General features: G+C 43.6%; 93 protein-coding genes, 1 other RNA gene and 1 pseudogene (1 of these 95 cut by a window edge). 43 read left to right on the top strand and 52 right to left on the bottom strand.

Annotated features, from left to right (window positions below):
* The 8 genes from JRG66_RS02250 to JRG66_RS02215 form a co-directional block, all read right to left on the bottom strand.
* Positions 1 to 37, bottom strand: the start of a protein-coding gene (locus JRG66_RS02250) for a rhodanese-like domain-containing protein (RefSeq protein WP_265164124.1). 248 nt of this gene lie to the left of the window's left edge; the window shows 37 of its 285 coding nt (coding positions 1-37); it begins with the start codon at positions 35 to 37; the stop codon falls past the left edge of the window.
* A gap of 139 nt (positions 38 to 176) precedes the next feature.
* Entirely contained in the window at positions 177 to 566 is a 390-nt protein-coding gene (locus JRG66_RS02245; protein WP_265164123.1) for a DUF302 domain-containing protein, read from the bottom strand.
* Between the two features lie 226 nt (positions 567 to 792).
* A complete protein-coding gene (locus JRG66_RS02240; protein WP_265164122.1) occupies positions 793 to 2,385 on the bottom strand; it encodes an FAD-dependent oxidoreductase in 1,593 nt (530 codons plus the stop codon).
* A gap of 25 nt (positions 2,386 to 2,410) precedes the next feature.
* Complete coding sequence (locus tag JRG66_RS02235) at positions 2,411 to 3,616, bottom strand: MFS transporter (RefSeq protein ID WP_265164121.1); 1,206 nt, start codon at positions 3,614 to 3,616, stop codon at positions 2,411 to 2,413.
* Positions 3,617 to 3,659: 43 nt separating this feature from the next.
* On the bottom strand, positions 3,660 to 3,908 hold the full coding sequence (locus JRG66_RS02230; RefSeq protein ID WP_265164120.1) for a YgaP family membrane protein: 249 nt from the start codon (positions 3,906 to 3,908) through the stop codon (positions 3,660 to 3,662).
* Between the two features lie 224 nt (positions 3,909 to 4,132).
* Positions 4,133 to 5,602 (bottom strand): SDR family oxidoreductase, encoded by a 1,470-nt coding sequence (locus JRG66_RS02225; protein ID WP_265164119.1) that lies wholly within the window; start codon positions 5,600 to 5,602, stop codon positions 4,133 to 4,135.
* 395 nt (positions 5,603 to 5,997) lie between these two features.
* On the bottom strand, positions 5,998 to 6,375 hold the full coding sequence (locus tag JRG66_RS02220) for a methylglyoxal synthase (protein ID WP_265164118.1): 378 nt from the start codon (positions 6,373 to 6,375) through the stop codon (positions 5,998 to 6,000).
* Between the two features lie 8 nt (positions 6,376 to 6,383).
* Complete coding sequence (locus JRG66_RS02215) at positions 6,384 to 6,773, bottom strand: DUF2255 family protein (protein WP_265164117.1); 390 nt, start codon at positions 6,771 to 6,773, stop codon at positions 6,384 to 6,386.
* Positions 6,774 to 6,914: 141 nt separating this feature from the next.
* On the opposite strand from JRG66_RS02215, the gene JRG66_RS02210 reads away from it, so the two are divergent.
* Positions 6,915 to 7,679, top strand: coding sequence for a sterol desaturase family protein (locus tag JRG66_RS02210; protein WP_265164116.1), 765 nt, complete (start codon positions 6,915 to 6,917; stop codon positions 7,677 to 7,679).
* Here the strand turns inward: JRG66_RS02210 and JRG66_RS02205 are convergent, their stop codons facing one another.
* Positions 7,680 to 8,204, bottom strand: coding sequence for a hypothetical protein (locus JRG66_RS02205; protein WP_265164114.1), 525 nt, complete (start codon positions 8,202 to 8,204; stop codon positions 7,680 to 7,682). It abuts the gene before it with no gap.
* Positions 8,205 to 8,420: 216 nt separating this feature from the next.
* The gene (locus JRG66_RS02200) at positions 8,421 to 10,289 is read right to left on the bottom strand and encodes a DUF389 domain-containing protein (protein WP_265164113.1); all 1,869 of its coding nucleotides are present in this window, start codon (positions 10,287 to 10,289) and stop codon (positions 8,421 to 8,423) included.
* A 159-nt stretch (positions 10,290 to 10,448) separates the two neighbouring features.
* On the opposite strand from JRG66_RS02200, the gene pyrR reads away from it, so the two are divergent.
* From pyrR to JRG66_RS02175, 5 genes are all read left to right on the top strand, one after another.
* Positions 10,449 to 10,991: a bifunctional pyr operon transcriptional regulator/uracil phosphoribosyltransferase PyrR gene (pyrR, locus tag JRG66_RS02195; protein ID WP_265164112.1), complete on the top strand. Its 543-nt coding sequence runs from the start codon at positions 10,449 to 10,451 to the stop codon at positions 10,989 to 10,991.
* A 2-nt stretch (positions 10,992 to 10,993) separates the two neighbouring features.
* Entirely contained in the window at positions 10,994 to 11,926 is a 933-nt protein-coding gene (locus JRG66_RS02190; RefSeq protein ID WP_265164111.1) for an aspartate carbamoyltransferase catalytic subunit, read from the top strand.
* Positions 11,923 to 12,255, top strand: coding sequence for a ribonuclease Z (locus JRG66_RS02185; protein ID WP_265164110.1), 333 nt, complete (start codon positions 11,923 to 11,925; stop codon positions 12,253 to 12,255). The genes JRG66_RS02190 and JRG66_RS02185 overlap by 4 nt, the downstream gene beginning before the upstream one ends.
* A 27-nt stretch (positions 12,256 to 12,282) precedes the next feature.
* A complete protein-coding gene (locus JRG66_RS02180) occupies positions 12,283 to 13,191 on the top strand; it encodes a ribonuclease Z (RefSeq protein WP_265164109.1) in 909 nt (302 codons plus the stop codon).
* Positions 13,192 to 13,364: 173 nt separating this feature from the next.
* Positions 13,365 to 13,865, top strand: coding sequence for a CAP domain-containing protein (locus JRG66_RS02175; protein ID WP_265164108.1), 501 nt, complete (start codon positions 13,365 to 13,367; stop codon positions 13,863 to 13,865).
* A 412-nt stretch (positions 13,866 to 14,277) separates the two neighbouring features.
* Here JRG66_RS02175 and JRG66_RS02170 read toward each other — a convergent pair whose 3' ends face one another.
* From JRG66_RS02170 to JRG66_RS02155, 4 genes are all read right to left on the bottom strand, one after another.
* The gene (locus JRG66_RS02170) at positions 14,278 to 16,086 is read right to left on the bottom strand and encodes an OmpA family protein (protein ID WP_265164107.1); all 1,809 of its coding nucleotides are present in this window, start codon (positions 16,084 to 16,086) and stop codon (positions 14,278 to 14,280) included.
* 85 nt (positions 16,087 to 16,171) lie between these two features.
* Entirely contained in the window at positions 16,172 to 17,077 is a 906-nt protein-coding gene (locus tag JRG66_RS02165) for a PorP/SprF family type IX secretion system membrane protein (protein ID WP_265164106.1), read from the bottom strand.
* A 9-nt stretch (positions 17,078 to 17,086) separates the two neighbouring features.
* Positions 17,087 to 27,088, bottom strand: coding sequence for an HYR domain-containing protein (locus tag JRG66_RS02160; RefSeq protein WP_265164105.1), 10,002 nt, complete (start codon positions 27,086 to 27,088; stop codon positions 17,087 to 17,089).
* A gap of 28 nt (positions 27,089 to 27,116) precedes the next feature.
* Positions 27,117 to 27,623 carry a hypothetical protein gene (locus JRG66_RS02155; RefSeq protein ID WP_265164104.1) on the bottom strand — a complete coding sequence of 169 codons (507 nt, stop codon included), beginning with the start codon at positions 27,621 to 27,623 and terminating at the stop codon, positions 27,117 to 27,119.
* Between the two features lie 501 nt (positions 27,624 to 28,124).
* Between JRG66_RS02155 and pdxH the strand changes: the two genes are divergently transcribed.
* From pdxH to JRG66_RS02135, 4 genes are read left to right on the top strand one after another with little or no spacing between them, the layout of a single operon-like run.
* A complete protein-coding gene (pdxH, locus tag JRG66_RS02150; protein WP_265164103.1) occupies positions 28,125 to 28,769 on the top strand; it encodes a pyridoxamine 5'-phosphate oxidase in 645 nt (214 codons plus the stop codon).
* Positions 28,770 to 28,771: 2 nt separating this feature from the next.
* Positions 28,772 to 29,257 (top strand): SixA phosphatase family protein, encoded by a 486-nt coding sequence (locus JRG66_RS02145; RefSeq protein ID WP_265164102.1) that lies wholly within the window; start codon positions 28,772 to 28,774, stop codon positions 29,255 to 29,257.
* Positions 29,258 to 31,366, top strand: coding sequence for a polyphosphate kinase 1 (gene ppk1 / locus JRG66_RS02140; protein ID WP_265164101.1), 2,109 nt, complete (start codon positions 29,258 to 29,260; stop codon positions 31,364 to 31,366).
* On the top strand, positions 31,363 to 32,271 hold the full coding sequence (locus JRG66_RS02135; RefSeq protein ID WP_265164100.1) for a Ppx/GppA phosphatase family protein: 909 nt from the start codon (positions 31,363 to 31,365) through the stop codon (positions 32,269 to 32,271). The genes ppk1 and JRG66_RS02135 overlap by 4 nt, the downstream gene beginning before the upstream one ends.
* Here the strand turns inward: JRG66_RS02135 and JRG66_RS02130 are convergent.
* Positions 32,258 to 32,839 (bottom strand): MiaE family protein, encoded by a 582-nt coding sequence (locus JRG66_RS02130; RefSeq protein WP_265164099.1) that lies wholly within the window; start codon positions 32,837 to 32,839, stop codon positions 32,258 to 32,260. The genes JRG66_RS02135 and JRG66_RS02130 overlap by 14 nt on opposite strands.
* The gene (locus JRG66_RS02125; protein WP_265164098.1) at positions 32,839 to 34,779 is read right to left on the bottom strand and encodes a DNA polymerase III subunit gamma/tau; all 1,941 of its coding nucleotides are present in this window, start codon (positions 34,777 to 34,779) and stop codon (positions 32,839 to 32,841) included. Before JRG66_RS02125 ends, JRG66_RS02130 begins: the two co-directional genes overlap by 1 nt.
* A gap of 150 nt (positions 34,780 to 34,929) precedes the next feature.
* Between JRG66_RS02125 and rnpB the strand changes: the two genes are divergently transcribed.
* Positions 34,930 to 35,289: RNase P RNA component class A (gene rnpB / locus JRG66_RS02120), an RNA gene on the top strand.
* 385 nt (positions 35,290 to 35,674) lie between these two features.
* On the opposite strand, the gene JRG66_RS02115 is transcribed toward rnpB, so the two are convergent.
* The 3 genes from JRG66_RS02115 to JRG66_RS02105 are packed head-to-tail and all read right to left on the bottom strand — an operon-like array spanning position 35,675 to position 37,669.
* Entirely contained in the window at positions 35,675 to 36,208 is a 534-nt protein-coding gene (locus JRG66_RS02115; protein WP_265164097.1) for an RsmD family RNA methyltransferase, read from the bottom strand.
* On the bottom strand, positions 36,205 to 37,035 hold the full coding sequence (locus tag JRG66_RS02110; protein ID WP_265164096.1) for a DUF3822 family protein: 831 nt from the start codon (positions 37,033 to 37,035) through the stop codon (positions 36,205 to 36,207). The genes JRG66_RS02115 and JRG66_RS02110 overlap by 4 nt, the downstream gene beginning before the upstream one ends.
* Positions 37,019 to 37,669: a hypothetical protein gene (locus tag JRG66_RS02105; RefSeq protein WP_265164095.1), complete on the bottom strand. Its 651-nt coding sequence runs from the start codon at positions 37,667 to 37,669 to the stop codon at positions 37,019 to 37,021. Before JRG66_RS02105 ends, JRG66_RS02110 begins: the two co-directional genes overlap by 17 nt.
* 116 nt (positions 37,670 to 37,785) lie before the next feature.
* Between JRG66_RS02105 and JRG66_RS02100 the strand changes: the two genes are divergently transcribed.
* The 5 genes from JRG66_RS02100 (at position 37,786) to JRG66_RS02080 (ending at position 42,293) form a co-directional block, all read left to right on the top strand.
* Complete coding sequence (locus tag JRG66_RS02100; RefSeq protein ID WP_265164094.1) at positions 37,786 to 39,225, top strand: ATP-dependent DNA helicase; 1,440 nt, start codon at positions 37,786 to 37,788, stop codon at positions 39,223 to 39,225.
* 46 nt (positions 39,226 to 39,271) lie between these two features.
* Entirely contained in the window at positions 39,272 to 40,033 is a 762-nt protein-coding gene (kdsB, locus tag JRG66_RS02095; protein WP_265164093.1) for a 3-deoxy-manno-octulosonate cytidylyltransferase, read from the top strand.
* Positions 40,034 to 40,134: 101 nt separating this feature from the next.
* Complete coding sequence (locus JRG66_RS02090; RefSeq protein ID WP_265164092.1) at positions 40,135 to 40,632, top strand: hypothetical protein; 498 nt, start codon at positions 40,135 to 40,137, stop codon at positions 40,630 to 40,632.
* Positions 40,632 to 41,387, top strand: a complete 756-nt coding sequence (locus tag JRG66_RS02085; RefSeq protein ID WP_265164091.1) for a DUF1828 domain-containing protein — start codon at positions 40,632 to 40,634, stop codon at positions 41,385 to 41,387. The genes JRG66_RS02090 and JRG66_RS02085 overlap by 1 nt, the downstream gene beginning before the upstream one ends.
* Before the next feature lie 60 nt (positions 41,388 to 41,447).
* Positions 41,448 to 42,293 (top strand): DUF2911 domain-containing protein, encoded by an 846-nt coding sequence (locus JRG66_RS02080; protein WP_265164090.1) that lies wholly within the window; start codon positions 41,448 to 41,450, stop codon positions 42,291 to 42,293.
* Positions 42,294 to 42,393: 100 nt separating this feature from the next.
* Here the strand turns inward: JRG66_RS02080 and JRG66_RS02075 are convergent, their stop codons facing one another.
* From JRG66_RS02075 to JRG66_RS02035, 9 genes are all read right to left on the bottom strand, one after another.
* Positions 42,394 to 43,365 carry a Gfo/Idh/MocA family protein gene (locus tag JRG66_RS02075; protein WP_265164089.1) on the bottom strand — a complete coding sequence of 324 codons (972 nt, stop codon included), beginning with the start codon at positions 43,363 to 43,365 and terminating at the stop codon, positions 42,394 to 42,396.
* Positions 43,362 to 45,062, bottom strand: a complete 1,701-nt coding sequence (locus JRG66_RS02070) for a sodium:solute symporter family protein (protein ID WP_265164088.1) — start codon at positions 45,060 to 45,062, stop codon at positions 43,362 to 43,364. The genes JRG66_RS02075 and JRG66_RS02070 overlap by 4 nt, the downstream gene beginning before the upstream one ends.
* A 108-nt stretch (positions 45,063 to 45,170) precedes the next feature.
* Positions 45,171 to 47,702 (bottom strand): PIG-L family deacetylase, encoded by a 2,532-nt coding sequence (locus JRG66_RS02065; protein WP_265164087.1) that lies wholly within the window; start codon positions 47,700 to 47,702, stop codon positions 45,171 to 45,173.
* A 55-nt stretch (positions 47,703 to 47,757) separates the two neighbouring features.
* The gene (locus JRG66_RS02060; protein ID WP_265164086.1) at positions 47,758 to 48,297 is read right to left on the bottom strand and encodes a mechanosensitive ion channel domain-containing protein; all 540 of its coding nucleotides are present in this window, start codon (positions 48,295 to 48,297) and stop codon (positions 47,758 to 47,760) included.
* Positions 48,298 to 48,361: 64 nt separating this feature from the next.
* Positions 48,362 to 48,949 carry a Maf-like protein gene (locus JRG66_RS02055; RefSeq protein ID WP_265164085.1) on the bottom strand — a complete coding sequence of 196 codons (588 nt, stop codon included), beginning with the start codon at positions 48,947 to 48,949 and terminating at the stop codon, positions 48,362 to 48,364.
* A 2-nt stretch (positions 48,950 to 48,951) separates the two neighbouring features.
* Complete coding sequence (locus JRG66_RS02050) at positions 48,952 to 49,872, bottom strand: geranylgeranylglycerol-phosphate geranylgeranyltransferase (RefSeq protein WP_371875340.1); 921 nt, start codon at positions 49,870 to 49,872, stop codon at positions 48,952 to 48,954.
* Between the two features lie 4 nt (positions 49,873 to 49,876).
* Entirely contained in the window at positions 49,877 to 50,203 is a 327-nt protein-coding gene (locus tag JRG66_RS02045) for a DMT family transporter (RefSeq protein WP_265165391.1), read from the bottom strand.
* Positions 50,200 to 50,712 carry a KdsC family phosphatase gene (locus tag JRG66_RS02040; RefSeq protein WP_265164083.1) on the bottom strand — a complete coding sequence of 171 codons (513 nt, stop codon included), beginning with the start codon at positions 50,710 to 50,712 and terminating at the stop codon, positions 50,200 to 50,202. Before JRG66_RS02040 ends, JRG66_RS02045 begins: the two co-directional genes overlap by 4 nt.
* Positions 50,696 to 51,532, bottom strand: coding sequence for a Rossmann-like and DUF2520 domain-containing protein (locus JRG66_RS02035; RefSeq protein ID WP_307726302.1), 837 nt, complete (start codon positions 51,530 to 51,532; stop codon positions 50,696 to 50,698). Before JRG66_RS02035 ends, JRG66_RS02040 begins: the two co-directional genes overlap by 17 nt.
* A 55-nt stretch (positions 51,533 to 51,587) precedes the next feature.
* On the opposite strand from JRG66_RS02035, the gene JRG66_RS02030 reads away from it, so the two are divergent.
* Positions 51,588 to 54,788, top strand: a complete 3,201-nt coding sequence (locus JRG66_RS02030) for a cytochrome c biogenesis protein (protein WP_265164082.1) — start codon at positions 51,588 to 51,590, stop codon at positions 54,786 to 54,788.
* 145 nt (positions 54,789 to 54,933) lie between these two features.
* Here JRG66_RS02030 and JRG66_RS02025 read toward each other — a convergent pair whose 3' ends face one another.
* The 10 genes from JRG66_RS02025 to JRG66_RS01980 all read right to left on the bottom strand — a co-directional run bounded on the left by JRG66_RS02025 (position 54,934) and on the right by JRG66_RS01980 (position 67,451).
* Positions 54,934 to 55,764 carry an IS3 family transposase gene (locus JRG66_RS02025; protein WP_265165389.1) on the bottom strand — a complete coding sequence of 277 codons (831 nt, stop codon included), beginning with the start codon at positions 55,762 to 55,764 and terminating at the stop codon, positions 54,934 to 54,936.
* Positions 55,752 to 56,324 (bottom strand): helix-turn-helix domain-containing protein, encoded by a 573-nt coding sequence (locus JRG66_RS02020; protein WP_265164081.1) that lies wholly within the window; start codon positions 56,322 to 56,324, stop codon positions 55,752 to 55,754. The genes JRG66_RS02025 and JRG66_RS02020 overlap by 13 nt, the downstream gene beginning before the upstream one ends.
* Positions 56,325 to 56,355: 31 nt before the next feature.
* Positions 56,356 to 58,761: a DUF349 domain-containing protein gene (locus JRG66_RS02015; RefSeq protein ID WP_265164079.1), complete on the bottom strand. Its 2,406-nt coding sequence runs from the start codon at positions 58,759 to 58,761 to the stop codon at positions 56,356 to 56,358.
* Between the two features lie 112 nt (positions 58,762 to 58,873).
* Positions 58,874 to 59,608 carry a shikimate dehydrogenase family protein gene (locus tag JRG66_RS02010; protein ID WP_265164078.1) on the bottom strand — a complete coding sequence of 245 codons (735 nt, stop codon included), beginning with the start codon at positions 59,606 to 59,608 and terminating at the stop codon, positions 58,874 to 58,876.
* On the bottom strand, positions 59,601 to 60,623 hold the full coding sequence (locus JRG66_RS02005; protein ID WP_265164077.1) for a DUF368 domain-containing protein: 1,023 nt from the start codon (positions 60,621 to 60,623) through the stop codon (positions 59,601 to 59,603). The genes JRG66_RS02010 and JRG66_RS02005 overlap by 8 nt, the downstream gene beginning before the upstream one ends.
* A complete protein-coding gene (locus JRG66_RS02000) occupies positions 60,601 to 61,548 on the bottom strand; it encodes a DUF368 domain-containing protein (protein ID WP_265164076.1) in 948 nt (315 codons plus the stop codon). The genes JRG66_RS02005 and JRG66_RS02000 overlap by 23 nt, the downstream gene beginning before the upstream one ends.
* 33 nt (positions 61,549 to 61,581) lie before the next feature.
* Positions 61,582 to 62,982 (bottom strand): tetratricopeptide repeat protein, encoded by a 1,401-nt coding sequence (locus JRG66_RS01995; RefSeq protein ID WP_265164075.1) that lies wholly within the window; start codon positions 62,980 to 62,982, stop codon positions 61,582 to 61,584.
* 97 nt (positions 62,983 to 63,079) lie between these two features.
* A complete protein-coding gene (locus tag JRG66_RS01990; protein WP_265164074.1) occupies positions 63,080 to 64,267 on the bottom strand; it encodes an aspartate aminotransferase family protein in 1,188 nt (395 codons plus the stop codon).
* Between the two features lie 4 nt (positions 64,268 to 64,271).
* Positions 64,272 to 66,104, bottom strand: coding sequence for an OstA-like protein (locus JRG66_RS01985; RefSeq protein ID WP_265164073.1), 1,833 nt, complete (start codon positions 66,102 to 66,104; stop codon positions 64,272 to 64,274).
* 105 nt (positions 66,105 to 66,209) lie between these two features.
* Positions 66,210 to 67,451, bottom strand: coding sequence for a cytochrome P450 (locus JRG66_RS01980; protein WP_265164072.1), 1,242 nt, complete (start codon positions 67,449 to 67,451; stop codon positions 66,210 to 66,212).
* Positions 67,452 to 67,849: 398 nt separating this feature from the next.
* On the opposite strand from JRG66_RS01980, the gene JRG66_RS01975 reads away from it, so the two are divergent.
* The 3 genes from JRG66_RS01975 (at position 67,850) to JRG66_RS01965 (ending at position 70,313) form a co-directional block, all read left to right on the top strand.
* A complete protein-coding gene (locus JRG66_RS01975) occupies positions 67,850 to 68,428 on the top strand; it encodes a TetR/AcrR family transcriptional regulator (protein WP_265164071.1) in 579 nt (192 codons plus the stop codon).
* Between the two features lie 75 nt (positions 68,429 to 68,503).
* On the top strand, positions 68,504 to 69,136 hold the full coding sequence (locus JRG66_RS01970) for a nitroreductase family protein (RefSeq protein WP_265164070.1): 633 nt from the start codon (positions 68,504 to 68,506) through the stop codon (positions 69,134 to 69,136).
* Between the two features lie 16 nt (positions 69,137 to 69,152).
* Positions 69,153 to 70,313 carry an iron-containing alcohol dehydrogenase gene (locus JRG66_RS01965; protein WP_265164069.1) on the top strand — a complete coding sequence of 387 codons (1,161 nt, stop codon included), beginning with the start codon at positions 69,153 to 69,155 and terminating at the stop codon, positions 70,311 to 70,313.
* Between the two features lie 350 nt (positions 70,314 to 70,663).
* Here the strand turns inward: JRG66_RS01965 and JRG66_RS01960 are convergent, their stop codons facing one another.
* Positions 70,664 to 72,142: a helix-turn-helix domain-containing protein gene (locus tag JRG66_RS01960; protein WP_265164068.1), complete on the bottom strand. Its 1,479-nt coding sequence runs from the start codon at positions 72,140 to 72,142 to the stop codon at positions 70,664 to 70,666.
* Positions 72,143 to 72,260: 118 nt separating this feature from the next.
* Between JRG66_RS01960 and aceB the strand changes: the two genes are divergently transcribed.
* The 5 genes from aceB (at position 72,261) to JRG66_RS01935 (ending at position 79,117) form a co-directional block, all read left to right on the top strand.
* The gene (gene aceB / locus JRG66_RS01955; protein WP_265164067.1) at positions 72,261 to 73,859 is read left to right on the top strand and encodes a malate synthase A; all 1,599 of its coding nucleotides are present in this window, start codon (positions 72,261 to 72,263) and stop codon (positions 73,857 to 73,859) included.
* 78 nt (positions 73,860 to 73,937) lie between these two features.
* Positions 73,938 to 75,563, top strand: a complete 1,626-nt coding sequence (locus JRG66_RS01950; RefSeq protein ID WP_265164066.1) for an isocitrate lyase — start codon at positions 73,938 to 73,940, stop codon at positions 75,561 to 75,563.
* Between the two features lie 83 nt (positions 75,564 to 75,646).
* Entirely contained in the window at positions 75,647 to 76,819 is a 1,173-nt protein-coding gene (locus tag JRG66_RS01945) for a pyridoxal-phosphate-dependent aminotransferase family protein (protein WP_265164065.1), read from the top strand.
* Positions 76,820 to 77,182: 363 nt separating this feature from the next.
* Positions 77,183 to 78,529, top strand: coding sequence for a 30S ribosomal protein S12 methylthiotransferase RimO (gene rimO / locus JRG66_RS01940; RefSeq protein ID WP_265164064.1), 1,347 nt, complete (start codon positions 77,183 to 77,185; stop codon positions 78,527 to 78,529).
* Positions 78,530 to 78,694: 165 nt separating this feature from the next.
* Positions 78,695 to 79,117 (top strand): hypothetical protein, encoded by a 423-nt coding sequence (locus JRG66_RS01935; protein WP_265164063.1) that lies wholly within the window; start codon positions 78,695 to 78,697, stop codon positions 79,115 to 79,117.
* Positions 79,118 to 79,185: 68 nt separating this feature from the next.
* Here JRG66_RS01935 and JRG66_RS01930 read toward each other — a convergent pair whose 3' ends face one another.
* The 4 genes from JRG66_RS01930 to JRG66_RS01915 form a co-directional block, all read right to left on the bottom strand.
* Complete coding sequence (locus JRG66_RS01930) at positions 79,186 to 80,244, bottom strand: class I fructose-bisphosphate aldolase (RefSeq protein WP_265164062.1); 1,059 nt, start codon at positions 80,242 to 80,244, stop codon at positions 79,186 to 79,188.
* A gap of 89 nt (positions 80,245 to 80,333) precedes the next feature.
* Positions 80,334 to 81,014: a TIGR02117 family protein gene (locus JRG66_RS01925; protein ID WP_265164061.1), complete on the bottom strand. Its 681-nt coding sequence runs from the start codon at positions 81,012 to 81,014 to the stop codon at positions 80,334 to 80,336.
* Entirely contained in the window at positions 81,011 to 82,255 is a 1,245-nt protein-coding gene (locus JRG66_RS01920) for a cysteine desulfurase-like protein (RefSeq protein ID WP_265164060.1), read from the bottom strand. The genes JRG66_RS01925 and JRG66_RS01920 overlap by 4 nt, the downstream gene beginning before the upstream one ends.
* The gene (locus JRG66_RS01915) at positions 82,242 to 82,934 is read right to left on the bottom strand and encodes a TVP38/TMEM64 family protein (protein ID WP_265164059.1); all 693 of its coding nucleotides are present in this window, start codon (positions 82,932 to 82,934) and stop codon (positions 82,242 to 82,244) included. Before JRG66_RS01915 ends, JRG66_RS01920 begins: the two co-directional genes overlap by 14 nt.
* Positions 82,935 to 83,231: 297 nt before the next feature.
* On the opposite strand from JRG66_RS01915, the gene JRG66_RS01910 reads away from it, so the two are divergent.
* The 6 genes from JRG66_RS01910 to phoU are packed head-to-tail and all read left to right on the top strand — an operon-like array spanning position 83,232 to position 88,640.
* Positions 83,232 to 84,431, top strand: a complete 1,200-nt coding sequence (locus JRG66_RS01910; protein ID WP_265164058.1) for a porin — start codon at positions 83,232 to 83,234, stop codon at positions 84,429 to 84,431.
* Positions 84,432 to 84,440: 9 nt separating this feature from the next.
* Positions 84,441 to 85,376 carry a PstS family phosphate ABC transporter substrate-binding protein gene (locus JRG66_RS01905; RefSeq protein ID WP_265164057.1) on the top strand — a complete coding sequence of 312 codons (936 nt, stop codon included), beginning with the start codon at positions 84,441 to 84,443 and terminating at the stop codon, positions 85,374 to 85,376.
* A 47-nt stretch (positions 85,377 to 85,423) separates the two neighbouring features.
* Positions 85,424 to 86,302 (top strand): phosphate ABC transporter permease subunit PstC, encoded by an 879-nt coding sequence (gene pstC, locus JRG66_RS01900; RefSeq protein ID WP_265164056.1) that lies wholly within the window; start codon positions 85,424 to 85,426, stop codon positions 86,300 to 86,302.
* On the top strand, positions 86,295 to 87,149 hold the full coding sequence (pstA, locus tag JRG66_RS01895; protein ID WP_265164055.1) for a phosphate ABC transporter permease PstA: 855 nt from the start codon (positions 86,295 to 86,297) through the stop codon (positions 87,147 to 87,149). The genes pstC and pstA overlap by 8 nt, the downstream gene beginning before the upstream one ends.
* A gap of 1 nt (position 87,150) precedes the next feature.
* Positions 87,151 to 87,945 carry a phosphate ABC transporter ATP-binding protein PstB gene (gene pstB, locus JRG66_RS01890; RefSeq protein ID WP_265164054.1) on the top strand — a complete coding sequence of 265 codons (795 nt, stop codon included), beginning with the start codon at positions 87,151 to 87,153 and terminating at the stop codon, positions 87,943 to 87,945.
* An 11-nt stretch (positions 87,946 to 87,956) separates the two neighbouring features.
* On the top strand, positions 87,957 to 88,640 hold the full coding sequence (gene phoU, locus JRG66_RS01885; protein WP_265164053.1) for a phosphate signaling complex protein PhoU: 684 nt from the start codon (positions 87,957 to 87,959) through the stop codon (positions 88,638 to 88,640).
* A 491-nt stretch (positions 88,641 to 89,131) separates the two neighbouring features.
* On the opposite strand, the gene JRG66_RS01880 is transcribed toward phoU, so the two are convergent.
* From JRG66_RS01880 to JRG66_RS01870, 3 genes are read right to left on the bottom strand one after another with little or no spacing between them, the layout of a single operon-like run.
* A complete protein-coding gene (locus JRG66_RS01880) occupies positions 89,132 to 91,966 on the bottom strand; it encodes a M16 family metallopeptidase (RefSeq protein ID WP_265164052.1) in 2,835 nt (944 codons plus the stop codon).
* Positions 91,967 to 91,982: 16 nt separating this feature from the next.
* Entirely contained in the window at positions 91,983 to 92,936 is a 954-nt protein-coding gene (locus tag JRG66_RS01875) for a calcium/sodium antiporter (protein ID WP_265164051.1), read from the bottom strand.
* 8 nt (positions 92,937 to 92,944) lie between these two features.
* Positions 92,945 to 95,431: a M14 family metallopeptidase gene (locus JRG66_RS01870; protein WP_265164050.1), complete on the bottom strand. Its 2,487-nt coding sequence runs from the start codon at positions 95,429 to 95,431 to the stop codon at positions 92,945 to 92,947.
* Positions 95,432 to 95,548: 117 nt separating this feature from the next.
* Between JRG66_RS01870 and bshC the strand changes: the two genes are divergently transcribed.
* From bshC to JRG66_RS15695, 6 genes and pseudogenes are all read left to right on the top strand, one after another.
* The gene (gene bshC / locus JRG66_RS01865; protein WP_265164049.1) at positions 95,549 to 97,168 is read left to right on the top strand and encodes a bacillithiol biosynthesis cysteine-adding enzyme BshC; all 1,620 of its coding nucleotides are present in this window, start codon (positions 95,549 to 95,551) and stop codon (positions 97,166 to 97,168) included.
* A 5-nt stretch (positions 97,169 to 97,173) separates the two neighbouring features.
* Positions 97,174 to 98,538 carry a pyridoxal phosphate-dependent decarboxylase family protein gene (locus JRG66_RS01860; protein ID WP_265165387.1) on the top strand — a complete coding sequence of 455 codons (1,365 nt, stop codon included), beginning with the start codon at positions 97,174 to 97,176 and terminating at the stop codon, positions 98,536 to 98,538.
* A 686-nt stretch (positions 98,539 to 99,224) separates the two neighbouring features.
* A complete protein-coding gene (locus tag JRG66_RS01855; RefSeq protein WP_265165385.1) occupies positions 99,225 to 99,542 on the top strand; it encodes a tyrosine-type recombinase/integrase in 318 nt (105 codons plus the stop codon).
* Positions 99,536 to 99,805: a transposase zinc-binding domain-containing protein gene (locus tag JRG66_RS15705; protein WP_307726301.1), complete on the top strand. Its 270-nt coding sequence runs from the start codon at positions 99,536 to 99,538 to the stop codon at positions 99,803 to 99,805. The genes JRG66_RS01855 and JRG66_RS15705 overlap by 7 nt, the downstream gene beginning before the upstream one ends.
* Before the next feature lies 1 nt (position 99,806).
* Positions 99,807 to 100,208: an IS91 family transposase gene (locus tag JRG66_RS15700; protein ID WP_443096478.1), complete on the top strand. Its 402-nt coding sequence runs from the start codon at positions 99,807 to 99,809 to the stop codon at positions 100,206 to 100,208.
* A 20-nt stretch (positions 100,209 to 100,228) separates the two neighbouring features.
* Positions 100,229 to 100,743 (top strand): annotated as a pseudogene (locus JRG66_RS15695) (transposase).
* A 794-nt stretch (positions 100,744 to 101,537) separates the two neighbouring features.
* On the opposite strand, the gene JRG66_RS01830 reads toward JRG66_RS15695, so the two are convergent.
* The gene (locus JRG66_RS01830) at positions 101,538 to 102,533 is read right to left on the bottom strand and encodes an N-acetylneuraminate synthase family protein (protein ID WP_265164046.1); all 996 of its coding nucleotides are present in this window, start codon (positions 102,531 to 102,533) and stop codon (positions 101,538 to 101,540) included.
* A 502-nt stretch (positions 102,534 to 103,035) separates the two neighbouring features.
* Here JRG66_RS01830 and JRG66_RS01825 point away from each other — a divergent pair.
* The 3 genes from JRG66_RS01825 (at position 103,036) to JRG66_RS01815 (ending at position 106,149) form a co-directional block, all read left to right on the top strand.
* A complete protein-coding gene (locus JRG66_RS01825) occupies positions 103,036 to 103,869 on the top strand; it encodes a polysaccharide pyruvyl transferase family protein (RefSeq protein ID WP_265164045.1) in 834 nt (277 codons plus the stop codon).
* On the top strand, positions 103,869 to 104,711 hold the full coding sequence (locus tag JRG66_RS01820) for a class I SAM-dependent methyltransferase (RefSeq protein ID WP_265164044.1): 843 nt from the start codon (positions 103,869 to 103,871) through the stop codon (positions 104,709 to 104,711). Before JRG66_RS01825 ends, JRG66_RS01820 begins: the two co-directional genes overlap by 1 nt.
* A 172-nt stretch (positions 104,712 to 104,883) precedes the next feature.
* Positions 104,884 to 106,149: an IS256 family transposase gene (locus JRG66_RS01815; protein ID WP_265164043.1), complete on the top strand. Its 1,266-nt coding sequence runs from the start codon at positions 104,884 to 104,886 to the stop codon at positions 106,147 to 106,149.
* 57 nt (positions 106,150 to 106,206) lie between these two features.
* Here the strand turns inward: JRG66_RS01815 and JRG66_RS01810 are convergent, their stop codons facing one another.
* From JRG66_RS01810 to JRG66_RS01795, 4 genes are all read right to left on the bottom strand, one after another.
* Positions 106,207 to 107,349 carry a glycosyltransferase family 4 protein gene (locus JRG66_RS01810; RefSeq protein ID WP_265164042.1) on the bottom strand — a complete coding sequence of 381 codons (1,143 nt, stop codon included), beginning with the start codon at positions 107,347 to 107,349 and terminating at the stop codon, positions 106,207 to 106,209.
* A gap of 190 nt (positions 107,350 to 107,539) precedes the next feature.
* Positions 107,540 to 108,466: a hypothetical protein gene (locus JRG66_RS01805; protein ID WP_265164041.1), complete on the bottom strand. Its 927-nt coding sequence runs from the start codon at positions 108,464 to 108,466 to the stop codon at positions 107,540 to 107,542.
* Positions 108,466 to 109,896 (bottom strand): MBOAT family O-acyltransferase, encoded by a 1,431-nt coding sequence (locus tag JRG66_RS01800; protein WP_265164040.1) that lies wholly within the window; start codon positions 109,894 to 109,896, stop codon positions 108,466 to 108,468. Before JRG66_RS01800 ends, JRG66_RS01805 begins: the two co-directional genes overlap by 1 nt.
* Positions 109,897 to 109,914: 18 nt before the next feature.
* Positions 109,915 to 111,309 carry a glycosyltransferase family protein gene (locus JRG66_RS01795; RefSeq protein ID WP_265164039.1) on the bottom strand — a complete coding sequence of 465 codons (1,395 nt, stop codon included), beginning with the start codon at positions 111,307 to 111,309 and terminating at the stop codon, positions 109,915 to 109,917.
* 134 nt (positions 111,310 to 111,443) lie between these two features.
* Between JRG66_RS01795 and JRG66_RS01790 the strand changes: the two genes are divergently transcribed.
* From JRG66_RS01790 to JRG66_RS01780, 3 genes are all read left to right on the top strand, one after another.
* The gene (locus JRG66_RS01790; RefSeq protein WP_265164038.1) at positions 111,444 to 112,229 is read left to right on the top strand and encodes an FkbM family methyltransferase; all 786 of its coding nucleotides are present in this window, start codon (positions 111,444 to 111,446) and stop codon (positions 112,227 to 112,229) included.
* Positions 112,230 to 112,316: 87 nt separating this feature from the next.
* Complete coding sequence (locus JRG66_RS01785; RefSeq protein ID WP_265164037.1) at positions 112,317 to 113,189, top strand: polysaccharide pyruvyl transferase family protein; 873 nt, start codon at positions 112,317 to 112,319, stop codon at positions 113,187 to 113,189.
* A 27-nt stretch (positions 113,190 to 113,216) separates the two neighbouring features.
* Complete coding sequence (locus JRG66_RS01780; protein ID WP_265164036.1) at positions 113,217 to 114,083, top strand: class I SAM-dependent methyltransferase; 867 nt, start codon at positions 113,217 to 113,219, stop codon at positions 114,081 to 114,083.
* Here the strand turns inward: JRG66_RS01780 and JRG66_RS01775 are convergent.
* Positions 114,078 to 115,160, bottom strand: a complete 1,083-nt coding sequence (locus tag JRG66_RS01775) for a hypothetical protein (RefSeq protein ID WP_265164035.1) — start codon at positions 115,158 to 115,160, stop codon at positions 114,078 to 114,080. The genes JRG66_RS01780 and JRG66_RS01775 overlap by 6 nt on opposite strands.
* Between the last annotated feature and the right edge of the window lie 183 nt (positions 115,161 to 115,343).

The raw sequence follows: 115,343 nt of genomic DNA, 5'->3' as shown, positions 1-115,343 counted from the left end.
TTCCTTTCCCGGCTTGTATGATCTTTTCCGTTTTCATAAGTGTAATTATTTAAAAACAGGACAAAAGTAATTTCTAAGGTTTGCCGGCACAGTTACTTTTGTTACACAAGGCTGGAGCAAAAAAAATCCGGAGAATTTAGAAGCCCCCCGGATCTTTTTAAATAACTAATTTCAATTTAACTGATGCTGTCAATTACCTTTTTCAGCTTTTCCCGTACCTGCGTGGCAACATCTCCCAAAGTGTCATTTTTAACGGCCTGCATGGAAGCCACAGGATCAACGGCTGAAATTTCAATCGTACCGTCGCCGGTTTCCTGCACTATCACATTGCAGGGTAACATGGTTCCAATCCTGCTTTCGGCTGAAATAGCCTGGTGTGCCATTTGCGGGTTGCAGGCACCAAGTATCCTGTACTTTCTGAAATCTACATCCAGTTTCTTTTTGAAGGTTTCCTTCACATCGATCTCTGTTAAAATACCAAAGCCTTCTTTTTTGAGTTCTTCTGTAACTTTTTGAATGGCTGTGTCAAAATCCTGTTTTAAAGTAGTGGTAAAATAGTAGCTCATGACTGTAGTTTTATCTGATTATCAAGATACTACTAAAAAAGCTTTTTTGGAAGGAATAAACAGTGACATTTGTTACACAAAAAATGAAAAACCTGAAGGGAAAGGCGTGTAGGGGACATCCTAACCCTAAAGGTTTTCGATGTAAAAGTACTGCGGGCTATTCTATTGAAGATGAAACTGCTATAAATTTGTCTTATTTAACAAACGGACAAATTCTAACCTGAACTTATTCCGAAAGAGGTTCCGAAAATGCCATTTTTGACACCTCTTTTTTCTGCGGAATAAAAGTCATGGCCCTTTCGGCTATTGCAGTGATGGAAAGACTGGGGTTCACCCCCGGGTTTGCCGAAATCATAGACCCGTCAATTACGTAGAGGTTTTTGTACCCAAACACTTCATTCCTGGAATTAATTACTCCTTCTGAAGCATTTTTGCCCATCACGGCCCCGCCTAAAATGTGGGCTGTAGTGGGAATTCCGGCAAGGCTTTCCAGCACAAAAGAAGTGGCTTTCCCATTGATGGCCCTGCTGTACCTTTTGGTGAGTTCTTTTGAGGCCGGGATATCTGAAGTAGGTTTTTCTCCCGAACTTATGCCGCTGGACATGCTTCCGAAGAAATTTCTCTTCAGTTTTATCGTGCTGTCAATACTTTGCATAAAAAGCAGTACCGCCGTACTTTTTGACCAGCCATTGATAAAATATGTTTTGAACCAGGCCACGGGGGAACTTATTAGCTGAGACAGGACATTCCACACGCGCTGCGGTGGCGTCTTTCCATGCGCCATGGGCAGGTGCAGCAGCTTCCAGAACCCCGAGCCACGGGAGTAGCGTACCACTTCAAGATGGCTGTTTTCATCGGTGTGCAGCAGGCTCCCTATGGCCACCCCTCTTGAAAGGTCTTTCTTCCTGTCGGCCGTTGAAACGCTGATTAGGGTTTCATTGTTGGTACGAACCTGGTCTCCAATTTTTTCTGATAACTTCGGAAGGCTTTTCTGCTTCAGCTTTAGCAACAGTTTAACCGTACCCAAAACTCCTCCGGAAAAAATCACTCCTTTGCTTCGCAGTTTTCTGGTCTTCCCAAAGTAGGAGGTACTCGATTTGAGTGTCACCTCATAAGCTTCCGAAGAAAGCTTTTTTACATCAGTGACTTCATTTTCCGCCAGGATTTCTGCTCCCAGTTGCTGAGCCAGCCAGAGGTAATTTTTGTCGAGCGTATTTTTCGCATTGTACCTGCAACCGGTCATACAGCCGCCGCAAAAATTACAACCTGTCCTGTCCGGGCCTTTGCCGCCAAAGTAGGGATCCTCTATGGTTTTTCCCTCTTTTCCGAAGAAAACGGCCACGTGAGGGGCTTCAAAATGGCTTTTTCGGCCCATGTCTTCAGCCACTTTTTCGAGGGCTTTGTCGGCATCAAACAACCGCGGATTGGGCACTGCGCCCAGCATTTTTAGCGCAGTCTGGTAATGTGGTTTGAGCTCCTCTTCCCAGTCTTCCAGCTGCCCCCAGGAACCAGAGGTGTAAAATGCCTTTTTTGGCACCGGGAGGGTGTTGGCGTAAACCAGCGAACCGCCACCCACGCCTGTGCCCGAAATTACCGCCACATGCCTGAAAATGCTGAGCTTCATGATACCGAAAAACCTGAGCGCGGGCATCCACAGCCATTTTTTAAGGTTCCAGTTGGTCTTTGGGAAATCTTTGGCCTTGAACCATTTTCCTTTTTCGACTACCAGTACGCGGTATCCTTTTTCAGATAAGCGCAGGGCACTAACAGATCCGCCGAAACCACTGCCAATAATGATATAGTCGTAATCGAATTCCATATTTTAGGAAAGCTCCTCTTTAAATTTAAACTTTTTCAGTTGAAAAACGGGAGACCAGTCTGCTTTTTCTGAAAAGGGCCAGCATACCTAAGACAGGCCCGGCAACCAGGAACAACAGCGGATATGCCGGTGGCAGTACCTCAAACAGGAAGCTGGTCAATTGAATGCTCAAAATACTAAGGGCGAAACCTATGCAATTAACCTGCGTTAATGCGGTACCACGTGCTTCGGAAGGTGCATTTTCTGCGATTAGCGTTGAAAAAAGAGGAGAATCGGCAACCACCAGCATTCCCCAAAACAGCAGGAAGAGCACGAGAATTGTGCTCGAGGGCTGAAGAAATACAAAGGGTGAAAGGAGACAGCAGGTCCCAGAAAGAAACAAGGCAGCTGTGGCAGTGAATTTTGTGCCACGGCTTTGGGAAATGAACCCGCCCGCCACACAAGCCAGTCCGCCCGAGCCAATGATGAGAAAAGAAAGCAACGGAATATTGAAACCTACCGGCGGCTGAAGTATTTCGTAGGCCCCAAGTACCACCGGAACAAAAGCCCAAAACGCATAGAGTTCCCACATGTGCCCGAAATAGCCAAAAGCTGCTGCCCTGAATTTCTGGATTTTAAAAACCTGGAAAATGACCGAAAAGTTCCTGTTTAGCATAGGCTTGCGGTACGGCCCGTCTTTTACGAGCAGTAAAATGAGGAAGCCTCCCAAAACCGCCAGGATTGACGTGGTAAATATTACATTTTTCCAATGTAGGTTTTGTGCGCCGCCCGTTGCATTCAGCAAATGTGGAAATGCCGTTCCCAGAACCAAAGCTCCCACCAGGAAGCCCAGTGACCTGCCCAGCCCATCCTTAAAATAATCGGAAGCGAGCTTCATTCCCACGGGATAAATCCCGGCGAGGGAAAAGCCCGTGAGAAACCTGAATAGCATCAAGCTCGCGCTGCTGTTGTTGTCCCAAAGTATTCCGAGGTTGATGAAAGCGCCAAAAATGGCAGAATAGAAGAACACTTTTGAGGGAGAAAACCTGTCGGCAATTCCCATAAATGCAAAGCCAAGGCAGCCTGTTATAAAACCGAATTGTACTGCCGAGGTGAGGTGACCCAGTGCGGCGGGCTGTAGCTCAAAGCTAAACATAAGCTCATTCATCACCCCGTTGCCTGCAAACCAGAGGGAGGTGCAGCAAAATTGCGCAAATACAACAACGGGTAAAATGAGCCGCGTCTTAGCCATTCAGAAATTAACAGCTAAGAAACAAAAAGTCCGGGAAATGTGTTTAAACCAGAGCTTCTTTGATCTTTTTGATCGGACTTTTTTTCTTTTCCCGGGTATCAACCCCTAAGAATTCATTTACGGGGCAAACCCTGGTGATAGCACTTTCGGCAATCAAAGTTCCGGTAACTATGGCTGCGAGGCCGGCTAGTTTTCCTTTGTTCCCGCCAAGTGCAAAGTACCCTATCCCCATTAGGGCAGGGCCGGCAATACTGCGAATAAGCTGATCTTTTTTACCTACATTTTCTTTCATAGTGCTTTTGTTCTGATTTTTCATTAAGGTACCGCAAAACAGCTGGTTTTCCAATTTTTAAAACCGGAAAATTCAGGAGGAACCAGGGTTGTAAAAACTTTGGAAGAAATCTAAAACTGGATAAAAAAGAAAATACTTAACTGAAAATGGCATTTTCCGAAGTAAATTTTCCAAAAATGCCATTTCGGGAAAAGATTTTAGTTCTCAATGTTGATTTGTTCAGGTTAACCTGATTTTTGTTGTAGCCCCGGTTCTTTAAATTTTACGAGATTTTTGGCCATGCCTTCAAACACAAAGAAGTGGAAAGGCATAACGCTGTACCAGTAGAGCCTGCCTGCGAGTCCGTTAGGCCTGAAGGTGGCGGTTTGATGTAGAAAATGTTCGCCGTTTCTCTCTATGATCTTAAACTCGAGCCAGGCTTCACCGGGAAGTTTCATTTCGGCATAAAGCAGTAAACGCCGGTTCTTTTCATCGGCTGCCAAAACCCTCCAGAAGTCGAGCGTATCACCGGTATTAATGTGATGTTGATCTGTGCGCCCGCGCCTAAGGCCCACGCCGCCCACCATTTTATCCATAAAACCTCTTATTTTCCACAGCCTGCTGCCGTAATACCAGCCCCTCTTGCCGCCAATAGCCCAGATGTTGTTCAAAACACGCTCGTGGCTGCCAGAGATTTTCTTCTCGCGATGATCTACAAAACAGCCATCGGTGGGCACATTGATGTGTTCGAGTAAAGAATTATCGGCATAACTGGAGGCCAGGGAATCTTTCCAGCTTGAGATCACGCTGCTTTGTTCAATTTTTTGAAAAGCCAGGGAAACAGCCTCTTTATAGGGAATGGGGTGTATTCCCAGCATGTTTTCGAGTTCATTGTTCCTGGCAATGACCTCAACTTTCATACTGTCTACAAGGTTCACCGCAAGCTTGTAAGAAGTGGAGGTCACAAAATACAGCCAGTAGGAAGAAAGCCGCGGCGTCATTACGGGCACGGTAATGATCTTGCGCGTAAAACCCCGCACTGCCGCAAACTGCAACAGCATTTCTTTATAAGTGAGTACATCGGGCCCGCCAATATCAAAGGCTTTATTAAAAGTATCTTCCCGCAAAAGTACGCCCTCCAGGTACTCCAGTACGTTTCTGATGGCTATGGGCTGACTTTTAGTAGTGACCCATTTTGGCGTGATCATTACCGGAAGTTTTTCAACCAGATCGCGCATGATCTCGAATGATGCGCTGCCCGAGCCCACAATGATCCCGGCTTTTATCGCCGTGAGCGGAACGCTGCTGTTCGCCAGGATCTCTTCTACATTTTGCCGCGATGAGAGGTGTTTTGAAAGTTCCTTTTCATTGGTGATCCCGGTGAGGTAAATGAGCTGCCTGGCCGAAGTAGGCTCTATAAGCTTCAAGAAATTGCGGGCAGAAGCAGCTTCCATTTCGGCAAAATCCCCAGTGCCCGCACTCATGGAATGAATGAGGTAGTAAGCGGCATCAATATCTTTGACCCCTTCAGAAGGAGGCAGTTCTTTCAGGAAGTCTACCTCCAGTAAAGAAATATTGGGGTGAGTGAATTTTCCGTAGGCAGGAAACCGCTCCCTGTTCCTAACGCAGCAAACAACTTCATGGCCGCGGTCGAGCAGTATGGGGAGGAGGCGCTTGCCAATGTACCCTGTGGCACCGGTAAGGAGGATCTTCATAACTTCAGCTAATTTTCCTGAAGATATGAAAAGAAAAGCAAAGCAATAGAACCCTAGAAGAGCCACAGTTCTTTGAACCAGTTGCTTTCAGAAATAAAAAGCGCAGCCGGTAACCTGCCAAAAATGACATTTTTAGCATTGTTCTACGGGGAAAGAATCAGGGTAGCTTCGCCTGTCTGACAGCAGGCAGGCTGCAAGAACAAAGCGTCAAGGCTTTGTATGGCAAACCCGTTAACAGCGATCTTAAAATCTACTTTATAAATTGAGCTATTCAGAAACTGAAAACTAAGCCGCCACAGCTTTAAATGGGCTGTGTTATTTGTTTGTGGCTTTAGCTCCTGTTTAATTTATTTAATCGGACAACACTGATTTTTAATGCGGAATTTCTTACAGGTTTATTTTTCCTGATCTCTTTCATCCAGGATCAAAAGATCGGCCGATGCGCGGTTGAGGGCGATGGGGATGTTGTTGATCACCGCAGTTCTAATGAGCGTTTGGATGTCGTGCTCGTGGCCGTGAGGCGTTTCGGCATCAATAAAAAAGATGATCATTTGCACCTCCCCCTGCAGGATCTTTGCTGCCAAAAGTATATCGCCGCCGCTGGGGCCGTGGCCAAAACCTGACACCTTGATATCGAGCATTTCGCTCAGTAATTTTGAGGTGTTGGTGGTGCCTATGAGGTTGTACTTTAAAAGCGCGTCGCGATGTATTTTAGCCCAGTTAAGCAGGTCGGTCTTTCGGCTGTTGTGGGCAATGAGTGCAATGGTTTTCATGTTGTTGGTTATTTTTGGTCAATAAAAAATTCAATAGTGTAATTGGCGTATTCCGGTTGGGTGATACCTTCAGAATAAAAAATATTTTCGGGCTGGTTGTACTTTGTGCGGTAGGCGAGATCTATGTCTTTTTGCACCCGGGCATCTGCAGGGAGTTTTTTTGCCTTTAGGTTGATGATCCTGTCGCCGTACTTTAATTGTCCAGTTCCCGTTCGCATGAGTTCAGTGAACCAGCTTTTATCGCTCCTGTTCCAGCTTCGGGAGAAAAAACGGTCTGCTACCTCTACGATCCAGATGTTCAGAAAAGTTTTCCTCGTGCTGCCGGCTTTAATTCCCACCAGGGTATTTTCTCTGGTATAGGCGATGAATTCTGAAGGGAATCCTGTTGGTGTTGACATTTATAGCGCTTGACTCCTGTAAAATTAAAGAATTAAGCTTAAGCAAAGATGAAGTCCTGCTGAAAATATCCAAAAACTTAATGATTACTGCGGAAGCTTTTTTGACACATATTTAAGATTCTAATTAGTATTTTAGAGGCTATGACTGAACTACTTGAACCTGAAAGCCATACTCCAGGAATTCTCCTGATCTATACCGCAATCTTCTTTTTTGCAATCCTGTTCAGGTATTTTGTGGCAGCAGGGGTTTTCTACTATTACTACTACGTAAAGAATTTTAAGAAATACGATGAGCGGCGACTTAGTAAGCGGCTGGCCAACAGGAAACAACTGAAAAACGAGATTGTGTGGAGCATAAAATCTTCGGCGATTTTTGCGCTGGTAGGGGCAGCCACTTACTGGCTGTGGTTAAAAGGCCACACTGCCGTCTACCTGGAGCCGGGTTTGTATGGGTACTGGTACCTGCCGGTAAGTTTACTGGCCATTCTGCTCATTCATGAAACTTATTATTACTGGGTACACCGCTGGATGCACCACCCAAAGATCTTTCGCATAGTACATAAGGTGCATCACGATAGCCGCATCCCCACGCCCTGGACGGCTTTTTCATTTCACCCCTGGGAAAGCCTTATTGAAGCACTTATCCTGCCCCTTATCCTAATCTTTTTGCCCGTGAATGTTTACATTCTTGGGTTTTACCTGCTGGTGATGACGGTGAGCAGCGTGGTGAACCATCTAGACATTGAGATCTACCCGCTGTGGTTCCAAAAAAGCCGTTTTGGGAAGCTGTTTATTGGCGCCACCCATCACCACCACCACCATACAGAATTCATGACCAATTATGGCCTTTACTTTACCTTCTGGGATAAGTTAATGGCAACCGAAAGCCGCAAGATGAAATCCTGATCATTCCAGGCGTTTAAACACCATTTTTTCTGAAAACAGCTTCTTTCGCAGGAGCTGCCGAAATTCTTTATTGGTGGGTGCCAGTAAAAAATAGGCGAACTTGCCATCTTCGGTGGTAATTTCTTTTACCGGTGAAGATTTATGTACGTCAAAAATGAGTTGCTCAGATTCCGAAGTAATATTGGCGCAGTGGGTAACGATCTTGTTTTTGGAGGCCTTTAAAGGAAAGACACTCCAGGTATCCTGGTCGTGAAGGTTCAGAATGTATGTGCGGTTCACCTTTTTAAGCACGGTTTTCGGCGTGTTTAGATCTCCTGTAATACCGGTTTCAATGCCCCTGGCATAGCGAAATGACCCGGGTTCAATAAAGAGGGTATCTTCATTATTCGAGACATAAGTGCCACACATTTTATCGGGGAATTCTGCAAGTGAAGGCGCAGCAAACGGTTGTGGATCTTCAAATTTTACGGCTGTACAGGATGGTAAAAATAAAGCCATGATCGGGAGGAGGATCAGCTTTTTCATTGGGAGGAATTTAAAAAAATAAAACTGTTATAAATTTACTGATTTAACAAACGTTCCTCCCTATAAATCGCAAATATTTCACGCCCTTTTTTTTATCTCAATACCCGGTATTTCCTGCTCTCAAAAAGCTTTGCCGCCCAGCAGGAAAAGCTTTTTGTTCTCATATCACACTCAGGTTCCAGAAATGGCATTTTTGAGGGGTATTTATTCTGAAAGTTAGAATTCTATGGCCGAAACCACCTCCAACCTTACCGGCTGATCTATTTTCTTTTCTATTTCTTCTTTGACTTCCTGGATTCTTTTTGGGGCAATATTATCGGGGCCCACCAGGCGCAGTGAAACCACCATGGGCGACCCAAAGCGGATGCGCACGTCTCTCAACACCACATTCTGAATTGTAGCCCCTTCAAGGGTACGGGTGATATTGGCCTCCTGCATAATGCGGTCAAAAGAAAGGCTAAGGGGCACGGCCACCAGGATCACAATAACGAGCGTATAAACCAGTCCCATTTTTGCCCTTTTAAAGGGGGCAAAGCCCAGGAACAAAAAGGTAAGGCCTCCAAATAGAATAATTCCCGCAAGGTTGGTGGCATACAGTAAGATCGCCCCCGAAAATACCTGCCAGTCCCACCAGCCTATGCCTATTCCGGCAACGGCAAGTGGCGGCACCAAAGCCACAGCGATGGCCACTCCCGCGAGGCTTTTTGCAATGCCTTCATTGGCGTGGGCGTAAGCAGCGGCAATGCCCGATGATACTGCAATCCCCATATCGAGCAGGGTGGGGGAGAGCCTGGCTTCTATTTCGGGCGTGAGCACCCTTAGCGGAATAATAAGGCTTACCCCGGCAGCAAAGGCCAGCGAAACCAGTGTCCCGGCGGTAATGGTAACAAAGCTTTCCTTTAACATGGGAACATCATAGCGCACCATGCCCATGGAAAAAGAAACTATAGGCGCAATTACCGGCGCCAGGATCATCGCACCAATGATCACGGGCGAAGAATTTCCGAAGAGGCCGAAGGTGGCAATGAGGGTAGATAAGATCATCATGACCATAAAAGAGGTGCTTATGGTAGAGCTGTTACGAAGCACCTTGAAGAGGTCCTGAAACTGCTCGGTGCTGGCGCGGGGCAGTACCGGCAGGCTCCTTTTTACAAGTTCCTTTCGGGTTTCGCCGGTGGGCAGGCCTTCAATTTTCAGGCTTTTTTTTCCGTTTTCCTTTTCTGTTTTTCCGCTGAAAATACTCTTCTGCTTAAGGATAAGCCTTTGTTTTTGAACCTCAATCCTGAGTTCTTCAGCCTGTTTTTTCTCGCCGTCAATGGTGTACTCCACAGGTTCTTTCCCGGAGACCTGCAGGTTGGAGGTTTTTATTTTTCCGATGAAAGAGGGCAGCCTGTTCAATGTCGTTTTACTGGGAATAAGGCTTCTAAGGAAGAACCAGAGCAGCACCATAAGGTTTTGGGGCGCCAGTACAAATGCCTGAAAAGCCCCGTCGTCTATTGAGCTTTCTTCCAGCAGTCGTTTAGAAACAAGCGAGCTCGAAGCGTGTTCTACCACAATAATCCCCAGGGCAGAGGTGTGAATGATCTTTTCGCCGTCTGTACTTAACTGGTAGGCATGGTGCGACAGGGAAGAAGCTTTGCGAATATTTTTAATGATGTTTACTACCTCCTGAAAAAAGTTCTTTTTGCCATGCCTTTGGGAAAGCAAAAAGATGTCGCCAATATTGATGGAGCTAAAAACAGGTACTTCGTTACAAAACAAAAGGTCAATTTTATATGGGCGTTCACACTCGGTATATTCGGTGATCACTTCTTCAATATTTTCTGAAACTCCCAGGCCTTTAGAGGTGAATTTATTTTCGGGATGGGGTAAAATGGAAATGGGCCATTTGTTTCTGGCAGCCATGGGAACGACTTCTCTCAATGCTGAATCGGGTAAAAAAAGGAGAAGACAGGAATCCGCTGAAATATCGAATTCTTTATCTAAAGGGAAAGACACCTGTTCATACTCAATGTTCTTCAACATTGGGAGGATGTTTTCCTCTACAGCTGCTTTTTCCTGGGATTCGTATAAGAGGTAGAGCATGAAATTTTTACTGCAAGATAATCTTTAATTTGCCTATTCCTGAAGAAGGAAATTATAAAAAACTCTTTATTTATGGCAGGAGCGCAAATTTTATTTGATCCTGCCCCGTGCAGTTCTCACAAAAAAAATCTTACTTTTGTTACGTTAACTTCTGTTATTATGAGCCAAAAAGTGTTGCTTGCTTCAAAAGAAATGAACATCATTTTACACCGTTTGGCCTGCCAGTTGATTGAAAATCACAATACATTTGAAGACTCGGTGATCATTGGGATTCAGCCCAGGGGAGTTTTTCTGGCAAACCGCATCCATAAGATCCTTCGGGAAGAATACGGTATTTCTACGATAAAAATGGGGCAGCTGGATATCACCTTTTACCGGGATGACTTCCGCAGAAGCGATAAACCTCTTGAAGCGAACAAAACACATATAGATTTTGTAGTAGAAGATAAGCGGGTGATCTTTATTGATGACGTGCTTTATACCGGCAGGAGCATTAGGGCGGCACTCACTGCAGTGCAGTCTTTTGGGAGGCCTCGCGAAATTGAACTTCTCACGCTCATAGACCGCAGGTTTAGCAGGCATTTGCCCATTCAGCCCGACTATAACGGCCGGCAGGTAGATGCCATAAATGAGGAAAAAGTTAAAGTGAACTGGAAAGAGAATGAAGGGGAAGATGCCGTATACCTTATAAGTAAAGTATAAACATGAACGAATTAAGTGTTAAGCATTTACTGGGGATAAAATACCTGAATAAACAAGATATTGACCTCATTTTTCAAACTGCCGATCATTTTAAAGAAGTGATCAACAGGCCCATTAAGAAAGTACCTTCCCTAAGAGACATTACCATTGCCAATTTGTTTTTTGAGAACAGCACCCGAACCCGGCTTTCTTTTGAACTGGCCGAAAAAAGACTGAGTGCCGATGTGGTTAATTTTTCGGCGGCCTCTTCTTCAGTAAAAAAAGGGGAAACTTTAATAGACACGGTGAACAACATTCTGTCTATGAAAGTAGATATGGTAGTAATGCGCCATCCAAACCCCGGGGCCGGGATCTTTCTTTCCAAACATGTTGATGCAAGTATCATTAACGCCGGAGACGGTGCGCATGAGCATCCCACCCAGGCCCTGCTCGACAGTTATTCAATTCGTGAGAAACTGGGCACCGTTGAGGGGAAGAAGGTAGTGATCGTGGGCGATATTCTGCACAGCAGGGTGGCATTGTCAAATATTCTGGCATTGAAGTTACAGGGCGCACAGGTAAAAGTTTGCGGGCCCTACACCTTACTTCCAAAGTATATAAGTTCTCTTGGTGTTGAGGTAGAACCCAACCTTCGCAAGGCATTAGAGTGGTGCGATGTGGCCAATATGCTGCGGGTACAAAATGAAAGGATGGATATAAGTTACTTCCCCAGTACCCGGGAATATGTACAGCTCTTTGGGCTCAACAAAGAACTGCTGGATTCTTTAGGTAAGAAGATCGTGATCATGCACCCCGGCCCTATAAACAGGGGAGTGGAGATCACCAGTGACGTGGCAGATTCCGATCAGGCTATAATTCTCGATCAGGTGCAAAACGGGGTGGCTATAAGAATGGCAGTGATCTATTTACTGGCATCAAAAATCAAACAGGTATGAGAATAATTGAAAAGGAAGCTTATAAGATATTTGAGGACGAAAAAGATGACGTAACCCTATTTGCCGCATTTTTGGAGAGCATTCACCCCAAATTCAAAGATGATAATGTGGTGATAGATATCCTGAAGTACGGGAACCTGAGCCTTGATGAGCTGCTAAGGTTCCTGGAGCTTTCAAACAGACACAGGCAGGGGAAAAAGTCTTTCGTTATTGCAAACGATACGATCAACATAGACCAGGTGCCCGAAGAGCTGCTGGTGGTACCAACCCTTGTTGAAGCCGAAGATATAATACAAATGGAAGAAATTGAAAGAGACCTGGGATTCTAGGTCTTTTTAATTTAAAGACCCCGGGTCATGAAACTAACCGTGCTGGGCTGCTATGCGGCCACTCCAAGAACCTTCACAAAGCCTACTTCGCAGGTGCTGGAGATCAATAATGAGATCTTTCTTATAGATTGTGGGGAAGGGACCCAGGTAGAACTGCGCAGGCACAAGATCAAGTTCGGCAAGATTAAGCACGTCTTTATTTCCCACCTTCACGGCGATCATTTTTACGGGCTGGTAGGCCTTATCTCCACCTTCATGCTATTGAACAGGAAGACCGAACTTCACATTTACGGCCCTAAAGGAATCAAGGAAATTGTGCTGCTGCAGCTTAATTTTTCCAATTCCTGGACAGGTTACCCGCTTTACTTTCACGAACTAAGCGCTACAGAACCCCAGGTGATCCTCAACACCCGAAAGGTTTCTGTAGAGACCATTCCTTTAAAGCACCGTATTTACGCTAACGGATATTTATTCAGGGAAAAACCCAAACCCAGAAAGTTGTTGATGGAAGAGGTTGAGAAGTATGATATTGATGTGGCATATTATAAAGGGATCAAAAAAGGGAAAGATGCGGTTCTTGAAGACGGCAGGGTGATCCCAAACCTTGAGCTTACCGAAGATCCCGAACCTCCCGAAAGTTATGCCTTTTGCAGCGACACCTCCTATAATCCCGGGATGGCATCACAGTTGGAAAATGTCACTGTTTTGTACCACGAGTCTACTTTTCTCGAAGAACACGCTTATCTGGCCGCTCCCACAGGCCATTCTACTGCCCGCGAAGCCGCTGCCATAGCCAGGGCTGCCAGGGTTTCCCAGCTTGTTTTAGGACATTATTCCACCCGCTATGAATCTATAGGCACCTTTAAAAAGGAAGCTGAAGAGGTTTTTGCAAACGTACACCTGGCCGATGACGGTAAAATTCTGAATTTTTCCTAGTAGTATTTCATCGACTTAATATGTCGTTTATCCTTATAGGTTTAGAGCTATTTTTGTAGGTCTACAGCCTTTGGTATGTTAAAATTTACTTAATTTGTGTAGTTCATCGATTAAATCGCTTGTTAATCGGAAATTATTCTTAATTTTCCTATCCCAAATTTATCGATGTCCTTATGAAGAATTTAACCTACTTTGTGTGGTTAATGGCTGTTTGTACGATTTATCTTACTTCTTGTTCGAAAGAAAGTGTAGATGAAGTTGACTCTGCCAACCTTTCAGCCAAACTCGCTCCTGTTAATTATTCCTCTATTGAACTTGATGTGCTCGAACTGGTCAACGCTTATCGCCAGCAACAGGGCTTAAACAGTCTGCTTTACCTTGATGAAGGGTCTATTGAAGCGGCAGGTCACAACCAGCACATGATCAAAGACAATGAGGTGTGCCATCATTTCTTCGGAAGCAGGTACCAGTCGCTCGTGAAATCGGTTAACGCTAAAGCAGTAAGTGAAAATGTGGGATTTGGTTATAGTACTGCCGAAGCTGTAGTGAAGGCGTGGATTAAAAGTGACGGGCATCGCGAAAACCTCGAAGGAGATCACACTCATTTTGGCATCTCTGTAAAAGAAGGAAATGACGGGAAATATTATTTTACCAATATTTTTGTAAGAAAGTAAAATTCCAAAGTTTCATATCATAATTAATTTAAGGTTAGTAAAAGAGCCTGTCTAAAAATTTAGACAGGCTCTTTTGTTTTCTTTCGGGTTTATCAAATTTCCTCTCTCATTTGTATTCTGCCTTTTTCTTTGCAAGCTATACTGAATGAGAAGGTAAAACCTTTATAAAATATCAGTATTGTTCCATTAAATAAAATAAACAGGAGCTAAGGCCAGGAATTTACCAGTAGTTGAGCTCAATTAAAAGTATAGTAGGATGGTTTTTAGCTTTTGAAGCCTGCCTGGTCAGCTTTAAATTTCAGATTCAGGTTAGACATAAAAAAAAGCTGCCTGAAAAGCTCTTTTTTGTCAGCCTTTTAGGATGACATTTTAGAACTTTCAGGACAGCTTTTATAACCGGTTGGTTAGTTTGTTATTCCATTTTCACCACTTTAAAAATGGATCTTCGATTCAACTGGTGTTGAACTTCATTACAATTATTACAGTCTATTTCCGGTTGCTCTTCGCCATATCCTTTATAGGTAACAATCCTTTCAGGATCAATTCCGTTTTCAACCAGATAATCGTAAGTTGACTGGGCCCTTCTTTCGGCGAGGCGACGATTGTACTCAATAGAACCTCTTCTGTCTGTATGGGAACCAATTTCTATCACCAATTCAGGATAATCGTTCTTCATTAAATTAACCAGCTTGTCGAGTTCGGCGGCAGCATCCGGGCGAATATTGTGCTTGTCAAAATCAAAGTAGATCTTATTGATTTCGGCGAGATATTCTACATCATTAACCGGTGACAGTTCGATATCATATACAAGTTCCGTTTGATCATCTGTGTCAAAAGAATTTACAGTGCCCGATTTTTGTACGTATTTGATATGCTTTGCTTCAATTGAATACCTCATATCCCTGCGGATTTGCGTTTCATAATATCCCAGGCTGTCGGTCTCCAAAAAGGCGATCTGCTGCCTGTTTTCATCCATTAATCGCACCGTTGCATTGGCAATAGGTTTTCCATTGATGGAATCGGTCACGGTTCCTTTTAACATTAGCGGAGCAAAAATCTTCAGCCTGTAAATATCGTCACCTCCCTTGCCGCCTGGCCTGTTTGAAGCTACAAATCCTTCAGAAATATCTTCGGAAGAAACCGTAAAAGAAAAATCATCGAGGTTGCTGTTGATAGGTTCTCCTAAATTGTAAATTTTTTCCTGCTTTTCGGGATCTACAACAAACACGTCGAGTAAGCCAAAGCCTTTATGCCCATCTGAAGAAAAATAAAGTCGGCCATCTTCAGCAGCGAAAGGAAAAACTTCATTTCCCGGAGTGTTGATCTTCTCCCCAAGGTTTTCCGGGCTTCCAAAAATGCCATTTTTGACACTTACTTTATAAAGATCCGATCCTCCAAATCCACCCGGGGCTTCCGAAGCAAAATAAAGGGTTTCTCCGTCTTTGGAAAGGGCAGGATGCCCCACCGAATAGTTGTCGTTATTAAACGGAAGCTCTTCAATATTGGTCCAAATGCCGTCTACCAAAGAAGCTTTATAGATCTTGAGGTGATTTACCCCGTCTTCATCCTTCTTTCCATCGCGTTTTAGGTAATTATTGCGGGTGAAGTACATGGTCTTGCCGTCTTTCGAGATCACCAGCGGCCCTTCATGCCGAATGGTATTCACATCTCCGGAAAGCGGCTCCAAAATGCCATTTTTGGAAGGTATGGAGTAAATATCGAGGAAAGGCTCGCCGTTCCAGTCGTAGATCTTCGGGTTTTTAGCGCCTTTTGCCCTGGCCGATGTGAAATAAATCGTCTCATTGCTCTTATAAGCGCCAAAATCACTGAATTCAGAATTAAAATCGGCATTTTCAAGCCTGAAAGTCTCTAATCCGGGATAAGTCGTAATGCTTTCTTCGTTAAGAAGGTCTTCTACAAAATTCTCATTTTTCCCCTCTTCCAGGTACTTTTTAAGCCACTGCCTGGATTCGTCATAACGCCGAACCCCGCGTAAAGCCTGGGCGTATTTGTAATAATATTCGGGAGAGACACCGGCTTGCTCAACGACTTTAGCGTAAAGTGGCGCGGCATTTTCGGGATCCCGTAACTGAAAATAACTATCGGCCAGCTGCCTTTGGTTATGTTCAACATTGTAATCTTTCTCCAACAGGTCTTTGTAAACATCTATGGCTTTGGTGTAGGCGAAATTCTCGTACAACCTGTCCGCCTTTTTTTGCATGCCCGATTGAGCTGACAGGTACAGGGACTGGCAGATCAAAAGGAGTAGTAAACAGTAATTTTTTCTCATCATCCTGGTAGTTTAATTAAAAGAACCTTGGGGATTTATACTTGGTGTTTTGTCTTCGGAATTCATATATCAACAGGATCTCGTGTGTTCCCGAAGTATACGGCTGCAGGTCTGAAATTGAATATTCGTAAGCATACCCTACCCTGAAAGAAGGCAGGATTTGAAAATCTACAAATCCGCCCACGGCATCATCGATCCGGTAATTTGCTCCTAAATACACCTTTTCGTCATAAATGAACGTACTCGAAATATCTACAGAAAGTGGTGCTCCTTTTGTCGCTTTTAATAATGTACTGGGGCGCAGTTTCCAGGTGTTGCTAAGGTCAAACACGTAACCCCCGGTTAGGTAATAATGCACCTGTTCAAGGGCCACATACTCGCTGTGCTCATTATTGTCGTTGTTGATGAGTTTGGGGGCAGAAAGCCCTACATACCAATCCTGGGAAGAGAGGAACAACCCGGCACCAAAATTAGGAGTCCATCGGTTAAAGACATCGTCATTAAAAAATGGATCATCCACATCTTGCAGCAGGTCTTCGTCAAGATTGTAATAGCTCATCCCTGCTTTAAGTCCAAAAGATAAAGTAGTGAGGGTATTTACATTTATCGTGTAAGAGAAATCTCCATACGCATAAGTGTAATTCTCATAACCTGCTTTATCGTTAATGACAGAAAGCCCAAGCCCGATTTGCTCATTCCGAAGCGGGGAGTGAATAGACAGCGTTTGGGTTTGCGGCGCTCCAGCAAGCCCTGACCACTGACTCCTGTGCAGCCCTACTACCGAAACCGCATCGCGGTTACCCGCATAAGCCGGGTTTATCGAAATGGTGTTGTACATATACTGCGTAAACTGTGGCAGCTGCTGCGCATTGGCACACATACCAATAAGTAGAAGAATTATGACGGGGTAGAATTTTTTCATGTTCATCGGTTATTTGGTTCCTAAGTAGATGTATCCCTGTATAGGTTCAAGTCCACTTTGTTTTATCTCAACAATGTAATAGTAAGTACCTGCCGGTAGTTGATCTCCGCTTATAGAACTGCTTGAACTTCCATCCCAGCCATTGGTGTAATTATTAGATTGATACACTTCATTCCCCCAGCGGTTAAAGATTTGAACAGCATAAGTGAAGCCACAGTCAATTCCCTCACCAACCACAAAATTGTCGTTGATTTGATCTCCGTTTGGAGTAACCGTTTTGGAAATGCTGTTTCGCACATCTTCTATTTCACAGGGAAGAACAATACAGTCATCGTTAATATTTACCTGAACAGTAGTGGTTGAAGTACAGCCACCTTCAGTGATCACATAATCAAAAGTGTATAATCCCACCTGAAGTAAGCCCGGATCTATTGCCCCGTTTTGAAGCGCGCCTGTTTGTTGGCTGTCTACCCAGGTTCCGTTCTCGTTGTATTCTCCTTCTAAAAGATCAGAGAGTTCAAAAATGACATCTTCGGTACAAAGGTCTGCAGTAGTGGTTTCGATCTCGGTTGCAGCATTAACATTGATTGTTTGTGTAAACACCGCCTCATTTCCTGCACAGTCAGATGCGAACCAGGTTCTGGTAATTACAGAGCTGCCGTTTTCTCCGTCGGTCGTACTCTCCTCAAATTCTACCGTAACCTCAGGAGAACAATTGTCGGTAAAAGTCAGTTCTGGTGTTGCTGGAATTTCCTCACAGCTAATGTTGATCACTTCCTGAAGTTCGCTCGCCAATGTTGGTGCCGAATTATCTTCTACGGAAATGATCTGCGTATGGGAAATAGCATTTCCGTTATTATCAGTCGCAGTCCAGGTTCTGGTTAAAATATATTCTGAAGTACAGTCTGAAGCGACCATTTCTTCGGAAAATTCCACGTTCACCCCACAGGCATCGGTCGCAGTTAAAGTAGCTGCTGCCGGAACTTCGTTACACTCTACCGTTACGTCTGAAGGTAAAGCTGAAGCCCATGCCGGCGCCTCATTATCAGTTACAGTTACATCAAAGCTACAGGTAGCAGTGTTGCCCGAAGCATCTTCCACCTGGAAAGTCACCGTGGTAGTTCCCACAGGGAAAGTTTCCCCTGAAACCGGACCTGCAATCTGGGTCACAGTCACAGCACCTGAATTGTCAAAACCTTCAGGAGTTGAGAATTCCACCACAGCACCACAGATTCCTGCGTCAACATTAACGTTGATTGGAGCAGGGCATTCAAGGGTTGGATCTTCATCATCAGTAATGGTCACATCAAAGCTACAGCTAGCAGTGTTTCCGGCAGCATCGGTCACTACAAATGTGTTGGTAGTAGATCCCAATGGGAATTCAGAACCTGAAGCCAATCCGGCGGTTTGTTCAACAGTGTAAGAACAATTATCAGAAGCTACAGGCGCATCGTAAGTCACGACGGTAGTAGTGGAGCCTGAAGCTACAGTGTCAAAAATGTCATTTACACAGGTGATTTCAGGAGCGATATTGTCCACTACAGTTACAGTGAAAGTGGTAGTCACTTCATTTCCTGCAGCATCGGTTGCAGTGTAAGTCACGGTAGTTTCTCCCAGCGGGAACTCAGAACCTGAAGCAAGACCTTCGGTTAAAGTTACTTCCACACCTTCGCAATTATCAGTTGCAGTCGGTAGTTCGTATTCTACAATTGCAGAACAAGAATCTACATCTACATTTTCAGTAATGTTTGATACTGAAGTTATTTCAGGATCTTCATTATCAGTTACAGTTACATCAAAACTACAGGTAGCAGTGTTGCCAGAAGCATCTTCTACCTGGAAGGTCACAGTGGTAGTGCCCACTGGGAAAGTTTCTCCTGATACCGGACCTGCAATCTGGGTCACCGTTACGTCACCAGAATTGTCAAAACCTTCAGGAGTTGAGAATTCCACCACCGCGCCGCAGATTCCTGCATCAACATTTACATTGATAGGAGCAGGGCATTCCAGGGTTGGATCCTCATCATCAGTAATAGTCACATCAAAGCTACAGGTCGCGGTGTTTCCGGCAGCATCGGTCACTACAAAAGTGTTGGTGGTAGTTCCCAATGGGAACTCAGAACCTGAAGCTAAACCTGCGGTTTGTTCCACAGTGTAAGAACAGTTATCAGAAGCAACCGGTGCGTCGTAAGTAACAACGGCAGTTGTGGAGCCTGAAGCTACAGTGTCAAAAATGTCATTTACACATACAATTTCCGGAGCGATGTTGTCCACTACAGTTACAGTGAAAGTGGTAGTCACTTCATTTCCTGCAGCATCGGTTGCAGTGTAAGTCACGGTAGTTTCACCAAGTGGGAATTCAGAACCTGAAGCAAAACCTTCGGTCAGTTCCACAGTTACTCCTTCACAATTATCGGTTGCAGTTGGTAGTTCGTATTCCACAGTGGCAGAACAAGAATCTACATCTACATTTTCAGTAATGTTTGATACTGAAGTAATTTCAGGAGCTTCATTATCAGTTACAGTTAAATCAAAACTACAGGTAGCAGTATTTCCTGAAGCATCTTCCACCTGGAAAGTCACTGTAGTAATTCCCACAGGGAAAGTTTCCCCTGAAACCAGACCTGCAATCTGGATCACAGTCACCTCACCTGAGTTGTCAAAACCTTCCGGAGTTGAGAATTCAACCACGGCACCACAAATACCGGCATCAACATTTACATTGATAGGAGCAGGGCACTCAAGGGTCGGATCTTCATCATCAGTAATCACTACATCAAAGCTACAGGTAGCAGTGTTTCCGGCAGCATCGGTTATTACAAAAGTGTTGGTAGTAGTTCCTAATGGAAACTCAGAACCTGAAGCCAATCCGGCGGTTTGTTCCACAGTGAACTCACAGTTATCAGATGCCACCGGTGCGTCGTAAGTCACCACGGCAGTTGTTGAGCCAGAAGCTACAGCCTCAAAAATGTCATTTACACAAACAATTTCCGGAGCGATGTTGTCCACCACAGTCACAGTGAAAGTAGTGGTCACTTCATTTCCTGAAGCGTCGGTCGCAGTGTAGGTCACTGTAGTTTCTCCTAATGGAAATTCAGAACCTGAAGCTAAACCTTCAGTTAAAGTTACTTCCACTCCTTCGCAGTTATCAGTGGCAGTCGGTAGTTCGTATTCCACGGTTGCGGAACAGGAAGCTACATCAACATTTTCAGTAATGTTAGATACTGAAGTGATTTCAGGAGCTTCATTATCAGTTACAGTTACATCAAAGCTGCAGGTTGCAGTGTTGCCTGAAGCATCTTCCACCTGGAAAGTCACCGTGCTAGTTCCCACTGGGAAAACTGAACCAGAAACCGGACCTGCAATCTGGGTCACCGTTACGTCACCTGAGTTGTCAAAACCTTCCGGAGTGGTGAATTCCACCACCGCGCCACAGATTCCTGCATCAACATTTACATTGATAGGAGCAGGACACTCAAGGGTCGGATCTTCATCATCGGTGATCACTACATCAAAACTACAGGTAGCAGTGTTTCCTGCACCGTCGGTCACAACAAAAGTGTTGGTAGTGGTTCCAAGCGGGAACTCACTTCCTGAAGCTAATCCTGCTGTTTGTTCAACTGTAAACTCACAGTTATCGGAAGCAACCGGTGCGTCGTAAGTAATAACGGCAGTTGTGGAGCCTGAAGCTACAGTGTCAAAAATGTCATTTACACAAACAATTTCCGGAGCGATATTATCAACTACAGTCACAGTGAAAGTAGTGCTTACTTCATTTCCTGAAGCGTCAGTCGCAGTGTAGGTCACTGTAGTTTCACCTAGCGGGAATTCAGATCCTGAAGCTAAACCTTCAGTTAAAGTTACTTCCACACCTTCGCAATTATCAGTGGCAGTCGGTAGTTCGTATTCCACAGTTGCAGAACAGGAAGCTACATCTACATTTTCAGTAATGTTTGATACTGAAGTGATCGTTGGATCTTCATTGTCAGTTACAGTTACATCAAAGCTACAGGTAGCCGTGTTGCCCGAAGCGTCTTTCACCTGGAAAGTTACAGTCGTAGTGCCCACAGGGAAAACTTCTCCTGAAACCGGACCTGCAATCTGGGTCACGGTCACAGCACCAGAATTGTCAAAACCTTCAGGAGTTGAGAATTCCACCACAGCACCACAGATGCCAGCATCAACGTTAGCATTGATAGGAGCAGGGCATTCCAGGCTTGGGTCTTCATCATCGGTAATGGTCACATCAAAGCTACAGCTAGCAGTGTTTCCGGCAGTATCGGTCACTACAAAAGTGTTGGTGGTAGTTCCCAATGGGAATTCAGAACCTGAGGCCAAACCTGCTGTTTGTTCAACTGTGTAAGAACAATTATCAGAAGCCACTGGAGCTTCATAAGTCACCACGGCAGTGGTTCCGTTCTCTCCTACGGTGTCAAAAATGTCATTTACACAAACAATTTCAGGAGCGATATTATCAACCACAGTTACAGTGAAAGTAGTGCTTACTTCATTTCCTGAAGCATCGGTTGCAGTATAAGTAACTTCTGTAACTCCAAGAGGGAATTCAGAACCTGAAGCTAATCCTTCAGTTAAAGTAACAGTTACTCCTTCGCAATTATCAGTGGCAGTCGGTAGTTCGTATTCCACAATTGCAGAACAGGAAGCTACATCTACATTTTCAGTAATGTTGGCAATTGAGGTGATCGTTGGATCTTCATTGTCAGTTACAGTTACTTCCAAGCTGCAAGTAGCAGTATTTCCTGAAGCATCCTCGACCTGGAAGGTCACAGTGGTAGTGCCCACAGGGAAAGTTTCTCCTGAAACCGGACCTGCGATCTGGGTCACAATTACGTCACCTGAGTTGTCAAAACCTTCCGGAGTGGTGAATTCCACCACCGCGCCACAGATTCCTGCATCAACATTTACATTGATAGGAGCAGGACACTCAAGGGTCGGATCTTCATCATCGGTGATCACTACATCAAAACTACAGGTAGCAGTGTTTCCTGCACCGTCGGTCACAACAAAAGTGTTGGTAGTGGTTCCAAGCGGGAACTCACTTCCTGAAGCTAATCCTGCTGTTTGTTCAACTGTAAACTCACAGTTATCGGAAGCAACCGGTGCGTCGTAAGTAATAACGGCAGTTGTGGAGCCTGAAGCTACAGTGTCAAAAATGTCATTTACACAAACAATTTCCGGAGCGATATTATCAACTACAGTCACAGTGAAAGTAGTGCTTACTTCATTTCCTGAAGCGTCAGTCGCAGTGTAGGTCACTGTAGTTTCACCTAGCGGGAATTCAGATCCTGAAGCTAAACCTTCAGTTAAAGTTACTTCCACACCTTCGCAATTATCAGTGGCAGTCGGTAGTTCGTATTCCACAGTTGCAGAACAGGAAGCTACATCTACATTTTCAGTAATGTTTGATACTGAAGTGATCGTTGGATCTTCATTGTCAGTTACAGTTACATCAAAGCTACAGGTAGCAGTATTTCCTGAAGCATCTTCCACCTCGAAAGTCACAGTAGTAGTTCCCACAGGGAAAACTTCTCCTGAAACCGGACCTGCAATCTGGGTCACGGTCACAGCACCAGAATTGTCAGAACCTTCAGGAGTTGCAAATTCTACAACCGCACCACAGATGCCAGCATCAACGTTAACATTGATAGGAGCAGGGCATTCAAGTGTCGGATCCTCATCATCGGTGATGGTCACATCAAAGCTACAGCTAGCAGTATTTCCTGCAGCATCGGTCACAACAAAAGTGTTGGTAGTAGTTCCCAGTGGGAATTCAGAACCTGAAGCCAATCCGGCGGTTTGTTCAACTGTGTAAGAACAATTATCAGAAGCAACAGGAGCGTCATAAGTCACCACGGCAGTTGTTGATCCAGAAGCTACAGTGTCAAAAATGTCGTCTGTACAAGTGATTTCCGGAGCGATGTTGTCAACCACAGTTACGGTGAAAGTAGTGCTTACTTCATTTCCTGAAGCGTCGGTCGCAGTGTAAGTGACGGTAGTTTCTCCTAGCGGGAATTCACTTCCTGAAGCTAAACCTTCAGTTAAAGTAACTTCCACACCTTCACAATTATCAGTAGCAGTTGGTAGTTCGTATTCCACAGTTGCAGAACAGGAAGCTACATCTACATTTTCAGTAATGTTTGATACTGAAGTGATTTCAGGAGCTTCGTTATCAGTTACAGTTACCTCAAAACTGCAGGTTGCAGTGTTGCCTGAAGCATCTTCCACCTGGAAGGTCACCGTGGTAGTTCCCACAGGGAAAGTTTCCCCTGAAACCAGACCTGCAATCTGGGTCACAGTCACGTCTCCAGAATTGTCAAAACCTTCCGGGGTTGCAAATTCAACCACAGCGCCACAGATTCCTGCATCAACATTTACATTGATAGGAGCAGGACACTCAAGGGTCGGATCTTCATCATCGGTGATCACTACATCAAAACTACAGCTGGCAGTATTTCCGGCAGCATCGGTCACTACAAAAGTGTTGGTGGTAGTCCCAAGCGGGAATTCAGAACCTGAAGCTAAACCTGCTGTTTGTTCCACAGTGTAAGAGCAATTATCAGAAGCTACAGGAGCATCGTAAGTCACCACGGCAGTTGTTCCACCGGCAACTACAGTCTCAAAAATGTCATTTGTGCAGGTGATTTCCGGAGCGATATTGTCGATTACAGTCACAGTGAAAGTGGTAGTCACTTTATTTCCTGCAGCATCGATTGCAGTGTAAATAACTTCAGTAACTCCAAGAGGGAATTCAGAACCTGAAGCTAAACCTTCGGTCAGTGCTACAGTTACACCCTCACAATTATCGGTTGCAGTCGGTAGTTCGTATCCTACAGTGGCGGAACAGGAAGCTACATCCACATTCTGAGTGATGTTGGCCACTGAAGTAATTTCAGGAGCTTCATTGTCAGTTACAGTTACATCAAAACTACAGGTAGCAGTGTTGCCAGAAGCATCTTCCACCTGGAAAGTCACAGTAGTAATTCCAACAGGGAAAACAGAACCAGAAACCGGACCAGCAATCTGGGTCACAGTCACGTCACCTGAATTGTCAAAACCTTCCGGGGTTGAGAATTCCACAACAGCGCCACAAATTCCTGCATCAACATTTACATTAATAGGAGCAGGGCATTCCAGGGTTGGGTCCTCATCATCGGTGATGGTCACATCAAAGCTACAGGTAGCAGTGTTTCCTGCAGCATCTGTCACAACAAAAGTGTTGGTAGTAGTTCCCAGCGGGAATTCAGCACCAGAAGCTAATCCTTCGGTTTGTTCAACAGTGAATTCACAGTTATCAGAAGCCACCGGTGCGTCGTAAGTAACAACGGCAGTTGTTGAACCTGAAGCTACAGTGTCAAAAATGTCATTTGTACAGGTGATTTCCGGAGCGATTGTGTCCTTAATAATTACTTTTTGAACCACAGTGTTTTTATTCCCGCTATTGTCTGTGAAAGTCCAGGTTATGCTATATGTTCCCTGTTCAGTGTAAGAAACAGGATCTGTTGTGGTTGCAGTAAGTTCCCCGTCGCAATTATCGGTAGTCACGGGAGCTTCAACATCGGCAGCGCATTGAGCAGTAACATCCTGTAGGCTTATGGCTTCAGGCGCAGTCGTGTCTTTGACCTTAATGACCTGTTGTACATCAACGCTTCCACATTCAGAAGTTATTCTGAAGGTCCTTGTAATAACAGCGGGTACACTGCTTTCGAGATTGTCCAAATATTCAACTTTTTGGATATCTTTTTCCGAAGTAATTGTTCCGCCAAGGTTTTCAAAAACATTCTGAGTTATTGCAGTCAGCTGAGTAGAATATCCCGGAATTGTGGAGCTGTCAAATTCAGTCCCACAGCCTTCAATCTCTATATTGGAGGGTGGCGTGGCTTCAGGTTTTCCTGTTATACTTACTGTAATGGTCGCTTTATTTGGGCTGATACAGTTTAAAGATTCCCCTTCGGCCACATAATAAATAAACTCACCGGCTTCAGCAGTTGAAGGAGTGATAGTATTTAAAGGTTCGCCATCTTCCGAAGTATAGTAGAAAAGGCTATAGTTCGATTTACTCGGCGTGGCAGTGAGTGCCGCCGCCTGCTCGTTAATGCAGTAGGAAACATTTTCGACTACGGGAACTGAAGTGATTTCGTCAATTGTAATACTGAATGGAATGTAACAGGTATTTGAACCTTTTAAAATGGCATAATACTGTGTGGTTCCAGCAGTAGCAGGGAAATTTCCTGTAATTTGAGTAGAGCCTGAAGTCACAGGATAACTATCGTAAAACCTGCTGCCCTGGGGAAAATACGACTGAATGTCACTCACCGAAAATCCGCTTTGTGTATCGCAGGTTGAGAAACTCAGTTCATCGGGGGTCGCCTGACAGTTATTCTGGATGAAATTTGATGCATCAATGTCGATAAGCAACGGACTGGTAATGGGTTGCATCTCACAGCTGCCGTTGTTCTGATATCCCTGAATAAGACCTTTATCGGTAAACGTTGCACCCGTAATGGCCCCTTTTCCACTTAAAGTACCTGTAAAAGGAATCTGGAATTGATGCCCGCAGCTGGAGTTTTTCAGAATGGCACAATCTTCAGTAACCTTAAAATTTAGGTTCAGATTTCCAAGAATGTTACTTCTGTCGGCTGGAAGAGAAAGGGTACCAATATCCCATATTATAGAACCATTTGCCCCAAGTGATGGGTCATAGGTTACATTGTTGGGAGACGGAACCTGCCCGTTAAAATGGGTTTCATTACCAACATATTCCAGGTTGAAAGGCACCGGGATGGTAATTTTTGCATTTTCAATTTCTTCGGAACCCCTGTTGTAAAGGTCTATGTTATAAGTAATTTCTTCCCCAGGTACTGCAGTTGTCTGGCCAATAGAGGTAACAGCTTCAAAATCGGGCGTGTAAGCGTCTACAGACATCGCCATGTTGAGGATGATATAAGTATCCTGAGTAGAACCATAACGGAAGGTGGTAGAAGTCTGGTTGTTGCCAATTACCTGGTTATTATGGTTGTCGATATTAAACATGCTAATGTCAACACCGGTATTGTTCAGGCGGTTTGGATTTCTGGCACCGCTGGTTTGTATGGAAGAATTAAAGAAGTTATCGGTAGAATTCAACCCGTGGCTTAGTGCCTGCCATGAATTTCCATTTCGCTTTTTTATGCTGAAGTAATCCCCGCTAATTCCCCTGTCGCCTTCCCCGGCCATCATTCCAAGCTTCATGTTAATATCCCCGGCCTGGGCAGTATTAAAGCCTGATACAGGAATCTCATACTGGCGGGTAGCATTACCCTGCACGTAAGCATAGCCGTTAAAAACAGTAACGTCCCGCAAATTCATTTGCTGGTTCTCATAGATCACGATCATTCCCCAACCGCCATAATAGCCGGTAGAACCACCGTTACCTTCAGAAACAGCCATATCGGCCACCCAGTATTCCCCGGTACCTCCTGCTTTAACAATGTCGGTTACTTCGGCATAAGCGGCATACATGTTATTGTCTCCCGGTACATTATAAGAAATGGCCTGTATGTCTTGATAAGAAGTCCCCGGCCCCCTGAATTTTACTTTACTCTTTTTGTAGTTTGCTACATTATCACCGGTTCTTCCGGTCCAGTACAGTCCTGCAAAAAGTACGTTTGAACATTCGGGACTGGCGCCATTTTCGTTAGAAAATGTAAGAGTGGCACTAGATGAATTGGAAGTATTTTCAACCTCATCGGCATCTACTTCTACCATGTAGTTGTTACTATTCATCCTCTCATTAGAGTAATCCCACAACGTCATGTTGGTATTACCTATCATGGTAAAATCCCCCTTGATGTTGTAGATCTTCCTGTTGGGAGAGTCTTCCGAAGTTGTCTGAATAAAAGGCTGTCTTACCTGGGCACTCATTTGAAGTACTGAACCAAATAAAACAAGGAACAGGGTAAAAAGGTTCCCCGGATTTATTGCAGAAAATTGTTTTGCGTAGTTTTGTTTCATAATGCCAAGTTTTGGTGCCAGCGTCGTCTTATTCGGGAGTTGAGATTATATACAGGACCTTCAGGTTCCCAATGTTGGAGAACATGTTTTCAATCCTTGTTGTACTACATTCAAAAGTGCATTCCACAAAAACATACTCAAGGTTTTCAAAACCCTGCAGCCTGCTTAAGTCAAAAGGTGCATTGAAATCTGCTTCATTCTCTATCTTGAGTTTGAGCAGCTTTACGTTGTTAAATCCGGGATTGGCAGTAGCAAGCCTGTTAAAGTTGCCAGCACTTAATTCCGCTTTCACGGGAGCTTCATCCCCTAAAGTTTTGTAGCCCGAACTCCCAATAAATATGGTAGGGTTAAGGTCGTAGATCAATGCTGAAAGCTCTTCGACCTCATTTTTATTAATCTGGCCTGCATAGGTAGCAGGTGAGCTTACAAGTTCCTCAAAATCTATTGCCTTATTTTGACTGTAGGCACTAAAGGATGCCGAAAGAAAAAGAAGGCTTAGTGCGATAATTTTGCTGAAGGTGATATTCCTGATCATAGTAAGGGTGTATTATAATTGAACCGAAAAATGGGAGCCACGGGTTTGAAAAAATGGAGTGGCGAATACTCCTGAAGGTGCCAAGTGAAGTCTGTAGGTTTTTGAGGTTATAAATAAATTCTGAAAACAGACTTTTTGGGGGTGAAAATCTAATTTCTCGATGTAAATGTATTTTCTAAATTCTGTTAAAAAAAGAATTTGCGAATCTTTTAGATGTAGTGTGAGTTTTTACGGACAAAATACACAACAACAGTAAATTATAAGAGATGTTGAAGGCGAATCTTGCTGAGATTAAGACTGCATTATCTTCAATGTAAATGTGAAATAAGTCAGAAAAGTAATATTAAAAACTTCTTATCATTTTTGTGGTTCAGCCCTTAATTTTATTGAGGGAGAAGCACAATTTATCCATCAATTTCAGCTCAAAAATTCTTACAAAATTTGACATTTTTGAGACTCCGCTTCTGGTGTTGTGAACCCTATATTTTGTAAATTGGCAATATGAAAAATAAACTTCACGATTACCGAAAACTCTATCAGAAACACGAGTTGCTGGAAGAGGAAATTCCCAATGATCCATTTGAGTTATTCCATATCTGGATTAGGGAAATTGAAACCAATAAAGAAGTTGACGAAGTCAATACCATGAACCTTTCTACCGTGGGCCTTGATGGTTTTCCCATGTCACGGGTGGTGCTCCTCAAAGAGTACGATGATGAAGGTTTTGTGTTCTACACCAATTATGAATCTGAAAAAGGCAGGTCTATAGCAAAGAACCCAAAAGTCTGCCTTTCCTTTTTCTGGCCAAGGTCTGAGCGGCAGGTGATGGTAAAAGGGCTGGCGCAAAAGACTTCAGAAGAAGAATCTACAGCTTATTTTCAATCCAGGCCGCGTGGCAGCCAGTTAGGTGCCTGGGCTTCTCGGCAAAGTGCCGTGATCCCTTCACGCGAATACCTTCAGAAGAAACTTGAGCTGCTTGAGCAGGAGTTTGATGGGAAAGATATTCCAAAACCTGTATATTGGGGAGGTTATAAAGTTATACCTTCCGAATTTGAATTCTGGCAGGGCAGGCCAAACCGCTTACATGACCGTATCTATTACAGTAAAGAGGGGGAAGCCTGGAAAATGGATAGATTAGCACCATAAATATGAAGAAACTCATTCTCGTTAGACATGGTAAATCTTCATGGGAAGAAGATTTGCCCGATGCAGAACGCCCTTTAAAAAAGCGCGCTTTTAAAGATGCAGGACTGGTTTTGAACGCTTTTTCGGGCTTTCATGAGAAGCCGATGCAAATGTGGAGCAGCCATGCCACGCGGGCACTTGATACCGCCAGGATCTTTCAGAAAAGACTGGAAGTTGAAGATAAAGATTTTACAATTAAGAAAGAGCTTTATACTTTTGAGGTCAACTCCCTAAGGGAGCTTATCACGTCTTGCGAAGATGATGTGGATACTCTTATGGTTTTTGGCCATAACCCGGCAATCACCGGTGTGGCAAACCAGCTGGGAGACCAGCATTTTGGCAATGTGCCCACTACGGGTTTGTGTTTGATAGAGTTTGAAGCCAATAAATGGCAGGAGATCAAAGACGGGAAGACAGTTTTGTACCTGTTTCCAAAGAATTTAAGGTAAATGGAAGAAAATCAGTACATCAACAGGGAGTTGAGTTGGTTGCAGTTTAATGCAAGGGTTTTGCAGGAAGCTGCAGACAAAACAGTGCCGTTGATTGAGAGGCTGAGGTTTCTTGGGATCTTTTCTAATAATCTCGACGAATTCTTTAAGGTGAGATATGCTACCATTAAGCGTATCGACCTTGCCGGAAAAGGCGGAAAGAACGTTTTGGGAGGCATTAAGGCCAACCAGTTGCTTGAAGAGATCACCGAAATTGTCATTGAGCAGCAAAGCCAGAGCTTAAAGATCCTGGATTCAATTCAGAATAAGCTGAAAGATCACAACATCTTTATTATAAACGAGAAGCAGGTTGCCAAATCTCAACAGGCTTTTTTAAAGAATTTCTTCCTCCAGAAGGTGAGTCCGGCGCTGGTCACCATCATCCTGAATGACCTGGAAGAGCTGCCCCGTTTAAAAGACAGTGCGGCTTACCTGGCCGTAAAGATGATCATGAAAGACCCGGTGTCAAAAAGGCCAAATTCTAATGTGCTTTCAAACCAGGCCCGGGAAAAGAAATACGTGCTTATTGAGATCCCCAGGAGTATAGAGCGCTTTGTGGTGCTGCCAAAGGAAGGGGACAGGCAGTATATTATTTTGCTGGATGATCTTATCCGTTATCATTTGCATTCTATCTTTAACATTTTTGAGTATGAGAGCGTTACCGCCCATATGATCAAAATTACGCGAGATGCAGAACTTGATATTGATAGCGATCTTAGTAAGTCGTTTATCGAGAAAATTTCGGCAAGTGTAAAAGACCGCATTGAAGGGGAGCCGGTGAGGTTTGTTTACGACATGAATATTGACCAGGATACGCTTCAGTACCTTATGAGCAAGATGGGCATTGATGCGACAGACAGTATTATTCCCGGCGGGCGCTACCATAACAGGCGCGATTATATGAACTTTCCCAGCCTGGGAGGGGAAGAGCTTCAGTATAAACCTTACGAGCCGCTGCCAATTCCAGGCTTGATCCTGCAGGGCAGTTTGTTCAAAGAGATTGCCAAAAAAGACTTTTTGCTGCACACGCCTTACCAGTCTTTTTCATATACGGTAAAGTTCCTTCGGGAAGCGGCACTTGATCCTGCTGTAAAATCGATCAAGATCACCATTTACCGCCTGGCCAAAATCTCCCATATCGCCAGTTCATTGATCAACGCAGTTAAAAACGGAAAGAAAGTTACTGTGCAAATTGAACTCAGGGCGAGATTTGATGAAGTGGCCAATATAAATTATGCCGAACAAATGCAGCAGGAAGGCGTTAACCTCATTTTTGGGGTCAAAGGCCTTAAAGTGCACTCAAAAGCCTGTGTTATTGAAAGGCTGGAAAACGAGAAAATAAAACGCTACGGCTTTATAAGTACAGGAAACCTGAATGAATCTACCGCACGTGTATATTCCGATCTCACGCTGTTTACCAGTAATCAGAGTATACTGAAAGAGGTCAACAAGGTATTCGATTTTTTTGAGGTGAATTATAAAGTAAGCCGCTACAAGCACTTACTGGTTTCCCCGCATTACACCCGAAGCAGCCTTGTAAAACTGATCCAGGCCGAAATTGATAATGCTAAAGAAGGTAAACCTGCCGGTATCAGGTTAAAGCTGAACAGCCTTTCAGATTATTCGCTTATTGATAAATTATACGAAGCGAGCAGGGCAGGCGTAAAAATGAAGCTCATTGTACGCGGAATTTGCTGTCTCGTGCCGGGAGTGCAGGCAATGAGCGAGAACATTAAGGTGATAAGTGTGGTAGATAAATACCTGGAGCACCCGCGGATCTACATCTTTGAAAATGGCGGAAATCCGAAGGTGTACATTTCCTCAGCCGACTGGATGACGCGGAATATGGATTACCGGGTAGAAATCAGCTGTCCAATCTATGATAAGAGCATTCAGAAGGAGCTTATAGAGACCTTTGAGATATGCTGGAGCGATAACGTGAAGGCCAGGGTCATTTCCATAAAGCAGGACAATGCATACAGGCGCAATAACAAGCCGCCCCTAAGATCCCAATTTGCACTTTACGACTATTATTTACAAAAACTGGAAACCGAAAAAGAAAAAGTTTGATCAATCAAAGAAAGTTTGCAGCCATAGATATAGGATCCAATGCCGTGAGATTGTTAATCATGACCATCACCGAGCAGGAGGGAAGAGAACCAATTTTTAAAAAGACCTCCCTGGTAAGGGTGCCTATAAGGCTGGGTGCCGATGTTTTTTTGACCAAAAATATTTCTGAAGAGAATATCAGGCGCATGCTAGATACCATGCAGGCTTTTAAACTGCTCATGCGCTCCCATAAAATTGAAAAATTCAAAGCCTGCGCAACTTCGGCCATGCGGGAATCTGAGAACGGGGAGGAAGTGGCTAAGCTTATTCATGAAAAAACCGGAGTAGAGATCAACATCATTGACGGCACCGATGAAGCTGCCATCATTGCTGCGACCGATCTTCACGCGCTCATCCAGACCGACAAAACCTACCTCTATGTTGATGTGGGAGGTGGAAGTACCGAATTCACACTTTATTCAAAAGGAAAGACCGTTGCTTCCCGTTCGTTCAGACTGGGAACTGTGAGGTTGCTTGAAAACATGGTTTCTCAGGAAGTTTGGGATGAGGTAGAAGGGTGGATCAAGAAGATCACCCGTAATTACACGAAGATCGATCTTATAGGTTCTGGCGGAAACATCAACAATATCTTTAAAAGCAGCGGTAAAGCCAATGGGAAGCCTCTTAGTTTCCTCTATTTAAGCTCCTATTACCAGTTGCTGCAATCTTTCACTTACGAAGAACGCATTACCGAACTCAACCTGAACCAGGATAGGGCCGATGTGATTGTGCCGGCTGCAAAGATTTACCTTTCGGCTATGAAATGGACGAGGGCTAGAAGGATCTATGTACCTAAAATAGGACTTTCGGATGGTATTATTAAGTCGCTGTACCAGGAATCCCTGGAGGCTGCTAACCGTGCATAGTCTCTTTCTTGCCGAGATCTTTCATAATCTCGGCCTCGAACTCAAGCAGATTCTGCCATTTTTGGTCCACCTCTTTGCGGTCTCCATATTGCCTGGCAAAGTTGAGGAACATCGTGTAGTGGTTGGCTTCACTCACCATTAGGCTTCTGTAGAATTCTGCCAGTTCTTTATCTTCAAGATTTTCTGAAAGTAATCTAAAGCGTTCACAGCTCCTGGCTTCGATCAAAGCAGCGTAGAGCAGGCGGTGAATGAGGTTGGTAACACGGCTTCCACCTTTTGGAAAAAAGGTCATCAGTTTTACCACATATTCATCTTTGCGGTCACGGCCAAGGGTGAGTCCGCGTTCCAGGATCCTGTCGTGCACCATTTTAAAATGGCCCATTTCCTCCCTGGCCAAAGCCGTCATGGCAGTGACCAGTTCCGAATATTCGGGGTGGGTAACGATCAGCGAAATAGCCGTAGAGGCAGCTTTCTGCTCGCAGTAAGCATGATCTGTAAGGATCTCCTCTATGTTCTTTTCAACAATATTGACCCAACGCGGATCTGTGGGTAATTTTAAACCTAACATTATATATCCAAATCAAAGGTGGAACGTAACTTTTCAATAAGCGGGTTTTTCTCCCTTAACTTCTCAAATTTTTCAATGGGCGTGAACGCAAACTTCTTTTCGGCCTTTTCATTAACCGTCACTTTTAGCTGAATGTGGGTGTTCTGAAGTTTCTCCTTCAAAAAGCCCATCAAATGGTACTGCACCTTCTCCAGCTCAAGTTTCATGGTCTCGTTGGGAAGTTCAACACAAATGTTTTTGCCCATTAAAGCAGGAGTGTCTGTCTGCATGATCGAAGCCAGGATCTTCTCGCCCCTGTCATTCTGCTCTTCGCTGAATTCCTGCCAGGCGGCCTGCATTTGTTCTTCGGTAAATTTGCCATTTTTGACCACCTCCTCTTCAGCTTTAGCCTCCCGTTTTTGGGCTTCCAGTTCTTTTTTCTTCTGAATACTTTTCAGGGAAAGCCCAGATACCTTTGTGGAAAGAGGTTTTTCAGCTATAGCTGTTTTCTCTTCGGAAGTTTTCTCGGCTGTTTCTGCGGAAGGAACACGGGCAGCAGCAGGGTCTAAAATGGCATTTTTTTCTGAAATTTTTTCTCCGGCTGAAGTTTCTGGGGTTGAAGTCTCACTCGTGGTAGCTGAAGTTTCTGGTGCTGGAGTTTGAGACGTGACAGGCTCTTCCTTCTTAAGTTCGGGAGTTACTGGAGCACAATCGGCGGCAGCTCCGGCGGGAGCCGGTTTGGGCAGCTGGGCTTCACTGGGTGCAGCCGAATCACCTTTGGCGTATTCGTTATTGACGATCACTTCCTTCTCTTTGGAAGAAAGCTTAAGTGCCGGCGCCGGGATTGGAGCCCCTGTAAAATGGTTCGGCGGAATTATGTAGCTGCTATCCTTTTTTTTTTCGTCGCTAAAAGTGACCGAAGCCAGCTGCATCAGGCAAAGCTCCACCAAAAGACGCTGGTTCCGGCTACTTTTGTATTGTAGGTCGCATTCGTTGGCCAGTTCTATTCCCTTCAGCAAAAAAGAAGAAGATGCCTCCTGCGATTGTTTGTAGTACAGGGCTTTTGTGTTGTCTCCCACCTCAAGGAGGTTGATGGTCCTGGGGTCTTTGCAAACCAAAAGGTCTCTAAAATGAGACGCCAGCCCCGCAATAAAATGGTGCCCGTCAAAGCCGTGGCTCAAAATCTCATTGAACAATAAAAGGAGCTGCGGAATATCATTTTTGAGGATCAGGTCTGTAGCCGAAATGTAGGTGTCGTAATCGAGAACGTTCAGGTTTTCGGTAACGGCCTGCCGGGTGAGGTTCTTTCCGCTAAAGCTCACCACCCTGTCATAGATAGAAAGAGCGTCCCGCATGGCACCGTCGGCCTTTTGGGCGATGATGTGCAGCGCGTCATCTTCTGCATCCACGCCTTCCTGCTGTGCAATGTAACCCAGGTATTCTTTGGCATCTTTTACCGTGATCCTTTTAAAGTCAAAAATTTGACAGCGGGAAAGGATAGTGGGAATGATCTTGTGCTTTTCGGTAGTTGCCAGGATAAAAATGGCATGTTTGGGCGGCTCTTCAAGTGTCTTCAGGAAGGCGTTAAAAGCGGCCTGAGACAGCATGTGCACCTCATCGATGATGTAAACCTTGTATTTTCCAACCTGCGGCGGGATGCGCACCTGGTCTATTAAATTCCGGATATCGTCTACCGAGTTGTTCGAAGCGGCATCGAGCTCAAAGATGTTAAAAGCAAAATCTTCATTGGGGTCCTGGTTCCCGTCCTGGTTGATCTTTTTTGCAAGGATACGGGCGCAGGTGGTCTTTCCAACCCCCCTGGGGCCTGTAAAAAGGAGGGCCTGTGCCAGGTGGTTGTGTTCAATGGCATTGAGTAGCGTGTTGGTAATAGCCTGCTGGCCCACAACATCTTTAAAGGTTTGAGGGCGGTATTTTCTGGCCGAGACTACAAAGTGTTCCATTGAAATGTTTTAGAAGCACAAATATAAAAATACAAAACCGAAGCCGGGAATTATCGCCGGGTTTTTATCCACAAATCCCTGTTGATTTACTGTAAGGATCCCGCTGTGCCATGCCTCTCAAAAATGGCATTATAAGTGTATATTTGCAGCCAAGCAGACCGCCTTATCGCTTTCCGCTTTCGATAGCTATCGGAAGCGGAAAGAGGAAAGTCCGGACACCGTAGGGCAGCATAGTGGGTAACACCCATCGGTTTCGTCCCGATAGCTATCGGGATTGGGATCAGGACAAGTGCAACAGAAAGGATGTACAGGTAATGCTGTAGTGAAATCAGGTAAACTCTATGCGGTGCAATGCCATGTATACCGGCTGTTAAGGATTGCCCGTCTGTTGCCGGAGGGTAGGCAGCTAAAGACTTTTGGTAACAAAAGCCTCAGATAAATGATAAGGGCTTCATCCCGATAGCTATCGGGATTGAGGGACAGAATCCGGCTTACAGGTCTGCTTTTTTTCTTTCTTCTTCCACCATTTTTACCGCCCATCTTTTGGCGGGCTTTAATTCAGTAAATATCTCATACGGAATTTTAGAAAATTTCTTTTCAAAATGCGCAGTATTGAGATAGGAGGGTTTATTGCAAATGACGCCTATCCCCAAAAAATTGGCTGCTTTAAGGTTGATGTAGATGGTAGGATCTACATTGTAATCATTGATTCTGTGTGACAAATAAATGAAGGGCCTGGTTTGGTAAAAATCCTGGCAGGTTTTTAGAAGCAAATTTACTTCCTTTTTCTCCAGTACTTTTCCTTCCAGAGGTTTAGACAAAACGTATTCTGAGTAGAATTCGAGCACCGTAAATTCCAGTTCCAAAATCTTAAGGGGTAAAGCCATTTTCTAAATTAAGAAAAAAAACTAAAAACCGAATTGCCGTACTTCCTTACTTCCTGGAAATGTTCTGTTTGGGAGAGGTCTATTCTCTTGCTGTGCTCAATAATTAGGGAACCGCCTTCTTCGAGAAGGTTTCTGGAAAAGGTGGTGTTTACAATTTGTTGCAGGGCATCAACATCAAAATCGTAGGGCGGATCGGCAAAAATAATGTTGGCGGTTTCGCCGGTGGCCTTTAAAAACTTAAAGACATCGCTCTTTACAGTTCTAACCGGAAGCTCAAGTTCATCAGACTTTTTGTTGATGAACTTCACGCATTCAAAATGGGCGTCAACCGCAATGATCTCTACTGCGCCCCGCGATCCAAATTCGTATGTGATATTGCCCGTTCCGCTAAAAAGATCGATAACCTTTAAAGCTGAAAAATGGTACTGGTTGTTCAGGATATTGAAAAGCGCTTCCTTGGCAAAATCTGTAGTGGGTCTTACCGGAAGTTTTTTTGGGGCTATGATCTTTTTTCCTTTGTGTATTCCTGAAACTATTCTCATCCTACTGCTTTAAAAAGGGTGTAATGCATATAACCTTTTGGAGGTTCTTCCCTGCCGTTGAAAATGTAGCCAAAAGAGCTTTGAAGGAATTTTATTTCCTTCACATAAGTATATGCAATATCGTAATAATCTGAATGCTCTTTGATCCTGCCCAGGAGTATCAATTCAAAGCTCGAAGGATCAAGGTCGAGCTGTTCTGCACAAAAGAGCAAATAGTAAATAAAATCTTCCCTGCTGTTGCAGTTAAAGCTGTTTGCCAGTATCAACTTTCCCTGCTGGTACACCAGGAGGTCGTAACCGCCGGGAAAGCAGTTGAGGTAAACCCGCGTACCTTCTGTTTGGAAACGGTTCTGGATCTGGAATTCTTCTGCCAGTACACTTATGCTGTGCCTGTACTCAAACTCCCCGTATTTTTCAAAAAAGAAGTTGTTGATATTGGTGTACGGAATGTATACGTTAACGATTGCTGCGGAAGGGATATCGTCTTGCGCCACATAATCGGTCTCCAGGATCTTGGTGTTGTACTTGAGGTATTCCGAAGCATTTTCTTCCTCAAAGAATTCCTGTGGCACCAGGCTGTATAATTCGTTTGAGAACAAAACAATCACCTCGGGTTTCCCACCCTTCAAAAATGGCTCCTGCTCGTATTGTTTTTCTATTTGCTGCAGCACCTGCGCCGGATTGAGTTTCCGGGAAAAGAGGATGTCTTTAAAAAAGACGATCCTTTTTTCTTCTTTAGACAGGGCACAAAAAGAAAGTCCACTCAGGCTAACCTGAATGGACAACTTTATATTTTCGTAGTTTAATTGCCTACTCTGCGTCACCATATTTTAAAGGCCAGTTACCGCTGGTTTTAATTTCTTCCATAGAACCAACACTAATGAACGGACCATTTACATTGTCTACAGAGACAACTTCTTCTTCCTGGTTAATAAGATCTTTGTTTTGATCGTGCAGTATTACTTCTTTAGCAACTTTTGCCTCAAAAACCGGGATCTTATTACCACTCTTATCAAGAGTACCTGCATCAAGCTGAAACTTAGCATCTACTCCTTTGACAGGAACATTCATCATTGTTTTGTAACGGTTAGAACCTTTGAAAAGAGAATCTTTAACAGATTTGTATCCAAGGGTATCAATTACAACAATCTCAACCCTGCGGTCAACCCCGTATGTTTTTCTGTATTCTTCATCCATCACAGTAGTGTCCCTTCTTTGGGTTAGGGTAAACTGTGCAGTGTCAATAAATTTAACCAAATTATCCCAGTCTCCTTCAAATTTTCCGGTTACCGTACGGTGGGCAAGTTCGGCGTCTCTAATATCTTTAAGGTTTTCTATTACTTTGGCATATCTTGCCTCCTTAACCTTATTAAATTGTATAGGCTCATAAATAGAATTAAAAACCAGGTATCCCAGGAATATGATCACAATCCAAAGAACTAACTGAATGACAAGTTTCATGCGGGTGCAGTTTAAGATTTATTTTAGTATCCACGCAAATCTACAATTTTTTTTTATTCACAAAAGATTCTTCCGAAAAAAACCTTGTTATCTTTGGGCTTCGACGGAAAATGACCATGGAAAAAATAAACGCTGCCACATTCTACAAACTCCTATTAAAAGACCTCAAATTTGAAGCTAAAGTAAAACAGGACCTTGCCTTGCAGCAGCTGGCAACTTTTGTGATAGATGGCGGTAAAGAATCTTTATTTCTTCTTAAAGGTTTTGCCGGTACAGGGAAGACCACCATTATAAGTTCTTTAGTAAAAAACCTGTGGCAGGTCAAAAAAAGCGGTATTCTTTTGGCGCCAACCGGCCGGGCAGCCAAAGTAATTGCCAATTATTCGGGCCGCGAGGCTTTTACCATTCACAAGAAGATCTATTTTCCGAAGAAAAAATCGGGCGCCGGGGTAAGTTTCGTGCTGCAGCCCAACAAACACCGCAACAGTATCTTCATTGTAGATGAAGCTTCAATGATCCCCGATGTCAATAACGATGCCCAGATGTTTGAGAATGGGTCTCTTTTAGACGACCTGCTTCAGTATGTGTACTCGGGCCACAACTGTAAGTTGATCTTTATTGGCGATACCGCCCAGTTACCACCGGTAAAGCTGGAGGTGAGCCCGGCTCTTGAGGAGCAAAAACTTCAGAATACCTATTTAAAAGACGTGACGCACATAGAGCTCGATGAGGTGGTGAGGCAGAGTGAAGAAAGTGACATTTTACACAACGCAACCCTTATCAGGGAGGCACTGCGGGAGGAATTCTATGAGAGCTTCAGGTTTGAACTTAGCCACAAGAAAGACGTGGTGAGGCTTATGGATGGGTACGAGATCATGGAGGCCATTGAAGATTCCTACCGCAACCTGGGGCATGAAGATACCACCATTATTGTGCGATCCAACAAGCGGGCAAATTTGTACAACCAGCAAATAAGAAACCGTATTTTGTTTCAGGAAGAAGAGATCTCGGCGGGAGATTATTTAATGGTGGTCAAGAACAACTATTTTTGGGTAAAGCCCAGCAGCGAAGCCGGTTTTATAGCCAATGGTGATATTATAAAAGTGCTGGAGATCTTTGCGATAAAAGAATTATATGGCTTCAGGTTTGCAGAGATCAAGGCGCAAATGGTAGATTATCCCAACATGCAGCCCATAGAAACCGTGGTGCTGCTGGATACCCTTGAAAGTAACCATCCGTCGCTCACTTATGATGAGTCAAATCAACTCTACCAGGAGGTGATGAAAGATTATGAGGAAGAACGCACCAAGTACAAGAAGTTTCTAAAAGTGAAGAACAACAGGTACTTCAATGCTCTGCAAATCAAATTTTCTTATGCCATGACCTGTCATAAATCCCAGGGGGGGCAGTGGAATACCGTTTTTGTAGAGCAGCCCTACCTGCCAAACGGCGTAGATAAAGATTACCTGCGCTGGTTGTACACTGCGGTTACCAGGGCACAGGAGAAGGTCTACCTTATAGGGTTTAAAGATGATTTTTTTGCCGCGGCTAATTAAATTTTAACCCCAAATTTCTTCGGAAGTATAACAGAAAACACAAATTATGTCTACGCAACAACCTCTTCGTATAATAGCCATGATCCCGGCCCGGTATGCTGCCAGCCGGTTTCCGGGAAAACTGATGCAGGACCTGCACGGAAAAACCGTCATTTTACGCACTTATGAAGCCGCAAAGAAAACCGGCCTTTTTGAGGAGGTTTACGTGGTGACCGATAGCGACGTGATCTTTGAAGAAATTAGTTCCAACGGCGGCAACGCCATTATGAGCAAAAAGGAGCACGAATGTGGCAGTGACCGTATCGCCGAAGCCGTAGAAGATATGCCGGTAGATGTGGTGGTGAACGTGCAGGGGGATGAACCCATGATAGACACCAAAAGCCTTAGGCTGCTGCTCGATGTTTTCCGTGGAAAAGATGCCGATCTCATAGACCTGGCCTCTCTAAAAGCCCCTCTGGCCGACAAAAAAGACATTTTAAACCCCAATAATGTCAAGGTGATCACCAATAAGAACGATTTTGCACTGTATTTTTCCCGTTCGCCCATCCCGTACCCCAGAGATGAAAATACCGGCGTTACCTGGTTCAAACACATTGGGATCTATGCCTTCCGGAAACAGGCTTTAATGGATTTTTACCGCCTTCCAATGCTGAAGCTTGAGGCTACCGAGAAAATTGAATGCATCAGGTACCTGGAGTACAGCAAGAACATCAAAATGGTTGAGACTGAAGTAAAAGGAGTGGGCATAGATACTCCCGAAGATCTTGAAGAAGCCAGAAAGATCCTTGGCGAGAGTAAAGAGGCTTAAAAATGCCATTTTTCATAGGTCAACCGTGTTAATGTTAGTTGTTGGTTTTAAGTTAGTTTAAAGTATATTTAGCACTGTCTTTTTTCGTTAACTTGTGACGTATGATCTTTTCAGATGAACTTATTTTAGAACTAATTTCTTGTGATAAAAGAATTACTGATTCTCCTAAAAAATCACCACCTATGCGGGGGAGTGAAAAGAAAAAATTTCTTTTAGAGTCACTTGATGGTCAGTATTCTTTTATAGGGTTTATCTCTAGGAATCAAACTTTTCAAGAGAATTTTTCAATCGGATTAGTTTATAATCCTAAGGATGAAAAAGGAAAAGTTGTTCTTTTAAGGGTCAATGGACCGCATGGATTAAATGAAAATGCACCTCATCATGATGGTCCACATGTTCATTTAGCTACTGCGGAAAGAATAAATTCGGGTTTGAGACCTGAAGGTAAGATCGAAACAGATGTGCCATATCAGACTATTGAAGAGGCTGTACAATATTTTGTGAGGAGAATTAAAATTATAAGAGAAGATGCTTTGAAATATTTTCCTCCTCCAAGTAACCAAATAGATTTTATTTTTGTCGAAGATGATATAAGTTGATGGAAGCTATAATTAAAAATTTAAAAAAAGATTTCAACGGTAAATTTTCTGTTAAAAAGAAAAGACCAGGTATTTATCAATTATATTTACCTATTTATCATGAAGATGGTGATATGGTTGATCTGTTCATTAGGCAAAATGATAATGATAATTTTGAGTTGTGCGATTATGGCTTAACCTTACAGAGATTAGCCTATTCTTATGATATTGATACTGAAAATAAAGAATCAATTCTTTTAAAAATTCTTTCCGAAAATAATCTGTCTGAACATGATGGTAATATCTGCTTGGAAACTAAAACAGAATCTCTGTTTTCAGACATTATGCATATTACTCAGGCTTTTGCGAAAATTGGGAGTATGAGCTATTTCAAAAGAGAAGTTATTGAAAATCTATTTTTTGAGATGTTAGATGATTTTGTTTTTGATAGTTTAAATGATTTTCACCCCAAAAAGGATGTTTTACCAATCCCAGACAGGGAAGATCTAGAAGCAGATTATTCGTTCCACCCTAATGGTAAACCAGTTTATTTATTCGGTGTAAAGGATGTAGCTAAAGCAAGGTTAGCTACTTTGAGTTATCAAGCTTATTTATTAAATGATATAAAATACCATGGTTGGGTAGTAACCGAAAACTTTGAAGCATTGCCAAGAAAAGATAAACTCAGATTGACCAATTCATGTGATAAACAATTTACTTCATTAGACGAGTTTAAAATAAATGCCAGAAAATTTTTAGAGAAGGAAAGATATTAACCGGAAGACAATCTTATACCATTTATCAGCTATCTTTGAATAAACTCACCTTAGATATTTATGAAAAGAATTACTCTTATCCTATTCGTTGGGCTCATCAGCAGCTTTGCTACTGCCCAGATCCAGGTGCCACCGCCAAGCCCTTCGGCTAAGATTGGGCAGCAGGTAGGCCTCACCAATGTGACGGTTGAATATTCCCGCCCGGGAATGCGCGGCAGGACCATCTTTGGCGGTCTTGTACCCTATGGGGAAAGATGGCGCACAGGTGCCAACAACAACACCACAATTTCTTTTGACACCGGAGTAGTGATCGACGGAAAAGAGCTTAAAGAAGGAACTTACGCCATTTACACCATTCCGAAGGAAAATGAGTGGGAAGTATTATTTTACGAAGATACTAATAACTGGGGCTTGCCGCAGCAATGGCAGGACGACAAAGTTGCTCTTCGGGCCACCGCTAAGGTCCAGGAAATGCCAATGACGATGGAGACCTTTAGCATCCTTATTGATGAACTTCAGAATGATTCGGCAGTACTGAACTTTATCTGGGAAAATACTGTTGCAAGCCTGCCATTTGAGGTGCCTACAGATGAACGCGCCATGGCAAGTATTGAACGGGTAATGAACGGCCCTTCTGCCGGAGATTATTTTGCGGCTGCCACCTATTTTCACGATGAAAAGAAAGATCTTAATAAAGCTTATGATTGGATTAAAAAAGCGGTAGAAATTGGTGGTGAAGATGCCTATTGGGTAGTGAGAAGAAAAGCCCTTATTGAAGCCGATCTGGGGAAAAAGAAAGAGGCCATTGCAACCGCTAAAAAATCTTTGGCCGCCGCCGAAAAAGCCGGAAATAAAGATTACGTAAAGCTCAACCAGGATTCCCTTAAAGAATGGGGAGCAATGTAAAGGTTTTAAATTTGTAAATGAGAGGCTGGAAAAGGAAATTAAATTGCCACAAAAGCTGAGAAAATCAGGTGGCAAAAATGCCTTTTTTCAGCCTCTTTTTTTAGTATTCCAGCTTAATTTCTTTCCTGATAGCGTCAAGTAAGGAAATGAGTTCCCGGCTTTTGTCAAAACTCATCACATCGCTCTCAGTTTTGCCTTTTCTCAGCATTTCCTGCACGTGCCGTGCCTCGTATTCATAGCCAAAAGAAGCAACATCAAAAGTCTTTGAAGTTGTTCCTTCGGCCGTTGTGATCACCACTGTTGAAGGATTATGCCATTTGGCTTCAATTTTTATTTTGGCTTTCTCAAGTTCAAATTCGGCCGTGGTTGGAGTGTCTTCAGTGATATTGCTGTGGAGTTCAGCTTTAGCCCCGCTGGCGTAGGAAAAAACAACATCGCAGACTTCATCTACTTCAGTTTTGCCCAATAGTGCTTTGGCTTCTATTTTCTCTGGTAACCCAAGCGTGTGCAGGGCAAGAAAAACCGGATAAATCCCAATGTCGAGTAAGCTGCCGCCGCCCAGGCTTTTTTTGAAGAGTCGGCCGTTTTTATCAAAAGGCGAATAAAACCCAAAATCGGCACTAAGATGTTTCACTTTGCCGTACCTTCCCGAATCCAGCATTTCGCAAAGATATTTTATGTGCGGGAGAAAGGGCGTCCACATGGCTTCCATTAAAAAGACTTTATTTTCTCTGGCGGCCGCAATCATATCTTCCACCTGTTGCCTGTTCATGGCGAAAGGTTTTTCGCATAATACAGCCTTCTTGTGCTGCAGGCAAAGCAGCGTATGCTCGTAGTGAAAGGCGTGCGGGGTGGCTACATAAACCACATCAATTTCTTCATCGCGCAGCATTTCTACATAAGAACCGTAAGCTTTTGTAGCACCGTTCTCCCGGGCAAATTCTTCTGCTCGTTGCAGGTCCCGGCTCGCTACTGCATAAAGTTTTGCATCTTCAACTTCCCTGAGGCTGGTGGTGAATTTCTTTGCAATCCTACCGGGGCCAATGATGCCCCAATTTATATTTCGTGTCATAGTTTTGTTGCTTTTTCTGGCTTCTCCGGAAGGAAAACCTGCAGGAGCACCGCCAAAGAGATTACTAGAAAACATCCGGCCAGGTTGAGCCATAAATAGGGCATAACATCCTGAAAATAAAGTTTTATGATAATGAGCTGGGTAATGACGGCAGCGATAAAAACAGCGGTGCCTTTCACGTATTTTACAAAGAAAGCCAGCAAAAATATTCCGAGTACATTTCCGTAGAAGATAGATCCAATGATGTTTACCAGCTGGATGAGGTTGTCAAAAAGGTTGGCAATACTGGCCACAGAGATGGCAATAAGGCCCCAGCATAGTGTAAAAAATTTTGACATACGCACGTAGTGCCGCTGGGTCTTTTCTCCCACATTTCGCTTATAAAGGTCGATCATGGTGGTAGAGGCCAGGGCATTCAGTTCGGAAGCTGTTGAAGACATTGCTGCGGAAAGGATCACTGCCAGCAGCAGGCCAATCAAACCGCGCGGCAGGTTATTGAGGATGAAGTGGATGAAAACGTAATCTTTGTCGTTGGTTTCCACAAGCCCATCTGCTTCTTTGATCAGTTCAGTCGCTTCCTGCCGCACCTGCAATTCGGCTGCATTAAGTTGTACCAGGTCATTTTTAAAGCTTTCCCTGTTTACTTCTGAAAATTTTCCGGCATTGGCATACTTCAAAGATTTCTGTTGTTTCTGATCCTGAATTTGTTTCAGTTCCTCCTGAAGCTTATGGTATTCCGAAGAAAATTCCGAAGTATTCACCGCATTTGTAGCCGCCGGATTAAAATTTAGCGGCGAATAATGGAACTGGTAAAAAACAAATACCATCACCCCAACCAGTAAAATAAAGAACTGCATGGGGACTTTTAACAGGCCGTTGAAGATGAGCCCCAACTGACTCTGTTGTACAGACCTCCCTGAAAGGTAGCGCTGCACCTGACTTTGATCGGTTCCAAAATAGGAGAGTGCAAGAAAAGTCCCGCCTATGATGCCGCTCCAAAAGGTGTACCTGTTGTCAAAATCAAATGAAAAATCTATGACGTCAAGCTTTCCGCTGGCACCGGCAATTTCAAGGGCTTCGGTGAAACTAATTTCTTCCGGCAGGTATTGAATGATCAGGATCAAAGCTGCGACCATTCCGAAGAAGATCACCGCCATTTGCTGTTTCTGGGTAACATTTACAGCTTTTGTGCCGCCCGAAACCGTGTAGATTGTAACGAGTATCCCAATGATAATATTGAGGGTTGTGAGGTTCCAGCCCAGCACCGCCGAAAGTATGATGGCGGGGGCAAAAATGGTGATCCCGGCTGCCAGCCCCCGCTGTATAAGGAAGAGCAGGGCCGTAAGGGTGCGGGTTTTAAGATCAAATCTCGATTCCAGGTATTCGTAGGCGGTATAGACTTCGAGCCGGTAATAAATGGGGATGAAGACCATACAGATGATGATCATGGCGATGGGCAGGCCAAAATAGAACTGCACAAAGCCCATCCCGTCGTGAAAAGCCTGGCCGGGCGTGGAAAGGAAGGTAATGGCACTGGCCTGGGTAGCCATGACCGAAAGGCCAACCGTCCACCACCTGGCTTCGTTACCTCCGCGAATGTAGTCCTGCACATTTTTACTGCCGCGGGTTTTATAGACTCCATAGATCACGATGAATGCAAGAGTGCCGGCTAAAATGATCCAGTCTATACTTTGCATATCAGGTGAAGATTGTCATTAAAAGGTAGAAGAGAAAAATGTAAGCCGCATTGGCGAGCAGCACCAGTGTGTAAGCCTTTTTCCACTTATATTTTTCGGGGGCAGCCATTAGTTCAGGTTGTTTTGTTTTAATGCTGAAGTTGCCGTTTCATGCCCGGGCAGCGAGACCATATTGGCAAAAAGCCGGAATGCCCCGGGGACTCCTGCCGGGAATTCCCTGAAAAAGCTAAGGCCGGTATAGATAAAATTGCCTTTCCCGTATGGTGAGACTAAAAGACTGCCTTTGGTGGGCGCTTCATCTTTGTCGTTCATCGCAAGGATTGGCGTAAATTCTTTTCCCCATTGATCGGGAAAATAGAGTCCGCGTTCCTGCACCCAGCCCTCAAAATCTTTTGAAGTTATTTTATTCGGAAAATTGAGGACAGGGTGGTTAGGTGCCAAAAATGTCACTTCGGCGGCTTCATTGGTAACCCTGTCGCGCGAAAGCTGCAGTTCAAAAGGTGCCAGGTGTTCGGTGACGAGTCCGCGGCTCGTGTTGTACTGCAGGATGAGATTTCCGCCCTGCCTCACGTATTCAAAAAGCAGCGGTTGTTTATAACGCAGCTCATCCACCGTGTTATAAGCGCGGATGCCCACTACCACAGCGTCAAATTTTGTAAGGCTGTTTTCTGAAATATCCTTTGGGTCAACGAGCTCTACTTTGTAGCCCATTTGCTCCAGGGCCTGAGGTACCACGTCTCCCGCCCCCTGAATATATCCCACCAAATTTCCCCTTTTTTGGATCTCCAGTTTTACCAGGCTGGTTTTATTTGGGAGGACAAGGGTTTGTAACGGGATATGCGGATAATCAAGCTGAACTATTGATTTTGTGTAAGTTTTCCCGTTTACCGTGGCCACAGGCTTGAAAGCGACTTTATCCTGGATCTCTGGAGGGTGCACCTCAAAGCTGAAACTTACTTCTTCTCCCTTTTGCAGGCTGTCAAAAATGTGCTTTTCGGGAGAGATTTTCCAGCCGGGCTTTTCCCCCGGACTTAACTCTCCTGAAATGCCATTAGCCATGGCTTTTACGGTCACCGTAATACTACCCGGCGCCCCATTGGCAAAGACCATCACATTGGTGCCTGTGGTGACCGAAACTTTTGGCACCACTTCAAAAGGCCTGTAAGATTCCCCGGTAACGGGATCATTGAATTTATAGGTAATGTTCCTCTCAAACGGGATTTTTACCCCTGCCACATCAACAGTAAACTGAACCTTCAGCTGCCTGGGGGTTTCAGGAAGGCCAATGAGTTCGTTTTGGGGTACCCTGTACATTCCCAAACTGCCTTCTTCATTGAGCCAGTAAGGGCTGGTGAAGTTGATATTTTCAGGAATAACAAAATCAATCTCCTGAACCGAGGCACGATTATTGGCCAGGGAAAGATTAACGGGAATTTCCTCTTCTTCAGGAAAAAGTTTTACCGAAAGCAGCTCGGCATTGATTTCACTTCGGTTTATGGCTTCCAGCTCCAGGTTCACCTTTTCGCCCGGGGTGGCAAGCGACGAGGCGGCCACCGCTTCCAGGTAAAGGCCCATGGCAGCTGCAATAACGTCTTTTATCTGCTCCGATTTTAGCTTTTTCCAATGCTGGTCTTCAAGGTTTTGAATGAGTTGATAAGCTTTGACCAGTTGGGGCACACTGGCCGCCGGATTTTTAAAATCGAAGTTCTGCTGTACCAGGTTCAGTATCTTTCCTATCTCTTTTCCTCCTTTTACGCGGCTCCAGCTGGTGTTGATGCCGTGAAAAATATCTGGATTATTCTTAGGATGTTCTCCCTTGAGGAGTTCAATATATTCTGAAGCCGTGCCACGGGTACCGGTGCTGCCAAATCCCTGCGACTGGTGCTGGCTGCGGCTAAGGGAAGCGATTTCGGTATTGGAGAGGCCCTTTAGCGGGAAATATACTCCGGTGTCGAAACTTATAAAATGTGATTTATCTGCCGCATCAAATGCTTCCTGAGATTCGTAGAACCAGGGAGAGGTATTGAAAAATAGCTTTTTTGGCTGCCATGTTCCCAGCTCCTGTGCCAGTTGTGGATAAGCTGTAGCCTTCCCGGAAAGATCAAAGGCGCGGCTGCTTAATATTGCGGAAGAGGTGTGATGGCCGTGGGTTTCTCCCGCCGAATTGGCGTCAAAACGGTTGATGATCACATCGGGTTTAAACGTTCTTATGGTGCGCACAACATCTTTGAGCACTTCTTCCTCATTCCAGATATTCAGGGTTTCTTCAGGGGTTTTGCTGTACCCAAAATCATTCGCGCGGGTGAAGAATTGCTCTCCGCCGTCAATTTTTCGGGCTGCAAGCAGTTCTTGGGTGCGTATCACGCCAAGTAATTCCCTTAGCTGCGGACCAATAAGGTTTTGGCCGCCGTCACCGCGGGTAAGTGAGAGGTAAGCCGTTCGCGCATTGAGTTCATTGCTTAAGTAGGAGATGAGACGGGTGTTCTCATCATCGGGGTGGGCCGCAACATACAACACCGATCCCAGGAAATTGAGTTTTTCAATTTCAGAATAAATTTCCGAAGAGTTTAACTTTTCAGGCTCCTGGGCCCTGGCGAGCACAGTGGTAAGAAGAAGGACAAGGCAAAAAAGCTTCCGCATAGGACATTCTTTTTGATAAGCCTTCAAATATAATAAGATTCCTCACTAAACCATGTTAGAGAGCATCTTTCCCTTCATCGGCATGGTATTCTTTTTCAATTAAGGAGACTGCTTTTTGCAGGATGAGGTTGTTGGGGTAGGTGATCAATTCCCCTTCGAGCGTGCGCAAATGCAGATGAAAAGCTTTGATGTCTTCAATTACGGCCTCTACCGGCATGTCTTTATCGTGAATCTTAATGCGGCTACCAATCTTGTATGGGAAAGAGAAGAAGAGGATGATCCCCGCCGTGATATTGCTCAATATTGACCAGATGGCAAACATGGCCACCCCTATTATGGCGAAGAGCGATGAGAAAATAAGCGCGATTTCCTGTGCATTATAGCCCCAGGTAAGAGAGAGCAGGAAAATGGCGATAATAGTGACAAGTATGTTGATGTACTTGAACATGAGCCTGGTGCGGGTAATGTGAATTTCACTGCGGTGCCCCACGCGGTGGGCTGCCTTTTTCATGATAAACTGCAGGATCCAGAGCACCAGGAGGATGGCTGCGGTTGTAATTATCTGATTCCGGTTGAGAACGAAGAAATTTAGCATTCCTGAAAAATGAATTTATGCAAAGATACCTTTTAGGATTAGGATTACAGGCTGTAGCTCAAAATTATTCGGCAATCTCGAGCAGCGTGCGGTACACCAGATGTGTGGGAAGGCCCACTACATTAAAGTAACTTCCTTCTATATGTTCCACGCCAATGAGCCCAATCCACTCCTGGATTCCGTAAGCCCCTGCTTTGTCGAAGGGCCTGAATTTTTCTATGTAATATTTAATTTCTTCTTCTTTGAGCTCACTGAATGTAACTCTGGTAATGGCATGTACAGTACGGGTTTTTTCGGGGGTTTTAAAACATACCGAAGTAATTACTTCATGTGTCTTTCCGCCCAGTGCTTTAATCATCTCCAATGCCTGCGCCGGGTCTACAGGTTTTTCCAGGGCCTTACCTTCATGCCATACTATGGTGTCACTGGTAATTAGAATGTCGTTGGTATTCAACTCTCCTTCAAAGGCTGCAGCTTTAAGTTGGGCCAGGAAGTTGGTGATCTCTACATCTTTTAATGCTGAAGGATATTCTTCTTCCACCGGCTTCAGCCTTATTTCAAAATCAAGGTCAAGTTCCCTGAAGAACTGTTGCCTTCGCGGAGAAGCCGAAGCCAGGATAATATGATGGGCTTTTAATTTTTCCTGTAACATAACTATATCAGAATATATCGATAAAGGCCGATGGAGAAAATCCCCGCAGCCAACACTATTTTAAGCACCAGGCTTAGGTGGTGGAACTCTTTCTTGTTTTTGGCAGCCACGATCTTCACCATAAAGTAGAGAAGGGGAGCGGCAACCGTAAGCAAAACATAGAGCATGGCAGCCCGGCTTTCATAAAGGTAAGCATATAAATAATAAAGCAACCCGGCCAGAGGCAGCAGGGCTAAGATAAAAATGACAAAGTTGGTCCTGCTCCTGCCCAGTAATACGGGCAGTGTGTTGTAACCGGCATTATAATCGCCGGTAATGTCTTCCTGATCTTTTACAACTTCCCGAAGAAAGTTCACCAGAAAAGCAAAGATCGCGTAATCGACAAGGATTGAGAACATCACCTTTTGAGTAGTGAGGTTTGCAGGAGTAATTGCCGGCACCAGGTCAAAAATCCCCACCATTACAATGATCATAGCCACCATGATGCTTACCACCAGATTCCCTACCAGCACGGTATCTTTAATCTGGGTGGCATAGAAGTAAAGAAAGGCTGAAGGAATGATAAAAAGTGCCACAAAGGAAGGCTTTCCCACCAGGTTGCTCAGATAGAAACCTATGCCCACCCCAATAATATTCAGGATGATAAACCAGTTCCAGGCTGCTTTTTCAAGGATTTTGGTGCCAATAAGCACTTTTTGGGGCTTGTTGATCATATCGGTGGCTGTGTCGTGAAGGTCGTTGATGATATTTCCGGCAGCTGCAAGGCATATCATGGAAAGTACGAGCAAAGCAAAGCTCCAGTGGCTTAATACCGTATCAATTCCGAAGGCTTCAAACAAAAAATACTTCACCAGTACCTGCGTAAAGATGATCATTAAAAGGTTAAATGGCCTTACAAGCTTCAAAAATGGCAAAAATGGCATGGCTTTAAACAGATACAAATTTGAGCCCGATGATGGAGGCGATAAGGGTGAAAAGGAAGAACAGGCGCCAAAAATGTACAGGTTCCTTGAATACAAAGATGCCAATCAAGACGGTGCCAAACGCGCCTATTCCCGTCCATACCGCATAGGCGGTTCCAATGGGCAGGGTTTGGGTGGCCTTGTACAGCAAAGACATGCTCAGGCTAAGGCATAGAAAGAAGCCCGCCATCCACCAGAAAGCTGCGCTGCCGGTGGCTTCCCTGGCTTTGCCAAGGCAGGTGGCGAAACCTACTTCAAATAATCCGGCAATGATGAGGAGCAACCAGTTCATTGGTGGTCGTTCCATTTTCCCTGTACTTTTAGAACCTGCTCAATCACGTCGCGCACGCAGCCTTTTCCGCCCTTTTTATGAGAGATATAGCGGGAAGCCTCTTTGATTTCGGGTGCGGCATCTTGCGGGCAACAGGGCAGGCCAACTTTTTTCATGGCATATAAATCAGGCAGGTCGTCTCCCATATAGAGTACTTCCTGGGGTTTTATATCATAAATATCAAAGAATTCTTCCATTTGCTCCACCTTATCGGGGCAACCCAGGTAAATGTCGGTAATTCCAAGGCCTTTGAGTCGGGAGCGGACGCCCTCGTTCTTTCCTCCGGAAATGATACAGATGGTGTAGTCTTTTTCGCGAGCATATTTCATCGCGTAGCCATCTTTGATGTTCATGGTGCGCAGCAGTTCGCCGTTGGTGCTAATCTGGATGGAACCATCGGTGAGCACGCCGTCTACGTCAAAAATAAAAGTGGTGATTTGGGCAAGGAATTCTTTATAGCTTTTTTCCATGGAAGGTTTTAATTGCTGAAGTTAATAGTTCGTATATTTTTTTGTTTTCGCCCTCTTCCAGCAGTTCCAGATGGGCTTGTATGGTAGATTGATCATTCCTGATGGCGGGGCCGGTTTGCACTTTGGCGGGAGAAGCATGTTGTACTTTCCCGGCTGTTTCGGCAATTAGGGGCTTTAAAATGTCAAAAGGCATGTGGTTTTGTTCACAAATTTGTTCGCCCACCGCATAAAGGTGGTTTACAAAATTACAGATGAACACGGCCGAAAGATGCAGTTTTTTTCTTTGTTCCGAAGAGATCTCGTAACTCTTTCCCGAAACTTTTTGCGCAAGTTTTTTTAGTGTTTCCAGGTCTTTTGGATTGGCAGCTTCCAGGCAAAACGGGATCTCGGAATAATTCACCGCGTTGTTTTTTGAGAAAGTCTGAAGCGGATAAAAAACAGCTCTGCGGGGGCAGGCTTTAAGGGCATCAAGAGCAACCGAACCCGAGGTGTGGGCTACGAGTGCTTCTAGATCCTTCAGTTTTTCTGACATTTCAGGAATTACGTCATCCTTTAGTGCCATGAGGTAAATGTCGGCCGCTGCCAGCTGGGATATTTCAGTGGTTACGGCGCATTTATTTCTGAAGAACTCCAGGCTTTTTTCAGAGTGATTATAAACCTGTTTTACACGTATTCCTTCCGAAGCAGAAAAAGCCTTGAAGAGGTGTGTGGCAACATTGCCCGATCCCAAAAGTACCATCTCAATCATACGGCTAAAATACCAAATTTCTTTTACTCCCGGGGCTGCTGCTGCAGCCGTATAAATATGGCATTTTAGCAATTTTTAATCCCTATAAATTCCTTACTTTTGCGGCATTTATTAAAGCAAGTCTTCGATGCAGAAAAAAATAGCTTCTATCATCTTCTCCACCCGCCTTATGGCCTTCCTTTTTATCGTATTTGCCGTGGCACTGGGCCTGGGAACTTTTATAGAAAACTGGTACAGTACAGAAACCGCCAAAGTCTGGATTTACAATGCCCTGTGGTTTGAAGTGATAATGGCGCTGTTTGTGGTAAACTTTGTGGGGAATATTTTCCGTTACCGCCTTCATAAAAAGGAGAAATGGTCTTCCCTGTTACTTCACCTTTCTTTTATTTTTATCCTGGTGGGGGCTTTTGTGACCCGGTACATAAGCTACGAAGGCATGATGCCCATTAGGGAAGGGGCTACCGAAAATACTTTCCTTTCAGAAAAGACATTTTTGACCACCTTTATTGACGGCGAAATTGACGGGCAGCCGCGCCGAAGGGTAGTGGAGAATGAAGTGCTGCTGGCACCCGGAGCTTCCAATGAATTTACTTTTAACACCGATTATAACGGGCAGCCGGTAAAACTGGAGATCATAGATTACATTCACGGCGCCGAAGAAGGCCTGGTAGAAGATCCCGAAGGTGAAAATTACCTCAAGATCGTGGAAGCCGGAGGTGGAAACCGCCACGACCACTACATTAAGGAAGGGGAGGTTAGCAACATCCACAATGTGCTGTTCGCCTTTAACAAACCTACCGAAGGAGCGATTAACATAACCCATGAAGATGGCGAATACACCATCTCTTCTCCTTTTGAAGGCACCTACATGCGAATGGCCGATCAGCTTCAAGGCCAGGTTGCAGCCGATTCTGTACAAACGCTTTTGCTGCGTTCTCTCTACAACATGGCCGGGATGCAGTTTGTCCTGCCCGATCCTGTGATTAAAGGGAGGTATGACGTCATTCCTACCGAAGAAAAGACCGAAGGTCAGCAGGATGCTGCCGTAGTGAGGGTGAGCACCGCAGGAGCATCTGAGACCGTGAAACTACTGGGTGGAAAAGGTATGATCACCGATCCTATAAAACTCAACCTGGGCGGTCTCGAATTTTACGTGAGGTATGGCTCCAAAGAATACGAGCTGCCATTCTCTATAAAACTGAACGATTTTATTGCTGAAAAATATCCGGGAACAGATAAAAGCTATTCTTCCTTTAAAAGTAAGGTGACCGTTATTGATGAAGAACAATCTTTTGATTACGAAATTTTTATGAACCACGTACTCGATTACGAAGGCTACAGGTTCTTCCAGGCCTCTTTTGATCCCGATGAAAAAGGAACCGTTCTTTCGGTAAACCACGATTTTTGGGGCACCTGGATTACTTATATTGGTTACACGCTGCTATACATAGGCCTTATGTGGATTTTATTTGCCAAAGGTTCGAGGTTTGGGGAACTTAAACAAATGCTTGAAAAAGTGAAGAAGAAAAAAGCCAGTATTACCGGTATTTTACTGGTGCTGTTCTCTACAACAGCAGGTTTTGCGCAGGAAGAAGCACATGAACATGAAAATCCGCTTACCATTCCTAAAGCCAGGATAGACTCGATTATTAAGGCCAATGTGGTTACCAAAGAGCATGCGGCAGAGTTTGGAAGGCTCGTAGTGCAGGATGCCGGCGGAAGGATGAAGCCTGTAAACACATATTCTTCTGAATTGCTTCGGAAACTGAGTAAAAGTGATGATTATGAAGGATTGACAGCGGACCAGGTGATGATCTCCCTTACCGAAAATCCTACCATGTGGTACAATGTACCGGTGATAAATGTTAAAAAGGATAATGACAGCATCAGGCATATTGTAGGTGTGCCCGAAGATCAGAAATTTATCGCGCTAACCAGCTTTTTTGACAGGGAAGGAAACTATAAGCTCTCTCCTTACCTGGAGCGCGCCTACATGGCCGCGGTGCCCGATCAATTTGAAAAAGACTTTATAGAAACCGACAGGCGGGTGAACTTGCTTTACAATGCCCTGCAGGGAAAAATCCTTAGGATCTTTCCAATCCCGGGACACGAGAACGACAAGTGGGTTTCGTTCCCAGAAGCTGCCGAGGCCGGGTTTAAAGGAATGGATTCTGTATATACCAGGCAAATCCTTCCAATGTACTTCAGCGCTTTACAAACCGCAAAAAAGACCGGAGATTACACTCAGGCCAACGAACTGCTGAACAGTATAAAAGGCTTTCAGAAAAAATTTGGAGGAGAAGTAATCCCTTCAGAAAAGAAACTGGAAACAGAGATTTTATACAACAAATATGACATTTTCAGGAACCTCTTTTCAATGTACATGATTGCAGGGGTGCTTATGTTGATCTTTGTGATCTTCCAGATCTTTAAAGACAGTAAAGCTATACGCTTATTGATCACGCTGAGTAAAGCAGCCATAGTTATTTTCTTTGTGCTGCATACAGCAGGCCTTATTGCGCGTTGGTACGTCTCGGGCCATGCTCCCTGGAGCGACGCTTACGAGTCTATGATCTATGTGGGCTGGGCAACCATGCTCTTTGGATTGCTCTTTGGAAGAAAAAGCGACCTTACCCTTGCATCTACGGCTTTTGTGACCTCCATGATCCTGATGATCGCACACTGGAACTGGATGGATCCCTCTATTGCCAATTTGCAACCGGTACTCGATTCTTACTGGTTAATGATTCACGTTTCGGTTATTGTAGGTAGTTACGGGCCGTTTACCCTGGGGATGATCCTGGGGGCGGTAGCTTTGGTCCTCATGATCTTTACCACCAAAAACAATAAAAAGAAGATGGACCTTACCATCAAAGAAATAACGATTATTACCGAAATGGCGCTTACCATTGGTTTGGTGATGTTGACCATCGGGAACTTCCTTGGAGGGCAGTGGGCCAATGAAAGCTGGGGGCGTTACTGGGGCTGGGATCCAAAAGAGACCTGGGCTTTGGTAAGTATTATGGTCTACGCGTTTGTGATTCACATGCGCCTGGTGCCGGGAATGAGAAGCCGCTGGTTGTTCAATTTTATGGCAGTAGTTTCATTTGCCAGTATCATGATGACCTATTTTGGGGTAAATTTCTACCTATCCGGCCTACATTCTTATGCCAGCGGAGATAAAGTGATTACACCAAGCTTTGTGTATTATTCTGTAGTGGTAGTGGCCATTTTAGGTGCTGTTTCTTACTGGAGGTTCACCAAATACTACAAAAAAGGAAACCGCAGCAGGCTAACTGCAGATTATATTAAGAAGAAGAGAAAATAATGATTAGTGGGCAGTTTGTAGATTGTTTAGTCCTTTAATAACCATACCGATTATTAAAGGACTAAACTTATAAATATTCAATGCTGTCCCAAAAAAAAAGCACCCTCAAAAATGGACTAGCCCCCAAAAGTTGGACGGTTTATAATTAGATTAAATTTTCTACGTGAGCTCGATATTGTATCGGGCTCATTCCATTTAGGTTTAGTCTTATTCTGTCATAATTGTAGTATTTTATATAATCTTTTATATCCTGCTTTAGTTGATCTACAGTGTTATATTGATTTAGGTAATACAGCTCAGATTTTAGAGTTCCAAAGAAGTTTTCTGCCACGGCATTGTCTAAACAGTTTCCTTTTCTCGACATGCTTTGGGTGATGTTCTTTTTCTGTAGGGTCTTTTGATATTGCTTCATTTGATACTGCCATCCTTGGTCAGAATGAAGAATAAGCCCCTGTTTTTCCTGTTTGCTACACTTATTAATCATATCCATTACCTGTTTAAAATTAGGTCTCTCAGAGATGGTAAAGCTTAGGACTTCTCCATTGAAGAGATCTATAATAGGTGATAAATAAAGCTTTTTGTCTTTGACTTTGAACTCTGTAACATCAGTTGCCCATTTTAGGTTAGGTCTATCGGCTTTAAAATTTTGCTTTAACAAGTTAGCCGCTATTTTCCCTTGGTTTCCTCTGTAGGAAGTATATTTCTTGACCCTTATCAAACTGCTGATCCCTAGCTCCTGCATGAGCTTAAACACAGTCTTGTGATTCACTACATAGCCTTTGTTCTTCAGAGTTAACTGGATTCTCCTGTACCCATAGCGTCCCTTGTGTAGATCATATATAGATCTGATTTCTTTACGAAGAACCTCATACTTATCCTGTTTACTGGCCTTTAAGTGATAGTAAAAGGTACTACGTGCCATCCCGGCATGCTTTAGTAGTTTTTCTAGCGCATGCTCTTGCCTTAATTCCTGGATGATTTGCGTTTTTCTTCTTTCTCTTTTTCTGATTGAACTAAGGCATGAAGCTTTTTTAGATAAGCATTTTCTGCTTTAAGATCAGCTAACTCATCCAAAAGTTGCTCCTCTCGGGTCATAGGTTTTTTAGGCTTTCTAGGCATAGATTTAGGTTTTCCTCGTTTTTCTATTGATAAACCTTCTGGCCCTTTCTCTTCATAAATCTTCAACCATCGCTTAAAGGTTTCCTCGGTTGGAATCTTGAAGAGCACACAAGTTTCTTGGTAAGATAGAGATTTCTCTTTCATCTCCAGAACTACTCTCGCCTTAAATTTTTCTGAATATTTATTTCTAATAGGTCGTAATCCTTTAGCACCGTGAGCCTTATAAAACCTAACCCATTTTTGCACTAATGACTTACGTAGACCATGCTTGTTACCTACTGAATAACACGATAATCCCTTCTTGATAACTTCTAAGACTATAGTCCTTTTAAATTTATAGTCATACTTTACTCTTTTATCCATAAAAAATGCCCCCAATAAGTGTCTAACTTTTTGGGGGCACTCTAAAAATGTCATTTTTGAGGGTGCTTTTTTTTGGTAGAGAATGCTATTCGTCGTAAAGTGACTTTACTTTTTCGAGCTTTTCTTTCCAGATCTTTAGCTGTTCCTTGTGGTTGCGGATGTTTTTGTGAACTTCCTGCACCACGGGATTCTTATCATCTACATTTGAAAAGAACTGTAGGTTGTTCTCCAGCTGCCTAATTTCGGCTTTTGTTTCCTCGATCTTTTTGGTGAGGAAATAATGCTCGTTGTTCAGCTTTCTTGAATCATCAGAATTCTCAAGGGCCTGTACTTTGTTCTCGTACTTGAGCATTTCGCTCTGTTTCTTATCCAGATCCAGCTTGTCAAAAGCCTGGTCAAGGGCTTTGTTGAACTTTCCTTCAATATAGCGTTTGCTGTGCGGCACACGGCCCAGTTTCTTCCACTCCTCAATAAAGTTTTTGATGGTGGGAAGATCCTGTTTGCGATCGCCGGTAAGTTCAATATTCTTTAGCTTATCAAGCAGGTCTTTCTTTTGATCAAAAGCCTCGTTTTCTTCCTTGTTTTCTTCATTTCGGGAAGCGTGCAGTCGGTCAAAGTAGTGGTTACAGGCAGCTTTGAACTTTTTCCAGATCTTATCGCTGTCTTTGCGGGGCACATGGCCAATATTCTTCCAGTCGGTCTGGATCTTTTTCATAAGCGGCGTAGTGACTTTAAAGTCCTCGCTATCTTTATGTTCTTCGGCAATCCTTACCAGTTCCTGTTTTTTCTCAAGGTTGTCGTACTGTTCTTTTTTCTGGTTCTTGTAAAATGCATTTTTGTTGCGGTTAAAGCTGCGCACTGCTTCCTTGAATTTCTTCCAGGTCTCGTCATTGACATGCCGCGGCACCTTTCCAGCATTGAAGAACGCCTCTCTTAAAGCCTCAACTTCAGTAATCTTCTGTTGCCATTGCTTGTGGGAAGTATATTTTTCCGAAGCAATGCTTTTTATCTGATCTATGATTTGCTGCTTTTTCTCAAGGTTCTTCTCAAAATCCTTTTCCAGCTGCGCGAAGTACTCCTGTCTCTTATCGTGGATCTGCTTTGTGGCCTCGCTGAATTTTTGCCAGATATCTTCCCTGTACTCTTTTTCTACGGGGCCAAGGTCTTCTTTCCACATTTTGTGCAGCATTTGCAGCTCCCTAAACGCACGGTTGGTGTCTGGCTCCTGTGTAAGCTCTTCTGCGCGGGTTATGATCTTTAATTTCTGCTCAAGGTTGTGTTTAAAGTCGAGGTCCCTAAACTCGCGGTTGAGGTGCAGAAAATCGTAAAAATTCTCTACGTGGTGGTGATAAGTATTCCACACGGTGTTGTACTTATCCCGCGGAATTGATCCTGCTGTTTTCCAGCGGTCCTGCAGGTCTTTAAAATGCTTGTAAGTGGTATTGATATTCTCTTCAACATCAATAAGGCCCTTCAGTTCTTCAATGATCTCCAGCCTTTTTTCCAAGTTTTTATTGAGGTCCTGCTTGAGCTGCTGGTAGTGTTTGTTCCTTTTTTCCTTATAGTCAAAATACAGCGAATTAAAGCGCTTTTTTAAGGGAGTAGAGTAGTGGAAGTCAATAATATTCCCGCCATCGGCCAGGAATTCTTCTTTTTTCTCTTCAATTTCCTCGTCTTGTTTGGCATTAAACTCGGCCCGTATTTCTTCAACGTGCTCTTTAATTGCCTGTACTTTTTCGTTTTTGAGCAGTTTTTCCAGTTCATCGGCAAGGGCTTCCTTGCTCATGGCGTGGTAATCTTTCTTCTCTATGCCATGACGCTCGGCAGTGGCTTCGTCTTCACTGTCTTCAGCAACGGCATCATCCATTTCGCTTTGGGCATCACGGGCTGCTTTTTGCTGTGGTTGGTCCTCAGTAGGCTCATTATTTTCTTCGGAAGAATCTTGCACTTTTTCATTGGAAGTTCCCGTACCTGAGGTGTCAAAAAAGGGATTTTTGGCTTCCGATTTTTCTTCGGAAGTTTTCTCCCCTGCATTGGCTGAAGGCTCTTCATCTTCATGGTCGCTTTCTAAAGCCGATTCGGGTGAGGTAACAGGTTCAAGTCCCTTTCTATCTTCGGTAGACCTGGCTTCATCTACCATGGCATCTTCAATATCCTTGCTTTCCTTTTCTTCTGAAGCAGCTGGGTTACCCGCAGTTTTATTGGGAGTTGGCGTAGTTTCTTTTTTCTGAGAAGCCGGCTGCTCTTCCCCCTCATCGTCACCTTCCAAAAGCGATTCGGCAGAGGAGCCGGGTTCGGCCTTTCTCCTGTCTTCACTCGCTTTAGACTCGTCTACCATAGCATCTGCAATGGAATCTCGCTCCTCTTTCTCCTCGGAAGCTTTTTCAGCATTTTTCTCTGTCTTTTCGGCTCCGGTCTGGGCCTGGGAATTCAGGGCTTTGTTTTGGTTTTCCTGTTGTTCCTTGTTTGACAGTTTTTCTTTCTCAGACATATCTTTCAATGTTAGGGTTCAATATTCAGTAATAAGTCTGAAAGATAATAACTCCCCACGTACCTAACAAGGGATTGCGGCTATTTCTAAATGGAAAGTTAAAGACCGGCTTTTAGTCCCGGTTCCATATTTCCCAGGCTTTAAGTGCCTGAAGTTCCAGCATTTTCTCACCGTTCAAAACCCTTGCTCCACGGGCTGCTGCCAGCTTCATCAATGCCGTTTGCGGCGGATTGTAAATGAGGTCAAACAGCAGGTGCCTGGAACTGAGGTGATTTACCGGGAGCGGCGGATATTCTTCTACTTTTGGATGTGTTCCCAGCGGCGTGGTGTTTATAATAATAGTGTGTTCCTCAAGTACCTCTTCGGAAAGTTGCCGGTAAGAAATGGCATTTTTGGAAGCTGAGCGGGAGACAAGGCAGGTTGTGATATCCAGCGACTTCAAAGCGTAACTGACGGCTTTGGAAGCACCGCCCGTACCCAGGATAAGTGCCTTTGTATGGTGTGGCTTGAGAAATGGTTTTAAAGCTTCGGCGAAGCCAAAATAATCGGTATTATAACCGGTAAGGCTGCCGTTGCGGTCGATTTTAATGGTATTTACCGCGCCTATTTGTCGGGCTGTTTCATCGAGACTATCCAGAAAAGGGAAAATGGCTTCCTTATAAGGGATGGTTACATTAAGACCTTTTAATTCCGGATTTTTGGCGAGTACTTCAGGAAATTCATTAATATCCTGCAGGTCAAAGTTTTCATAGGTGGCGTTTATGCCTTCACTGCTGAATTTTTCTGAAAAATACTTCCGCGAGAAAGAATAGGAGATATTGCGTCCTACAAGTCCGAATTTACGCATGAGATCTTTTGTTTTTAAGTTCGGCAATAGCCAGCCAGAGTACGAGCAGGGTGCCTGCAACAATGAAGAAAACTGCAAGCCAGGTGCTGGGTTCATCTATTGCCGGCAGGTACCTGTCATAGTTGTCTACAATCTTATTTCCGTTTTGATCCAGCAAAAATACTCCTTCATCATTTCTACGGAATTCTGCTTCTTTCCATGGCCACACCACTCCCAGGGAGCCGGTGATAAAACCAATAATCACTGCAAAAGTGGCATTTTTGAAGTGCTTCAGCAAATAGCCCAGGATGTGGGACAGGGAAACGAGCCCGGCCACAGATCCTGCCGTAAATACGAGCAATACCTGCAGCAGGCGCAACCTTTCGGGATCATCAAGAAAACCAAGGTCAAACCTGAAGAGATTGGACAAAGTGAGGTACAGCGCATTGACGGAATCTACCAGCAGCAGCACATAGTTGCCCAGGAGAATAAGAATGAAAGAACCTGAAAGCCCCGGCAGGGTCATCCCTGAAACGCCAATTATTCCGCAGAAAAAGACAAACCACAGGTTGTCGTTCTGCGCGGCAGGTTCTAAAAAGCTGATACTCACCCCGGCAATGATACCAAGGAGCATAAAGCCAATATTGCGGCGGTTCCACTCTTCGAAATCTTTACTTATGTAGTAAATAGACCCGAGGATCATTCCGAAGAAAGAAGACCACACGTAAAGCTCGTAATGTGTAATAAGATAATCGAGCAGCAGCGAAATGGAAAAATAGCTGATGACCATTCCCAAAACAAGCAGAGAAAGAAAGCGCCCGTTGGTGTAATACCATAGGCTGCGAAACCTTCCGTTTACCAGCAATTTAAGGGAATTGATGTTGATGCGGCGCAGGGAAAAAATAAATTCTTCGTAAAAACCCGCCACAAAAGCTACCATCCCACCCGATACACCGGGCACTTTATTGGCAGCCCCCATGAGGATGCCTTTGATGACCAGGTATATTTTGTCGCTATACGTTCGGGTTTGCTGCATCGTTCTGCACCGGCTTTTTTTCTGCGAGGCCCTCTAAGATAAGAATAAGGGCAAACCCTGCAAGCATGAGCACAAAAGCCTGAAAGGTATGCGGCTCTGACCCAAAATTCCACGGCATTACAGATTCATCGCGAAGGGTAATCACTTTGTCGCCGTACTGCACCGTTTCCAGTTGTAATTTCCAGGGCCAGATCTTGTTGAGGGAACCTGCAATAAACCCGGTTAAGGTTGCGAGGGTGAGCGTGCTGTAATTGCGGAAAAGCCACTTGAGGAGACGTGAAAAAGACAGCAGCCCAAATATGGCTCCTAGAGCAACTATGCCCAGAACCTTAAAGTCGAATTCGTGAGCAGCTTCACTTACGGTCTTGTAGGCACCCAAAAGTACCAGGATAAAAGCACCCGAAATTCCGGGTAAGATCATGGCACAAATGGCAATGGCGCCGGCAAAGAAGAGGTAAAGGTCATTTGCCGCTGCGGTTAAGGGAGGCAGGGAGGTGAGGTAGAAAGCCACCCCTGCGCCTATGATCAAAAAAAGAAAGACATTAAAAGTCCATTTTTCAATTTGTTTGGCCACGTAATAAACACTTGCCAGAACAAGCCCAAAAAAGAAAGACCAGATAAGGATAGGATGATTTTCCAGCAGGTAATTGGTGAGCCGCATTACCGTAAAGATGCTCACCAGGATGCCGCCTAACAGCGCGACAATAAAGTTGCCGTTAAGCTGCTGCCACATGGCTTTAAAACCCTCGTTTTTCCAGGTGTGGAGCAGCCCTACCTTTACGCCGCTAATGGTGTTGATGAGCTCCTCATAAATCCCTGAAATAAAGGCTATGGTGCCACCCGAAACGCCGGGTACAACATCGGCGGCCCCCATGGCCATTCCTTTTGCAGTGAGGATAAGGTAATCTTTAAAGCTTCGTCGCATCGTCTGGTTTTGAAGTGCGCAAAGTTATAAGAATTAATTGCAAGATTTCAGGTGCATCTTTATTTTCTCCTTAACCGATTTCCTGGCGAAAATGGAAGGGAAAAGTTCCTCGATAATGATGTAATATTCGGAGTCCATCTTGAGGGCGTTGTTAAGGTGCGTGTTCCCTTTTTCGGGTTCGTGCAACATAAAATAAAGTCCTGCAAGCCTGTATTCGATCTCGGCAGTTTCAGGATAAAATTCCACGGCCTGTAGCAGGTTCTGCACGGCAGCTTCAAACTCCCCCAAATCTATAAGCACATCGCATCTTTTTACCCAGGTCTCCAGCTCGTAATTTCCCAGTTCAAGGGTACGGCGATAACCTTTTTCGGCTTCTTCGAGCTGGTTGAGCTTGTTGTTGATGCGCGCATAGCGTTTCCAGTACAACACGTTCTCGCTGTCAATGTTAATCGCCTTATTGATATAGTAAAGCGCTTTGCGATAGTTCTCTTTCTTGTAAAAGAAATCTGTGATGGCGATCCAGCCCTTGTCCAGAAGAGGATCTTCGTGAACCGTTTGCCGGTAATTTTTTAATGCCAGCTCATCGAGCCCCAGTTTTTCATAGCACTTTCCAATCCTGAGATAAGCAAAAGAGGTAGGGTCATCAAGGTCCATGGTGATGCTGTAGTTCTCAATGGCTTCATTGAACTTCCCGAGTTTTTCGAGCACCTTTCCTTTTTCAAGGTAAGCCCCAATAAAAGTATCGTCGCTTATAATGGCAAAATCGAAAGCCGAAAGTGCCTTTTTATAGTCCTTAAGGTCAAAGTATTGTTTGCCCAGCTGGTGCCAGCCTACTTCAGAATAGGGGTTGGTGTCGAGAAACTTGTTGAGGTACTCGATAGCTTCCCGCTTCTGTTCCAGAAAATCAAAACAGTACATGACGTTGTACAGGGCCGAATAATCTTCTTTATCGGCTTCAAGGCACTTCATGAAATTGAGCTTGGCATTTTCAAAATCTTCCAGGAACAGGTATTCCATTCCCAGCAGGGAGTAAACATCGGCTTCATCGTAGCTCATTTCAAGGGCAACCTCAAGCATTTGGATGGCTTCCTGGTGCTGGTCTTTTTTAGAAAGTATATTGGCTTTCTGAATATAGACTTCTTCATTGGAAGCCTCCAGGTCGTAGATCTCGTTAAGTATTCCTTCGGCCTGATCTAATTTATCTTCAAAAACCAGGATCTCCACGCGAAGCAACTTCAGGTTGACCGAAGATGGATGTTGTGAAAGCCCAAGCCTTACGGCTTTTTTGGCTAATGTAATTTTTCCGTTCTCTAAATAGTAATGAATAATATTTTCAAACTCATCGGAGTCGAAGAACAATACGTCATTCGTCTTCAGCATCGATTCAAAACGAGTAAGGGAGAAATTGTTTTCTTCGTTATGGCTTAATAGCATAAGCAGTGATTTACTGATTTCTTCAGTATTAAAGTTATAAATGTTCTACAGCGACCGGGTTAAAAACGAATTATGTTGTTAACAAAGTAATTAACACCTAATTGTCCTGCAATAAATCATTTAGTGTGTCAATAATTATGCCGCATCCTTCTTTTATTTCACTCATTGAAACAGTAAGCGGCGGCGTAATTCTTACGGCTTTACCTTCAAATAGTAACCAGAACAAAATCAAGCCTTTACTCTGGGTTCTAAGCACAAGTTCATTTGCAATTTCTTCGGAAGTTAATATAGGAGCGAGCATTAAGCCGCGTCCCCGTACCTCAGAAATAAGCGGGTGCACCAATAATTTCCTGAATAATTGCTCTTTTTGAAGGCTTTGTGCGATCAAATCTTTTTGCGTGAGTTCCTGAAGCGTGGCCAAAGCCGCAGCTGCAATTACTGGATTACCACCAAACGTGGTGATGTGCCCCATTTTTGGATTGGCGCTAAGCGTATCCATAATTTCTGAAGAAGAGGTGAAAGCTCCAATGGGCAGGCCGCCGCCCATGCCTTTTCCCATCACCAGAATATCGGGAACTGTGTTAAAATTCTGAAAGCCAAATAATTTACCGGTGCGCCCGAAGCCCGGCTGGATCTCATCGAGGATGAGTAGCGCCCCCACTTCTTCACACCTGGCTTTTACCTTTTTGAGGTAATCGTTTTGAGGCTGAATAAAGCCTGCACCGCCCTGGATGCTCTCCAGAATAACAGCTGCAGTACTTTCGTCAATCTTTTGCAGGTCTTCTTCCCGGTTGAATTCAATCCAGGAAATTTCGGGGATCAACGGGCGGAAGGGTTTTTGCCGCTCCTCGTAGGTCATAAGGCTCAATGAACCCATGGTATTCCCGTGGTAGGCATTTTTTGCAGCAATTATTCCGGTCCTTCCGGTAAAACGACGGGCAAGTTTTAAAGCCCCCTCAATAGCTTCGGTTCCCGAATTAGTCAGATAGGTTTTTTCCAGCGGTGCCGGGAGTTGTTCTGCCAGCAATTTGCACAAGGCTACAGCGGGGCCCTGGGCGTATTCGCCGTATACCATAACGTGCAGGTATTTTTCTGCCTGCTCTTTTATGGCGTTCACCACACGAGGGTGGCAGTGGCCTAAAGTGCAGGCCGAGACTCCTGCCACAAAATCGAGGTGTTTTTTTCCTTCTGAATCATAGATATAGGAACCTGAAGCATGGGCAACTTCCATGGCCAGGGGAAAAGGCGAAGTTTGCGCCTGATATTTTAAAAAATCCTGTTTCAATTCTTTAGTCTCTTTTAATTTGAATGGCTGCGGCAGGGGAGATACTGTCCTGCTGTTGGGCCTGGCGTGGTTGGCGGCCTGGAGCTGGTTGTATGCTGTCTACAGCGGGTAAACTGTCCAGTTCTTCCTGTCGCAACAAGGGGTCGGGTTGAGCAGCTCTGCTGGCATTGGGAACAGTGTCTACAGGCCTTTCCTGAAGATCTTTTTCCTGCAGGCGGCTCTTCTCGTTTAACAACGGCCCGTCTCGGGTCTCGTTGTTGAAGAAATTCTCTTCTTCTTCGGGCGTGGGGATACCTTCAATGCTCACCGGCTCATAATCGGGATCGTCTATAAAGAGATCTTCTACAGAGTATAAGCGTTCATCCCCGCGCCAGTTAAAACCTTTCAGGGTCCGCTCTTCTTCAGGAAGTTCACTTTCGGGGTAAAGAATGCCATCTACATTATTGAGGTAATCGACCATACTTATTTCCTCATTTTCAAAGAAAACGGAAATAGAACTCGACAGGGTTTTATTGATCCCAATCAATTCCCCGTCATCATTCCGCATATAATAGAGGGTTTCGGTATTCTTTACCAGGTCTACCTGCTGAAGGGAATTGTCTTCAAATTTCCCATACATCTGCAATCCTTTCAACTGATTGAACCCGCCTATGCTGTCACGCTGAATCATAAATGCATTGTCGTAAACTTTGAGCGAGTCAAGTTCTTCTGTTTCCACATTGTTGAGCAAATGAATGGTATCTCCCGTCAACTGGTTATTTTCTGACCACATGACGGGCCTGCCCAGCATCTGGGTTAATCCGGTTCTCTCCCGAACGTGAATGGAGTCACTCTTACCGCTCATATTGCTTTTAAACAGGCGCACCCCGTAAAAACCACGGATGATCCTGTCTTCGGGTTTACCGGTAACCATAAGGGTATCGGCATGAATATAAATGGAATCCTGCTCCTGCACGCTCACCGCCACTGCACGTTTGGTAATAAAAACCGAATCTTTTTCCCTGAAGACTTCAGCATAATGCCCCCGAATAACACTCTCGTTAATCGTGTCGGTCACTTTGATGTTATTTGTGGCCGAAGCAAAATTGGTATTCCGGTTAAAGTACAGGCTATCCCCCTCTAAAATGCGGTTTTCGTAATCAATTCTGGAGTTCTTTACAAAATAACCGGTATCGCCACGGGTGTCGTAGAAGCCGCGTTCGCAGTAAATGGTAGATTCGTCGCTGGTGATGGTGGAGGGGCCATACATGTAGGCGTGGCCGTTATCGGAATAGAAGTCCAGCTGGGTAGACTTCAAAACGTAATCTGGATTGGTGATCACCACTTCAGAAGCGAAAGTGTATTTCTCATCTTTGAGGTAGTAGCGGCCAATCTGGCTTTTTAGCACACTTGCGGTGTCGCGTATGATGCCGCCACTGCGGTAATATGCCTGTTGTTTGGTGCGGTCAAAGAAAAGGGTATCGGTTTGTAAGCTGGTTTGTGGATTGCGCATAAAAACATTTCCGCTGGCAAAGGCAAACTGGGTATCGCCATTATACTCGGCGTATTGGCTGGTCATGGTGATGGTGTCGCCCTGTTCCATGCGCACATTTCCGTAGGCCTTAAAAAAATTCTCTTCGGCGTAATGAATGGCCTGGTCGCACCAAACTTCAATTCCCTGATGAATGAAATGCACCTGCTCGTTCACCTTGCTCAAAATAAAAGCGCCGGGGTAGTTCTCTTCGTCTTTTAGAGTGCGTTCGCTTTCATAACGAATCTTCTTTTCTTCCTGGCCGTAACTGCTGAAGCCAGCAAAAAAAATGATGGAAAAAAGGTATAGGATCTGGGCGTGCTTCACCAATAGAATTTTGCTTCAAAAGTAGTGAATTCTGAAGGAATTAGTTTAAATGCCCCAATCTTTTAAAGATCAAATTATCAGGTGTTTATATAGTAGAGAATCTTCCTACAGCACCTGAATTCCGCTAAGTGTCCGTTCAATGTTGGTCATTTTTAACCTGCTTTTAGGAATGGCGGGGATGTTTGAAAGCTCTATTTTCAGGTCTTGTTCCGGGATATGGTAACTCATCTTCTCAACCAGGTTATTGAGGGCGATCCTTGTAAGCTTAATGGTGATCCATTCGCCTGCGCACCTGTGGTTGTGAACGTGATCTCCTCCTCCCTGCGGAATAAAATTAAAGGCACTGCCATTCCAGGTTGAAAATCTTTCGGCATAAAAAACATTGGGGTTGCTCCATATTTTCTCGTGGTGTTGTGTGGCGTAAAGATCCAGCAATACCCGCCGGCCTTTTGGGAATTTCACCCCTTTCCATTCAAATTCTTTGTTCACCTTAGCAGGAACAAAAGGGAAAAAAGGGTAAAACCTGCGCACTTCCTGAACAAAATACAGGTCGAGTTTACTGGTGTCTTTTCTAAGCCGCTCGCGGTACTGTGGATTTTCGTGCAGTGCAAGTGCAGAAAAGGTGATGTAGCGGGAAATGGCCACAATGGGGCGAAGCAGGTTGAGGATCTCTACAGCCACAATTCTCCTGTCGAGAAGTTTGTTTTGTAGGTTCCTATGAAAGGAGAAGCGCGACAAAATTGAGCTGCCGGAAGCATTTATTTTCTGTTTTCTTTTCTGCCTTACCAGTTTCATGATCCATTTCTCAGAGCTTTTTCGGGCTCTTCGGGCTTTGTAATGACCTGGGCCCACACGGCCTGCCCCATCTATTAATTCTGAAAGCTCATTTTTACGCTGCTCTACTTCGTCTTCTTTAACCGGAACTCCCACCCAGTCGCAGGCTGCGCGAAATAGCACTTCTTCTATCTCGTCAAAAAAGGTAATTTCGGGCTGCTTTTCCCAGGAGCTTATGGCTTTTTGCAGGTGGGCTTCAAAAAATTCTTCGAGCCGTGCCAAAGAATCCGGGTTCATCTCCTGCATAAACATCCTTTTTCTATGCACATGCTCATCACCGTCCAGTCCCTGTACTCCGCCCTTGCCCAGCAGGGTCTTTTTAAAGCGTTTTGGAGTGGCGCCTTCCCGGGAGAAACGACTGTCGTCATAAAAGATCTCTGCCGCTTCTTCCCCTCGCATTACAAGGGCCTTTTTGAGGAACAGCCTAACCTTCAGCAGGTCGGTTTCCTGTTTCTGAAATTGTTCGTGAAAGTAATTGTAGCCTTTATAAAGAATTCCGGGAGTGCTCTCCATAACTTTTTGATTGATTTTTCTCTAAATTAGGTAATGAGCAGTAGGAGAGGGCTTAAAAAGCGTGAAAGTTTGGTTAAAACACAGGTAAAATTACTAAATCCCAAAGTTTAAAATTATGATTAATTCCTTCGGAAGGGGCCTTCAGCCTTTGTCCTTTTTAAAAATATTCTGGTTTATGCTTCGCCAAAGAAGACAGCCAAAAATGCCATTTTCAGAAGGGATTTTTTAAAAGCTGAAGGCAGCGAATCAAAAGTGAATTTCATGGATATATGTTTTTTCCCTCCAATTTGGAATACTAAGGATAAAACCAAAACAATAGCATGAGTTACTTCTAACTAGGGAAAGTAAAAAAATGAACGTTCATTCTTTTTTTTGTATATTTGCACTTCAATTAAGTGATGAAAGCAGTTTCTAAAAGTCAGATAAAGCGCGATGCTTTGCTAAAAGCAACCATTTGCCTGGTAAACAATAACGGTTTCCACGCAGCTCCCATGTCTAAAATTGCCAAAATGGCCAATGTTTCCCCGGCCACCATTTACCTGTATTTTAAGAATAAGCAGGATTTGGCGAATCAGGCATATATTGAGGTGAAAAGTTCTTTCAGCAATTGCGCTTTTAAAGATTATGAACCCAGCATGGGGGTAGAAGAGGGCTTTAAAAAGATATGGATGAACATTGCCACTTTTAAACTAAAGGAGGTTGATCATGCCCTGTTCCTTTCACAGTGCGATAATACGCCCATGATAGATGAAGAGAGCAGGCAGGAAGGCCTTAAGCACCTGCAACCGCTTATTGCCCTGTGGGAGCGCGGCAAAGAAGAAGGCGTTGTGAAACCTTTATCGCCTTTTATTCTATATGCTTTTACCGTTTATCCCATCAGCTTTCTGCTTAACACCGAGTTAAAAGGCTGGTGCAAAGTAGATAAACCGGCGCTTGAAAGAGCATATTCCGCAGCCTGGGACGCTATTAAACTTTAATTTTTCAGAAGCAAGAAACAGGAATTTTTTTCCGTCAAAAAAAGAATGAACATTCATTAATATATAATCAAAACTATGGAATTACTAGATAAACTCAACTGGCGCTATGCCACCAAAGCAATGAACGGCGAGAAAGTGCCACAGGAAAAGATCGATGCTATTTTAGAAGCGGCTTCGTTGGCCCCAACTTCCAGCGGATTGCAGCCTTTCGAGATTTTGGTGATCACCAACCCCGAGTTAAAGGAAAAGATAAAAGCCATCGCCTGGAACCAGTCGGTAGTGACCGATTGTTCACACCTGCTGGTTTTTGCGGCCTGGGATACTTATACCGAAGACCGTATCAATAAGGTATTTGACCTTACAAATGAAGTCCGCGGCTTTAAAAATGAAGGTTATGAGAATTACCGCCAGAAGTTGCTGAGCCATTATCCGCAGAGAGAGGCTGCAGAGAATTTTAATCACGCTGCCCGCCAGGCGTATATTGCTTTTTCACAGGCTATTGCCGCCGCCGCTTTTGAAGGGGTAGACAGCACGCCAATGGAAGGTTTTGACGAGGCCGCGCTTGATGAAATCCTCAACCTGGGTGAAAAAGGATTAAAGAGCTGTGTGATGCTACCTCTTGGCTATCGCGATCCCGAAAACGACTGGCTGGCCGGTCTGGTAAAGGTGCGCAAGCACAAAGAAGATCTGATCACAGTTATTGACTAATCCTGAAAAGCTATTTATGAGAAATTTTGATTTTAAGAACCCAACGAAAATTCTCTTCGGAAAAGGGCAGATAAAAAAACTGCAAGAAGAACTTCCCAAAAATGCCAAAATCCTCATGCTTTATGGCGGCGGAAGCATTAAGAAAAATGGCATTTATGAGCAGGTAAAAGAGGCCCTTAAGGGTTTTGAAGTTATGGAATTTGGCGGTATCCCGGCCAATCCCGAATACGAAGTGCTCATGAAGGCCCTGAAGCTGATAAAGGAAGAGAATATCACGTTCCTGCTGGCTGTGGGAGGAGGATCGGTCATAGACGGTACCAAATTCCTAGCCTCAGCGGCCCTCTATGAAGGAGGAGAGCCATGGGAAATACCGGCGCAAAAGATACGTACCAGCAAAGCCATGCCTTTTGGGACTGTGCTTACCTTGCCTGCCACGGGTTCAGAAATGAATTCTAGCGCTGTGATCACCCGGGAAGAAACTCAGGAGAAACTTGGAATGGGCGGTCCGGGCTTATTTCCTTTGTTCTCTATTCTCGATCCGGAGGTGATAAAGTCAATTCCGTCACGCCAGATAGCCAACGGCATTACTGATGCCTTTACGCACGTGCTCGAGCAGTATATGACCTATCCCAGCGGCGCATATTTGCAGGACAGGTTTGCCGAAAGCATCATGCAGACGCTTATTGAAGTTGGGCCAAAAGTTTTAAATGATCCTTCAGATTATACTGCGGCGTCAAATTTCATGTGGAGCTGTACCATGGCCCTCAACGGACTCATTCAAAAAGGAGTGCCTACAGACTGGGCGGTGCATGCAATGGGGCATGAGCTTACAGCCCTCTTCGGAATTGACCACGCCCGCACCCTGGCAATAATTGCACCGAGCCATTACAGGTTTAACTTTGAAGCTAAAAAAGAGAAACTGGCGCAGTATGCCGAAAGGGTATGGAATATCACAGAGGGTACTTTAGAAGAGAAAGCTGCGGCCGCAATAGACAGGACCGAAGAATTCTTTAACCAGATGGGGATAGCTACCCAATTGTCCAGTTACACCAAAGATTACGAAGGTACTGCCGAGAAGATCAACAAGCGCTTTGTCGAAAGAGGCTGGACAGGCCTGGGAGAACACCAATCCCTCACCCCCGCAAATGTAGAAGAGATCGTAAAAATGGCGTACTAAAAGGAATTGACAGGAAAGAAGTTTAAGATAAGAATACTGTTGCTGCCATAAAGATTCAGTGTTTATCTCTTCGGAAGTAAATTCCTGATGTAATTTCAATTGCCTATCGTAAAGGTGGCAATGTACATTTACAAACATTCATAAGCCTTCTGTGAAAACAGGAGGCTTTTGTGTTACTGGTTGTACGACCTCATCGGGCTCGCAGGTTCGCCTGTTGGTTTCGATATAAATATTAAATCGCTTCAGGATTTAGTTTACAATACTTATTCTTCCGAAGGCTGTATAAATTATTGAAGATATATGTTTAAATCTTATCTCGAAGGGGGATGTACCCATCAGAGAGTAGCCTGTCAGGATTGGAACCGGAAGTTTAATTCCTCCACGATCTTTTCAATTTTTTTGTTTTTGGCTTCTTTATCCAGAACAATTGCCGGGGCCTGCCTCACCTCGCAATCTATAATTCCGCAGCGCTCACAGGTGACGCCCACATCCCGCCACGGGATCGCTTTATCTCCTAAAAAGTTCACTTTTCGCTCCAGTTGTTTATTGATGAGCAGGCCAATACTTATGCTTCGATACTGGTTATTCCTGAAAGGGTCTTTAGTGGCAGAGGAGAGAACCAGGTAAGTAGTTCCATGGCTTGGGTAATGAGAGACCTGCAACCCGAATTCATGATCCTTTCCGCTTTTACTTATTTCTTTTAACCCCTTCAGCGACACCCACCTTCTGCAATAATGCTCATTGGTCTCATTGGCCCGGGGGGAATGGTGATGGGTTAAATGGAGCTCCTTATTTAGGAAGAATTTTTCACTGCCTTCTTTATGAGTGAACCGCAGGAAGAACAAGTTTTTAATATTAAAAGACTTAGGTAAAATATTGGTTAGCCGCTGATAAAAAGATTCCGGGGAAGCGTTAAAACCTTCCAGCATTTGCAGGAAATGAGTTGCATCAAATCTCTCTTTTTCAAAAAAGTTCTCCAGTTGTGAACTCAGGTCCTCTTTCGGAATTATTAAGGCCCCGGCAAAATAAGATGCGTAGAAGTTGTTGAGTACCTGGTCAAACCTCTGGAACTTTATCCACGGAAAAGTGTGCAGCCTGTCGGTTATTTCGAGGTAATTATAGGCTATTTCTTTGGCAAAGATAAAGGTGCGTTGGGCTTCGTCAATTCCGTTTGCCAGCAGCAGCGTTTTGGTTTGAGGTACAAAAACTGATCGCAGATTACCTAAAGCCTCATTTTTACTCAGTTCATTTTCATTAATTACGTAGCCGTACTCTTCTACCAGGATCTCTTCCAAAACTTTTGATCCTAAAAACCTGTTGAGGTCTACCTGGTAAGCTTTTGCAAATTTCAACACCTGCTGTTCCAGGTCCTCGAAATAATTGTTATTGGCTTCCTGGAATGAACGCACGGCAGCCAGGAAAAAGCTCTCCTTGCTAAAGCTGTAATGATGAGCAATTTCAATGATGGTACTTATAAACGCAGTTACCTTTGTAGGGGCGTTGGCGACGATATCAATAAGGTTGCTTTCTTTGATGCCGAAAAGTTCCAGCGGAATTTCCTTCAGGATCTTCGATTGCAGTAATTCTCCAATGGGAGCTAAATTCTTGTCAAGCCTTAGGGAGACCATTTGGTCGTAAGGAACTTCCAGTTTATCTGAGAGTAAGGCTATTTTATCGGGTTTGGGATATTTTTTTCCATTCTCAATTTCGTTGAGATATGATTTAGATAAGCCCGAAAGTTTGGATAAACCAAATAAAGACAAATTCTTCTCGGTCCTTATCTGCTTTAGCTTCAGTCCAAAAATGAGCTTGATATACTCTTCTTCCATAATTCAAAGATAAAGTTTTTCGCGAATATTAATTATTTGCGAATTTTTATCTTTAGCGAACGTTCGCTTGTTTTTTTAAATTCTTTCATGTAATATTGTTGTGCAAAACAATAAAACCATGAAAACCAAAGAATTAAAAGCAGGTAATTTAGAATTTTCAAAAGATGTAAAAAATTATTACCCTGAAATCCTTTCAGACGGGGCTTTGAATTTTCTAACTGCATTACACGAAAAGTTTAATCCAGAAAGACTTTCCTTGCTGGAAAAGCGTGTAGCACGGCAAAAGGTTTTCGATAAAGGTACCTTGCCTCAGTTCCCACCCGAGACCAAATCCATAAGGGAAGAAGACTGGCGGGCAGGCAGTATTCCTGCCGATCTGCAAGACAGGCGGGTGGAGATCACGGGACCTGTAGATAGAAAAATGGTGATCAATGCATTGAATTCGGGAGCCAGAACATTTATGGCAGACCTGGAAGACAGTACCTCGCCTACCTGGCAAAACGTGATTGAAGGCCAGCAAAACCTGATTGATGCCAATAACAGGACCATTTCCCTTTTAGATCCAGAGAGCGGAAAATCTTATAATCTCAATCCTGAAACCGCGGTTTTACTGGTGCGGCCACGAGGTCTGCACCTTGACGAAAAACATATATTGATCAATGGGGAACAAGCTTCAGGCAGCCTCGTGGATTTTGGTCTGTACGTTTATCATAACACTCAAATTTTGCTGAAGAACAATACCGCGCCCTACTTCTACCTTCCGAAGTTAGAGCATTACACCGAAGCCCGCTGGTGGAATAAGGTATTCAACTTTGCACAGGATTATCTGGAAGTGCCAACAGGAACTTTTAAGGCCACCGTGCTCATCGAAACTATTACTGCAAGTTTTCAGCTAGACGAAATCATCTATGAACTCAAAGATCATATCGTGGGCCTAAATTGCGGCCGTTGGGATTACATTTTTTCGTACATCAAGAAATTCAGGAACCACCCGCAATATGTGGTGCCAAACCGCGACCAGGTGAGCATGACCACACCTTTTATGGAAGCTTATTCAAAGCTGGTGATCCAGCGTTGCCATAAACGGGGCATTCATGCCATTGGTGGTATGGCCGCTCAGATTCCTATTAAAAATAATGAGGAAGCCAATGCAGCTGCCATAGAAAAAGTGAGAAAAGATAAAGAGCGCGAAGTGAAAAACGGGCATGACGGCACCTGGGTTGCGCATCCGGCGTTGGTAGAAGTGGCCAGGGCGGAGTTCGATAAACACATGCCGGGGCCAAATCAACTGCACGTGACTCGTGATGATGTGCATATTTCTGAAGAAGACCTGGTAGAGATACCCAGGGGTAGCATTACCGAAGCCGGGATTAGAAAGAACATCAACGTGGGAATTCTTTATACTGAAGCCTGGCTGCGGGGTTATGGTGCGGTGGCACTTTACAACCTAATGGAAGATGCCGCTACTGCCGAAATCTCAAGAACGCAGCTGTGGCAATGGCTAAAGCACGAAGTTGTGCTGGAAGACGGGCGTAAATTCAATACTGAATTGTACAAAACGCTACTACAAAATGAATCTGATAAAATCATGGCAGAAGCAGAAAGCAACGCTGTTGAAGGCAACCGGTATGAGCTGGCTATCAGCCTTTTTGATAAGCTGGTGCTTTCAGAAAGATTTGAAGAGTTCCTCACGCTTCCGGCTTACCAGTACATTTAAAAAAAGCGATCCTGCGATTGCGGCAACAATCTGCAGGATCTAATTATTAATAACAAACTAATAACATCTTACAAAATTATGAAAAATCAACCACAAACAAATTATCGCTCTGCATTGGAGGCTGTACAGAACCTGAAAGAAAAATATGGAGAAACATGGAACTCTGTAAATGCTGAAAGTGCAGCAAGAATGATTCTTCAAAACAGGTTTAGAACAGGTCTGGATATTGCAAAATATACCGCAGCCATCATGAGAAAAGATATGGCAGAGTATGATAAAGATCCATCTCAGTACACCCAGTCTCTGGGCTGCTGGCATGGTTTTGTGGCCCAGCAAAATATGATAGCCGTGAAAAAGCACCACAAAACCACCAGTAAAAAATACCTCTATCTTTCGGGCTGGATGGTGGCTGCCCTGCGGTCAGAATTCGGTCCCCTGCCCGATCAATCCATGCACGAAAAAACTGCCGTGCCGGCGCTTATTGGTGAAATTTACGATTTCTTGCGCCAGGCAGATGCCATTGAGTTAAACGACCTTTTCCGAAGACTTGAAAAAGGCGAGGATGTACAAAATAAAATTGACAATTTTGAAACTCATGTAGTGCCCATTATTGCAGATATTGATGCAGGTTTTGGCAACGAAGAGGCCACTTACCTGTTAGCGAAAAAAATGATCCAGGCTGGGGCTTGTGCCATCCAGATTGAAAATCAGGTCTCAGATGCCAAACAATGTGGGCATCAGGATGGGAAAGTGACTGTGCCGCATGAAGATTTCATCGCTAAGCTAAATGCCATCAGGTATGCTTTCATCGAACTGGGGGTTGAAGACGGAATAATTGTGGCAAGAACAGATTCTGAAGGTGCCGGGCTCACTCAAAAGCTTCCGGTGAGTCAGGAGCCGGGAGATTTGGCCTCAAAGTATTTAGCTTTCATAGAAGCCGAAACTATAGACATCAATGAAGCCAAAGAAGACGATGTGCTGCTGAAAAGGAATGGTAAGCTCATGCGCCCCGTGCGATTGCCCAACGGGCTGTACAAATTCAAAGCCGGAACTAATATAGACCGGGTGGTTCTGGATTGTATTACCAGCCTGCAAAATGGGGCCGATCTTTTATGGATCGAAACGCCCACGCCCAATGTGAAGCAAATAGCTCATATGGTAAACAGGGTGAGAGAAGTGGTGCCCAATGCCAAACTGGTTTACAACAACTCTCCTTCTTTTAACTGGACCCTCAACTTCCGTCACCAGGCCTATGATGAAATGCTTGCTGAAGGTGAAAATATGACGGGGTATGACCGGAATAATCTAATGGATTCAGCTTATGATGGCACCGAATTATGTTTCAGGGCCGACAGGATGATTAAGAAGTTCCAGATCCAGGGAGCAAAAGAAGCAGGGATTTTTCATCACCTCATCACCCTGCCAACCTATCACACTACCGCACTTCATATGAATGACCTCACAAAAGGCTATTTTTCAGAAGAAGGCATGCTGGCTTATGTAACAGGGGTTCAGAGGCAGGAGATCCGCAAGGGGGTTTCCTGCGTGAAGCATCAGCGCATGGCAGGTTCAGATCTGGGAGATGATCACAAGAGTTTCTTTTCCGGGGAAAAAGCCTTGAAAGCTGAAGGAGAGAAAAATACCAGCAACCAGTTTAAGGATCATCAAACTGTTGCCGAACAAGAACCCGTAATGGATAAATAAACCTTCAAAAATACATGCGATATTTAAGGGTATCGCATGTATTTTTACGTACACTTAAAATTCAGTTAACCACAAGAAATATCATGAAAGGCAGAAAATTACTTATGATTCCCGGCCCTATAGAATTTGAACCCGAAGTTCTGCAGGCCCTGGCCATGCCCACGAACAGCCATGTGGCTCCCCACTTTATTGAAAGCTTCGGGAACAGCCTGGAGCTCATGCGAAAAGTGTGGAAAGCGCCCGGTGGCCAGCCTTTTATCGTTGCCGGCAGCGGCACCCTGGCAATGGATATGGCCGCGGCCAATCTCATTGAAGCCGGCGATAAGGTTTTGGTAGTCTCCACCGGATATTTCGGCCGGCGTTTTAAAGATATTTTTGATCGTTACGGCGCAGATACAAAGCTCCTGGAAGCTCCTTTAGGGGAAGTGGTAAGCCTTGAAGCCATTGAAAAGGAGCTTAAAACCGAAAAGTATAAAGCCTTATCTGTCACTCATGTAGATACCTCCACCGGGGTCCTGGTCAATCCTGAACCTATCGCAAACCTGGCCAAAAAATACAAGGTGCTGAGTATTTTAGACGGGGTGTGTTCCGTGGCAGGAGAGGAGGTTCTTCAGGAAGAGTGGGGTCTCGATGTGGTGCTCACAGGTTCTCAAAAGGCCATTGGTGTGCCTCCCGGGCTCGCGCTGCTTATGGCTTCTCAAAAAGCCATGGAGATTTGGAAAAACAGGAAATCGCCCGTGCCTAATTATTATGCCGACTGGAATAACTGGTTGCCCATAATGAAAGCATACCAGGAAAGAAAACCTTCTTACTTCGGAACGCCTGCTGTTAATTTGATTGTTGCTCTTGAAGCAGGTTTAAAAATGATAACTGCTGAAGGGATGGAGAAAAGAATAAATCGGCATCGCGTGTTAGCAAAAGCATTTCGGGCAGCACTTTCTGCCATAAATCTCCAGATATTACCAGAAAGGGAAGAAATTGCCGCCAATACGCTTACGGCCGTGTATTATCCCAAGAATGTTGACGGTGCTGCTTTGCTCTCAAAAATGGGCCAAAATGATGTCATTCTCGCCGGCGGACTCCTTTCCGAAGTAAAAAGCAAATATTTTAGGGTAGGGCATATGGGGGCGGTCTCTGCAAATGATCTTTTAGCTGTTTTAGGGGCTCTGGAGCGCAGTTTACAGGATTTAAAACATCAGTTTGAGCCCGGAAAAGCCTTACAGGCCTTTCAAAAAGGGCATTTACCATCGGCTTGACGTACCAGCCTAGGCTTTTAAACCTGAAATCAGAAATACCTTTCAAAAATGCCATTTTTGGAAGGTATTTCTGGCTTAATACCCATTAGGGATTATAAATGAATGCATCCCCGCGTTGTCGGCTGCTGCGGAAATATGCGCCAACATCGGGAAATTAAAACAACATAAGTTCCAAAAAACCGCATTTTTAACGCCCCTGGAATCAGGAAGTTGTGATTGGGTTCTATTTATTAAAGCTTAATGGCCTGGATGTGAGAATTGTTATTTTAGATTGTATCTTTGCAGCCGCTTTGAAGAACCTCTATTATCCAAAACCTCACAGGTTTTGGAAACCTGTGAGGTTTGACGATGAAAAATTGAAGTATGAGAACAAAGTCATTAAAAAAGAACAGGATCAATGTGGTCACCCTTGGCTGCAGTAAGAACGTCTATGACAGCGAGGTGCTTATGGGCCAGCTGAAGGCGAACAATAAGGATGTGGTGCATGAGCAGGAGGGGAATATCGTGGTGATCAACACCTGTGGCTTTATTGATAATGCAAAAGAACAATCGGTAAACACCATTTTAGAGTATGTTGAGCTGAAGGAGCAGGGGGAAGTGGATAAAGTTTTCGTTACCGGTTGCCTAAGTGAACGCTACAAACCAGATCTTGTTAAGGAGATCCCAAATGTGGATCAATACTTCGGAACTACCGAACTTCCCGAACTCCTGGCCGCTCTTGAAGCCGATTATAAGCACGAACTTATTGGAGAACGTTTAACCACAACTCCTAAAAATTACGCTTACCTCAAGATCGCCGAAGGCTGCGATAGGCCGTGTTCTTTTTGTGCAATTCCGCTTATGCGTGGAAAGCACAAATCTGCTCCTATAGAAAACCTGGTGGCCGAAGCTAAAAAACTTGCCGCTCAGGGAGTAAAGGAACTTATCCTTATTGCGCAGGATCTTACCTACTACGGCCTCGATCTCTATAAAAAGCGGAATTTAGCTGAACTTCTTGAAAACCTGGCAAAGGTGGAAGGCATAGAATGGATCAGGTTACATTATGCTTTTCCAACGGGCTTCCCTATGGATGTGCTCGACCTCATGAAGCGTGAGCCAAAGATCTGTAACTATCTCGATATTCCGTTGCAGCATATTTCTGATGATTTGCTGAAGTCCATGCGCCGCGGAACAACCCATGAAAAAACAACAAATCTGCTGAAGGAATTCAGAAACAGGGTGCCTGAAATGGCCATTAGAACCACGCTTATTGTGGGATATCCCGGCGAGACTGAAGCCCACTTTGAAGAGCTGAAGCAGTGGGTGAAAGACATGCGTTTTGAGCGCCTTGGCTGTTTTACGTATTCACACGAAGAAAATACACATGCTTACAAGCTCGAAGACGATGTGCCGCAGGAGGTGAAGCAGGAACGTGCCAACGAGATTATGGAAATTCAGTCACAGATCTCCTGGGAGCTGAATCAGCAAAAGATTGGTAAGACCTTCAGGGTGATCATAGATAGGAAAGAAGGAGAGAACTACGTGGGAAGAACAGAACACGATTCCCCCGATGTTGATAACGAAGTACTCATTGACGCCAGGAACATCTACCTCAAGACCGGTCACTTCTATGAAGTGAAGATCACCGATGCCGCCGATTTTGACCTTTTTGGAGAACCGGTAAATGCCAATGTCGAGAAACCAAAGCGGAAGGTGCTTTTCAATCAGTAAGCAGTGCGCAGTTTTTAAGTAGGCAGTCAGGAAAAGGTCACGGATGCACGGATGTTTTCTTGAAAAGTCTAACCCTCACAGGTTTCAAAAACCTGTGAGGGTTTTTTTATACGAGAGGTTCTAAACGAAAAATATTATTATTGTATAGAAGTTTAGCTCTTGCCTATGATCAAAATTATAAGAAAGCGGCATTTCTTCAGGCAACATTATAACCTGATCCTGGGTTTACTGTGGCTGAGTATTGGAGTGGCTTATTATTTGGTCAATGGGACTGGGGGTTTTAAAATTTTATCTGTTTTTAACCTGTTAATGGGTGTAGCATACCTGGCAATTCATTTTTATCAGAGAGATCGCAATCAGGAATTTATTGCCTGGAATGAGGAGCAGGTGATCCTGAGCAAATGGCAACTCAAACCGGTAACCTATTCCAGAACCCAGATTAACAGAATCACAATTACTAATAGCTATTTTATTCTCCATACCAATCAGAAGACTCCCGGAGAAACAATGGAACTTAAAGGCTATAGTGAAAAAGATATTGATCTGCTAAAATCCCGGTTTTCGAATCAAAAGATTTCAGCCGGATAAAACCTAACAGGTCTTGGAGACCTGTTAGGTTTGGTGCACCAGCTGGTTACAATATCATTATACAATTTTCAGGCAACACTTATCTCATCTGTCAAATACACCTCCTGAACGCTTCTTAAAATCTCCACTCCGTCTTTTAAAGGTCGCTGAAAGGCTTTTCGCCCCATAATGAGTCCGCTGCCGCCGGCGCGTTTGTTGATGACAGCCGTTTTTACCGCCGCTTTAAAATCGGAGTCGCCCTCAGAACCACCGCCAGAGTTAATTAGTCCGATCTTGCCCATGTAGCAGTTTGCTACCTGCAGGCGGCACAGGTCGATAGGATGATCTGTGGTAAGGCTTTCATACATTTCTTTGGAATGTTTGGCAAAGTTGATGTCCTGAAACCCGAAATTGGTGGTGGGCAGTTTTTGTTTGATGACATCGGCTTTTATAGTAACTCCAATGTGGTTGGCCTGCCCGGTTAGATCGGCGGCGGTGTGGTAATCTTTTTCGTCTTTCTTGAAAGCTGAATTTCGGGTATAGCACCACAAAATGGTCGCCATTCCCAGCTGGTGCGCTTCTTCAAAAGCCGCTGCTACTTCCTGAATTTGCCTTGTGCTTTCTTCACTTCCGAAGTAAATAGTGGCCCCAATGGCCGTCGCGCCCATGTCCCAGGCTTCCTTTACGCTTCCGAAGGGAATCTGGTCGTATTTATTGGGGTAGGTCATCAACTCATTATGATTGATCTTTACCACAAAAGGAATTTTATGTGCGTATTTACGGGCATGTAAGGCCAGGCCGCCAAAAGTGGAAGCAACGCCGTTACATTGGGCTTCTATGGCTAGTTTAATGATGTTTTCGGGATCAAAATAATCCTTGTTCTTGTAAAAAGAGGCTGCTGCGCTATGTTCAATTCCCTGGTCTACCGGAAGGATGTTGAGGTAACCGGTCCCACCAAGCGCACCGTGATTATACAGTTGCGCGAGGCTTTTTAAAACCTGCGGACTACGGTCACTTTCAGCAAAATTTTCCACACTATTTGGGCCGGGGATTGTCAGTCTCTCTTTCGGGATCTTTTTACTGCTGTGCTCCAGTAAATTGGAAGCATCGTCTCCCAGAACTTCGGTGATCTTATCAATGTAACTCATATTTAGAAGGTTTTTTATTGTCTATAGGTCTGAAGTTAAGATTTTTACGGAAGAGGGCTTTGCCGAAGCTTCTTAAAATATGTATAAATTCAGCGGTACTGGTAAAAAATGCCATCGTCAAAAGGCGTCCAGAGACAGGCCCTTAAACTGGCATTTTTGAGACCGTTGTTTATCCAGGTGTTGCAGGTGTAGAAAGCGTTAAGAGATCTCTTTGCCCTGAAGAACGCATCGTTTTGATTGTAATGTAGATTTGCTACCGGAATGACATTTCCGGAAGCGTCGAGTTCAAAACTTTGAGCCACATACCTCACCAGGTCACGGTATTGGGCTTCCGAAATATCTACGGAAATAACAGGCTGCGTAAACCTGGGCGCCGATTCAAATTCAACATGCATGGCCGATGGACTGGGCAGGAAAACAGCCTGCATGGCTGTTGGAAAGCTGAGGTCGCTCCATTCGGGAGTATTTTGATAAAATTCCAGATCTCCCCAGCCAAAAGAAATGTAATTATAATTTGCCCTTTTTGAGAGGGTATATTGGGGAGAGACCAGCTCTTGCCAATGCATGATCTCATTTTTAACCGGAAATATATAATCTGTATGTACGCCGTTGGTGCGAAGGTAGATGGTGATGTTCCCGCCCTGCGGCTGATCTTTGTTCACCGGTATTGCCGAACCTGTTACCGCCGACACAAAATAAAGGAGCATGAGGATTAAGAAGGCAAGCAGGCCTTTGGCAAAAAATTTTATGATCCTCTCCAGGATCTTCATGTTTTTCTTTGCAGCAGCTCCTGCAGGGCTTTTTTGAAGATCTCGATCTCTTCAAGCGTATTATAAGGCGCGAACCCAATGCGTATCCAGCCTCCGGTTTCCATTACCGGAAAAACTTCAGCCATGGTAGCGGCGTAAAAATGCCCGTCGCCAATGTAGAGGTTGAATTTTTCGGCAAAGAATTTTGTGGCTTCGCGGGAGTGGATTCCGTCTATCCTGAAAGCGAAAGTCGGTGTTTTTTTTATTTCCGAAGAAGCGCGGTAGAGTTTAACTTCAGGAATAGATTCCAAAAATTGCTCCAGGGAATGCATCAGCTCCTGTTCATGAGTTTCTATGGCTTCCATTCCTGCTTTTAATCGTTGTCTACGGGTATCGCCGGTTCCTAAACCTTCAATAAAATCTATAGCACCGCAAAGGCCGGCGATGGCTTCATGATTTTGAGTTCCGGTTTCCAGTTTATACGGAATTTCATTGGGAGCAGGTTGTAACTTCGGAATTTTTAGGGCCTCAAAAATGGCTTTTTTGATGCCCACTATTCCCAGGTGGGGCCCGAAGAATTTATAGGCCGAACAGAAGAGGATGTCGCAGCCTAAATCCTGCTTGTCTACCAGAAAATGCGGTACTGCATGCACGGCATCGGCAATGGTGATGGCATTTACCTTATTTGCCGCTTCAAAGATTTTCTTTGCATTGGTAACGGTACCTGTGAGGTTGGAGGAAAGCCCAATAGCAACAAGTTTTGTTTTTTGAGTGATGAGGGAGTCAGGATGGGAAAGGTCGAGGATGAGCTTCTGCTTGTCTACAGGTATAAATTTCACTGTTGCGCCGGTTTCTTTGGCCAAATGTAGCCATGGGTCAACATTGGCCCGGTGATCGAGCTGGGTGACCACAATCTCATCAGCTTCCTTCAGTAATGGTTTAAGACTGTGGGAGACCTGGAATGCAAGGCTGGTCATGTTCTGGCCAAAAGCGACTTCTTCAGCAGGACAATTCAGGAGATCGCCAACCGCTTCTTTTGCTTCAGCTAAAAGCGCATCGGTTTTAATGCTGGTAGAAAAGGTGCCGTGAAGGTTGGCCATTCCTGTTTCAATGTACTCCAGCATCCGGTCTATGCAGCCCTGTACCATCTGGGTGCCGCCGGGACCGTCAAAATATATGGGAAAGACCTGCTCTTTATTCTTAAAATTAAGAGCCGGAAATTTCGCTCTTATATCTTCAATAGGAAAATCACTGCTTTGCATTTTTCTTTCTTCTTTTATGATAGTCAATATAAACATAAATAGCATAAAGCACAGCTCCTGCGCCACCTACCCAGTAGAGCCCGTTTTCCAGTTTGTCAATATCGGTTGAAAAATATCCCACAGCGAGGGTTAGGGGGATCATTCCGGAGTAGGTGGCCAGCATGAATTTTTTGTAATTCATCCTGAAAATTCCCGCTATAAAGCTAATGGCATCGGTCGAGAAAAAAGGGGAAACCCGAAAAAGAACTACAGTTCCAAAACTGTAGTTCTCAATCCAGAATTTCATTTTTTCATACTTCTTGTCACTAACAAAGACATTTTTGAACTTTTTACCTATATAATAACCTATTGTCGAGGCAAGCCCAATTCCAATGAGATTGATCAAAACTCCAATCCAAAATCCGTAAGCCAGTACGCCAACAATAATAGGCAGCCAGGAAGGGAAAATGATCAGGAACATTTGCAGTACAATGAACACTACAATAGCCAGGGGTCCCCAAATTCCAAACTGCTTCACGTAATCTTTGATCCTGTCTCTGTCTTCGCTCAATAAAACCTCCCAGGCCTCTTTTACCGATTCCTGAAATGGAGAATGAGTAAAATATAGGATCACCAGGAAAAGAATGATGCTTCCGCTAAGAAAGAAGGACAGGTATTTTTGAAAAAAACTTTTGCTCAAACCAATATTTGAATGGAGCTACAAATTAGAAATTTTTTGGTTAGGCGGTAGGCCCGTTAATAATATTCTAACGGGCAGGATAATTAAAATTAAACATTACTTCATTTTTACTTAACACCAAAGCGGATAAATCCTCGCATTTTTGAACCACAATCATATACTCTTAGTTTTTGTCGATTTAGATGTATGAGGTAAGGTTGCTCTTTTTGGGGCAACCTTTTACTTATTGATAATTTGCCCGTAACATTCACTTAACATTGGTACTGCACCTTTGTCCCCGACAAAAACTAAGAAATAATGAAGATTAGCACGGGCGCAATTTCAGTATTAGCCTTTTTAATTTCATTGCATGTGCAGGGACAGGATTTTACAGAGAATACTTTTGGAAAAGGCCTTGTGAATGTGGTGGCAAAAGACAGCTCTTACAGCGCAAATTTTTCTTTTAGGATGCAATCCCTCTTCACCTCGGGTTGGGATATTGCTGAAAACGGGAATTTTGAAACAGGGGAAACCAACTTTCTTATAAGAAGGTCACGCCTCAAACTTCAGGGTTTCGCCTACACCCCAAAACTTAAGTACAAACTGGAACTGGGTTTGTCTAACCGCGATATTTCGGGCGCTTCAGTTTACAACAATAATACTCCCAGGTATATTCTTGATGCCGTTGTAAAATGGAATTTCCATGAGAACTTTGAGCTCTGGGCAGGACAAACCAAACTGCCGGGGAACAGGGAAAGGCTTATTTCTTCGGGAAGCCTTGAAACTGTAGACCGCTCTCTGGTGAACAGCCGGTTTAATATTGATCGTGACCTCGGGGTACAGTTACACCACGAAACCCATCTTGGCGGCTCATTTCTTATGAGAGAAGCTGTATCTGTTGCCCAGGGAGAAGGAAGGAATGTTACTGCCGGAAACCTTGGCGGCTTTCAATACACTGGGAGGCTGGAATTTCTGCCCTTTGGAGATTTTGCCGATTACACGGGTGCCGATTTTGCCAGGGAAGCAAAACCTAAGCTGGCTGTAGGCGTAGCTTACGACTATAACCACAATGCGGTAAAGACCAGGTCTAACATGGGCTCCTATATGCTTACCGACTACGGATTCTTTGAAACAGATATCAGCACGCTCTTTCTGGATGCCATTTTTAAGTACCGCGGAATTTCGGCCATGGCCGAATATGCTCACCGCAGCGCCGATGATGCCTTCGCAACTAATGCCGATGGCACTTTGACCGGTGACATGGTGAACATTGGAAGCGGATTTAATGTCCAGGCAGGCTACCTTTTTAAGAATGACCTTCAGGTTTTGGGAAGGTACACCAGCATAGATCTCGATGACAGCGTAACCCAACTGGTGGAAGATCAATACACCCTGGGGCTTTCAAAATATATCATAAAACACAAATTAAAAATTCAGACAGACATTAACTACACCGATCTCAACCTCGGTTTAAATGACAATCTTACTTACAGACTACAATTTGAACTTCATTTTTAAAAACAAATTATGAAAAGATTCCTTTTATTAACTGCAATAAGTATTTCGCTGGTTTCCTGCGGAAACAACAAAAAAGAAGGTTCCAAAAATGCCATTTCCATTGATGGTTCCAGTACGGTTTATCCTGTAACCGAAGCTATTGCTGAAGAATACAGGGCCGAAGCACCTGATGTAGACGTCACAATTGGCGTTTCGGGGACCGGTGGGGGTTTTCAGAAATTCGGAAGGGGAGAAGTAGCTATTACCAACGCTTCCCGCCCTATTAAAGCTGATGAAAAGGCAATAGCTGAATCAAACAACATCTCTTACGTAGAGCTTGAAGTAGCCTACGACGGTCTTGCAGTTGTAGTTCACCCCGAAAATGACTGGGTAAGCTGTTTTACCGTAGAACAGCTAAAGAAAATATGGGAGCCTGCGGCCCAGGGAACTATCACAAGGTGGAACCAGATTGACCCTTCCTGGCCAGATGAGGAAATTCACCTTTTTGGGCCCGGTGTAGCCTCGGGTACTTTCGACTATTTTACTGAAGCTATTGTTGGTAAAAGCGGGAGCAGCAGGGGGGATTATACTGCCAGTGAAGATGACAACGTGCTTGTACAGGGAGTTTCAGGCGATAAATACGGATTAGGTTTCTTCGGACTGGCATATTACGAAGAAAATTCAGATAAGCTCAAAATGGTGCCGGTAGACGGGGGTGAAGGTTGTGTAGAGCCTTCAACAGAAAGCGTGAGTAACGGCACCTATGCTCCTCTTTCCCGCCCGCTGTACATCTATGTGAACAGTGCTTCTCTTGAAAATCCTGCGGTGATCGATTTTGTGGAGTTCTATCTTGATGAAGCTCCGCAGTTGCTTCAGGATGTAGGCTATATTCCGCTTACTTCCGAAGAATACAACAGGGAGAAAGAGAAATTTGCAGCTTTCGTTAAAGAAAATTCAGCTGAGTAATAAAGATTTCCGGGGCAAATCCTGCTCCGGAATATTTTCCTTCTTCAATGCGAAAAATAAAAGAAACGCTAATAGAAAAGAGCCTTTTGGGAAGTGCTCTGGTTACTATTGCAGTGACTGTTGGTATCATCCTGGTACTTTCTATAGAAGCCGTAAATTTCTTTAGAGAGGTTTCCATTGTCGATTTCCTCACAGATACACAATGGACGCCACTGTACACCGACAAGCACTTTGGGATACTGCCGTTGTTGTCGGGGACCCTGTTAACCTCTTTCATTGCCATCATATTTGCGGTGCCGGTGGGCTTGTCTATCAGTATTTATATTAGCGAGTACGCGCCGCGAAGCTTCAGGAAGACAATTAAACCTGCTTTGGAATTGCTGGCTGCCGTGCCAACCGTGGTATACGGGTTTTTTGCCCTAACCGTGGTTACGCCTTTCCTGCAGTCGTTTATTCCGGGGCTTTCGGGTTTTAATTCCCTGTCTGCCGGCCTGGTGATGGGGATCATGATCATTCCTTTCATCTCGTCGTTAAGTGAAGATGCTTTGCATGCGGTACCCAATTCTTTGCGGGAAGCCGCTTACGGCATGGGTTCCACCAAGTTGCAAAATGCCTTTCGGGTACTGGTTCCTGCAGCTTCATCGGGGATTATAGTTTCTATCATCCTTGCTATTTCGCGGGCCATTGGGGAAACCATGATCGTGGCCATTGCGGCGGGGCAACAGCCCAGGTTAACTTTAGACCCTACAGTTCCCGTAGAAACCATTACCGCTTACATAGTTCAGGTGAGCCTGGGCGATGTGCAACACGGCTCCTTGGAGTACCGTACCATCTTTGCTGCCGGGATCACTCTTTTCATCTTTACCTTCCTGCTCAACACCGTGAGTTACAGGATTAGGAAAAAATTCAGGGAGAAATATGAATAATATTAAAACAAACAGGTTAAAAGATCAGGCTTTCAAGATTTGGGGGATTGCCTGTACCTTCCTGGGGCTCATTCTTCTCACCATCTTTATAGGTTCAATTCTTATAGATGGACTGCAAAGGATTGATTGGGATTTTATCACGAGCCTTCCGTCGAGAAAAGCAGAAAGAGCCGGAATATATACCGCACTAATGGGAAGTGTATGGATCCTCGTGTTCACCACCATTATTGCCCTGCCCCTGGGAATTGCAGCGGCTATCTACCTGGAAGAATACGCCAAACAAAGCCGGCTTTCTTCTTTGCTGGAAGTCAATATCTCCAATCTTGCGGGAGTACCGTCAATCATCTACGGACTACTTGGCCTGGAGGTCTTTGTGCGCATCATGGAAATGGGTGCCAGTGTTTTGGCAGGAAGTTTTACGCTGGCCCTTTTGATTTTGCCCATTGTAATTGTAGCCACGAGAGAAAGTTTAAAGGCGGTGCCAAAATCTATAAGAGATGCTTCCTTTGCCCTGGGAGCTTCAAAGTGGCAAACAGTTTCCCAACAACTGCTGCCGGCATCTTTTGGAGGCATACTCACGGGAGTGATTTTAGCCCTTTCAAGAGCGGTGGGAGAAACTGCGCCGCTAATTGTTATTGGAGCACTGGCCTATGTGCCGTTTGCGCCCGAATCTCCCATGGATGAATTTTCAGTATTGCCCATACAGATCTTTAACTGGATCTCCCGCCCCAAACACGGCTTTGAGATCAACGCAGCCGCAGCCATAATCGTCCTGCTTTTAATTACATTTATTCTGAATGGAATTGCAGTGTATTTCAGGAACAGGTGGCAGAGTAAATTTAAATAGAATGAAAGAAAATAAAGATACATTAGATAAGTCCCTCAAGAGAAAACATAAACTTCAGGCAAAAGGCGTGAAGGTTTTCTATGATGATTTTATGGCTATCAAAGGGATAGACATGAACATTAGGGCCAACAAGATCACGGCTTTTATCGGGCCTTCGGGCTGTGGAAAATCGACTTTCCTCAGGCTCTTTAACCGAATGAACGACTATGTTGACGGCTTTAGCATGGAGGGGGAGATCCTTATAGACGGAGAGAATATTTACAAGAAAAAAGTAAATGTGGAACAGCTAAGAAAACAGGTGGGAATGGTTTTCCAAAAGCCTAATCCTTTTCCCAAGTCCATCTATGAAAATGTCGCCTATGGATTAAAGATCCAGGGAATTAAAGACAAAGCCTTTCTTCAGAATAAAGTAGAAGAATCCCTAAAGCAGGTAGGTTTATGGAACGAAGTGCAGGATGACCTTAATAAATCGGCTTTGGCCTTGTCGGGCGGGCAGCAGCAGCGTTTGTGCATCGCCCGTACTCTTGCCGTAGAGCCTTCCATTATTTTGATGGATGAGCCTACCTCGGCATTAGACCCCATCTCAACAGCCAAGATCGAAGAGCTTATTTACGAGCTCAAGGAGAAATACACTATTGTAATTGTGACCCACAACATGCAGCAGGCAGGGAGAATCAGCGATTACACCGCATTTTTCTACATGGGCGAACTCATAGAATACGATAAATCCAAAAAGCTATTTACCAATCCCGAAAAACAACAAACCGAGAATTACATTACCGGTAGATTCGGATAAACTAAAGTAATATGATTAGTCTGGACCAACATAGAGAGGCATTGAATCAGGCAGGGCTTGAAATGATGGAGCTTTGCATGAAGCAACTGGAAAATGCCAGAGAGGCATTTTTTAATCACGACAGCGATCTTGCCGAAGAAGTGCTGCATACCGAAAACCGCGTAAATGCGCTCGATCTTAAGATTGACCGCGATTGTGAACGCTTTATTGCCTTGCACAACCCGGTGGCCAGCGACCTGCGTTTTGTGCTGGCTTTAAGGAAGATCAATTTTGACTTGGAGCGGGTGGGGGACCATGCCTACGGAATTTCCAATTATATTGTGAAGATTGATACCCAAATCGAGGCTCGATTGCTCGAGAGAATGCGGGTGGAAGAAATGTTCTCCACCGCATTGTCAATGCTAGACGATATTGCCCTGGCTTATACTGAAGCCGATACCAAAGTGGCCCGAAAAGTATTTAAAAAAGACAAGATCCTCAACGAGATCAATATGAAGTCCTTTGCTATTATTTCTGAAGAAGTCAAAGCAGATCCGCAGGTGATAGATCAGGTGATGTTATTGTTTTCGGTCATCAAAAAGGTAGAAAGAATAGGCGATCTTATCACCAATATTGCTGAAGAGATCATCTTCTTCAGGGAAGCTGAAGTTTTGAAGCACCGCAAGAAAAAAGGCGGAAGGAAGAAGGATTCTTAGGAGTCAAATTCCAAAATTAAAGCACCAGATTCCAATTTCAATTCATGACTTTGTCGCAAAAAATAAAATCGTTTTGCTGAAAGAACCAGGAGCAAGGATTTCAGTTACGCAATAAAAAATGCCCGGGGTTTGCCGGGCATTTTTTATTCAGGAGCTTTCAAAAATGACATTTTCAGGAGCTTTCAAAAATGACATTTTCAGGAGCTTTCAAAAATGACATTTTCAGGAGCTTTCAAAAATGACATTTTCAGGAGCTTTCAAAAATGACATTTTCAGGAGCTTTCAAAAATGACATTTTCAGGAGCTTTCAAAAATGACATTTTCAGGAGCTTTCAAAAATGACATTTTCAAGAGGTTTCAAAAATGACATTTTCAAGAGGTTTCAAAAATGACATTTTCAAGAGGTTTCAAAAATGACATTTTCAAGAGGTTTCAAAAATGACATTTTCAAGAGGTTTCAAAAATGACATTTTCAAGAGGTCTTAAAAATGCTATTTTTCGGCAGAGTTTATAAGCACCGGTTTTCCAAAACCTAACTGCTCCAGCCGGTCCAGTTGGGTAGCTGCATCTCCCACGATGAGGTAATACATTTTATTTGGATCAACATATTTTTCTGCCAGGGCTTTAATCTGCGGAACAGTGATGTTCCTCACTGTCTCTTCCTGCTGTAAAACATAATCTTTTGGCCTGTTATAATCCTTTATTTCCTGAAGCATCTGTAGTTTAGAACCCAGGGTTTCAAACTTTCGGGCATTACTTTTTATCATGAACCCCTGGGTTACCTCCAGGTCATTTTCATTAAAACTTTCGGCATAATTCTCTGCGATCTCTTTTATTAGATCAACTGCTTCAAAGGTGATATTGGTTCTCACACCACTCGAAATTAAAAACGGACCTTTAAATGTGCTGCCATTGAACCCGGACCGGATTCCGTAGGTATAGCCTTTACCTTCCCTTAATTCCTGTGTGAGTTGGGAAGCGAAACTTCCGCCCCCAAAACGGTAGTTCATTACGCTTGCAGGATAGAAATCCTCATTGGTTTCAGCTAAAGCTGGATATCCAATATGCAATACAGATTGTTTTGCGCCGGGAATATCATAAAAGTAAACCTTGGATTCAGCCGGGGCAGTTACTTCAGGAAGCTCCTTAAAAATGACATTTTTGACACCCCAGTCCGCGGTGAGTTCTTTCACGCCGTTTACTGCTTCCTCTTTTCCAATATCTCCCACCACCAGGAAAGAAGCGAGATGTGGAGAAAGATAATTGTTGTAGTAAGCCTTTAGATCCTGAAGCGTTATTCTTTCAACTGTATCCTCATTTCCAATATTGTTGTGAGACAGGATATGATCTTCGCCGTAAACAAGCCTTCTAAATTCATTTGAAGCAATGTTGTTTGGATTAGCTTTCTCCTGCTGAATCCTGCTTATCACCTGCTGTTTGATAAGTGAAAATTCTTCCTCATCCCAACGCGGCTCTAAAAGAATCTCCTTAACAAGCTCCATTGTCTCATCAAAATTCCTGGTGAGGGTGCTACCGCTAATGATCATTTTTTCATCTGTAGCATTCACCCGAATGCTGGCACCCAACAGTTCAATGGCTTCTTCGAGTTCCTGCGGCGTGCGGTTTTTTGTTCCCTTAGTGAGGAGGTCGGCCAGAAGATTGGACACGCCAATCTTTGCAGGGTCTTCAAGTAACATTCCTCCTTTGATCTCGAGCATGAACTGTACAAGAGGTACTTCAGAATTAGTGATACCGTAAATCTCAAGTCCAGACTGCAGATTTTGCTCCCAAATTTCGGGAACCTTTACCTGAGGTGAATCTCCGTATGGAGGTTCTACAGTTCGGTCAAAACTGGACGGCGTTCTTTGGTAGGTCACCTCTTCCTCAAGATCGAACTCCTGCTCGGCACCCATTACTATTTGTTCCTCCTCAACTTCAGCCAGTTCTGAACCTTCTAATGTCAGCTCTATCTGAGCTTTTGGAACAAAACTGGTGGCAACATAAGGTTGATCTTTAATGTATTTCTGATAGACTCTCATCACATCCTGCGGGGTCACTGCGAGAATGTAGTTGATCTCTTTGTTGATCATGCCCGGATCGTTCGCAAAGATCTCATACTGGGCAAGCTGAAAGCCTTTGCCAAGAACGCTGGAAAGACTGCTGTAAAATGCAGTTTCCTGTCCTGCTTTGATACGCTTCAGGTCTTTTTCGGGAATACCTTTAGCTTCAAACCTTTTAAAGGTTTCTTCTACAGCCAGATGCACCTCGTCGAGATCTATGCCCTCGTAAGCTCTCACCTGTAGCATGAATTGACCGGCAAGTTCAGAAGTGTAATTGAACATCTGTACATTTGGAGTTAATTTCTTACCTGCCACCAGTGCTTTGTAGAACGGGGCATTTTTACCTTCAGAAAGATAATTTGCCAGCACTTCGAGGGCATAGGCATCCGGGTGGTAGGAAGCAACAGAAGGCCAGGCCATTGTCAATTCAGGAAGCCGGGCAAAATTGTCTTCATGGTACAGCTTTTTTGTCTGCTGTAAATTAGCGGGCCTTTTCTCAAGGTCCTTAATTTCAGGTCCTCTTTTTATTTCCCCGAAATATTTTTCCACCCACTGTTTTGCCTGTGCTGTGTCAAAATCCCCTGCGATGGTAAGCACCACATTATTGGGTACATACCATTGATTGAAGAACTCCTTAACATCGGCCAGGGTGGCATTTTGAAGATCTTCAAGGGAACCTATCACCTGCCAGTTGTAAGGATGGCCTTTTGGATATAGATTTTTATCGATCACGTACTGGGTGTGCCCGTAAGGCTGATTATCTACTCTCTGCCTTTTTTCGTTCTTTACCACCTGCTTTTCTTTGGCTAGAACAGGTTCTGTAACCGTATTGATAAAATACCCCAGTTTATCGGCTTCTGCCCAAATCATTTTTTCAAGGGCGTCATTTGGAACAGTTTGAAAATAATTGGTGCGGTCGCGGCTGGTGGACCCGTTGGCGCCACTGCCGCCAATGCGGGCACTGAGTTTATCCAGACCGCCTTTTCCAAGATTTTCAGATTCCAGGAAGAGCAGGTGTTCAAAAAGATGGGCAAACCCGGTGCGTCCCTCTTTTTCACGGGCAGAACCCACGTGACTGGTAAGGGCAACCGCCACTACAGGATCTGACCTGTCAACGTAGAAAATGACTTTAAGTCCGTTGTCAAGCGTAAATGTCTCAAAATCGACTTCAAAACGGGATGCTTCGGGCGTTTGCTGTGCCAGCGCGTTTCCTACATACAAGTTCAGCAGGAATGCAAGAAAATAGAACTTTACAGATGATCTCATTAAAACTCAGTAAGAATTAAATTATTAAATAGGTAACATAGGCCACGTAGCCCATAACAAATACTGCGCCTTCCCAGCGTTCGATACTGCGACCTCTTCCGGTAAAAACAAAAATAAAGAGCAGCAAACCTGTCACTATGTTCACCAAAATATCAAAGAAGGTAGCGGGATTGATATCCAGCGGAACTATGGTCCCGGAAATTCCAAGGATCAAAAAGATGTTGAAAATGTTGGAGCCTACCACGTTTCCTATGGCAATATCCACATTCTTTTTCCTCACGGCGATCACAGAAGTTGCAAGTTCGGGCAGGGAAGTTCCTATAGACACTACGGTAAGGCCAATAACCCTTTCAGAAAGGCCAATAACTTCAGCAATACTTACAGCACTGGTAACTATTAACCTGCCGCCAATTACTAATCCGGCAAGACCCAGAATTATAAAGAGAATTGCTTTTCCCACGCTGTAACTTTTGGTTTCAATTTCCTCATCGGCACCCCCGCTTTTGGCCACCATAAGGTTATAAACCAGGAAGATGAGGAAGAACAGGAGCAAAACAATACCTTCACTTCGTGAGATAAGATTTGTGGTTGCACCGTCAAGAACAACATCAGAGGCTATGACAAACACACAAATTGCCGCCAGTAAACTCAGCGGAATTTCAATCCAGGTGGTATTGCTTTTTACCGTAAGCGGATAGATAAGGGCAGAGATTCCAAGGATCCCCAGGACGTTGAAAATATTACTTCCCAACACGTTGCCCAGCACCATATCTGTACTACCGGTGGTGGCAGCAAAGACATTCACTACCAGCTCGGGTGCCGAAGTACCAAATGCAACAATGGTCAAACCAATCACAATGCTGGGTACTCCCCAACGTGCGGCAAGGCTTGAAGCAGCATCCACCAGAAAATTAGCTCCATAAATAAGAGCAACAAAACCTACAAGGAGTAGAAGAATATCTATTAGCATATATTATTTTAATTATTAGCGTAGTTTAAAATTTCACTGTTATCTACAAAGAAAATGGAGTTTACGAAAAGAAGTTTTCCATTTTGCCAGAAAGCACGGAACAATGGATTGTCTACCATATAAATAATACTTCCTTCACCCATTGGTTCTACCCCGAAGCTCAGGGAATTTTTAATTTTTTCCTTTGCCTTACTACCTGCAAAACCGGCCACTATGTTCGGGGAATCCTGAAGGTATCCCACATTTTGTCCTTTACTTAACAGGCTGTAGCTGTCACTCCCAAGTTTAAGACTTAAATAAGTATTATTATACCCAAAGGCCATGGGATGAGTTTTGTCCATTTTGGTTTCAATGATGCTTCCGGTAATAAGATTTTTGATCTGTTCCCTTTCCCTTTGAGCATAAGGAACAAGGTTTGGCTTTGGGAGGCTGTCCTGTTCCTTTTTCTTGTTCAGGTTGAATTCGCTTTTACCGGCAAAAGCGTCAAGGGCACTTTCAATGGCAATTACTTTTCCGCCATTTCTCACCCAGCCCTTAAGTTTTAAAAGCCTGTCTTCATCGAAAAGCTCGGAATAATTTCCTGCCGGAAGCACAAGTATATCGAGTTTGGAAAGATCTGTGTCCCAAAAGTACCCGGTATCAATTGAGGTAACGGGGTAATTGAGTTCCTGCTCAAAGAAATACCAAAGCTCTCCATAGTTAAGCGAGGAAATGCCATCTCCTCGTAAAATGCCAATTCTTGGGGTGTTTATGATTTTTACCTGAGAAGAACCCAGATCGGGCCCCGAGGTGGAAAATCCGGTGTTGGCAACAGTGAGTGATCTTTCGTGTTCGTTTGCAATCCTGGTAAGAAGTTCATCAAAATCCTGTTTGTTTCGGTTGTCGCTTTTTGTGATGATGAGGCTGCCCGGAGCAAATTTTTTCCCCGAAGTTTCCAAAGCTGTTTCAGTGAACCTCACCCTGATTCCGGCCTCAAGCAGCGCCGATAGGAACCTAGCATCTTTCATGCTGCTCCAGCCAGAAATATAGGCAGCAGCCCCGGGCATCGGTACATTTTTCACATCGTTGGCCTTAGCAGCAGTAACCGGAACCGAAGATTCAGTACTTAAAACATCAAGGCCATAGGCATAGGGCAGGCTCCACGCGGTAATGTCGTAAGTTAGGGAATCTGTGAGGCTGGTAGAAGGTTCCATCAGTACACGTACCATTTTTCCTTTTGGTTGGGCTGTACTTACCACCAGTGCGTTTGCACCTAAATTTACTGTTTGTTTTTTCTGTTCAAGAGCGTTAAAACCTCTCACTTTTCCAGGCTGTACGGTGGAGTAGGTAATTTCGTGGCGGTCTAGCAGTTCTTTCAGCAGGTCAAGCTTATCGGGCTGTCCTGAAAGCACGTAACTCACTGCATTCTTTCCGCTGTTATCGTAAAAATTTGAAAATTCAGCATGGAGTCGGTCTGCGTTTTGCGCGGCGATCTCCAGTGTTGAGAGTCCGGTAGTATGGTGATGCTGCACCCTGTCAACGAGGCTGAGGTCGTAGCCCTGCTCAGTTTCTATGGCCAGTCCAACCTGTCCGGCCTGTTCATAGGTCATTCCAATCGCCCCCATGTAAGTGGGGTAAGTGTCGCCATAGCTGGGATAAAGCAGGTCAAACCATTCTTTTGTGAAATACAGCCAGCCTTCTTCATCAAAGTAACGGGCGTGGTTTAGCCCTATTTCTTTTTGAAATTCCCTCTGAAAAGGAGTGATCACATCGTGCAGGGGCTCGGCTGCAGGTGCGAAGTAGTACGGGTTATTTTTTCCCTGTTCGTGGAAATCAACATGAATGTGGGGCATCCATTGGTTATAGAGCTTTAGGCGCTGCCTGGTTTCGGTTTGAGTAGCCCAGGCCCAGTCGCGGTTAAGGTCAAATAAATAGTGGTTGGGCCTGCCGCCAGGCCAGGGCTCATTGTGTTCAACGGCCATGGGAGAGGTGTTGAAGGGAGTGGCTTTTACCTGTTTGTACCAGTTCACATACCGGTCCCGGCCATCGGGATTAACGGCAGGATCCATGATCACTACAAGATCTTCAAGCCAGTTCTGCTTTTGAGTGACCAGTTCGTAAAGGGTTTTCATAGCGGCTTCTGTACTCGAAGCCTCGTTGCCGTGTACATTATAACTAAGCCAGACAATGCCCTTTTTGGAAGGTATGTTAGCATTAGCTTCGGTTAAACCCGCATTCTGCAGATGACTTTGCCTGATTTGCTCCAGGTTTTGCAGGTTTTCTTCCGAAGAAATAACCGCATAGGTGAGCGGGCGGCCTTCATAAGTTTCACCGTATTTATGGTATTGAACCAGCTGGGAGTTTTCGGCCACATGTGCAAAATAATCGACTACTTTTTGGTGCCGCGTAAAGCTGGTGCCCAGCGGGTAGCCCAAAAATTCTTTGGGCGACTGCTGCGTAAAGGCGAATTGAAAACTCAATAAAACTGTTGTGAATAACGCCGTAATTTTGTTCATAGGGAAAAATCTCAAATTTCAAATTAGAGGTAAATATAAAACATTATCGTTCTCAATATTTTTTTATTGATTTTACCGCCAACACTCTTAATTGTATATTTGCGAAAATTCATTTCAATGCAGAAAAATTCTCTTTCGTATCGGGAAACTAACTACTTTACATCACTGGTGACCGATTATCTGGATCAAAAAGAGAATGTTAAGCAGTTTTACGGGCTTTTCCCCGATCTCAATAACTTCGGAAAACAAATCCTTTTAAAGAAAGAGAACTTCAGCAGCCACGGCGGAAGCCAAAAACGTGCCGTGCTTGCCAAAACCCTGAAGCGTCAATATCAAAAGATCAATGCTTCCGAAGCAAGCCTTGCAAATATTGAGCTTCTGGAAAAAGACAGCACTTTTACCGTGACCACCGGGCACCAGCTCAACCTGTTTACGGGGCCGCTTTACTTTCTTTACAAGATAGTTACCGCCATCAATCTTGCGGCCGATCTTAAAAAGGAGTATCCCGAATACAATTTTGTGCCCGTTTACTGGATGGCGACCGAAGATCATGACTTTGAGGAGATCAGTTTTTTTCATCTCCACGGAAAGAAGTTCCAGTGGAATCCGCCAAAATCAAAAAAGACCGGCGGACCTGTGGGAGAAATGCCTACCGATAGACTTGAAGATGTCTTTGAACTATTTTCAGCTGAAATTGGGAGTAGTAAAAATGCACAGCAGCTCAAAGAGTGGTTCAAAAAGGCATATTTGGAGCACGATAACCTTGCCGATGCCACGCGTTACCTGGCCAACGAGCTTTTTAAAGAGCAGGGGCTGGTGATTATTGATGCGCATGAGCCCGAATTGAAGAGGTTGTACATTTCACCTGTCAAAAATGAGCTTTTTGAGCAGGTTTCTTTTAAAACTGTTCAGCAACAATCGGAAGTTTTAGAAAAAGAAGGATATAAAGTACAGGTGAATCCGCGGGAGCTCAACCTGTTTTACATGCAGGAAGGTATGCGGGAGCGCATCATTGAAAAGAACGGCAAATACTTTGTCCATGACCACGAAATTTCCTGGACCCGTGAAGAATTAGAGCAGTTTATTGAAGAACATCCGGAGAAATTCAGTCCCAATGTGCTGCTTCGGCCTTTATATCAGGAGGTAATTTTGCCAAACCTGTGTTACATTGGCGGTGGCGGGGAACTGGCGTACTGGTTTCAGCTAAAACAGCTTTTCGAGCAGGCAGAGGTTGTTTTTCCAATACTTCTGCTTCGAAATTCGGCTTTGCTCCAAACAGAAAAGCAGGATCAAAAAAGGCAAAAACTGAACATCTCTTTACCCGAACTTTTCCTGAAACCGCACGAATTGATCAACAGGAAGGTAAGAAGGATTTCCAATATTGACATTGACTTTTCCCCTCAAAAAGAGCATTTGGTAAAGCAATTTCAGGAAATGTACACCCTGGCCGAACAAACTGACAGATCTTTTCTGAATGCTGTAAAAGCGCAGGAGGTGAAGCAGCTTAAAGGCCTTGACCACCTTGAAAAACGGCTGCTAAAAGCCCAGAAAAGAAAGCTTGAAGATGAGGTTTCAAGAATTGCCAGCCTGCAAAATGAATTGTTTCCCGGCAAAGGACTTCAGGAAAGGCATCACAATTTCTCGGAGTTTTACCTGGAATATGGAGATGCACTTATCCCTGCCTTGCTGGAGACCCTAAAACCACTTGAATTAAAATTTGATATTATTTCGCTATGACGAAAATGCATAAGATAGACATTGACCTGGTTGAAATGACCCTCGATGTTATGAAATATACTGTAGACCGTATTTCAAACGTGACGCCCGAGCTGGGTTCTCCCCAAAAAGAAGAGGAATTGTTTGCTAAGATTGGGGAAACTGTTACGCCAGAAGGTATTGGAGGAGAAGTTGCATTTAAGATGTTTCGCGACATACTGGTGAAGGCCACGGTGCCTATAGACCACCCGCGGCATTTAGCCTTTGTGCCGGCTGCGCCTACCCGTGCGGCTATCATGTTTGACCTTGTGACCTCGGCTTCCAGTATCCACGGGGCTTACTGGATGGAAGGTGCCGGCGGGATCTTTTGTGAAAATCAGGCGATGAAATGGCTGGTATCCCTAACCGGACTTCCAAAAGGCTCTTTTGGGGTATTTACCAGTGGAGGAACGGCTGCCAACCTTTCGGGGCTCGTTACTGCCCGCGAAGCCTGGAGAAAGAAAGATGCAGCCAATATTGGCGTGAGGGCTTTACTGCTCACTTCAAACGGGGCACATTCTTCTATTCAGGCCATGGCAAAAGTCATGGATGCCGACGTGGTGATGATCGATTGTCCAGATGAAAATCTACAGGGGCATGCCCTCCAATCGGCTATTGATGAGCTGGAAGAGAAGGACCGGAAAAGGCTTTTTGCAGTGGCAGCTACCGGCGGGACTACCAATGCCGGAATTATAGATGAGCTGGATTCTATTGCCGATGTTTGTGAGAAAGAAGGGATCTGGTTCCATGTTGATGCTGCTTATGGCGGCGGGGCACTTGCCGCACCTTCTGTACGCCACCTCTTTAACGGAATTGAAAGGGCCGACAGTATTACGATCGATCCTCATAAATGGCTTTTTTCACCCTATGATTGTGGGGCGATCATCTATAAAGACATGAGCCTTGCCGCTGAAGCCCATTCCCAGAAAGGGGCTTACCTGGAGATCTTTAAAGATGGAGGTGCAGACGGGTTTAACCCTTCAGATTATCAGATTCAGCTTACCAGGAGAGTGCGTGGTATGCCTTTGTGGTTTTCCCTTGCCATGCACGGAACAGATAAATATACCACTGCCATTGAAAAAGGGATCGAGCTGGCCAAAATCGCTGCGGAAAAGATTGAACAGGATGATAACCTTGAACTGGTAAGGCCGGCAAGTTTATCGGTAGTTTTGTTCCGAAGAAAAGGCTGGACTCCAGATGAATATCGTGACTGGACCTATAGAAATCACAAGTCAGGTATGGCCTTAGTGACACCTACAAAGTGGAAGGGAGAAACTATTTCGCGTTTTTGTTTCATCAATCCCGAAACCACCGAAGCCGATATTGATGCTATTCTGGAAACGATGAAATAATTCAAAATTTAAGATTCAAAATTCAAAATTCAAGATTTAAGTTCAGGATTCCAGATTAAATTCAAGTGCAAAACAGGCTACTTCGAGCGGAGGTGGGAGGTTGGGAACCGTGATTTAAAAGGCGAGGGATGCTCGGATGTTTTTTTTTCTGCGTGTATCTGCGAGATCTGCGGGAAAAATTGATTTCAAAATTTGAAGATGGGTTGATTTGAAGATGCGGGAATGATTAAATCAAAGCCACGGATGTTTGGATTTCTTTTTATTATTCTGGATTATGCGAGAACTAATGAAAAAGACCAGGGATTCAGATACTTTATATTGAATTTCTCTACGGAAGGCACTATATAGTGACATTTTTGTTAACCGTTGTTGTAAACTGGGCTTTTATTCTTTTTGTGTAATTAGTTAGTTTTAATCCGCTGAAAACTGATCATTCCGTTTTTTTAGAACTCACTTTTGAAAATCTATTTTTTAGAGATAGATTGGGTTTAGTGATTTTCAATTTTAAACACCGCCTTGTCCTTGCCATGCTTTATAGCTGTAGACTGCGTTGTTTCTAACTCCGCAACCTGCAGCTCCGGGATCTGGATTTTGATCGAAAGATGCTCCACATCCGTCAGAGCAAAGGATGAAAAGACCGATATGTCCCCCTATCAAAGCTGCAGATCCGTGGCCTGAAAAAGTAAATCGCAGCAGAGAATCCTTCGACCTGGTGCTTCAATGGCTATGACAGGGAAAATAATCCCACTGCCTTGTCCACGAGAGGAGTTCAATGGATCGTACTGGAGGCACGCAAACACAGCGGTATCCAAAAAGAGATTACCTCTCACAGCCTTCGTCATAGCTATGCAATCCACCTATTGGAAATGGGACTGGATATTATGAGCCTAAAGGATCTTTTAGGTCATGCAGATATCCAAACCACCTTAACCTATCTTCACGTGGCACAATTGGGTAGGAGAAAGCCGTTCAGTCCGCTGGATAGGCTGTACAACAAATGGTGATGTCATCCGCTACTTACGAAGTAGACCAGGTGTTAGAGCGTAACCAGGAGACCTTAGCTGATCATTGTGCCAACAGCTGGCAACTCAGAACTTTGCATGCGGTTCGAAAGTGCCGTACTGCTGCTTTGGGTGGTCACATCGACCGCTGCCTTAATCCTTCCTGCAGGCGTTTACACCTTAGCTACAACAGTTGCCGCAACCGGCATTGTCAAAAGTGCCAGAAAGGAACAATGGATCAGGGCAAGGGAAGAAGAACTTTTTAAAGTGCCTTACTTCCATGTCGTTTTTACCCTTCCCTGCGAGCTTAACCGCTTATGCCAGTATGAGCCAAAACAGATGTACGACCTGCTGTTCAAAACAGCCTGGCAGGTAATCAAGGGTTTTGCATCAAACCCGAAGTTCCTTGGAGCCAATCCCGGGATGATCGCAATCCTGCACACTTGGGGACAAAACCTGTCTCTTCATCCCCATCTGCATTGTATCATACCGGGTGGAGGAATCACAAAGTCAGGTAAATGGAAACCGGCCAGGAACAATGGCAAATATCTGTTTCCGGTGAAAGCTATGAGCAAGGTCTTCAGGGCTCGTTTTGTGGCTGCCCTTCGGAAGGAACTGGAACCCAATCCACAAACTTCTATGAAAACCTGTTCAAGCACTAATGGGTAGTCTACTGCAAGCGCCCTTTCCTGGGACCTCCCCAGGTAGTTGAATATCTTGGTCGCTATACCCATAAAATCGCCATAAGCAACCATCGAATCAAGAACCTCGATAATAAAAAGGTCTCTTTTCTGTCAAAGATTACCGACACGGCGGAAGGAAATCTAACACGTACCTATCAGACGCAGAGTTCATCAGACGATTTGCACTGCACGTGCTTCCCAGAGGCTTTGTTCGGATCCGCCATTACGGAATCTTAAGCTCCTACAACAAACGGTTAATTATTTCTGAACTACAGAAAAGCCTTGGCGAAGCTAACCTACCGAAGAGGCCACCACTCCAACATAGGATATGCCCTACCTGCAAACAGGGACAGCTAGAAATCATTGGGCTCTTTGGAGTGCGAGGCCTACCAAATTCCTGGAAGAACAAGTTGAAAAAAAGAAATAGCTCCCCTGTAAAACGCCTCTCAACTGGTGTAACAGATCTCTATAGCCCAAAACCACAGGAATGCATAAAACCAACAGCAGTTTTACTTCTTTAAAACTACCTATACCAATAAAAACTGTGGAAGAATAAAAGCAAAGGATCAAAAAAAGAAAAGTTTACCACCAAAAGTTCTTAATAGCAAACCCCACAGATCAGATCAATCCCCATAGATAGTCAATCAGCAAACAGCCGGTTCAGTCAACAGGGCGTTCATGTTCGGCCGTACCGGCCATACGAACGCTTAGTTATCAGTTTTATTTTCCGTTTAGTTTATCAAAGTACTTTTGTCAGTAAAATTTATTTAAGTCTCTCTTTATAGGGTCAGTTTGAGAGTTGCTGATGTAATATTCAAAATCCGACTCCGTCTTTTTGTATAAGAGAACCTCCAACACTCAGCTTTTCGTGAATAAAGAAGGGAATTTCTTTTTTCCACTTATTATCAATCAGAATTGGTCTTGTCCGTCCATTATTTACATTTAATAACAGATCAGTTATTCTTCCTGAATATGAGGCTTCGTGATATTCGTGATGCTATTGTATATGAAAAGAAGCTAAAGGCAGGGAACAGGGCGAATAAGGAAAAGCTCATCAATGAAATGAATCCGGAGTGGAAGGATCTGTCTGAAGAATGGGGGTTAAATTGAAAACGTCATTGCGAGCCTGCCTGGCGGTAGGCAGGGCAGCGACGCAATCTGCCGTAGTGGAATCACGATCATGTTAGATGACGCCTTTAACAGATTGCCACGCCGGACTGCGTCTGTCTCGCAATGACGGTTCGCATTGAAACATCATTGCGAGGGAGCTGAATACAGCGACTGACGCAATCTGTCTATAGTATAGGAATTGGCTCTAACTTAAATCTCCCTCCCTCAAAAACTCCCACTGTCTAATATCCCTGGTTACTTTCCTCCCTATCACCTTCCTGAATTTCAAGGCTTCAATCCCATAACCCTTAGGTTTTTTAGCTTCCAGATCCTGAAAAGTGAGGATATGACCGGCGGGGAGATCTTTGTTCACGGCAAGGGATTTTTCGAAGATGTTTTTTAGATCCTTAAAAGTTGTATTGTCTGATTTATCCACCGGGTGTTGTTGTGCCAGAGAAATATTTTTAACTGCGGAAACTAACTGTCCAATTTCCTCTATTTCCAATGAAGAACTTGCATCGGGACCAAACATTTTCCGGTTGAACACAGCATGGAATTCGAGGATCTCAGCTCCCAATGCGGTGGCGGCGATGCAGGTTTCTATTTTAGCAGAATGATCTGAATATCCTACTTTGACCCCATATCTCTCCTTTAACTGCTGAATCACATTGAGTCCGTAATTTTCAGGACGGGTAGGGTAGGAGGTAGTACATTGGAGGATTGAAAAATCAACATCAAGTTTTTTTAAAAAAGCAACAGTCTCATCCAGTTCCGCAAAAGAACTCATTCCGGAAGAAAGGATAAGTGGCTTGTTTGTGGTAGCGATCTTTTGCAGCAGCAGAAAATTATTTACTTCACCCGATCCAATTTTATAGCGTTTCACATTCAGCTCCTCAAGAAGGTCCACTGCTGCATTGCTGAAAGGCGATGCCATGAACTCTAAACCCACCTCCTCGCAATGGGCTTTAAGTTCCTGCCATTGTTCGAGGGAAAATTCCATACGTTTCCAGTAATCAAACCTGGTCTTATCCTGGGTAGAGAACTTTATTCTGAAAGGTTCATACAGGCTGCTCTCGGCTTCGGCAATATGTATCTGGAACTTAACGGCATTGACCCCGGTTTTTGCCAGGGCATCGATATAGGAATGGGCAATCCCCAGACTGCCCTCATGGGCTTGCCCGACCTCCGCTATTAAAAACATAATTTATTTTTTATTGACATCTTTATATTTGATTTAGAAAATTGAGGGGCGGGCCTTTGCTATTTCTGCTATTAGAAACATATTATCTGTTTACGGTTTTCTGTTTACCGTTAGAAAGCTAAAGTAGGAAATTTTGATCGAAAACGTCATTGCGAAGGAGCTGGGAACTGCTGCGACGACTTTTGTTAATGGTAACGTCATTGCGAGCGAAGCGACGCAATCTGCCGCAATTTTCCTTCATCATGATCCGAGTACTTCCCGGCTTCCGAATTGTTGAATGGGCAATCTGTTTCGACCTGGTCACGAAGAGGCCTGGAGGTAACTACTGACAGATTGTTGCGTTTCTCCTCCGGACTCTCTCGCAATGACCGTTCGCAGGGGAGAGTCGCTTTGAACTAGTCCGGCTTTCAATGACCTCTTTGAAGGAACTGCAGTTTCGCCGGAGAGGGTAAACGTAAACAGAAAATTATTTCTATATATTTGAACCCAAACAAAATTAGAATTGAGAAAGCCCCTGAACTTCAAAGATCACAAAAAAATTCCTCTCTTCTACTGGAGTGAAAGGCGATTTATCTTTAGGGAGAAGGAGAACTACGGAGATTTGCTTTCAAAATACCTGGTAGAGAAGATCAGCGGAAAAGAGACACGGTTTGTTCATCCTAAAAAGCAGGCATGGTACAAAACTAAAAAAGCTAACCTTTTGGCAATAGGGAGTATCATACATCACGCATCCAGAGACAGTGTAGTTTGGGGCAGCGGAATTATTGATCATGAACAGGATCTTGAAAAAGCTGATTTTCGAGCCATTCGTGGTCCCAGAACCAGGGAGTATCTTTTAAAATTGGGCTATGAATGCCCTGAAGTATATGGAGACCCGGCCATCCTGCTACCAGATCATTATAATCCGCAGGTGGAAAAGAATTCTAAATTAGGTATAGTACCACATTATCATGATTATCAAACGGCGTTGAAGATCTTTGGAGGCATGGAGGAAGTAAAGGTGATAGATCTGCTCACGATGGATGTGGAGGCAACTACCCAAGAGATCCTGGAGTGTGAACGCATTCTTTCCACTTCCTTACACGGCTTAATTGTTGCTCATGCCTACGGAATTCCGGCAGTTTGGGTGAAAATGTCCAACAAGATCTTCGGAAATGACATCAAATATACCGATTACCTGGAATCAGTTGGTCTGGAAACCTATGAAGCGGAATTTATAGAAAACAGAATTTCAGAAGAAAAGATTTCAGAGATGTTTGAGAAATATCCTACCCTGGTTTCCGAGGAAAAACTTAACGAGCTAAAAACCGGATTACTGGAAGTGATACCATTTTAATGAGTACAGAAAATCAGGACAAAAACAAGCAGCACTATGATCGCCTGTATAATGATGGGCAGGTGAGCAATATTCTGCACTGGATCCACAACCTGGATACCTTCCTCAATTCTGTGACTACTACCGAAATCAGTTGGTTTGCTATTTATAAAGATAATTTCAAGGATAGACTAGCGGGAAAGAAAGTGCTGGAAATGGGCTGTGGAGATTGTACGAATGCAGCAGTGATGGCAGCTCTTGGTGCTGAGGTCTATGCGAATGATATTGCCGATTCCAGCGGAAGAATAATAGACCTGCTAAATGAAAACTACAAATTCAACTATGCAATAAAGTTTATTCCTGGTGATTTTATTGAGAACGCGCTGGAGGGAAATCAGTTTGATTTTGTAATTGGCAAGGCTTTCCTTCATCACCTGGAAATTCCGCTGGAAGAGAAATTTCTCGCAGAAACTGCCAGGCTCTTAAAGTCAGATGGAGAGGCCCGTTTTTTCGAGCCAGCCGTAAATTTACAATTGCTTGATGAAATCCGTTGGCATATACCGGTAGGAAAGCGACCGTCCAAATTTCAGAAAGAGAGATTCAGGGAATGGAAAAGCAATGACCCGCATCCCGATCGTACCTTCAACAGTAAACATTTCGAAACAGTAGGTAAAAGATTTTTTAAGGAGGTGGAAATCCATCCCGTAGGTACACTGGAGCGCTTTAGTAGGTTGTACAAATGGGGAGAAAAGAAAAACAGGTTTAAACAATGGGCATTGAAAGCAGAGCAGAATTTACCTTACAGTTTGAACAGGAGTCTTACAAGGAGCCAATTGATAATTTACAGGAAGCCTCAGCTGTAGTAGTGTAGCTATGATGAAGGGCGCAGTAGCCTCAACGGATTGCCACGTCCTCCTGCGTCGGACTCGCAATGACGGTTCGCATCGGGAAACGTCATTGAGAGGAAAGCGAAGGAGGGTGTAAAATAAACTCTGTCTGAAAAAGAATTTTAAATAATTTTATTCAGACAGACCCATGACAACAGAAGAACAACAAAATTTAGAGAAGAAAGCCCTGGAGCAGTTTATGTCGGGCAAGAGTCTCTTCGGAAAAGATGGTGCCTTTGCACCTATGCTTAAGAGTTTTATCGAAAAAGCTCTTGAAGCAGAGATGGATTCTCATCTTAATGAGGAAGAACGTTCCGCAGGCAATAAACGCAATGGCAAGGGGAAAAAGAAAGTAAAGAGCGGTTTTGGGTCCTTCGAAATTGATACCCCGCAAGATCGCCATAGCAGCTTTGAACCTGACCTGGTTAAGAAACGCCAGACAATCTTAGCAGACAATCTCTCGGAGAAGATCATAGGTCTCTACGGCCTTGGAATGAGCTACCGTGACATATCTTCCCATATAAAGCAGATGTATGACACAGACATTTCTCATACGGTCCTGAGTCAGATTACTGATAGGATTATTCCAGATGTAAAAGCCTGGCAAAGCTGGTCTTTAGATCCACTGTACTGCATTGTATGGCTTGATGCGATGCATTACAAAGTGAAAGTAGATGGGAAGATAGAACACAAAGCCCTCTACAATATTCTTGGCATCAACAAGGAGGGATACAAGGAAGTGCTGGGTATGTATATTTCTGAGAGCGAAGGTGCTAACTTTTGGCTCCAGGTATTGACAGATCTACAAAATCGTGGCCTGGAAGATATATTAATTGCCTGTACCGATAATCTTAAAGGATTCACCAATGCTATCCTTAGCGTTTTTCCTAAGACACAGGTACAGCTTTGTATTGTCCATCAAATAAGAAACTCTCTTAAATACATTGCTTCAAAGGATCAGAAAGAATTTATGCGAGATCTTAAGAAGGTGTATCGGGCAGTAAATAAAGAAGTAGCTGAAGATGAACTGCTCAATTTAGAAGAGAAGTGGGGTCAGAAATATCCAATAGTAATCGAAAGCTGGCAACGCAATTGGAATGAACTCTCGCAGTATTTTCAGTACACGGAGCCAATCAGAAAGATCATCTACACCACCAATGCCGTTGAAGGATTCCACCGCCAGGTTCGTAAGGTTACAAAGACTAAAGGAGCTTTTACCAATGATATGTCCCTTTTAAAGCTGGTCTACCTGGCTACAAGGAACATCGAAAAAAAATGGACAGCTCCTTTACATAATTGGAGTCTTACAATTCAGCAACTTTATATTAAATTTGGTAAAAGAATACCACTGGCTATAAACTCCAGATATCCAGAAGTTGATCCCAAAGATATTGATAGATCGGACAGAGTTTAATTTACAGACCCAAGCGAAGCGCCCGTGGCAATCCGCCGCAGGTAACCCCAATGCTGGTTAGGTTTTCCTTACCACTCCCTCATAAAAAGCAATATTCTCCTCCACCACCGCTTCTGTAGAAAACTTCTCTAAAACCCTTTCCCTGGCAGCTTTGCCTACCTGCTTCGCAAGTCCCGGATTATTTAAAATTTCAAGAACTTTATCAGCATATAAGTTATGATCATTTGGATCTACAGTATAACCCGTTTCCCCGTCGATCATCACCTCTTTTGCCCAACCAATATCTGAAGTTACCAAAGCTTTTTCCATGGCCATGGCTTCAATCCAGGTCATGGGCAGGGCTTCTGCGAAGGAGGGAAGAACCACTACCTGGGCTTTAGCGATCTCCTCCAGAATATTGTCGTAGGGTAAATTTCCCAGCCATTCTACCTTTTTTGCCGCTACCGGACTAAATTGTTCCTCCATTAATTCCCTGGTCGACCACCCGGTTTTGATGTCCCGCACATCCTTCCCTGCCAGTCGAAACTTTGCTGCAGGCATTTGCTCCACGATCCTGTTAAAGATATCGGGCAGTTCCAGCACCCCTTTTTTTCTAATAAGGCTTCCGAAGTAAAGAATCACCTCTTTTTCTTCTTTTTCCTGCTGCGGTAGAAAACGTTTTACATCTATGGAATTGGGAATTGTTTTAATTTTCTTTTTAAGTTGAAAGATCTTCCGGGTTTCTTCTGCTGTAAAGTTGCTTACAGATAATATACGGTCTGCTCCCTGCAGGGCCAGTTTCTCAAACCAGAAATTCTTTTGTTTCTGTTTTCTGTTTTCCAGTTTACAGAAATACGCATCACTGCCGTTCATTCTTATTACCAAAGGGCAACGCAGTTTCATAAAAGCGGTAATTCCAGTCCAGTCCGGTGCTTCTATGGCGTCTATTTTGTCTACCGCAATACGTTTGTTGAGGTAATTCTGAAGGAATTTCCGGTGCAGGTACCAGCCAAGTATTTTGAAGCTTCTATGTTTTATGAAATGAAATCTTATTCCATTTTCGGTAAAGATATCATCCTCCTGCTGGTCAAATATGAAAACAGAAATTTTCACTCCTTTGTCTGCAAGGGCAGTCGCCATATTTTTTATGCTTGTACCGAGTCCTGCGGCAGGACCGGTCCGGGGATGAGGGTATTCGGGAGTTAAAAAAGCTATATGCATTTTTAATTGTTTGTTATGTTGTCATTGCGAGCGCAGCGAAGCAATCCGTCACTCGTTTCCGCCATTCCTGTCATTGAGAGCCTGCCAGTATCGGCAGACAGGTGGAGCGAAGCAATCCGTCACTCGTTTCCGCCATTCCTGTCATTGAGAGCCTGCCAGTATCGGCAGACAGGTGGAGCGAAGCAATCCGTCACTCGTTTCCGCCATTCCTGTCATTTTCATCCATTGCTTCCCTGTGAAGGAAGTCTGTTATCAGGATCTTTGTAAATTCTTGAGCCCCGCTTAAATTTAAATGTCCGCAGTCAGCGAATAAATTTTCTTTCCTGTCAAAAATGTCAATATAATTATAAATTTCTGGTAGCTTATCCTGCAGTTTCATGGCATAGTCCCTGTTTTCAACTTGCTGGCAATAGGGAGCAAAAAAATAGTGAAGCTTTGTTCTTTTTCCCGAAACCATTTTTTCCATATTGGACAGGACCCTGTTGGTATTAGCTATTTTGGCAGGCAGGGAGCCGTAGAGTTGTTTTCCTGTACCCGTTAAAGGATAAAATCCATTTTCATAATTCTTTCCTGAGTCATTGAGGATGGTTTGATTTACAATTTCCCTAAAACCTACAATTTTTTCGTATTTGAGATATGCATAAAATGGAAAATTCAAGATATATGAACCATCGTCTTCAATCTCCAATTCTTCACGGATAGCAGGATGACTTCTAAAAGGTATTAATGTGGCTTTAAAAGCAGGGGTAAGGTCAGCACTCTTCTCGTTATAGGAATAATCTACCTGAAGAAAAACATGGTCTACAACTATCCCTTTTTCAAGTAAAAGCTTAAGCAGGACATATGAATCCTTAAGAGAACTGCCGGCGACCCCCAGATTGATACAGGACTTCCCTGTGATTTTTTCAATAATCTCACAATCAATAGTATTCTCGGTACGGGAAGAGCCTAAAAAAACAAACTCATAATGATCTCCTTCTTCAAGGGATAGCACTTTTTGAAGTTTATTACGTACTATACCTTTTTTAAAAACATGATCATAAACCTGCTCCAGCAAAACAACCCCGATAACAAATACCCCAAGAATCTTTAAAATGTAGAGGATAAAACCTTTCATTAGAACTGAAAATAAATAAATTCCTGATAGTCAGAATACACTCCTAATGTAAGTAACGCGATTATAACAGCAGTTATCTTCAGCCATCTAAATTTTCCTCTAAAAGGATGTTTATAGTTTCGGTGAAACCATTCCACGCCTGTAAAAATAGCCAGAAGGATTAGTAATTCAATACTGAACCTTTCTACGGGAAGATATTCAACATCAAACTTTGGTGAAACAAAAATCCTGTTGATGTACTCAAGTGCAGCAGAAACACTTTCAGATCTAAAGAATATCCAGGTAAAAGTTACGAGAGAAAAAGTTCCCAGTATTTTTGAAAAATCTCTCAAAGAAGGAAAAACCTTATTATCGCCTTCCGTTTGCAAATACTTCCTGTTTGTTTTTGTAATTAAAAGAGGTATAAAAAGAAGGGCATGGATTGCACCCCAAATAATGAAGGTCCAGTTTGCCCCGTGCCAAAAACCGCTTAAAAGGAAAACAATTGCTACATTCCTAATTCGGTACCATTGGCTTCCCCGTGATCCACCCAGAGGGATATAAACATAGTCCCTAAACCAGGTAGAAAGTGAGATGTGCCATCTCCTCCAGAATTCTCCAATATTCCTTGAAAAATATGGATAGTTGAAATTTCTCATTAGGTCAAACCCGAACAGCTTTGCAACACCTATGGCTATATCTGTATAACCCGAAAAATCTGCGTAGATTTGGAAGGAGAAATAAACAGCTCCTAAAATCAGTGTCCCCGAATTATAGCTTTCATAATTGTTAAAAATAGAATCTGCGTAAATAGCACAAGTATCTGCAATCACCATTTTTTTGAAAAGCCCCCATAAAATGAGGTTTATCCCCTGAATTGCCTGCTCCGGATTAAAAGTTTTCTTCCTGCTAAACTGGGGTAAAAGATTTGCTGCCCTTTCTATAGGCCCTGCCACCAACTGGGGAAAGAATGAGACAAAGGCGGCAAAATTGATCAGGTTTTTAGAAGCTTTTATTTTTTCTCTATAGATATCAATGGTATAACTTAAGGTCTGGAAGGTATAGAAGGAAATTCCTATAGGGAGGATAATATTAAGGCTGGGAATATTAAAATTTACTCCCAAACTTTCCCAGGCTTCTATCCAACTTTCCAGGAAAAAATTATAATATTTAAAAAAACCGAGTATCCCGAGATTGAGGAGAAGACTCAGGATTAGAAATTCTTTTCTAACTCCTTCTGTCTTTTTCTTTTCGAGAGCTAAGCCTATGAAAAAATCGGCAAGAGTACTAAAAGCCAGAAGACTGAGGAATCTATAATCCCACCATCCATAAAATATATAGCTGGAAACAAGGATAAGCATGTTCTGTATTCTCCTTGATCCCTGAAGGGACCAATAAAGAATAAAGGCTGCAGGAAGGAAAACAAGGAAAGCAAGAGAATTAAAGAGCAAAGTCCGGGTTCTGTTTAATTATTTCACGACTATGTTCTCAATTTCTTTCCATATCCTTTCAGAAGCTTCATGGGGTGGATGTACATTTATTTTCTGAAACCATTTTTTAGTTTCCTCAAGATCTACCGTAGTTGCCGAAAGTGCATATTTTAACTTTTCAGAAATCTCTTCTTTGGAATTCAACCAGAAAACGGCCTTTTTGGAAGGCATGGATCTAAAGTGCACAAAATTATAAACCTTTTCTACAGACCAGTCGGAGTTGTCCCCTAATTCCAAGTTGTAATTAATAAAAAGACAGGGCTTCTTAAAAACGACATAATCAAAAACCATGGAAGATCCCAGGTTTGTCACCGCTTTAGTGTGGAGAATAGTATTTATTTGTAGTTCAACATCTTTTTGGGTGGGGAGAATGTTGTTCCACCCGCTGCTGTATTCTTTCCACTTTGGATCCAGGGGAACTATTATATCTTCAAATTCTTTTAATACCCAGTCATAGCGATCAGAATGATCTACCGGATTTCTTCTGAAGATGATCCCGAGGTTGTAATTTTTTTGGTTTAACACCTGTACTGCCCCGGCTACATCTTCTAAATATTGGGGGTCATGAGGACTGGTGGTAACATCATCTCCGCTGAAACAAATATATTCTTTATCTTCATCCAATCCGTTTTCTTTGAAGAATTCTGCTCTTGTTCTTCGAAGTGTAGGATCAAAATGAGGTTCAAACTGTGGGCTGCCGGTAATATGGATTTGATCCTTTTTTACAAATGGGTAGTACTTTAGTAATTCCCTCTGCATATGTTCACTCCACACAAAATAATGATCGGGTTCGATGACCATTGTTGCTTTAGGTAAATTGTCCCAGGAAAAGATAAAGGTTCCGGTTTTAATTCTCAGGTCTTTAGCCGCAGTTAAAGGTGCAATGGCCGTGATGGGACGCTGATTGGTGCAAAAAATAAAGTCAGGTTTTTCTTTTTTAAGCACTTCCAGACAATCCCTGTAATAATTTCCTTTTTTTTCTGAGGCCTGCATTCCTTTTCGTAAACGCCGTAGTCCATTTTCGCTGCCGTTGTAAAACTTATAGTGGGAAACCAACATGTCTTTTATCTTCTCCTTAATCCTTCGTGAGGGACTGTGAAATTTATAGGTTTGATAAACCGGATCATTGAATTTTTCAGTGAAAAGGTCGAGTTCTGCCTTTATTTTTGCCCGCTTAAGCAAGTCGGTCTTTGGACGGGGGCTTCCCTGTAGTTTTATCTCCCTGTACCCCATTTTCTCCAGATCAAATGGAGTGGCATTCCAGAATACTACCTCCCACCCCATCTTCTTTCCAAGCCCGGCAAAGGAGGTAAAAGCAAAATTTTTAAGGCCAATCCCATCAGGGAGGAGGATAAAGATCTTTTTTGGCTTCAAGTGTATAGGTTTTAAAGGAGCCACCAATATTACATTTAAATTTAATATTGATTACTACTGTTAGTGGCAGAATTGATTATTCTACGAGTTGTGAAGATAAAAAACTATGTTTGTCCTTAAAATCTATAGGGGTAATGAGAAATATCTTTAGAAGAGTTGCTGAGTTTTTTTTAAAACCTCTTGGATTTCAAATAGTCCGATCCAAAACGCTGGACGAATATAAAAGTGACAGACTTTATGCTGAAGAATGGAAATTTCTCTTGCAGTATCCGTTAGAAAACGCATATAAGTATCTTTCCTGTAAAAAGTTATCCCGGTCTCAAATTAGACAGGATCTTTTTGTCTTATCTGAATTGAATTTTAAGAAAAAAGGTTTTTTTGTTGAATTTGGTGCAAGTGATGGAATATCCTTTAGTAATTCTTTTTTGTTGGAAAAGGAGTTCGGTTGGGAGGGAATACTTGCAGAACCTGCTAAATGCTGGCATGAAGCTCTATTTAAAAATAGATCTTCTCACATAGAAAAGAAATGTGTTTGGTCTTATTCCGGGCAGGAGGTGGAGTTTAATGAAGTGGAGAAACCCTCTTTATCAACCATAGAAGGCTTTGGTGACAACGATTACCATCAACAATCAAGAAAAAAAAGGATTCGGTATAAAGTTGAAACCTTATCCTTAATGGCCTTATTGGAAAAATATGAAGCTCCTGAAATTATTGATTATCTTTCAATAGATACGGAGGGAAGTGAACTCGAAATTTTAGAGCATTTTGATTTTAATAAATATAAGTTCAGGATCATTACTGTGGAACACAACTATTCACCAATGCGGCAAAAAATTTTTAATTTATTAAGTTCAAAAGGATATAAAAGAGTTCATCAGGAATTTTCTTTATTCGATGACTGGTATAAGTTTTCATTTTAACCGTTGTTATGAAAAAGATTTCTATTTACTTAAAACCAAGCTTCCGTAAACCTGCCGTAAAGGTTGAAGGTGACAAAATATAAACAAGTGGCATTAGGAAAAACTAATTCCGGCAATAGCGCTCCAATTCCTTTATTTTATTGGAGTGAAAGGAAGTTTGCTTCCAAGGAAAAGGAGAATTATGGAGATCTGCTTTCCAATTACATTGTGGAGAAAATATCCGGAAGACCTGTAAAGTGGGTTCATCCCAAAAAACAGTCCTGGTACAAATGGGATAAGAGGAATTATCTGGTAATTGGAAGTATTCTTCATCATGCCACTAAAGATAGTATTGTCTGGGGCAGTGGGATCATAGATCAAAAGCATAAAATTGCAAAAGCAGATTTCAGGGCAGTAAGAGGACCAAGAACAAGAGAATATCTCTTAAACCTTGGTTATAAATGTCCTGAGGTCTTTGGGGATCCTGCTCTATTGTTACCCAGGTACCTTTCTCCCCAAAAGAAAAAGAAATGGAGGATAGGCTTTATTCCGCATTACCTGGATTTCAAAGAAGTAAAAGAAGCCTATCGCTATGAGGAAGAAATTACAGTCATTGACATGATGACCCTGGATGTGGAAGCAGTTACTAAACAAATCACAGAGTGCCAGTTAACGATCTCCTCCTCCCTGCATGGTTTAATTATTTCCCATGCGTATAACATTCCTTCTGTGTGGGTAGAATTTTCGGGAAAGCTTTTTGGAAATGGAATCAAATTTATTGATTACTTTGAATCTGTAGCTCTTGAAAATACGACTCCCAAAAAGCTGGAAATCAAAAAGAGTATAGAAGAACTGGAGGTTCTTGGCAAATATGATGCGACCTTACCTACTGGAAATAATATAAAAGAATTACAGCAGGGTTTGTTAAATTCTTTTCCTCTGGAGATCATAAATAAGTTGAATGAGGGTCAGGATTATTGAAAAACTTAAAATGCCCATTTCCACTTTATGAATAAAGAAGACCAAAATCAAAAAAAGAACAGGGAGCATTATGAGAGGTTATATGCTAATTATAACATTCAGAATATCCTGTCCTGGATAAACAATCTCGATGCTTTTCTTGCTTCTGCCACTACAACAGATACCAGCTGGTTTGCCATGTATCAAAGAGATTTTCAAAATAGAATTATAGGGAAAAGGGTGCTTGAAATGGGTTGCGGAGATTGTGTGAATGCTGCGGTAATGGCTGCCCTGGGGGCAGAGGTTTATGCGAATGATATTGCGGCGGCCAGTGGTGAGATCGTTAATAAATTAAATGAAAACTATGATTTTAAATACCCAATAGTCTTCGTGGAAGGGGATTTCCTAAAGAACAACCTGGCTTCAGCCTCATTTGATTTCGTTATTGGCAAGGCATTCTTACATCATCTTACCTTACCTGTGGAAAAATTGTTTTTAAAAGAAACTGCCCGACTCTTAAAACCCGGGGGCGAGGCTCGCTTTTTTGAGCCTGCTGTTAACTCTCTGCTACTGGACGAGCTGCGATGGCATATCCCGGTAAAAGGGCGACCCTCCAAATTCGAGAGAGTGGCTTTTAAGGAATGGAAAGAAAACGACCCGCACCCCGAGCGTAGCTTTAGTTCAAAACATTTTGAAAAAGCAGGAAAGGAATTTTTTAGGGAGGTGGAGACTGTTCCGGTAGGTTCTCTGGAGCGTTTTAGTAGATTGATGCCTATTGGTGAAGAACGGAACCGATTCAGGCAATGGGCGCTAAGAACTGAAAAATATTTGCCATTTAATTTAGGTCGTTGGTCTTCGAGGAGTCAGTTGATACTTTACAAAAGCCCTATTAAATCTAATGACATGAAGTTATAGGGTTTGCCTTAGACTGTTTTGTTCAGCCTGTAGGTAGAATGAATTTTCTTTATTAGATAAGATCTTTTTTATCACACTGGAAGGAGTTAAATTCGTTTTATAATAAAATTGAACAGCTTTTCTCATTTTTAAAATTGTCTCATCATCCAAGTTAAAGGCATATTGAATTTTTTCAACCAGATCTTCAAGATCATCAAAAACTATCGCATTTTCTAAATTTAATAAAGGAGGAGTCATTACTGCAGCATAATTTTTATGAATAATCGGAATCGTACCTGATGATAAGGCTTCTATTAGATTATGACAATGAGGTACTAGGAATCCAGGTAAGGCAAGGAAGAAATTAAAAGAACTTAATGTTGGCCGAAGTAGCGGCATATTAATGTTTGACTTAACAGAATCAATCATGATTACTCGAAAATCTTCCTCACTTTTAATGTATTCTTCTAAATTTTCAACTTTTTCTATTTCCTTATATAAAGAACCTTCTTTTAGGAAATGGCAAATTTCTGTCCGATTTTCCTGTTTGAAAATCTCTTTTTTAAAATTCTGGTAAGGGCCGGAACTTAAATTTCCGCTGAAAAATACCGATCTTTTTCTTTTATGATTCATCTTTACCGGTGTTTTCCAGTAATCTAAATGGTAGAAAAGGGGATGCATGGTCATGGGGATTCGGTAGGAATATTCTTTTCTCTCCTGGTTTAAAAAGTAATAATCCCGGCTAATGTTGCCGTCATTGAGTTCAAAAAAATCCTTATTTGTAGGCATTTCTCCTAATAAAACAAGGCCTTCCTTAAAAATAAGGTTAAAATAATTCCAGGGCTGAGTATTCCTGCGGTAAAAAATCTTATTAAAATGAGCAAGATCACATTCCGGATAGTAAATTGCATATCCCTCTATCGAAAAAAATTTAATAAGAGTATAAAAATATCTATGATAAATGGCAGGGTCAGAAATTTTTAAGATCACAGAGCCGGTACTTTTTTCCTGAAGTTTTTTTTTACTTCTCCTCTGGATTTGTTGGTACATATGGCTGCACCACAGGTGGTTTTTGCTCCGTTTTAAAAAATCTTTCATTTCAAGGTTTGTTCGGGTTGGGGATGCAATCTAATACAGATTTTATTAATCGAAAATAGACAATTTGATAATTGCAAAATTGTGAATTCATCTCAAAGCTAATTTTTTATTTAAGAATCAGTTTAAGGTTGTTATCAATATCCAAAATAAACGTCTATTAGAAGGAGTATAATTTGGGAGTGT

The organism is Salinimicrobium tongyeongense, assembly GCF_026109735.1.
GTDB classification, from domain to species: domain Bacteria; phylum Bacteroidota; class Bacteroidia; order Flavobacteriales; family Flavobacteriaceae; genus Salinimicrobium; species Salinimicrobium tongyeongense.
Note: the sequence above shows the minus strand (reverse complement) of the source record. Positions and strands in the feature narration are given on the sequence as shown.

Excerpts from the sequence above, each read along its gene's own strand:
- JRG66_RS02005 (WP_265164077.1), bottom strand. The coding sequence starts at position 60,623 with ATGCAGCAAACCCGAACGTATAGCGACAAAATATACCTGGTCATCAAA.
- JRG66_RS01810 (WP_265164042.1), bottom strand. The coding sequence starts at position 107,349 with ATGCATATAGCTTTTTTAACTCCCGAATACCCTCATCCCCGGACCGGT.
- JRG66_RS01820 (WP_265164044.1), top strand. The coding sequence starts at position 103,869 with ATGAGTACAGAAAATCAGGACAAAAACAAGCAGCACTATGATCGCCTG.
- JRG66_RS01920 (WP_265164060.1), bottom strand. The coding sequence starts at position 82,255 with ATGCAAAGCAGTGATTTTCCTATTGAAGATATAAGAGCGAAATTTCCG.
- JRG66_RS01805 (WP_265164041.1), bottom strand. The coding sequence starts at position 108,466 with ATGAAAGGTTTTATCCTCTACATTTTAAAGATTCTTGGGGTATTTGTT.
- pyrR (WP_265164112.1), top strand. The coding sequence starts at position 10,449 with ATGAGCCAAAAAGTGTTGCTTGCTTCAAAAGAAATGAACATCATTTTA.
- kdsB (WP_265164093.1), top strand. The coding sequence starts at position 39,272 with ATGTCTACGCAACAACCTCTTCGTATAATAGCCATGATCCCGGCCCGG.
- JRG66_RS01880 (WP_265164052.1), bottom strand. The coding sequence starts at position 91,966 with ATGAGATCATCTGTAAAGTTCTATTTTCTTGCATTCCTGCTGAACTTG.
- JRG66_RS02185 (WP_265164110.1), top strand. The coding sequence starts at position 11,923 with ATGAGAATAATTGAAAAGGAAGCTTATAAGATATTTGAGGACGAAAAA.
- JRG66_RS02075 (WP_265164089.1), bottom strand. The coding sequence starts at position 43,365 with ATGACACGAAATATAAATTGGGGCATCATTGGCCCCGGTAGGATTGCA.
- pstC (WP_265164056.1), top strand. The coding sequence starts at position 85,424 with ATGCGAAAAATAAAAGAAACGCTAATAGAAAAGAGCCTTTTGGGAAGT.
- JRG66_RS02065 (WP_265164087.1), bottom strand. The coding sequence starts at position 47,702 with ATGCGGAAGCTTTTTTGCCTTGTCCTTCTTCTTACCACTGTGCTCGCC.
- JRG66_RS01935 (WP_265164063.1), top strand. The coding sequence starts at position 78,695 with ATGATCAAAATTATAAGAAAGCGGCATTTCTTCAGGCAACATTATAAC.
- JRG66_RS01925 (WP_265164061.1), bottom strand. The coding sequence starts at position 81,014 with ATGAAGATCCTGGAGAGGATCATAAAATTTTTTGCCAAAGGCCTGCTT.
- JRG66_RS01965 (WP_265164069.1), top strand. The coding sequence starts at position 69,153 with ATGAGAAATTTTGATTTTAAGAACCCAACGAAAATTCTCTTCGGAAAA.
- JRG66_RS01980 (WP_265164072.1), bottom strand. The coding sequence starts at position 67,451 with ATGGAGAGCACTCCCGGAATTCTTTATAAAGGCTACAATTACTTTCAC.
- JRG66_RS02040 (WP_265164083.1), bottom strand. The coding sequence starts at position 50,712 with ATGGAAAAAAGCTATAAAGAATTCCTTGCCCAAATCACCACTTTTATT.
- JRG66_RS02200 (WP_265164113.1), bottom strand. The coding sequence starts at position 10,289 with ATGCTCTACCTCTTATACGAATCCCAGGAAAAAGCAGCTGTAGAGGAA.
- JRG66_RS02170 (WP_265164107.1), bottom strand. The coding sequence starts at position 16,086 with ATGCAAAAAAAGGCGGACAGGTTGTACGAGAATTTCGCCTACACCAAA.
- JRG66_RS02115 (WP_265164097.1), bottom strand. The coding sequence starts at position 36,208 with ATGAGAATAGTTTCAGGAATACACAAAGGAAAAAAGATCATAGCCCCA.
- bshC (WP_265164049.1), top strand. The coding sequence starts at position 95,549 with ATGCAGAAAAATTCTCTTTCGTATCGGGAAACTAACTACTTTACATCA.
- JRG66_RS02180 (WP_265164109.1), top strand. The coding sequence starts at position 12,283 with ATGAAACTAACCGTGCTGGGCTGCTATGCGGCCACTCCAAGAACCTTC.
- JRG66_RS02235 (WP_265164121.1), bottom strand. The coding sequence starts at position 3,616 with ATGGCTAAGACGCGGCTCATTTTACCCGTTGTTGTATTTGCGCAATTT.
- JRG66_RS02155 (WP_265164104.1), bottom strand. The coding sequence starts at position 27,623 with ATGATCAGGAATATCACCTTCAGCAAAATTATCGCACTAAGCCTTCTT.
- JRG66_RS02030 (WP_265164082.1), top strand. The coding sequence starts at position 51,588 with ATGCAGAAAAAAATAGCTTCTATCATCTTCTCCACCCGCCTTATGGCC.
- JRG66_RS02190 (WP_265164111.1), top strand. The coding sequence starts at position 10,994 with ATGAACGAATTAAGTGTTAAGCATTTACTGGGGATAAAATACCTGAAT.
- JRG66_RS01860 (WP_265165387.1), top strand. The coding sequence starts at position 97,174 with ATGCATAAGATAGACATTGACCTGGTTGAAATGACCCTCGATGTTATG.
- JRG66_RS02240 (WP_265164122.1), bottom strand. The coding sequence starts at position 2,385 with ATGGAATTCGATTACGACTATATCATTATTGGCAGTGGTTTCGGCGGA.
- pstA (WP_265164055.1), top strand. The coding sequence starts at position 86,295 with ATGAATAATATTAAAACAAACAGGTTAAAAGATCAGGCTTTCAAGATT.
- JRG66_RS02090 (WP_265164092.1), top strand. The coding sequence starts at position 40,135 with ATGATCTTTTCAGATGAACTTATTTTAGAACTAATTTCTTGTGATAAA.
- JRG66_RS02110 (WP_265164096.1), bottom strand. The coding sequence starts at position 37,035 with ATGGTGACGCAGAGTAGGCAATTAAACTACGAAAATATAAAGTTGTCC.
- ppk1 (WP_265164101.1), top strand. The coding sequence starts at position 29,258 with ATGGAAGAAAATCAGTACATCAACAGGGAGTTGAGTTGGTTGCAGTTT.
- aceB (WP_265164067.1), top strand. The coding sequence starts at position 72,261 with ATGAAAACCAAAGAATTAAAAGCAGGTAATTTAGAATTTTCAAAAGAT.
- JRG66_RS02225 (WP_265164119.1), bottom strand. The coding sequence starts at position 5,602 with ATGAAGATCCTCCTTACCGGTGCCACAGGGTACATTGGCAAGCGCCTC.
- JRG66_RS01960 (WP_265164068.1), bottom strand. The coding sequence starts at position 72,142 with ATGGAAGAAGAGTATATCAAGCTCATTTTTGGACTGAAGCTAAAGCAG.
- JRG66_RS01780 (WP_265164036.1), top strand. The coding sequence starts at position 113,217 with ATGAATAAAGAAGACCAAAATCAAAAAAAGAACAGGGAGCATTATGAG.
- JRG66_RS02055 (WP_265164085.1), bottom strand. The coding sequence starts at position 48,949 with ATGTTACAGGAAAAATTAAAAGCCCATCATATTATCCTGGCTTCGGCT.
- JRG66_RS02015 (WP_265164079.1), bottom strand. The coding sequence starts at position 58,761 with ATGTCTGAGAAAGAAAAACTGTCAAACAAGGAACAACAGGAAAACCAA.
- JRG66_RS15705 (WP_307726301.1), top strand. The coding sequence starts at position 99,536 with ATGGTGATGTCATCCGCTACTTACGAAGTAGACCAGGTGTTAGAGCGT.
- JRG66_RS02230 (WP_265164120.1), bottom strand. The coding sequence starts at position 3,908 with ATGAAAGAAAATGTAGGTAAAAAAGATCAGCTTATTCGCAGTATTGCC.
- JRG66_RS01775 (WP_265164035.1), bottom strand. The coding sequence starts at position 115,160 with ATGAAAGATTTTTTAAAACGGAGCAAAAACCACCTGTGGTGCAGCCAT.
- pstB (WP_265164054.1), top strand. The coding sequence starts at position 87,151 with ATGAAAGAAAATAAAGATACATTAGATAAGTCCCTCAAGAGAAAACAT.
- JRG66_RS01905 (WP_265164057.1), top strand. The coding sequence starts at position 84,441 with ATGAAAAGATTCCTTTTATTAACTGCAATAAGTATTTCGCTGGTTTCC.
- JRG66_RS01975 (WP_265164071.1), top strand. The coding sequence starts at position 67,850 with ATGAAAGCAGTTTCTAAAAGTCAGATAAAGCGCGATGCTTTGCTAAAA.
- JRG66_RS02045 (WP_265165391.1), bottom strand. The coding sequence starts at position 50,203 with ATGAACTGGTTGCTCCTCATCATTGCCGGATTATTTGAAGTAGGTTTC.
- JRG66_RS02085 (WP_265164091.1), top strand. The coding sequence starts at position 40,632 with ATGGAAGCTATAATTAAAAATTTAAAAAAAGATTTCAACGGTAAATTT.
- JRG66_RS02020 (WP_265164081.1), bottom strand. The coding sequence starts at position 56,324 with ATGACATTTTTAGAGTGCCCCCAAAAAGTTAGACACTTATTGGGGGCA.
- JRG66_RS02010 (WP_265164078.1), bottom strand. The coding sequence starts at position 59,608 with ATGCGTAAATTCGGACTTGTAGGACGCAATATCTCCTATTCTTTCTCG.
- JRG66_RS02160 (WP_265164105.1), bottom strand. The coding sequence starts at position 27,088 with ATGAAACAAAACTACGCAAAACAATTTTCTGCAATAAATCCGGGGAAC.
- JRG66_RS02130 (WP_265164099.1), bottom strand. The coding sequence starts at position 32,839 with ATGTTAGGTTTAAAATTACCCACAGATCCGCGTTGGGTCAATATTGTT.
- JRG66_RS01875 (WP_265164051.1), bottom strand. The coding sequence starts at position 92,936 with ATGCTAATAGATATTCTTCTACTCCTTGTAGGTTTTGTTGCTCTTATT.
- JRG66_RS02080 (WP_265164090.1), top strand. The coding sequence starts at position 41,448 with ATGAAAAGAATTACTCTTATCCTATTCGTTGGGCTCATCAGCAGCTTT.
- JRG66_RS02175 (WP_265164108.1), top strand. The coding sequence starts at position 13,365 with ATGAAGAATTTAACCTACTTTGTGTGGTTAATGGCTGTTTGTACGATT.
- JRG66_RS02000 (WP_265164076.1), bottom strand. The coding sequence starts at position 61,548 with ATGCGACGAAGCTTTAAAGATTACCTTATCCTCACTGCAAAAGGAATG.
- JRG66_RS01995 (WP_265164075.1), bottom strand. The coding sequence starts at position 62,982 with ATGCTATTAAGCCATAACGAAGAAAACAATTTCTCCCTTACTCGTTTT.
- JRG66_RS01930 (WP_265164062.1), bottom strand. The coding sequence starts at position 80,244 with ATGAGTTACATTGATAAGATCACCGAAGTTCTGGGAGACGATGCTTCC.
- JRG66_RS01815 (WP_265164043.1), top strand. The coding sequence starts at position 104,884 with ATGACAACAGAAGAACAACAAAATTTAGAGAAGAAAGCCCTGGAGCAG.
- pdxH (WP_265164103.1), top strand. The coding sequence starts at position 28,125 with ATGAAAAATAAACTTCACGATTACCGAAAACTCTATCAGAAACACGAG.
- JRG66_RS02210 (WP_265164116.1), top strand. The coding sequence starts at position 6,915 with ATGACTGAACTACTTGAACCTGAAAGCCATACTCCAGGAATTCTCCTG.
- JRG66_RS02070 (WP_265164088.1), bottom strand. The coding sequence starts at position 45,062 with ATGCAAAGTATAGACTGGATCATTTTAGCCGGCACTCTTGCATTCATC.
- JRG66_RS02105 (WP_265164095.1), bottom strand. The coding sequence starts at position 37,669 with ATGAAACTTGTCATTCAGTTAGTTCTTTGGATTGTGATCATATTCCTG.
- JRG66_RS01830 (WP_265164046.1), bottom strand. The coding sequence starts at position 102,533 with ATGTTTTTAATAGCGGAGGTCGGGCAAGCCCATGAGGGCAGTCTGGGG.
- JRG66_RS01945 (WP_265164065.1), top strand. The coding sequence starts at position 75,647 with ATGAAAGGCAGAAAATTACTTATGATTCCCGGCCCTATAGAATTTGAA.
- JRG66_RS02245 (WP_265164123.1), bottom strand. The coding sequence starts at position 566 with ATGAGCTACTATTTTACCACTACTTTAAAACAGGATTTTGACACAGCC.
- JRG66_RS02215 (WP_265164117.1), bottom strand. The coding sequence starts at position 6,773 with ATGTCAACACCAACAGGATTCCCTTCAGAATTCATCGCCTATACCAGA.
- phoU (WP_265164053.1), top strand. The coding sequence starts at position 87,957 with ATGATTAGTCTGGACCAACATAGAGAGGCATTGAATCAGGCAGGGCTT.
- JRG66_RS01970 (WP_265164070.1), top strand. The coding sequence starts at position 68,504 with ATGGAATTACTAGATAAACTCAACTGGCGCTATGCCACCAAAGCAATG.
- JRG66_RS01790 (WP_265164038.1), top strand. The coding sequence starts at position 111,444 with ATGAGAAATATCTTTAGAAGAGTTGCTGAGTTTTTTTTAAAACCTCTT.
- JRG66_RS02145 (WP_265164102.1), top strand. The coding sequence starts at position 28,772 with ATGAAGAAACTCATTCTCGTTAGACATGGTAAATCTTCATGGGAAGAA.
- JRG66_RS02165 (WP_265164106.1), bottom strand. The coding sequence starts at position 17,077 with ATGAAAAAATTCTACCCCGTCATAATTCTTCTACTTATTGGTATGTGT.
- JRG66_RS02220 (WP_265164118.1), bottom strand. The coding sequence starts at position 6,375 with ATGAAAACCATTGCACTCATTGCCCACAACAGCCGAAAGACCGACCTG.
- rimO (WP_265164064.1), top strand. The coding sequence starts at position 77,183 with ATGAGAACAAAGTCATTAAAAAAGAACAGGATCAATGTGGTCACCCTT.
- JRG66_RS02060 (WP_265164086.1), bottom strand. The coding sequence starts at position 48,297 with ATGCTAAATTTCTTCGTTCTCAACCGGAATCAGATAATTACAACCGCA.
- JRG66_RS02125 (WP_265164098.1), bottom strand. The coding sequence starts at position 34,779 with ATGGAACACTTTGTAGTCTCGGCCAGAAAATACCGCCCTCAAACCTTT.
- JRG66_RS01950 (WP_265164066.1), top strand. The coding sequence starts at position 73,938 with ATGAAAAATCAACCACAAACAAATTATCGCTCTGCATTGGAGGCTGTA.
- JRG66_RS02100 (WP_265164094.1), top strand. The coding sequence starts at position 37,786 with ATGGAAAAAATAAACGCTGCCACATTCTACAAACTCCTATTAAAAGAC.
- JRG66_RS02205 (WP_265164114.1), bottom strand. The coding sequence starts at position 8,204 with ATGAAAAAGCTGATCCTCCTCCCGATCATGGCTTTATTTTTACCATCC.
- JRG66_RS02050 (WP_371875340.1), bottom strand. The coding sequence starts at position 49,872 with ATGCCATTTTTGCCATTTTTGAAGCTTGTAAGGCCATTTAACCTTTTA.
- JRG66_RS01870 (WP_265164050.1), bottom strand. The coding sequence starts at position 95,431 with ATGAACAAAATTACGGCGTTATTCACAACAGTTTTATTGAGTTTTCAA.
- JRG66_RS01910 (WP_265164058.1), top strand. The coding sequence starts at position 83,232 with ATGAAGATTAGCACGGGCGCAATTTCAGTATTAGCCTTTTTAATTTCA.